Here is a 115,343-nt window from a genome sequence, read left to right as displayed (position 1 = left end):
TTCGGTCGTATCCGGCATTAATTGCTCTATATTTTCAAACGCCATTTAGATCACCGGCCTTGTTTGAGATAAGACCGCTGATACTTCGGCGAGTGCTGAGGCCTTTTCCGTTGTCTCGATGCCGGTACCCCTCTTTCTCAGCTCGTTGAGATGAGCGTTAAACATCGACTGAATGAACAGGTATTGGATTGGTCCCCAGCTTTCGGGTGAGGAGTCATCTTCGAATTTCCAGCTTGAAAGCAGATGGGAGCAAAGCCTCTCTTTGAGGCTGTCGGCAGATAAATCCCTGGCGTCGTCGAGGATGCGTCCAATATTGAAATACCTATAAGCACACCATTCAAACAGTGGCTTCCTCGAGAACAGAGGAGTCCCTGCCATCTCAATCAAGCGTGCCTTCATGGAGTCAGGTATGTCCATCTTGTGCACACAGTCGCAGAAGTTGTATTCCCTTGGCTCATCGAGCTTGAACGGATTAAGCACACAAGAGTTGAGATAGCGAAGCTCTTCAGAAGAAACCTTGTCCTTCGCGCTGTGCTTGCTCTGTGTTGGCGAGTACTCTAGGCCGCGTTCATGCGGTTCGATGTGACAGAGGACAGGTTCGGTCCATTCGTTCTGATATATTGCTGCAACGCCTCGCTGAAGATTTGCAAGCTCTTGGATTTGGCTCTCGTTAAGATTTGCCGCCTTGCTGACAAGCATCCTGTCGCCTTCGTCAGGCAGTTTCCAGGATAAGTCGATGCGATGATTCTGCCTCAAGCCCAGCGGGTTGTTAAGACGCGGTCATTTTGGCGCTTACATCTCACTTTTTGCAGACGTAGAATACGGGTATTGGAATCATAGGAGGGTTCTCATGCCAAATATCGGTAAGGACGACCATCCGAAGCTGTGGTCGCTTATTTTCGTGCTTATCATCGCGCTGACCTTCTGTTGCTTCGTCATGGGCCAAGGACTCAACAGTGGAACCAGCGTCTTCCTGGCAGGCCAAGGTTACGGTGCGAGCCTTGCCGGCGTACTTGCACTCGTCTTCTCCATTGCCGCCGCGTTAGCACGACTGTTCGTCGGCCCTGTTATCGACAACGGCAAGTGCTCACTCGTTATCATCGCCGGCATCGCTATCCTCATAGCAGGAACAGCACTGTCCGCTGTCGTTCAGGGCATCCCCTCTTCACAATCAGCCGTTTGCTGCAAGGCGTGGGCTTTGGCGCAGCAACAACAGCAGCCTCGACCGCCGCAGCAAGCGTCTTACCGCAAGAACGGCTCGGCGAAGGCATTGGATACCACGGCCTCGGACAGGCTATCGCCATGAGCATCGGCCCAGCCTTCGCACTTTACCTAGTAGGAACCGATCCCTCAACGAACCTCTATGTCGGCCTTGCCCTGGTTGGGTTTGCAGGGCTTGTAATCGCCCTCAACGCACGCTATGAAAGTAAATGGCAAACTCTGCCAAGCTCCAGCGCATACCGAATCAAAATGGAAACCCGGCTCGAACTCGACTCAAAAGACGGGCAGGCACCCAGCTCCACCACAGTAACTACATCCGAAACAATTAACAGTGAAAAGTATCCTGAAGGCGACCAGGTGTCCAAGAGAACCCTGCGTGACTCATTCAACATCTTCGAGCCGCGCGCATTGCCTGGCGCCATCCCACAGATGATCATGTGCCCCACTTTTGGCTTTGGCGTCTTCTTTGCCGGTCTGTACGGTACTACTCTCGGCTATACCCACGCCGGTCTCTTCTACACCATCAGCGCGGTAAGCATGATTATCATTCGCATGATTTCAAAGCATTTCATGGACACCGTACCTGCAATCAAAACAATGACCGGAGCCGTCGCGTGCGGCATCCTCTGCTGCCTTATGCTACTTGCCGCACCGTACGGGGAACCTGTCTTCCTGGCGTCCGGAATCTTCTATGGTCTCGCCACTGGCATGAGCCTGCCACTTAATCAAAGCGTAGCGGTAAAGAACACCCCGCCAGAGCGCTGGGGCGCCGCAAACGCCCTGTTCCTGCTCGCCAATGACATCGGCATTGGCTTCGCAAGCGTAATCTGGGGCGTTATCAATGACTCATTCGGGTTCCAGACAAGCATCGTCTGCGTCATTGTCTGCCTTATCGCAAGCTACGCATCCGCCTGGATCGTCTACCCCGCCCGCGACAAGCGGTGGAGGCATTAGAGCGTAAGCGTCAAAATGACCGCGTAGCAGGAAACGTCCAGGGCCATTCCGGCATACGGATGGAAAAGTCCTGGACGTTTCCATCTTTGCGTTGCGGTATGCCTTAGGCCGCTATGTCGCTACAGGCCCTCCTCGGCGTTGTTCGCCATCTCGTCGTCGAACGCATCGGGGTCGATGTTAATTATGAAGTCGTCAGGCATCTCTTTGGCCTTCTCGGCAGCGGCTGGGTCGAGCTTGCAGGACTCAGGCACCCTATCCGACCATGGCAGGAACGAGTCCACAACCTCATCGGTGAGCTCGCCGGCGTTGGGCATCTCGGTCAGCAGCCACTCGACGTAAAGCCTGGGATTGAGCCCGTTGGCCTTGGCCGTGGTGGTGACGCTGTATATCGCCGCAGACGCCCGCGCGCCGCGTGGCGCATCGCTGAAGAGCCAGTTCTTGCGCCCTACGACGAAGATTCGCTGGGCCTGCTCGGCGACGTTGTTCGAGAGCTCCAGGTGCCCGTCTTCGAGCACGTTCATGACGTAGGGCCAGAACTCCACGGCGTACTGCAGCGCACGGTGCAGCGCCAGCTTCGGCGAGGCTAGGGGAAGCTGGCCCGCGCCCATCCCCCCGAAGTCCTCCATGAGCGGGCGGAGCTCCGCGTCGCGGGCGGCCTTCCTGGCACCCGGCTCCATGTCGTCGAACTTGGAGTCGACCTTGAAACATGGCGTCGATCCTGCGCCTTGCCTCGAGCGCAACGCTGGCCGCAGACGCCGCCTTGGCGCCGCCGCCGGCGATCTTCACGATTTGGGCGAAGTAGCGGCGCACGTGGACGAGGCACGCCGTGTTGGCGATGTTGGGGTTGCCGAGATTGAAGTAGGGTTTGTAGCCGTCGGTGGTAAGCGTGCCGGACCAGCCCGCAAGAAACTCCTGGGCAACGCCCTTCCTGCGGGTCTCGTGGTATTCGAATACATACACGGGCACGTCGCAGCGCGCCGAGCAGAACAGCCACATCCTCGATTTCTTCTTCGCCTCGCGGTTCGGCTCTTTCAGGACCTGAACCGTGGTCTCATCGGCATGAATCCTGACATGCGACAGCAGCTCGACCTTCATTCTCTCATGGACCTTCGCCAGCCAGCGCGCGTGCACGTTCATCATCCAGTTCGCCATGTCCTGGCGCGATATCGTCGCGCCGCACGCCTTGAGGTCTGCCTCTATGCGGTAGAGCGGCAGCGACATGACGTACTTGCCGTTGACGATCCAGGCAAGCAGCGACGGCGTCGCAAACGAGCCTGGTATCGGCGGCTCAGGCTGCGGTGCTCGCACGATGACGCCCTTGCGCTCCTATTGAGTTTCACTTGAGTTTCAGGGGCGTTTTTGGGGTGGTGGGACAAACTACTGGGACAGTTCACTCTTCGAAAAAATCCTTTACTCTTCGTCCGCTGCGTGTCGCCATGTCCGTGGTGTACGCGCTTTTAGAGTAAAAATGACTGAAACTGCAGGTCAAAAGGCATAAAGAGACCCCCTGAAAACGTTGTTTCCAGAGGGTCTCAATAGTTTTTACTCACCCAAAATCACAGGTGGCTTTACGCTTTTTCGTACGTGGCGGCACACTGCGACACTCTACGGACGGAATTTCGATTGCGCAAAATCCGCTCCAGTTTACTCCCACTCAATTGTGGCCGGAGGCTTGCTCGTGCAATCGAGGACGACTCGGTTGATCTGGCGGCATTCGTTGGTGATGCGCGTGGAGATCGTGGCGAGCACATCGTAGGGGACACGGGACCAGTCGGCGGTCATGGCGTCTTCCGAGCTGACCGGGCGCAGGACGATCGGCGAGCCGTAGGTGCGCTCGTCGCCTTGGACGCCGACAGAGTGAACGTCAGCCAGAAGCACGACCGGGCACTGCCAGATGTCGCGGTCGAGACCGGCCTTGGAGAGTTCCTCGCGGGCGATGGCGTCGGCCTCGCGCAGCAGGTCGAGGCGCTCCTTGGTGATCTCGCCGATGATGCGGATGCCCAGACCCGGGCCCGGGAAGGGCTGACGCCAGACGATTTCGTCGGGCAGACCGAGCTCGGTGCCGATGGCGCGCACCTCATCCTTGAACAGAGTGCGCAGCGGTTCGATGAGCTGGAACTTGATGTCCTCGGGCAGGCCGCCGACGTTGTGGTGGCTCTTGATGTTGGCCGCGCCGTCGCCGCCGCCGGATTCGACGACGTCGGGGTAGAGCGTGCCCTGCACGAGGAACTTGACCTCCTTGCCGCGGGCGCCGGCCTCTTCGAGGACCTGGCGCTGGGCCTTCTCGAAGGTGCGGATGAACTTCTCGCCGATGATCTTGCGCTTGCGCTCCGGCTCGGAGACGCCTGCGAGGGCGTCGAGGAAGTCGTCGGCGGCGTCGACGGTGATGAGGCGGATGCCGGTCGCGGCGACGAAGTCGTGCTTGACCTGCTCGACTTCGCCCTTGCGCAGCAGGCCGTGGTCCACGAACACGCAGGTGAGCTGGTCGCCGATGGCCTTGTGTACCAGAGCGGCGGCCACGGCGGAATCAACGCCGCCGGACAGGCCGCAGATCACCTCGGCGTCGCCGACCTGCTCGCGGATCTTCTTGACTTGATCCTCGATAATCGAGGAGGCATCCCAGTCGTTGGGCAGCGCGGCGCAACGGTGCAGGAAGTTTTCGATAAGCTTCTGGCCAAGCGGGGAGTGCTTGACTTCCGGGTGCCACTGCACACCATAGAGCTTGCGGGATTCGTCCGCCATGGCGGCCACGGGCGCGCCTTCGGTGTGGGCCAGCACTTCGAAGCCGGCCGGGGCCTGTTCGACCGCCACACCGTGGCTCATCCACGTGGTCTGCTCGGCGGGGGAGTCGGCGAGGATGCCGGCGGCGTCGTCGATGGTGGCTGAGGTCTTGCCGTATTCGCCGAGCGCGGCCTTATCCACCTTGCCGCCGAGCTCATAGGCCATGACCTGGAAGCCGTAGCAGATACCAAGCACCGGAACACCGGATTCGAATACCTTGGTGTCTATGGTCGGCGCGCCGGGCTCGAACACGGAGGCCGGGCCGCCAGACAGAATAATCGCCTTCGGATCCTTGGCCAGGATCTCGTCGACCGGCATGGAATGAGGGACCAGCTCGGAGTACACGCCTGCTTCGCGCACGCGGCGGGCGATGAGCTGGGCGTACTGGGCGCCGAAGTCGACGACAAGCACAGGACCGTTTGCCATTGATATTCCCCTAACGTTCATTGGAATTTTACGTGGGCTGAACACCCCTGATTATCACTGGTCAAGGCGACAAGGCCGACACGCAGAGACTATGTGCGCAAATCGAACAAACTACATGCCTGTAGACGGACAACACGCCGATTTCGAACATGGGAAATCGAACGTGCGCTGTTCTAGCCAAATGCTGGATTTCCGCATGCTTCCGCCGTTTTGAAAAAGTATGTTGAAAAAACTAATGTTGACAAACGGTCAGTCGAACCGCACAAATACTGAAATATCCGCAACAATTTCGAACACACCCGCAAGAAATCGTTCAAAAGTCGCGTTGTCCTCGTACCATGACGATTGATTGGGAACGGAAAACCTTGGCACCGCAAGGGTCAGGGACCGTGACCGAACAGAAATAATCAATCGCACGATCACGTGCAGGAGTACAGGAGTACACATGACGAGTCCTGTTATTGGCACCCCTTGGAAGAAGCTCAACGCTCCGGTTTCCGAGGAAGCCCTCGAAGGCGTTGACAAGTACTGGCGCGTTGCCAACTACCTTTCCATCGGCCAGATTTATCTGCGTTCCAACCCGCTGATGAAGGAGCCCTTCACCCGCGAAGATGTGAAGCACCGTCTGGTGGGCCACTGGGGCACTACCCCTGGCCTGAACTTCCTCATCGGCCACATCAACCGTTTCATTGCTGACCACGGCCAGAACACCGTGATCATCATGGGCCCGGGCCACGGTGGCCCGGCCGGTACCTCCCAGTCCTACCTGGACGGCACCTACACCGAGACCTTCCCGAAGATCACCAAGGACGAAGCTGGTCTGCAGAAGTTCTTCCGTCAGTTCTCTTACCCGGGCGGCATTCCGTCCCACTTCGCTCCGGAGACCCCGGGCTCCATCCACGAGGGTGGTGAGCTGGGTTACGCTCTGTCCCACGCTTACGGCGCCATCATGGACAACCCGAGCCTGTTTGTCCCGGCCATCGTCGGCGACGGCGAGGCTGAGACCGGCCCGCTGGCTACCGGCTGGCAGTCCAACAAGCTCGTGAACCCGCGCACCGACGGTATCGTGCTGCCGATCCTGCACCTCAACGGCTACAAGATCGCCAACCCGACCATCCTGTCCCGCATCTCCGACGAAGAGCTCCACGAGTTCTTCCACGGCATGGGTTACGAGCCCTACGAGTTCGTCGCTGGCTTCGATGATGAGGACCACATGTCCATCCACCGTCGCTTCGCCGAGCTGTGGGAGACCATCTGGGACGAGATCTGCGACATCAAGGCCACCGCTCAGACCGACAACGTGCACCGTCCGTTCTACCCGATGCTGATCTTCCGCACCCCGAAGGGCTGGACCTGCCCGAAGTACATCGACGGCAAGAAGACCGAGGGCTCCTGGCGTTCCCACCAGGTGCCGCTGGCTTCCGCCCGCGACACCGAGGCCCACTTCGAGGTTCTCAAGAACTGGCTCGAGTCCTACAAGCCGGAAGAGCTGTTCGACGCCAACGGTGCTGTCAAGGACGACGTCCTTGCCTTCATGCCGAAGGGCGAGCTGCGTATCGGTGCCAACCCGAACGCCAACGGTGGTGTGATCCGCAACGACCTGAAGCTGCCGAACCTCGAGGACTACGAGGTCAAGGAAGTGGCTGAGTACGGCCACGGCTGGGGCCAGCTCGAGGCCACCCGTACCCTGGGTGCCTACACTCGCGACATCATCAAGAACAACCCGCGCGACTTCCGCATCTTCGGACCGGATGAGACCGCTTCCAACCGTCTGCAGGCTTCCTACGAAGTCACCAACAAGCAGTGGGATGCCGGCTACATCTCCGACGAGGTCGACGAGCACATGCACGTCTCCGGCCAGGTCGTTGAGCAGCTGTCCGAGCACCAGATGGAAGGCTTCCTCGAGGCCTACCTGCTGACCGGTCGTCACGGCATCTGGAGCTCCTACGAGTCCTTCGTCCACGTGATCGACTCCATGCTGAACCAGCACGCCAAGTGGCTTGAGGCTACCGTCCGCGAGATTCCGTGGCGCAAGCCGATCGCCTCCATGAACCTGCTGGTCTCCTCCCATGTTTGGCGTCAGGACCACAACGGCTTCTCCCACCAGGATCCGGGTGTCACCTCCGTCCTGCTGAACAAGTGCTTCCACAACGACCACGTCATCGGCATCTACTTCGCCACCGATGCGAACATGCTGCTGGCCATCGCCGAGAAGTGCTACAAGTCCACCAACAAGATCAACGCCATCATCGCTGGTAAGCAGCCTGCTGCCACCTGGCTGACCCTGGACGAGGCTCGTGCCGAGCTCGAGAAGGGTGCCGCCGCTTGGGATTGGGCTTCCACCGCCAAGAACAACGATGAGGCCGAGGTCGTGCTTGCCGCCGCCGGCGATGTCCCGACTCAGGAGATCATGGCTGCTTCCGACAAGCTGAAGGAACTGGGCGTCAAGTTCAAGGTTGTGAACGTTGCCGACCTGCTCTCCCTGCAGTCCGCCAAGGAGAACGACGAGGCTCTGACCGACGAGGAGTTCGCCGACATCTTCACCGCCGACAAGCCGGTGCTGTTCGCGTACCACTCCTACGCTCACGACGTGCGTGGCCTGATCTACGACCGTCCGAACCACGACAACTTCAACGTCCACGGCTACGAGGAGGAGGGCTCCACCACCACCCCGTACGACATGGTTCGTGTCAACCGCATCGACCGCTACGAGCTGACCGCTGAGGCTCTGCGCATGATCGACGCCGACAAGTACGCCGACAAGATCGACGAGCTCGAGAAGTTCCGTGATGAGGCCTTCCAGTTCGCCGTCGACAACGGCTACGACCACCCGGACTACACCGACTGGGTGTACTCCGGCGTGAACACCGACAAGAAGGGTGCCGTCACCGCTACCGCCGCTACCGCTGGCGACAACGAGTGATAACACCTCCACGGTGTTGTTAGTTCGCTAACACCAAAGGGCTCGGGATTCGTCCCGAGCCCTTTGCTTATTCATAAGCCCTGTCACGGCGGGGCAGAACAAAGCGAACTGTTGTGATGTTTTAATCGCGTAGCACCCTGAAATGCAGCAGGGCATTGCGCACACCGTCGTGGTCCACATCGTCAGTGATGTAGTCGGCGGCGGCCTTGGGCTCGGCGGTCGCATTGCCCATCGCGACCCCGATGCCGGCGTAGGCGAGCATATCCGTGTCATTGCCGCCATCGCCGAAGGCCATGGTCTGCTCGCGCGTGATGCCGTAATGCGCCATGAACCGCTGGATGCCGCGCGGCTTGCCGCCATCGGCCGGAATCAGATCCGTGAAATCCGGATGCCAACGCACCCCGCGCACATTGCTGCACAGTCCCACCAGTTCGGCCTCCAGCTCGGGCCCGACAAAGGGACTGATCTGGAAAGTCTCATGATCCAGCGCGCGGGTGCGCGGGTCCTCGAAATACCGGGTCGGTGCGGTTTTGCCCAGTTTGCTCCACGTGGCGCGAAGCAGATCATTGGACTGGTTGAAGTACACGTAATCCTTCTCGCCGAAATTGCACACCACATCGGGGTGACGGTCCAGCCAGTCGAGAATCACCTCAATATCAGCAGTATCCAAGGCCTGCGAGGCAAAGAAGCCGGTGTCATCAAAACAATACTGCCCATTGAACGCCACCACGCCATCGAACGTCACCGGCATGGTATCCAGCACCACGTGCATCTGTGAAGGCGCGCGGCCCGTGCAAATCAGCACCTTGACGCCTGCGGCCTGCAGCCGGTGAATCGCCTCGATTGTGGAATCCGGCACCGTATGGGTCGTGAAACTGGTGAGCGTGCCATCGATATCGAAGAATACGGCTCGGATATCGGCATTGGCAGTATCGGTAGTCATAGCTTCCATTGTCAAAGCCCCTCTCGACGTGCTTTCCGGCGTGTTCGGCACGCCTATAGCGGGTTATCAAACGCACGAATCCCGGACATTGCATGCGCGCCATAAAAGACACCTATATGGCAATCGGCCATTTTCCGTCACTTTCGCGGTTCAAGCGCGTTATGGTGTTACCCGACATCAATTTTGGAGAGAGGAAATCCAATGACAGCAGCAACCCAGCCGGCAACCCCGGCCGCTCCTAACAATAACGAGCCGGTGCGTGTGAACCACACCGCCCGCAACGTCATCATCACCATCGTGGTCGTGGCGATTATCGCCGTGGCCGCGTTCTTCGGCTACCGCGCGTTTGCCGGTGCCAACGAGTCGTCCGCCAAGGGCAGCAAGGGCAACCCGGTCAAGATCGGCGTGGTCGGCGCTACCAACCCCGAATGGGTCAAGTTCAAGCAGGACGCCGAGAAGGCCGGCATCTACGTCGACATCGTCGACTTCCAGGACTACACCTCCGAAAACCCGGCCCTTGACTCCGGCGAGCTGGACCTCAACGAATTCCAGCACCTGCTCTACTTGGCCAACTACAACGTGAGCAACAAGAAGGACCTGCAGCCCATCGGCGGCACCGCCATCTACCCGCTCGGCGTGTACTCCACCAAGGTCAAGGACATCAAGGACCTGAAGCAGGGCGACACCGTCACCATTCCGAACGACGAAACCAACCAGGCCCGCGCTATCGGCGTGCTCAAGGCCGCCGGTCTCGTGACGCTCAAGGGCGACTGGACCGCCTTCTCCACTCCGGCCGACATCGACGAAGCCAAGAGCAAGGTCAAGGTCACCCCGCTCAAGGCCGAACAGGTGGCCACCACCCTGAAGGACCCGACCATCGCCGCTGGTGTGATCAACAACGACTACGTGGCCGACGCCGGTCTCAACCCGAAGGACGCCATCTACCAGGATGACGCCGAATCCGAAGAAGCTCGCCCCTACATCAACGTGTGGGTGGCCCGCAAGGCGGACGTGAACAACGAGACCTACAAGAAGCTCGTTTCCATCTACCAGCAGAAGGATGTGCTCGACGCCCTGCAGGAGAACTCCGGCGGTACCGCGGTGTTCGCCGACAAGTTCAGCGCCAGCGAGCTGCAAGGCTTCCTGTCCGACATTGAGAAGGATGCCAAGGCCCAGCAGTGAGCCGCGGCTGATACGAGCGCACGACTAGCCTGTCCATAGCCATTACCACCAAGCGGAGCGAGTACCCGAGCCAACAATCGGGATTCGCTCCGCTTCCGTGACCGGACACCAACAACCAGCATCAGGGAGCACTATGAGCGACCCCATCATCACCTTCGACCATGTCGTGAAGGAATTCAAAACACGCGGACGCGGCGCGAACATCGCACGAGCCGTGGATGACGTCAGCCTGACCATCGATCGCGGTGACATCTTCGGCATCATCGGCTATTCCGGTGCAGGCAAATCCACACTGGTCCGGCTTATCAACGCGCTCGAACGACCCACCTCCGGCACTGTGACCGTGCTTGGTACTGATATCACCTCTCTGAGTGAGACCAAGCTGCGGCCCATCCGCCAGAAAATCGGCATGATTTTCCAGCAGTTCAACCTGTTCTCCACCAAAACCGTGGCCCAGAACATCGCCTACCCACTGCAACTCGATCACTGGCGCAAGGACTATCAGGATCGTCGTGTCAACGAACTCCTTGAATTCGTGGGCCTCAGTGAGCACGCAAACAAATACCCTTCGCAGCTGTCCGGCGGCCAGAAGCAGCGCGTCGGCATCGCCCGCGCACTGGCCACTAATCCGGAGATTCTGCTCGCCGACGAAGCCACCAGCGCGCTCGACCCGGAAACCACCACCGAAGTGCTGGCCTTGCTCAAGCGTGTGAACGAGGAATTCGGCATCACCATTGTGCTTATCACCCATCAGATGAACGTGGTCCAGCAGATTGCCGGCCGCGTGGCCGTAATGAGCGCCGGACGCGTGGTCGAATCCGGCGACGTATACGATGTGTTCGCTGCACCCCAGCAGCCGGTGACCAAGCGATTCATTGCCACCGCATTGTCTGGCCTGCCCGAGGAAGACCGGGTCGAGCGATTGCATCACGAATGGTCGGGCCGCATTGTCACCGTGCTTATCCGCCAAAAGGACGTTTCCGGCACCCAAGGCCATGAACTCAAGGCATCCGGACAGAATATCTCCGAACTCATCGCCAAATACGGCGTCGAATCCAGCCTGCTCTACGGCGGCATCGACACGGTCAAGGGGACCGCCATCGGTGCCATCACCTACGAATTCAACGGGCCCGGCTGGCATGTGGACGAATTCCTGCGCGAGCTCGCCGCCAATAGCGACGTCATCGACTTCGGCACCGCCGCAAAGCCTGTGGCCTACGCCGACGCAGTCGCCGGACATGCCTCCTACGCCGAAGACCGCGCCCATGACCCACTGGCGGCCGATACTGCCACCGCGCCCGCCGCGTCCGCCGCCGCACATGAAGGAGCCAACGCATGATCATCCTCGCCAACCCGCGTAGCGACTGGAACGTGCTGCGTCCACTACTGTTCGAATCCATTGGCCAGACCCTGACCATGGTGCTCGTCACCCTCGTCATCGGCGGATTCCTCGGCCTGATCCTCGGCGTGGTGCTCTATGGCACCCGCCCCGGCAACCTGTTCGAGAACGCGGTCGTCTACCGCATCCTTGACATCATCGTCAACATCGTGCGCCCGATTCCGTTCATCATCTTCCTGGCAGCCATGCAGCCGCTCACCATCGTCGTGGTCGGCACGTCCATCGGCACCGTGGCCGCCATCTTCCCGATGGTGGTGATGTGCACCTTCGCCACCTCGCGTCTGGTCGAACAGAATCTCGTGCCGGTCGACCCGGGAGTAATCGAGGCCGCGCGTTCGATGGGTGCCGGCAAGCTCACCATCATCCGCACCGTGCTCATCCCCGAAGCCCTGGCACCGCTGATCCTGGCCTACGCCTTCCTGTTCATTGGCGTGCTCGACATGTCTGCCATGGCCGGCTACATCGGCGGTGGCGGTCTCGGTAACTTCGCCATCGCCTACGGCTACCAGAAGTTCGACCAGACCGTCACCTGGACGGCCGTGATCATCATGATCGTACTGGTCCAGGTGGTGCAGGGCATCGCCAACGCCATCGCCAAACGACTGCTCAAACGCCAGCAATAACAAGGCATACTGACCCCATAGATCGCGGCCCTCGCCAATATGGAGCGAGGGCCGCAATATATTCTTCGCGCTACTAGAATCGGGAACCATGAGTGAACATATCGACATCGACCACGAACTCATCACTATCCGCCACTACCTGCACGCCCATCCGGAGCGTAGTTTCCGTGAATTCGGCACCAGCATCTATCTGACCGACCAGCTCAAGGCGCACGGCATCGAGATCCTGCACAACCCGCTGGAGACTGGTGTTGTGGGGCTCATTCAGGGCGAGGCCGGTCCCGGGCCGCGTATCGGGCTGCGCGCTGACATCGACGGCCTGCCCATCGTGGAAGACTCCGGACTGGAGTTCAGCTCCGTCAATGAAGGCGTGATGCACGGCTGCGGCCACGACCTGCACATGACCGGTCTGCTCGGTGCCGCCTTCTGGCTCGCCGAGCACCGTGACAAGTTCGCCGGCTCGATCAAGATTCTGTTCCAGCCGAGTGAGGAGACCGGCCAAGGCGCTCGCGCCATGATCGACGCCGGACTCGTGGATGACGTCGAAGCCATTATCGGCACGCACAACAACCCCAACTATGCGCCCGGCCAGCTGGCCATCGGCGTTGAGCCGATGATGGCCGGCTGCGTGAAATTCCGCGTGACCCTCCACGCCCAAGGCACCCACGCCGGTTACCCGTACAAGGGCACCGGGCCCATCGAAGCGCTCGCCAGTATTATTCTGAGCCTGCAGACCATCGTGAGCCGCAACGTCACGCCCTTCCACCCGCTGGTGCTGTCCGTTACCGAAGTGCACGGCGGCCATGTGTGGAACGTGGTGCCCGCCGAAGCCGGATTCCAAGGGACTGTGCGCTATTTCCACAAGTCGGATGGCAATCTGGTCGGCCGCCGATTCAAGGAAGTGGTGGAACACACCGCCGAGGCATACGGCATCAGCGCCGACGTGGTCTGGGATGACTTTCAAGACCCGCTGGTCTCCGATCCAGGTCTCGCCAAGGCCGTGGCGGCGGATGTCAACGACTACGCGCAGCTCGAACCGATACGTCAGTCGATGGCGGGGGAGGACTTCTGCGAATTCGCCAAGGTGACGTTGCCGGTGTTCGCGTTCGTCGGGTCAAACGGCCAGGAAGGTTGCGCCGACTGGCATAGCCCGCATTTCGTGGGTCTCGACGAATCCATTCCCACCTTCGTCAACTTCTACGTCAACACCGCTCTGCGCGTGCTCAACGAGCTGAAGTAAATCCTTTTCTGGCTCGCCTCCGGAGGCTGAGGCGTTAGGCAGACAGCCCAGTGGGCTGTCTGTAGCCGAAGGTGAGGCGACAGCCGAACCAGATATGCGCGGGCCTCGCCCGTCCATAAGTGCAGGACGAGCTATCAGCGAAGCTGACTGAGGGGAGTGGCATTCGTTCATTAGGTCGATTCATCGTCCATTAGGTCGGTGAACGGCGATACTGGTTGTTGGAATCGCGCCATTGCAACGACTGATATCGCATTGCAGTGACCTAATGAACGCAAAAACGACCTAATGAATGACGCCAAGCCGGAAGAACAGGCAATCCGACGTCATACGCGGCTACACTAAGAATCTATGACACAGCTTCGCTTCGCACTCGCCCAGATCGACACCTGCGTCGGCGCGCTTGACGCCAACGCCGCCAAGGTGCTCGACTACTCCCGTAAAGCCGCCGCAGGAAACGCCCAAGTGGTTGTTTTCCCGGAAATGACCCTCACCGGATACCCCATCGAGGATCTGGCCCTGCGCCGCACCTTCCGCCAAGCCGCATGGGACAAGGCCAACGAACTCGCCACCCAGCTCAACGACGACGGCCTCGGCGATCTGTTCGTGGTGGTCGGCACCGTGGGCACCGACCGCAAGACCTCCAAGCCGCGCAACCGACTGGTGGTCTTGCACCAAGGCGTGGTCTGGGCTGGCTACGACAAGCACTTCCTGCCCAACTACGGCGTGTTCGACGAATTCCGCATCTTCTCCGCCGGCGACCGCTCCGTGACCCTCGACGTGGACGGCGCCACCATTGGCGTGGCCATCTGCGAGGACATCTGGCAGGACGGCGGCCCGGTGGCCGACCTGGCCACCAAGAACATCGACCTGCTGCTCACCATCAACGGCTCGCCGTATGAGGAAGGCAAGACCAACACCCGTTTCGAGCTCGCCCAGCGTCGTGCCGCCGAGGTTAACGCCCCGGTCATCTACCTGAATCAGGTCGGCGGTCAAGACGACCTCGTCTTCGACGGCGGCAGCTTCGTGGTCGACGCCGACGGCACGCTTATCGAACGCAGCCCGATGTTCATGGAAAACCTGACGTTCTGGGACTTCGATTCCGCCGCCGAACATCAGGCCAAGGCCGAGATTGTTCCGGAACTCGACCCGGACGAAGAGGTATACACCGCCTGCGTGCTCGGCCTCAAGGACTACATGGCCAAGAACCACTTCACCGGCGTGACGCTGGGCCTCTCAGGAGGCATCGACTCCGCACTGGTAGCCGCCATGGCGGCCGACGCATGCGGCGGCGAGAACGTCTGGGGCATCTCCATGCCCTCCATGTACTCCTCCGACGGTTCCAAAGACGACGCCGCCGATTTGGCCTCCAACATTGGCGCCCATTACGAGGTCCAGCCCATTGAGCCATTGTTCAACGCCTACCAACAGCAACTTGACCTTGATGGCGTCTCCGCCGAGAACCTGCAGGCCCGCATCCGCGGTGTGATCGTGATGGCCAGCTCCAATTCGCGCGGTCTGCTCGCCGTGGCCACCGGCAACAAGTCAGAGCTCGCCTGCGGCTACTCGACCATCTACGGCGATGCGGTAGGCGGCTACGCACCCATCAAGGACCTGCTCAAGACCCGTGTCTGGGAGATCAGCCGTTGGCGTAACAAGGCCGCGGCCGCAGGCGTCGGCATCGGCGGTCTCAAGATCGTGGGCAACGAGGACGGCAACACCGGCATCCCGTTGAAGGACGGCGTGATGATTCCGGTCTCCTCCATCGAGAAGGCACCCTCGGCCGAGTTGCGCCCCGGGCAGAAGGACTCCGACTCCCTGCCCGAATACGCGCTGCTCGACAAGGTGCTCGCCGCATACATCGAGCACGCGCACGGCCGCGCCGACCTGTTAGCCGACGGCTTCGACCAGGTCACCGTAGACACCGTGATGCGATTGGTGGACCGCGCCGAATGGAAGCGCCGCCAATACCCGCTGGGACCGAAGGTCACGGCCCTCGCGTTCGGCCGCGACCGCCGACTGCCCGTCACCAACGCATTCAGGGAATAAACATATATTGCTCCCGCCAGCGGGAGCAAGTAATACCGTTGAGGAGGTACCAATGACAGACGATAACAAGAAGCAGTGGTATTTCAACACCGTCAAGAAGCAGGCCGAGTTGGGCATGGTCTCACCGATCGAACAGCGCATGGGTCCGTACAAGACCAAGGAAGACGCCGAACATGCGTGGGACATCGTGGTGGACCGCAATGCCAGATGGGAGGAGGAGAACCGGCGCTGGAAGAACTACGGCGTGAAACCCGCACAGGCTCGCCCCGAGGATTGACGGTCGAAAACTGACGGATACGGTTCTGCTGTCAATCTCAAGACCGAACCGCTCATACGAACATCACAGTATGAGCGGTTTCCCATATCTGGAGACGTGCAATAGTCCCATCAATATCTAGAAGCCATTGGAATGGTAGCGTTCACAGAAACAATGTGAGATAGCTCACTCCCAATTTCAGCTTTTCTCAAGCAAGTGCCAACTACACTGTTGAACCAAGGGTTCCGTGAAGATGCGAAACCTACAACCCCATTTAAGGAGTGACATGACCGCAGTGGAAAATGCAGCTGTCTCCCAGGAGGAGCTCGACGCCAAGGCGTGGGCCGGCTTCACCGAGGGCAACTGGCAGAAGGATATTGACGTCCGCGACTTCATCCAGAAGAACTACACCCCGTACGAGGGCGACGAGACATTCCTGGCTCCTGCCACCGAGAAGACCAAGCACCTGTGGAAGTACCTCGACGACAACTACCTGGCCGTGGAGCGCAAGCAGCGCGTCTACGACGTGGACACCCATACCCCGGCCGACGTCGACGCCTTCCCGGCCGGCTACATCGACTCCCCGGAAGTCGATAACGTGGTCGTTGGCCTCCAGACCGACGTTCCCTGCAAGCGCGCGATGATGCCGAACGGTGGCTGGCGCATGGTCGAGCAGGCCATCAAGGAAGCCGGCAAGGAACCGGATCCGGAGATCAAGAAGATCTTCACCAAGTACCGCAAGACCCACAACGACGGCGTCTTCGGCGTGTACACCAAGCAGATCAAGGTCGCCCGCCACAACAAGATCCTCACCGGTCTGCCGGACGCCTACGGCCGTGGCCGCATCATCGGCGACTACCGCCGCGTCGCCCTGTACGGCGTGAACAAGCTCATCGCCTTCAAGAAGCGCGACAAGGACTCCGTGCCGTACCGCAACGACTTCACCGAGCCGGAGATCGAGCACTGGATCCGCTTCCGTGAGGAGCACGACGAGCAGATCAAGGCTCTGAAGAAGCTCATCAACCTCGGCAACGAGTACGGCCTCGACCTGTCCCGCCCGGCCCAGACCGCGCAGGAAGCCGTGCAGTGGACCTACATGGGCTACCTGGCCTCCATCAAGTCCCAGGACGGCGCCGCCATGTCCTTCGGCCGCAACTCCGCCTTCCTCGACTGCTACATCGAGCGCGACCTCCAGGCCGGCAAGATCACCGAGACCGACGCCCAGGAGCTCATCGACAACATCGTCATGAAGCTGCGCATCGTGCGCTTCCTGCGTACCAAGGACTACGATTCGATCTTCTCCGGCGACCCGTACTGGGCGACCTGGTCCGACGCCGGCTTCGGCGATGACGGCCGTTCGATGGTCACCAAGACCTCGTTCCGTCTGCTCAACACCCTGACCCTCGAGCACCTCGGACCTGGCCCCGAGCCGAACATCACCATCTTCTGGGATCCGAAGCTGCCTGAGGCCTACAAGCGCTTCTGCGCCAAGATCTCCATCGACACCTCGGCCATCCAGTACGAGTCCGACAAGGAAATTCGTAGCCACTGGGGCGACGACGCTGCCATCGCATGCTGCGTCTCCCCGATGCGCGTGGGCAAGCAGATGCAGTTCTTCGCCGCCCGCGTGAACTCCGCCAAGGCCCTGCTGTACGCCATCAACGGCGGCCGCGACGAGATGACCGGCATGCAGGTCATCGACAAGGGCGTGATCGAGCCGATTACCCCGGAGGCCGACGGCACCCTCGATTACGAGAAGGTCAAGAACAACTACGAGAAGGCCCTCGAATGGCTGTCCGAGACCTACGTCATGGCCCTGAACATCATCCACTACATGCACGATAAGTACGCGTACGAGTCCATCGAGATGGCCCTGCACGACAAGGAAGTGTACCGCACCCTCGGCTGCGGCATGTCCGGTCTGTCCATCGCCGCCGACTCCCTCGCCGCCGTCAAGTACGCCAAGGTCTACCCGATCTACAACAAGGACGCGAAGACCCTGGAAGGCCACGAGTACGAGTACGTTGAGGGCGCCGACGACGACCTGATCGTCGGCTACCGCACCGAGGGCGAGTTCCCGGTCTACGGCAACGACGACGACCGCGCCGACGACATCGCCAAGTGGGTCGTCTCCACGGTCATGGGCCAGGTCAAGAGGCTCCCGGTCTACCGCGGCGCCGTCCCGACCCAGTCCATCCTGACGATCACCTCCAACGTCGAGTACGGCAAGAACACCGGTTCCTTCCCGTCCGGCCACGCCAAGGGCACCCCGTACGCTCCGGGCGCCAACCCGGAGAACGGCATGGACTCCCACGGCATGCTGCCGTCCATGTTCTCCGTCGGCAAGATCGACTACAACGACGCTCTTGACGGCATCTCGCTGACCAACACCATCACCCCTGATGGCCTGGGCCGCGACGAGGACGAGCGCATCGGCAATCTGGTCGGCATCCTGGACGCCGGCAACGGCCACGGCCTCTACCACGCGAACATCAACGTTCTGCGCAAGGAGACCATGGAGGACGCCGTCGAGCACCCCGAAAAGTACCCGCACCTGACCGTGCGTGTCTCCGGCTACGCGGTGAACTTCGTCAAGCTCACCAAGGAGCAGCAGCTCGACGTCATCTCCCGTACCTTCCACCAGGGTGCCGTCGTCGACTGATGACCAACCCCGCGAACCGCGGCAATGACTAACTGAAGGGGTGGGGCACGGCTCCACCCCTTCCTTATTTCCCACAGACTTTCGCATCATTTGGAACAGGAGGACAACGATGCCCGCAACACCCACGTTCCGCACCACGACCAGGCATATGCTCAAGGAATCGAAGACCTATGCCTCGCAGACTTTGATGGGTGGCCTTTCCGGCTTTGAATCCCCAATCGGACTCGACCGACGTGACCGCCTTTCCGCCCTGAAATCCGGTGATATCGGCTTCGTCCACTCTTGGGACATCAACACCTCCGTGGATGGACCGGGCACCCGCATGACCGTGTTCATGTCCGGCTGCCCGCTGCGCTGCCAGTACTGCCAGAACCCGGACACTTGGAAGATGCGCGACGGCAAGCCCGTCTACCTTGACGCCATGATCAAGAAGGTCGATCGTTACAAGGACCTGTTCAAGGCCACGCATGGCGGTATCACCTTCTCCGGCGGCGAATCCATGATGCAGCCCGCCTTCGTCTCGCGTGTGTTCCATGCCGCCAAGGAGATGGGCGTGCACACCTGCCTCGATACGTCCGGCTTCCTCAACACGAATTACACCGACGAGATGCTCGAGGACATCGACCTGTGTCTGCTCGACGTCAAATCCGGCGACGAGGAGACCTATCACAAGGTCACCGGCGGCACCTTGCAGCCCACCATCGATTTTGGCCAGCGACTGGCCAAGGCCGGCAAGAAGATCTGGGTGCGATTTGTGCTCGTGCCGGGCCTGACCGACTCCGAAGAGAACGTCGAAAACGTGGCGAAGATCTGCGAGTCCTTCGGCGATGCCGTCGAACACATCGACGTGCTGGGATTCCACCAGCTTGGCCGCCCGAAGTGGCACGAACTGCGCATCCCATACCCGCTGGAGAACCAGAAGGGACCCAACGCCGCCACCCGCGAACGGGTGGCCAACCAGTTCAAGGACCACGGCTTCACCGTGTATTAAATTGCAGGGCCGAACCGCGCGTAAATACCACGATTCGGCCCGTTCGCCCATACCCTAGAGATATGGCCGACATCTACGCATTTCCTACGGGAGAGTCCAACGACGGACGCCCCGTGCGCCCTCAGGGTGTGCCGGATGAAGTATGGGCAGCCGTCGAATCCGTCAGCACCATGAAGCGCATCCATGACGTGCGCTATCGGGAGATTCCCGTGCCTTCCACCTTGGCCGATTATGGTATCGGCGTGGAATTCGAAGCGGGAGAGCGTGCCCTCGGCGATGCCTTTTCCGCCGGTCTTGGCAGCGATGCCGAATCACGAATCGCCACAGGCTGGATCATGATGCTTTATGCTCATGAGCTGCGCATTGACTGGGATTCCAACTGGCGTTGCGTGGCGTTCGCGCGACTGCCGCTGGAAACCGCCGAAAACGATTCTCTGACCCCCGGCATGTACTGGGATGACATGTGCGACTATTTCGACGGCATCGAGCCGGATTCGGTATCCGGCACAGTCACCGTGACCCAAAACACGGCTTTTGGCTCGATGGCCGGCTCCACCAGCGCCGGGTGTGAGATTCGCGTCTCATGGACCCCGCTTGACGGGACCGGGCCGGACGGTACTATGGACGCCGGCGCACAAGTCCGCTCGTGGGCCGCATTCATCAGATCCACCATCCGTTTTGAGGAGGATGACGCCAGTTGAGTGACGTCCGTGACACCGAACCCCGACTGCTGAAAGAGCCTCGCGGGGGAGTACCCGATGTCACTTCGACGCTGGACGGCTATCATCGTGTCTGCGATGCGCTGGCCGAGGCGACGGGCTCGCTGGCCGCCGACGCCGAACGGGCGTCCGGCTTCCGCTATGGACACGAGGATTGGCTGATTCAGTTCAAACGTGAGGGTGCAGGCATCGCCTTGCTTGATCCCGTCGCCCTGACCCGGGCCGGAGCTGATTGGAATGAATTCAATGACGCCGTGGGCGACGCCACGTGGATTCTGCATGATTCTCTGATGGACTTGCCCGGATTCGCCGAAATCGGGCTCAAACCCAAAGCCCTGTTCGACACGGAAATAGCGGCGCGATTGCTCGGCCTGCACCGCTTTGGTCTGGCCGCCGTCACCGAACACTACCTCGGCATCACGCTAGCCAAAGAGCATTCCGCCGCCGATTGGTCCTACCGTCCGCTGCCGCGCGACTGGCGCAACTATGCGGCGCTCGACGTGGAGGTGCTTATCGAACTTGAAACCATGATGCGTCGTGACCTGAAAGCCGCAGGCAAGGACGAGTGGGCCGCTGAAGAGTTTTCTCACGCTTTGGTTGCGGGCCTTGCCCCGCGCAAACCGCATCCGATTCCTTGGCTGCGTATCTCGCGCATCACCCAGCTGAGTCGTGATCCAAGGGGCTTGGCCATCGCCAAATCCCTATGGGAGGAGCGCGACCGACTCGCCCGGCAATACGATATTGCGCCCAGCCTGTTATTGGCCGATTCATCAATCATCGAGGCGGCGACCAACAAGCCGCACAATGCTGCCCAATTCCGCGCGCTCCGATCCCTGAACGAGCGTGTGCGCATCCATACCGGCACCGAGCAGGACAAAATGTTCGAGCGGTACGCGCCGATTCAGCGTGTGGTCAAACCGAAGGTCTGGAAGCAGGCCATCGATCGAGCCATAGCCCTGAAGCCCACCCAATGGCCTACCATGCCCGCCCCCGAACAGGATGAAAACGGTGTGGTGAACGCGCCCCGATCCATGCGGCTGTGGCAACAGCGCCATCCGGAGCGTTATGACCGTCTGCAACGGGTGCGGCGTGTGATCAACCGCATCGCCGAAGACACCCGCACGCCGGCCGAGATGATCATCAAGCCACAGATCCTACGCAATCTGTGCTGGGTGGAAGACCCGGTGGAAGTGGACGTCGAGACGTTCCTGATCGAGCAGGGCGCAAGGAACTGGCAAGTGAAACTCATTGCACCGTCCGTAAGTGGCGTTATCATGTAGAGGTTGCCTTACGGCAGAACTGTAAGAAATAACGACTTTTGAGGAGTCATTAGCGTGAAGATCAGCGTTCGTAACCTCGAGCCCACCAAGGTGAAGCTCACCGTCACTGTTGAACCGGAAGAGCTCAACCCGTATCTGGATGCGGCCCGTAAGGAAATCGCCAAGCAGGTGAACGTTCCCGGCTTCCGTAAGGGCCACGTTCCCGGCAAGATCATCGACCAGCGCATCGGTTTCGCCGCCGTCGCCGGTGAGGCCGTGAACGACGCGGTCCCGGAGCTGTACTCCAAGGCCCTGGATGAGAAGAAGATTCGTCCGATGGCTCAGCCGGAGTTCGACGTGCAGGATGTTCCGCAGTCCGCCAACGACGAGACCAAGCTGAAGTTCACCGCCACCGTCGAGCGTCGTCCTGACATCGAACTGCCGGAAATCGACGGTCTTGAGATCGCCATCTCCAAGCCGGAAGTCAAGGATGAGGACGTCGACAAGCGCCTCGAGACCCTGCGTCAGCGCTTCGGCACCTTGGTCGGCGTGGACCGCCCGGCCGCCAAGGGCGACTTCGCCAACATCGACCTGACTGCTGAGATTGACGGCGAGACCGTCGACTCCCAGGAAGGCGTGAGCTACGAGCTCGGCTCCAACACCATGCTCGACGGTCTGGACGAGGCCCTTGACGGCCTGTCCGCCGGCGAGGAGACCACCTTCGAAGGCACGCTGGAAGCCGGCGAGCACGAGGGCCAGAAGGCCACCGTGAAGGTCAAGGTCAACTCCGTCAAGGCTGAGGAACTGCCGGAGCTGAACGATGAGTTCGCTTCCGAAGCTTCCGAGTTCGACACTCTGGACGAGCTCAAGGCTGACATCCGCAAGGCTGCCGCTCAGGACGCCGAAGGTCGTCAGGCCACCGAGGCTCGCGATGCCTTCATCGCCAAGCTGCAGGAAGGCCTCGAGATCCCGGTGCCGAAGGGCGTCAAGGCCAACATGGTCGAAGAGCAGCTCAAGGGCATGACCCCGGACCCGGAGAAGGCCACCAAGGAGCAGAAGGCTCAGGCCGAGGAGACCGTGGAGAAGGATCTGCGCGATCAGATGGTGCTCGACGCTCTGGCCGAGAAGCTGGACGTTCAGGTGTCCCAGTCCGACGTGTTCAACTTCCTCGCTTCCATCGCCCAGCAGTACGGCATGGATCCGAACAACTTCATCCAGGCCATCATCAAGAATGGCCAGCTTGGCTCCGCTGTGCAGGAAGTCGGCCGTTCCAAGGGCCTGCTCGCCGGCATGCGCGCCGTCAAGTTCACCGCTGATGGCGAGGTTGTGGACCTCTCCGCCTTCCTGGGCGAGGCCGCTGAGGACGAAGAGTCCGAGTCCGTCGAGGCCGCTTCCGCTGCTGCCGCCGTGGCCGACGAACTGTCCGCCAAGGATGACGCCAAGGATGCTGAGTGAGCATAGCCTCATCGCGTTAGCGTGATTGTTTGAGCCCGGAATCGTGTTTCATGGTTCCGGGCTCTTCCTATTCTGGCAAAAGGACTATTTCTTTGGCTCCCCTCTTTGAGGGGAGCTGTCGAGCGTGGCGAGACTGAGGGGAGTTCCCAAGGCATACTCGTTGCATAGGGTGCGGAGGTTGACATGCAGCCAACGGTTACTATCAAACGCCTTGGTTGGCTCGCTGCGGCGACCATTGTGCTCGGCGTGCTCATCGGTGTGGGAGCAGGTCTGCTGACCCTGTTGCTCTACGGCGTTGAACATGTGCTGCTCGGCTACATCGAAGGCCCAGAATTGCCTGGTCCATTCGGCGTGCCCGCTGCACGCCGTGCGATATCGGTGACCGTGGGACTCAGCATCGCAGGCATTATCTGGTATCTGCTGCGACACAAAACGACTGCGGTGCCCTCAGTCAAGAAGGCCGTGGCGGGAAAGCGAATGCCTTTCTGGCAAACCATTGCGCATGTGGTATTGCAGATTTTCATCGTCGGCTCCGGTGCCTCGATCGGCCGAGAAGTCGCCCCACGCGAACTCGGTGCCATGCTCGCGCAACGTTTCTGCGACCTGTTCCATATCGAGGGCGTTGACGGCATCGACCGGCGCATGGTGGTGGCAGTGGCTGCCGGTGCCGGTCTAGGAGGCGTCTATGACGCGCCACTGGCCGGCATGTTCTTCGCCGTCGAAATCCTGTTGGTAGATGTGACAATCGAAAAAGTTGCGTTTGGACTGGGCATGTCTGCCATTGCCGCATTCGTGGCGGTTGCGATCAAAGGGCATTGCCTGTTCTACGACATTACCGCCATGCAACCGGAATCCACGCCAACGTTAATGCTGTTCGCTCTGATCTGCGGTGCGGCATGTGGAGTGGGCGGCGCATTGTTCCGAAAAGGTTCGCAATGGGCGGAAGCGCACAAGCCAACCGGTAAGGCTATTCTGTGGCAGATGACGCTGGCTGGTCTCATCACCGGTTTGGTGGCGATTGTTGTGCCGCAGGTGATGGGCAACGGCCGTGCCGCAGCGCAACTTGGATTCAGCACATTCATTCCTGAAACCGCCGGCACTGCTGGTGCCATGCAGTCGGCATCTTCAGCGGCCGCCTCTCCATGGAACTTGCTGACGGGCGGCGGTAATGTATCCGATTCGGCCTCTGGCGGGGGAGCGGGCTCTGGAATGGCATCGTTCTGGGCCATGCTTCAGGGTGGGAGCGGCCCTTCTGGATCCGTGATGAACGCCGGTTTCCCGCTGTCCCAGTCCAATATCTGGATGTTGCTGGGTGTGTTGGCACTCACCTTTGTTGCCAAAGCGCTGGTGACGCTGATGACCATTCGCTCCGGTGCGTCGGGCGGTGTGCTGCAGCCCGGCATCGCATTAGGTTCCACGCTGGGTGCGATGCTCGGTCTCGTATGGATACTGATGTTTCCGACTGATTCGGTAACTGTGTGTGCCTTGATCGGTGCGGCTTCGTTGCTTTCGGCCTCACAGCAGGCACCGCTTATGGCCATGTGCTTGGTGATGGAGCTCTCTGAAGCGCCGATTACCTTCTTTGTACCGGTCGGCATGGCCGTGGCCACGTCGTCACTGATATCAAAGTGGTTGCTGAGTCGTAAGTAAGTAAATACATATATTCTGGCTCCCCTCTCTGAGGGGAGCTGCCCCGGTCGAAACTCCCCTCAGCCGCCTATGGCGACAGCTCCCCTCAGAGAGGGGAGCCGAGGTAAAGAAAGCTATGTCAGAAAATACAGAAATTCGCTCGGCACTTGAATTGCTTGCCGCTGAGCCGCTCACTGAGCAGATTGACTACTATCGAAAGCCATTCATGGTGTTATGGGCCGCCATTCAGGAGGCAGCCAGCGATGTGGCCGAAGACTACGACTTACCTGCGGATATGGCCCAATTATGGGTGGCCGAACAGATGCGCCAAGTCGCCGATTCACTGGTCGATCGGCTCGCGGAAAAAGCCGTGGCCCATGGTGCCAGCAAGTCCAACGTAGCGCGAGCCGCCGGTGCCAGCCCCGCCAATGCCGCCCGTCGCTTCCCGCGTCTGGGCGACGATGCCGCCTCCCAGACCCGCCTCCTCATTGACGACGTCCTCGACACCTTGGAATAACCCGAAATCCCTACGCTACCCGCCAAAAAGCACGCGAAAAGACGCCTTCAGTCGCTTCAAGGCGGTAGTCTGAACAATGTTCGAGTAATTAGAAGGAGAATCAAGGTGAGCAATACCTTTGCGACCTTGCCGGTCATGGCGGGCGATGACGTCCCGGCCGGCCCCGTCGACCCGATTTTCAACCGTCTGCTCAAAGACCGCATCATCTGGATGGGTGAAGAGGTCAAGGACGATATGGCCAACCGCATCTGCGCTCAGCTGCTGATGCTGGCCGCCGAAGACCCGAAGAAGGACATCTGGCTGTACATCAACTCGCCGGGCGGCTCCATCACCGCCGGCATGGCCATCTACGACACCATGCAGCTCATCGAGCCTGACGTGGCGACCGTGGGCCTGGGCATGTGTGCTTCCATGGGCCAGTTCCTGCTGAGCTCCGGCACCAAGGGCAAGCGTTACCTGACCTCGCACGCCCGTGTGCTCATGCACCAGCCTTCCGGCGGCATCGGCGGCACCGCCACTGACGTGCGCATCAACGCCGAGCTCATCATGGACATGAAGAAGACCATGAGCGAGCTGACCGCTGAGCAGACCGGCCACACCCTCGAGGAAATCTACCGCGACAACGAATACGACCACTGGTTCACCGCCCAGGAAGCCCTCGACTATGGCTTCGTGGACAAGCTCGTGACCACGCCGGACACCATCGGCAACAACCAGCAGGGGGAGTGAGACTCATGGCAAGTGAAGAAGCAAAGTTCGCCGCCCGTGCCGACCGCTTGGCCGGCCGTCAGGGCGTAGCCGGTTTCATGCCGGCCTCCGCCCGCGCAGCCCAGCCCGCGCCGACCAACCGTTACATCATGCCGCAGTTCGTGGAGAAGACCCCGTATGGCATGAAGACCCAGGACGCCTACTCCCGCCTGTTCGAGGATCGCATCATCTTCCTCGGCGTGCAGGTGGACGACGCCTCCGCCGACGACGTGATGGCCCAGCTGCTGGTCCTCGAATCCCAAGATCCGAACCGTGACGTGATGATGTACATCAACTCACCCGGCGGTTCGATGACGGCCATGACCGCCATCTACGACACCATGCAGTACATCAAGCCCGACGTGCAGACCGTGTGCCTCGGCCAGGCCGCCTCCGCCGCCGCCATTCTGCTGGCCTCCGGCACCAAGGGCAAGCGCCTGATGCTGCCGAACGCCCGTGTGCTCATCCACCAGCCGGCCATCGACCAAGGCTTCGGCAAGGCCACGGAGATCGAGATTCAGGCCAAGGAAATGCTGCGTATGCGCGAATGGCTGGAGGAGACCCTCGCCAAGCACACCGGCCAGGACGTCGAGAAGATTCGCCGCGACATCGAAGTGGACACTTTCCTGACCGCTCCTGAAGCCAAGGAATACGGCATCGTGGACGAGGTGTTGGAACACCGCCAGTAAAACTTCCGGACATTGCAATACCCTCGGTCGGCAACGACCGGGGGTATTGTATTTCAAGGATGACAATGATAATGCGCAGCGTGGCGGTTCGACGGTGCGGCGTAGTCGGCAAAGGAGAATCATGGGACGTGTGGTGAGCTACAACGAGGACGTACCCCGTTGCACGTTCTGCGGCAAAACCGAACATCAGGTACGAAAACTGGTGGCCGGTCCCAATGCCTCCATCTGCGATGAATGCATCGCCCTGTGCGTGGACATCATCTCCGAGGAGCGTGTCAAAGATGCCGAGGTCAATTCGCTGAGCCTGCCCAAGCCCGCTCAGATCTTCGATTATCTCAACCGCTACGTCATCGGTCAGGAGAACGCCAAGCGCGCATTGTCCGTGGCCGTATACAATCATTACAAACGCGTTAATATGGAGCTTCAGGAGTCCGCTGAGCAGCTTGACGGGAATAACGGGCACGGTGGCCAGACCGGCAAACAAGCCAAGCAATCCGCTCCCGCCCAGACGCGTGCTGCCCGCCGCAGCAATGACCCTTTGGCTGACGTCGAGGTCGCCAAGTCAAACATTCTGTTGCTCGGCCCCACCGGCGTGGGCAAAACCTATCTTGCGCAGGCGTTGGCCCGCGTAATGAACGTGCCGTTCGTCATCACCGACGCCACCACCCTGACCGAGGCCGGCTATGTAGGCGACGATGTGGAAACCGTGCTCCAACGTCTTCTCCAAGCTGCGGATGGCGACGTAAGCCGAGCCCAGCACGGCATCATCTACATTGACGAAATCGATAAGATCGCCCGCAAATCCGGTGAGAACACCTCCATCACCCGTGATGTGTCCGGTGAGGGCGTTCAGCAGGCGTTGCTGAAGATCTTGGAAGGAACCATCGCCTCCGTGCCGTTGGAGGGCACGCGCAAGCATAAGGAGCAGGACGTTGCGCAGATGGACACACGCGGCATCCTATTCATCTGCGGCGGTGCGTTCGTGGGGCTGACGGACATTGTTCGCAAGCGATTAGGCCGTCGAGAGACCGGCTTCGGCGCGAATTGGCATGACGCCGACATGAAAGACGAGGAATTGCTCGAACAGGTCAATGCCGATGATCTGGCCGAGTTCGGACTGTTGCCTGAGTTTATCGGACGTTTGCCGGTCACCAGTGTGCTGAAGGAACTTACCGTAGACGATCTGACGGCGATTCTCACCCAGCCAGCCAACGCGCTGATCAAGCAGTACCGTAAACTGTTCGCCGTCGACGGCGTCGACCTGCAATTCACAGAACAGGCCATTCGGGCGATTGCTGATATCGCTATCAAGCAGGGGACCGGCGCACGCGGGTTGCGTTCGATTATCGAACGTACGTTGCAGGACACGATGTTCCAGTTGCCGAGTTTGGATGATGTGAGGCAGGTGATTGTGGACAAGGCGTCCGTAGAGGGTTCCAGCACGCCCAAACTCCTGCGCGAAGCCGTGGATGTGCCGCAGGGACGTCTCAAGGTTGCGCAGTCGGTTTTGCTTGACCGAGTCCGTACACACGAGGCGTGAGGCCAGTAAATACGCCGTTGCGGCGGCGATTAAGATGAATGCGACTCGCCGCAACACGCCGAGTTGCATTCAGCTGAACGGCGTGTATTATATATCGAGTTGTCTGAAAGACAACATGCGCCAGTAGCCCAGCGGATTAGAGCAGCTGACTACGGATCAGCAGGTCGCAGGTTCGAATCCTGTCTGGCGCACTCCCGAACCACGGGGACAACAGTGGTATGCGCCAGTAGCCCAGCGGATTAGAGCAGCTGACTACGGATCAGCAGGTCGCAGGTTCGAATCCTGTCTGGCGCACAGTAAGCCTCGAAAGCGAAATGCTTCCGAGGCTTTTCCAATTGTATTGGCCCGTCTGAGTCGGTTGAGTCGGCCACACAGGGTTGGGCTAAGGTTGCCCTTCGCGACTCAGCCCGGAGCGGAACGTCCTGAGATATTCCGTACTATTACATACGGTTCATCCAAGAGAGTGCAGCAAGGAGACGCGATGGCCACGACCGCCGGCGCGAAGAAGGGACTTTGGTCCACCATCAGGCGAATCGCCGCCTCAGACCGTATTTCCGGACTCATCATGCTTGGCTTCGCGCTCACCGGCCTGGTGCTCGCGAATCTGCCCGCCACCGCGCATGCGTTCGAGACCGTAGCGGAAACGCATCTGTTCATCCCCTACACCAATCTCGACCTGCCTATTGGCCACTGGGCCCAGGATGGTCTGCTTACCATCTTCTTCCTGACCGTGGGCCTCGAACTGAAGCAGGAACTCACCACCGGCTCGCTTGCCAATCCGAAAGCGGCCGCCGTGCCGATGCTGTGCGCGGTGGGCGGCATGATCGCCCCGCCCATCCTGTTCCTGGCCGTCACGGCATTGTTCTCTCAGATCGGGCCTGGTGAACCCGGCACGCTGATTCTGACCACCACCGGCAGCAGCATTCCGTTCTCGGAGATGTCGCACGGCTGGGCAGTGCCCACCGCCACGGATATCGCGTTCTCACTGGCCGTGCTCGCCCTGTTTGCCAAGGCCCTGCCCGGTTCGATCCGCGCGTTCCTGATGACGCTTGCCACCGTCGATGACTTGCTGGCCATTATTCTGATCGCCGTATTCTTCTCCTCGATTAACGCCTGGTATTGGTTCATCGGCATCGCCGTATGCGCCGCCATCTGGGCATACCTCGTACGACTGAAAAAAGTGCCGTGGATCGCGGTTGGCATCGTCGGTATCCTCGCTTGGATCATGATGTTCGAGGCAGGCGTGCACCCCACACTGGCCGGCGTGCTGGTTGGCCTGCTGACCCCCTCTCGTGAAATGCACGGCGAACTCTCGCCGCGTGCCGAACGCTATGCCAACAAGCTCCAGCCATTCTCCGCACTGCTGGCCCTGCCCATCTTCGCCTTGTTCGCCACCGGCGTACACTTCGAGTCGATGAGCCCGCTATTGTTGGCCTCGCCGCTGGTCATCGCACTGATTGTGGCTTTGGTGGTCGGCAAACCTCTGGGTATCATCACCACCGCATGGCTGTCCACGCATGTGGGCGGGCTCAAGATGGCCAAGGGGCTGCGTGTGCGCGACATGATTCCCGCTGCCGTCGCCTGCGGCATTGGCTTCACTGTGTCCTTCCTCATCGCTTCGCTGGCGTACAAGAACGCGGAACTTTCCGCTGAGGCGCGCTTCGGCGTGCTGGTGGCCTCCCTGATCGCCGCCGCGATTTCCGGTGTGCTGCTGAGCCGTCAGTCCAAGCGATTCGAGAAGACCGCAGCCGCAGCAGCGGCTGATGCGGAGGATGACGAATCGATTGATGGTGATGGCATCGGGCAGTCAAGCCACACCACAGAGCCCACCACGCCCACGGAACACCCCGGCACCCTCGCCGACGGCACCGCCAGTGTGGAAATCGACTTCCGCCACTGATGGCTTAGATGGTCCCTACTCCATTGTTGGCCTTGTTTCGTGAAAACCGTACGCTGAGACGCGCTCAGTGTACGTTCTTCACGAGATGAGGCCTTATTTCGCGGAAAACGTACGCTCAGTGTCACTCACCGTACGTTCTTCACGAAGTCAAGGATGATTTCGCGGAAAACGTACGCAGAGCTTCAGGCGCTAGAATGCGAAGAGTCGATAGCGCCGTACAGGAGGACATTGGATGGCAAAGAAGCAGAAGAAATCCAAGAAGAACGACGGCAAAAAGGCCGCTGAAGCAAAGAATCTAGCCGAGGCCGCATCCAAGTCCGCAGTCGTGGACGATATGGAACCATTGGAAGCCACAGCCGCGAATGATGCGGCGGCGTTGGAGGCTGAGACGGCAACTGAGGCTGCGGCCACACCGGTGAACCCGGTCGATCTGGAGGACACCTCGCCGCTGGGCGATACCTATCATCGCGGCCCGGTGATTCTACGCGGCCAGATGATTCCCTCGGACAACACCACCGCCAACCTGCTGAAACCCGATCAGGACACCGACTGGCTGCACATGGACCCATGGCGTGTGCTGCGCATCCAATCGGAATTCGTGGACGGTTTCGGGGCGCTCGCCGAGCTCGGACCTGCGGTCTCTATTTTCGGCTCCGCACGCACCCAGCGCACCGAATCGATCTACAAGGCAGCACGGCGCATGGGTAGCCAGATAGCCAAGCGCAACATCGCCGTCATCACCGGCGGTGGTCCCGGCATCATGGAAGCCGCGAATAGGGGAGCGGCACTGGCCGGCGGCAAATCGGTGGGACTTGGCATCGAATTGCCGCACGAGCAGGGGTTGAACCAGTGGGTGAACCTCGGCATGAGCTTCCGGTACTTCTTTGTGCGAAAAACCATGTTCATCAAGTATTCCTCCGGCGTGATCGTATGCCCGGGAGGCTTCGGCACACTGGATGAGATGTTCGAATTATTGACCTTGGTCCAGACCCACAAGGTGGCGAATATTCCGGTGGTGCTCTACGGCAAGGAATACTGGCAGGGGCTCTTTGACTGGCTCAACGGTCCGGTGGCCGAGCATGGCATGATCTCGACGATCGACCCGAAACTGGTCACCGTAACCGATGACGCCGACGAAGCCGTGGACGTGGCCGTCAGCGCAATTGTGAGGTAAGCGAGATAGAGTGGCTCCCCTCTCCGAGGGGAGCCAAGGACAGAGTTACTTTTTGTAGGCGATGAGCAGGCCGGTGCCGTCAGGGGTGAGCGTGGACTCGAAACCTTCGTCATCTTCGACGGTGGTGAGCAGCTCACGCATGGCGATGGCCTTGTCGCTGCGGTCGGCCGGATTGATCACGCCGCCCTGACCGTCCTCCAACGCCAGCACATCGGTGAACACGATCACGCCGTGCACGCGCAGCAGACGGGAGGCCTGGGCGAACGTGGCGGCATAGTTCTCGGCGTCGCCCGCCACCACGATCAGATCGTAATCATTGGCGTTGAGGCGCGGCAGAAACACGCTGGCCGGGGCGTTCACCGCACGCAACGTGGTGTCGGTCTCGTCCTGCAGCTCGGCGAACGCCTTGCGAATCAGCGCGATGCCCTGGGCGGTGGAATCGACCGCAGTCAGCAGGCCCTTGTTATCCAGTGCATGGGCGAGCTGCAAGGTCTCCACCAGCGAGCCGGTGCCCACGGCAATCACCGAAGCGGCGCCGGTGATGCGCACCAGCATGCCCAGCAGACGGGCCTGCGCCGCCGAACCCTGCAACTGGCCGGACTCGTCGGCGGCCGTACGGGTGTCGGTCAACGCATCGGATTCACGTTCGCGCGCGTGTTCCTCGGTGAATTCCCATGCCTTGGCGAGGTTGGTGTACTGCGTTCTGTCCATAATTCGTTCTTTCATGTCTTCTCTCGTGCGGGCACCCAGCGGATGCATCGACGCATGTGCTTAGGCGATCGCCGCAGCCAGCCGCGGCGCGGCTTAGCGCTCGCGGACCTTAGCCACGATCTGCCACATCTCCTCGCCCACATCGATGCCGCGCGGGCAGTGGCGGGAGCAGGCGCGCACGGACTGGCAGGCGGCCACGCCGTCGGCGGTGTCGATGGCATCCATACGCTCCATGGCCTTGGTGTCGCGCGAATCGTTGACGAAACGGGAGGCCCAAATCAGCGCGGCCGGGCCGATGAAGGCGTCGCCGCCGGCGTACACCGGGCAGGCGCCTTCGCACACGCCGCAGGCGATGCAGTTGCTCAGCAGCTCGTATTTGGCGAGTTGTTCGGGGTTCTGCAGGTATTCGAACACGTCCACCTTGCCTTCGGCGGTGGTGGCGAGCACGCCGTCCGCCTGAAGATACGGGGTGAGCTTCCTGATCTGGTTGAGCATAGGGTCGATGTCGGCGATGAGGTCGCGCTGCGGCGGGAAGCCGGGCAGGGACGCCAGTTCGATGACTCCCAGCGAACCGTTTGCGGTTGAGTTCTGGCCGGTCGCCGCGTTTGCGACGTTTTCCGCGGAATCGTCGGATTCCTCAGTCTCGGTGCCGGTGTGTCGGAACCCTTCGTCATCGACTTCGAGCATGGCGCCGGGTTGCTTGGCCCAATCGCGGATGGTGGCTGTGCACAGCAGGGTGGGGGTGCCGTTGATGGCCACGGCGTCCGAACCGCACATGCCATGACCGCACGAATAACGGAAGGCCAGCGTCGGGTCGACGGTGCGTTTGATGGTCAGCAGGCAGTCGAGCACGGTGTCCGAGGGGCGTGCGGGAATCGTGTACTCCTGCACCCACTGCTTGCCGCGCGGACGACGGCGCGCCGCCGAATCCGAGCCGCCGCCGAACGGGGAGCCTTTCTTGGCAAACGGGCTGCCACCGCGTGCACGTTCGGCACGCTCGGGTCGCGGCGTGAAACGATGCACTTGCAGGGTAACCGTCGTGTTGCTCGCCTCAGCCATGTTCTGCCTCCATGAAACAGTGGGATATCAAGTCCAGTATTAGCCAACCTATTGTGCCACAAGCCCTAGGCGGCTTGGATATTACCACCAGCGGATCAGTACTCGCGCTTCTTGGGCGGATAGTCGGTGATGTGCACCGGCTTGAAACTTACCGAACCATCATCGGCGACCATCGAGTGAGCAAGGAAATGCTCATCGTCGCGTTCGGGGAAATCAAGGCGTTGCATGGATCCGCGAGATTCCTGACGGGATTCGGAAGCGTGCAGCATGACCTCGGCCAGTTCGATCAGATGACGGACTTCCCAGATGGCGGTGACCTCCTGATTGAAAGCGGCGGTCTTGTCATGGGCCCGCAAGGTATCGGCAACCGGTGTGATGTCACCGTTGATCTGGGTCAACGCCGTATCGATGGTCTGAGCGGTGCAACGTACGGCCAGAGCCTGCTCCATCACTGATCCGAGTTGGGCCATGAGCTGATAAGGATTGGCGGTGGGCACTCCATCGTCTGAATCATCTATTGGCCCGGCGAGCAGTTCGTCAAGCTCCGCTTTGCGAGAATCGGCAGCCTGATCGGCGGCATCGGTCAGCATGTCATCGGCCGAATCATCGGCCATGGGGGAGTCAACCGGGTTCTCGGCGATGCGTGCGGCCATCGTCTGACCAGCGCGTGTGCCGAACAGGCAGGCGTCGAGCAGAGAATTGCCGCCCAGACGATTCGCACCATGTACGGAGACACAAGAGCATTCGCCAGCGGCGAACAGTCCATCGACTACCTGCACGGCACCGTCGGCCCAACGGTACACCTCGCCGTCGGTGGTGATGGGGATGCCGCCCATCGTGTAGTGTGCAGTGGGCTTGATGGGTACTAGGTCCTTGGCCGGATCGAGGTTCGCGTACTGCTCGATGGTTTCGACCACCTGCGGCAGCACTTCCTTCATACGTTCGGGGTCGATGCCGGTCATATCCAGCCAGACGCAGTCCTTCGGACCATCCGGGTCCTTCGGGTCGGCGACGCCGCGACCGGCGTCGATCTCCGCCATGATGGAGCGGGAGACCACGTCTCGTGCGGCCAGATCCTTATGCTCCGGAGCGTAGCGTTCCATAAACGGCTCACCGTCGGCGTTCCTCAGAATGCCGCCCTCGGCGCGGGCCGCCTCGGACAGCAGGATGCCGGTGTGCGCGAGCCCGGTGGGGTGGAACTGCACAAATTCGATGTCCTCCAGCTGCAGACCGGCGGCCAAGGTCAAGGCCATGCCGTCGCCGGTCAGATCCCAGGAATTTGACGTGGTGTGGAACAGTCGGCCCGCGCCACCGGTGGCAAGCAGCACGTTGCGCGCGTGGATGGCCTGAATCTTGCCCGAATGCGTGTCAAAGGCCACGATGCCGGCCGCCTGCTTGCCGTCGTCGGCGAGCACCAGGTCGGTCACATACCATTCCTCGGCGAACTCGACGCCGGCGGCCACGCACTGCTGCCACAAGGCGTGCAGAATCTGGTGGCCGATGCGGTCGGCCGCATAGGCGGCGCGCTTGACCGGGGCGCCGCCGAACTCGCGCGTGTGGCCGCCGAACCGGCGCTGGGCGATATGCCCGTCCTCGGTACGGGAGAAGGCCACGCCCTGACGCTCCAGGTTGATCACGGTCTGCGGCGCGTATTCGGCGAGCAGTTTGGCCGCATCCTGGTCCACCAGCCAGTCGCCGCCCTTGATGGTGTCGTAGTAATGCCAGTGCCAGTCATCGGACTCCACATTGCCCAGGCTCGCGGCGATGCCGCCCTCGGCTGAACCGGTGTGCGAACGCAGCGGCTGCAGTTTGGAGACCACGAGGATCTTCGGGTCCACGCCTTGTTCCTTGAGCTCGGTGATCTCGGGGGAGCGCAGCAGTCCCAACGCCGCCGACAGGCCGGCCGCTCCGGCGCCGACGATCACCGCATCATACATATCTTCCAAACGTTTCGGACTCATGGGTTCGATTCTCGCACACCCGCCGAACAGCCTTCGAGCCGTGTCATGGAAGCCGATTAGCCGACACGGCTGCTCAGCTTGAGCATCCCGGCATCCCGCTCGATCACTCCCTTCAGCTCCAATGCGCCGAGTAGCTCAAGTATGGTGCCGATATTGGGAATCTCGTCGGGTACCGTCTCTCGCGCCACGCGCAATAGTGCGTCCGGGGTGACGATGAGATGTCGTTTACGGCATTCACGAATCAATGCCACTAATGTGCGTTCCATTTCCGGCAGCTTGGCGATAATGATACGTTGTTGGGCTTCCTTCTCGGGATCGGGCTTCGGCTTGACACGAAGATCCGGCATCTGATGCGACGAGGGCAGCTCTTCACCCTTGCTTTTGTCGTTACCGGAATCGGCGGTTGCGCTCGCCGGCCCATCCTTGGATTGAGTGCGCGTAGGCTGAGTATGCTTGGTCTTCGAACGTTTCGAATGACCTGAATCTTGTGACGACTCCTGTGACGCCGATGATTCCGAGGATGCTGGCGATAACGGAGTCGTTGCCGGCACTTCCATGGCCTCCTCGTTTTCGGACGAGTCCTGACCTGTGGATTTCGGTATGCCTGGGCATGCCGCCATAACGGGCTTATGCCGTTCATGGCATATATCCTCAGTGGATGTGGCGGCACACAGAATCATCGCCCGGTGGTCGCCGATCATCTTATTGCACCCGGCGTTGCAAGGCTGATTGATGTCACCGGGAACCGCATACACTTCGCGCAGCAATTCGCATGCCCATCCCGCGGTGTTGAGCGCTCCGGAACGCAACCGGGCTTGCGTCACAATCAATGTGGAAGACATGGCCGCGATAATGCGGTTGCGGAGTAGAAAACGACGGGCTTCGGGAATCGTCCCTGGGCACAGTTCACTGATCAGTGCACCACCCTGCGCCTCGATACGTTCGAACAGCGTGCGGTTACGCATCGGTCCGATATGGTTGAGCCCGCCGGCGAATACGGCAACGGTTCTGCCCACATTGGCGGGCATTCTGCCGTGCAGCGCATTCAACGCTCCCCAATGTGCCGCCGCATCCGTGCCCATTGCGCCTCCGGACACGACCAGATGCCCGGCAACGACTGCCTGTTCGGCTACGGTGTGTGCCACATACCGGCCGTATTCGGTCACGTCCCGTGAACCGACGATGCCGACCGGTTTGGCGCAACTGGTCAATGCGCGTGGATCGCCTTTGATCCACAAACACAGCGGTGGCGCCCAATCGGAGCGAATGGACAGGTCGGCCAACTGCGAGGGCCAACATGGATGGCCGGGGCCGATAATCCATTGCGTGCCATCCATAGTGAACCAGTCGCCCAGTTGGATGATGTCTTGCGAGGGCAGGTCCATCATGCGGTTATGCCAGCCGGCCAGTGCATTGCGGAAGGAGCGCATCGCGTTCGCCGACGCCTTGCGGCCCCATCGGGTGAGGCCATCCACGAACATGCGGTCAATGCGTGACAGCGCCGGGCCGCAGATTCCAGATGGCTGGCTTGGATGGGATTGCGCCAACGCGTGCCAGAGGGATTCGGCGCTTTCCGCGCCTTTGAGCGCGGCGTACATCATCACATCCGCCCCATCAAGACAGAACGTGAGCGCGGCGCGGTACAACGTATCCGTGGGAGGCATGGGAATGGTGCGCGAAACAGCGAGGCCCGTATCGGTGTGATCCACACTGCCTGCGGTGCCGCCAGATTGTCGGATATCAGTAGCGTTACTCATGTCATCCTCGTTCTCATTTCGATGCCCTGATGGACGTCCTGCTCGGTGGGGGATACGCGGCCGGCCAGATCGGCGAGCGTCCAAGACAGACGCATGGCGCGATCGGCCCCGCGCAATGTGAGTTGATGATTGGACAGGGCCCGATTGACCAATTCCATCGCTTTCAGCGATGTATTGGCGTGCAGCCATTTGCCCGAAGCTTGCGCGTTGCACACCCATCCATACTGTCTGAACCGGTCTTTGGCCACTTGACGGGCACGAATCACACGAGCTTGTATCCCGGCACTGGACTCGCCGATTGGCTCGCTTTGCGCGGCAATGCGCGAGACTGGTGGCACCGCCATCTGAATATCCACACGATCCAGTATCGGTCCGGACAATCGCGAGAAATAACGTATACGGTCTTTTTCCCGGCAAGCGCAACGTTCGCCGGTGCCGTAATAGTATCCGCACGGACAGGGGTTGGCCGCCATGATGAGTTGGAATGAGGCCGGGTAGTAGGTGCTGCCTTTTGAACGGGAAAGCGCCACATACCCGGATTCCAATGGTTCGCGCAACGTCTGCAGGGCGCGTGCGCTGAATTCCGGTGCCTCGTCCAGAAACAGAATGCCTCGATGCGCGCGTGTGATTGCGCCGGGAACGGCGATGCCGCTGCCACCACCCACCAAGGCCGCCGTGCTGGCGGTGTGGTGCGGTGCCTCGAACGGCGGCATGTCGGTGATGCCGTACTGAGGCAGTATGCCGCACAGCGATCGAATCGATGCCACCTCCAGCTGTTCCGCCTCGTTCAACGGGCACATGATGCCGGGCATACGTGAGGCCAACATGGTTTTGCCGCTGCCTGGCGGGCCGGTCATGATGAGATTATGCCCGCCTGCCGCCGCCACTTGCAGTGCCCATTTGGCATGCTCCTGACCTAGAACCTCGTTCATATCGCCACAATCGTTGGGATGACTTGTGGGCGATTGATCCGTGGTGGTCTCGTCGGTAACCGGTGTATCGGGAATCGTATAGGTGGCATCGCCGCCCATCAGTTCGATGAGCTCACCCACATGCCTCACGCCCACTACATCCAGTCCATCCACCATCGAAGCCTCGTCAAGATTGCGATGGGGAACAATCATTTTGCGCACGCCACGTTCCTCGGCATGCAGCATGATCGGGAGCAGCCCATGAATCGGCAGCACCGAGCCGTCAAGATTCACTTCGCCGAGCACAATGGTATCTTCTAGGCAATCATGCCCTATGGCACCCGCCGCACATAGGACGCTGGCCGCGATGGCCAGATCATGCGACGAACCGCGTTTGGGCATGGCCGCAGGGCTCATGTTCACGGTCACACGGGTTTGCGGCCAACCGAATCCAGTGGCTTGACACGCTGATTTCACGCGCTCGCGGGCTTCGGACAACGATGCATCCGGCAATCCGATGATGCTGAAGTATGGCAAGCCAGGGCTGATGAAAGCCTGCACTTGGACGATGAAGGCCTTAAGGCCGATCAGTCCGACTGAGAGGGTGCTGCCGATAGCCATGTCTACTCCTTTCACAATGTGTTTCGCAACGTGGCTGTTTTTTTTTGGGGGGGGGGCTTCAGAAGGCATTTTCAATGTGATGCACGAGCGGCCTGCCCACCCGAAGCACGATGGTGACGACATCGAAACGGACCGCCGAATGCGGCACCCGATTACGCCGGTCAAGTAGCCAATCGCAGGCGGCTTTCCTGAGATTGTGCTGTTTCGCCGGCGTAATGGCCTCTTGCGGATATCCGTAATGCATGGACCGGCGTGATTTCACTTCGACGAACACCACCGTGTACTCGGGATTGAGCATCACGATGTCCAATTCGCCGTAACGGGTATGCCAATTGCGGCTCAAGGTCGTCCAACCGTGTTCCTCCAGCCACGCGGCGGCATACTGCTCGCCGAGCGCGCCGAACTGTTTGGGCGTCAGATTGCGGTCGCCCATCGTGGCCGCAATCCGTTCCGAAGGCAGCATTGCCTGCGGATCAGGTGAAGCCAGCATGGGCTGGTGAAAGGCAAGACCGGCGTCGATGCCGGACTTCGTCGTCGGCTGAGTAGGTGGTAAAGCGTTCATGATTCCACTGTGCGGGTTACTTATGTAAGAGCACAAGCGCAACCGGCAAATGTGGATACTATGACGCGGTTTGGCGTGTTGTGGATAACGTGTGGATGAAAACTCGGTTATCCACCATTAGTTCAGAAGGTTTACCAAGGCTCCCCAGTCGGCTTCCCTGTGACGACAGACAACCCGCCGAATTGTTCGCTGAATACGTCAGACCCAGTGAGCGGAGAGGGGAGCCAAGGTGCGGTCACTTCACCAAATCGGTGAGTTCGCCGAGGTTCAGTTCGAAGCTGACGCCACGATCCTCGAAATGCGGCTGGTTACGGGTGCTGACCATGGCGTGTCGCACGAACTCGCCGGCGATTTCGGCCGACTCGGCCAGGCCGCGGCCGGCCATCACCGCGCCGCACAGGGCAGATGCGAAGGCGTCACCCGTGCCGTGAATCATGTATGGCAGCTTTTCATGAGCCAGCTCGATCTTGCCGGCAACACCGGTGGAAGCGCTGGCCATATAGTTGACGATTTTGCCATCGCCATGGTCGATGCCCTTCAGCACCACGTTCTTGGCACCCAACTTCAGCAGAGCACCAAGCAGCTCGTTAACCGTGGCCTCATCAATATCCTGGCCGGGATAGTCACGCTTGGTGAGAATGCTCGCTTCGGTGAGGTTCGGCATCAACACGTCGGCACCATCGGCCAGCGCGCCCATTGCCTCGCACAGCTCCGGTGTGTACGTGGGGTACATTTCGCCGGCGTCTCCCATCACCGGGTCGACCAGACGCAGCGCGTTCGGATATTCACGGTAGAGACGCTGAATGATCGCCACCTGATCGGGGGAGCCGAGGAAGCCTGAATACACGCCATCCAGCTCCACGTCTTCCTTCTGCCAGGCATCCAGATAGCCGGAGAGGATATCCGTGGTGTCATGGAACGTGAACACTGCATAGCGCGTGTGCGCCGAGAACAGGGCGGTCGGCACCGGGCACACATCGCAGCCGGCGGCCGAGAGAATCGGAATCGCAGCGGTCAGCGAGCACTTGCCGTAGCCGCACATGTCGTGCACGGCGGCCACGCGCGGGATGTACTTCGGATCGCGGTCGTACAACGTAACGTCGGACACTAGAAAACTCCAATCAATCAGACGGATGTCACATAATCACAGTTGACACTAGTCTGTAGGGATACGGACACGCTAACCGGTATTCATCTGGTGAGGTTCCGTCGCCGAATTCAACAGATCGCTCAAACTCCTAGCGACAGAAATCTTGGAAATAAAACCATCCACCCCAAAATTCCGTTGCTGGTTCCATCTGAGCGACAGAAATTTCGGAAATCATCCCATTCGTCCTGAAATTCTGTCGCTGACGTCACCTCAGTGACAGGATTTCAGGAAATTGAGGATGATTTCCTAGATTTCTGTCGCGAAGAGACGTGGAAGTGTCTCGGCGTGTCGTGAGATTTTTGATGACTATTTTGCCCGACGTAACCGCCTCATATCCCAATGATTCCAAGGGTTTATAAGGGTCTATAGGCAAGCCCGATAACGTTCAGCTTGCGCCGCGCGGCCCAAGCGTCGTAACTTCATAACCAACACCTCGCCAACCGCCCGAACACGGCAGGCGGGTGGCAAGGAAAAATCCTCGCGACCTAGCACAACCAAGGAGAAAGACCCATGGCCGAGAACAACAAGAAGTACCGTTTTGAAACCCTGCAGCTGCATGTGGGCCAGGAGCAGGCCGACCCGGCCACCGATTCCCGCGCCGTGCCGATCTACCAGACCACCTCCTACGTCTTCCACAACTTCGATCACGCTGAGGCCCGATTCGGCCTTGCCGACCCGGGCAACATCTACGGCCGTCTGACCAACTCTACCCAGGGCGTGTTCGAAGACCGTATCGCCGCTCTTGAAGGTGGTACCGCAGGCCTTGCCGTCGCCTCCGGTGCAGCCGCCGTGGAATACGCGGTGCGCAACATCACCCAGTCCGGCGATCACATCGTCGCCGCCAAGAACATCTACGGTGGCACCTTCAACCTGCTGCGTCACACCCTGCCGCGTGACGGCATCACCACCACCTTCGTCTCCGCCGAGAATCCGCAGGAGTTCGAGGACGCCATCCAGGAGAACACCAAGCTCGTCTACTTCGAGACCTTCGGCAATCCGAACGCCGACCTGCCGGACTTCGAAGCCATCACCGCCATCGCCCACAAGCATCATCTGCCGGTGATCGTCGACAACACCTTCGCCACCCCGTACCTGTTCCGCCCGCTGGAGCACGGTGCTGATGTCGTGGTCGAATCCGCAACCAAGTTCATCGGCGGCCACGGCACCACCCTCGGCGGTGTGATTGTGGAAGGCGGCAACTTCAACTGGGCCGAAGTGCCGGGCAAGTTCCCGACCCTGACCGAGCCGGATCCGTCCTATCACGGATTGAACTTCTACGAGGCCCTGGGCGGATCCGCGTTCGTGACCCGCATCCGCGCCATCCTGCTGCGCGACACCGGTGCCACCCTGTCTCCGTTCGCCGCATTCCTGCTGCTGCAGGGCACCGAAACCCTGTCGCTGCGCGTCGAACGCCACGTTGAGAACGCGCTGAAGGTCATCGACTACCTGAAGACCGTTCCGGAAGTCGAGTCCATCTCCCACCCGTCCATCGAAGGCCGCAAGGACAACGAGCTGTACAAGAAGTACTTCCCGAATGGCGGCGGCTCCATCTTCACCTTCGACATCAAGGGCGGCAAGGACGCGGCACGCGTGTTCATCGACAACCTGCACCTGTTCAGCCTGTTGGCCAACGTGGCCGACGCCAAGAGCCTCGTGATTCACCCGGCCTCCACCACGCACTCCCAGGAGACAGTGGAGGAGCTCGAGGATCAGGGCATCCACCAAGGCACCATCCGCCTGTCCATCGGCACCGAGAACATCGAGGACATCCTCGATGACCTGAAGGGCGGCTTCGAAGCCCTTCGCGCTTCCGGCTTGGCCAAGTGAGGTCGACAGGAAGGTTGACGGCCCGATGAGAAGGGGCGCGATGCTAATGGGGTGCATCACGAATCATCGAGCCGCATGGGGTGCCTTCCGCCTGATTGCTTGACCCAAGGAATAGAAAGCTCGCACTGATGTCATGCAGTGCGGGCTTTCTTGCGTCTGTATGCCTCACACTGTTTGCGCAGAGGCATGAATAGTGTGAGACCTGAGACGACATAATCCTCAAGGATGAGGGCCGGCGCGTGGCCGACCGCCCAATTCAGTCTGGCGCACGATGGGGCGCGCCGTTATTTCTTCATAAGTTGGAATCATCATCCGGGCATAAGGCCCGGCCAAATATGGAGAGACATTATGAACGTGCAGAACCCGGCCGCATCGCGCGGCATCGCTATTCAGGCCGTCGACTTGGTCAAGAACTACGGCACTGGCAGCAATATGGTCCATGCCCTGCGCGGCGTGAACGTGAGTTTCGAACGCGGCAAATTCACCGCCATCATGGGCCCGTCCGGCTCCGGCAAATCCACGCTTATGCACACGCTCGCCGGCCTCGACTCCGCCACATCCGGGCATATTCTTTTCGGCGGGGCAGACCTGACCCGCATGAACGACAAGCAGCTCACCTTGCTACGTCGCCACAAGATCGGCTTCATCTTCCAAAGCTTCAACCTGTTGCCCATGTTCACCGCCGAACAGAACATCCTCATGCCACTGACTCTCGCCGGAGACAAGCCCGACCACGCCTGGTTCGACCTGCTCGTCGATACCCTGGGACTGAAGCAGCGCCTGAACCACCGACCGAATGAACTGTCCGGTGGCCAGCAGCAGCGCGTGGCCATCGCCCGCGCGCTGATTACCAAGCCGAAGCTGGTGTTCGCTGACGAGCCGACCGGCAACCTCGACTCCGTTTCCAGCGCCGAAGTGCTCGGCTTCCTGAAGCGTTCGGTCAACGAGCTTGGCCAAACCATCGTCATGGTCACGCACGATGCGGTGGCCGCCTCCTACGCCGACCGTGCCATCGTATTCGCCGACGGACAGATCGTGGCCGACGAGGCGAATCCCACTGCCGAAACGATGAACGATCTGCTTATGGCCGAACGCGAACGTGCCACGCGCGCTGCCGTCACCAGCACACGCGCCGACACGCTCGCCCGTCTTGCCGGCGTAAAGGATGTGCCCAACCTGCCCATCACCGACGCTCCATTGCCCCCAGCTGGGAGAACCGGCACCATGCATCATGCCCGTGCCGCCGCACAGCACGCTCGCTGAGACGGAAAGCGAGAGACAGGACACCCCCATGTTTTCCATCACTCTGAAACTTATGAAGAAAAGCGCCAGGATGCTGATTCCGGCAGGCATCGCCATCCTGATCGGCACTGCGTTCATCGCCGCTACCTTCCTGTTCGGCAACGCGATGAACGATGCGCTTGCCGCCCAGAACACTGCCCAGCTCGGCGGCGCGAACTACGTGATCAGCCCGGATGGCGGCAAGGACCTGACCGATAAGGACCAGGACTACATCTACACGCGCACGGTTAACGACTTCCAGCTTGACCGCATCCGCGCCACCGAAGGCGTCAAGGACGCGCGCGCCAGCTACGCGGGTTCCGTGACCGTAACCCGTGGCAACAAGCATGCCAGCAGCTACGTCATCACCACCGCCGCAAAACGTACGCTGCTGCCGGTCACCATCACGCAAGGAGACCAGCCGGCGGACAGCAACGAGATTGCCCTGACCAAGTCCGTAGCCGACCAGCTTGGCGTCAAGGTAGGGGACCGTGTGACCGTCAACTCGCAGGCGGCGCAGTATGCGGGCAAGACCGGCGATTCGGCCGGTAATACCGGTGACGCTGGTGATGAGTCGGCCCAGAACGCCGATGGCACGAGCTCGCACGACGGTGATTCCGATGCCGCGTCAGGTGCGTCCGCCTCATCCGACGGTGTCGACATAGCCGTCGACTCCGGCATGACCGTGCGCGTGGTAGGCCTCACCGACGACCCGAACGGTGCCTACGCCTACTACGGTGGCGCTTCCGTGCTTTCCGACAACGTTATTACCGCGATGGCCGGCAGCAACGATTTCGGCAACCTGCCTGTCTACCTCGTCTATCTCGACATCGACGATGCCAGTGACACGGCTGCGGCGTCCACCGTAAAACAGGTCAGCACACTGCTCCCTAAGCATTTCAGCGTGCAATCCCGTGCCGCGCTCGTCGAGGAATCCGTCAAAAGCATGAGTTCGGGCGAAACCAGCATCACCACCATCTTCCTGCTGAGCTTCGGCATACTTGCCATGCTGGTCGCGGCACTCGTCATCGCCAACACCTTCCAAGTGCTTGTGGCGCAGCGCCGCCGCACACTCGCCCTGCTGCGCACCATCGGCGCGAACAAAAGCCAGCTGTATGTCTCCGTGCTGTTTGAAGCCGGTGTGCTGGGACTGATCGCCTCCGCACTGGGAGTGGGCCTGGGCATCGGACTCATGGCCGCACTATGCCAGTCGGGCCTGATGAAAGCCACCGGCATGACCATGCGACTGGTGCTATCCGGTCCGGTGTTCACGGTGCCTATGGCATTCGGCATCATTATGACGGTGATTGCCTCGCTAGGCTCTGCGCGTTCCGCTACCGCCGTCACCCCGCTGGAAGCGTTGCGACCCATCGAACTGACCGACACGCGACGGGCCGGTGTGGTCCGCGCCGTGATTTCCATGCTGCTGATTGTGGCCGGCGTGGCACTGTGCGCATTCTCTGTATGGCAGATGTCCGAGAACATCGCCGGACGTGATTCAATGGCCGACAAGCAGTATCCGCTGGTGCTGCTCGCCGCCATCATCGGATGTGCATTGATCTTCCTTGGACTGGTGCTTTCCGCCACGTTCTGGCTACCGGTGCTCATGCGCGGCGTGGGCGCGATGGTTGCACTGGCCGGTCCGTCCGCCAAAGTGGCACATGCGAACATTCAGAAGAACCCGCGCCGCGTGGCCGCCACCGGTGCCGCACTGCTTATCGGCGTGACGCTGGTCTCCACCATCGCCACCGGTGCCGCCAGCGCCAAGCAAACCATGAACGAGGCGCTGACCACGCGCTACAGCGTCGACATGATTGCCGCTGGCACCGATATGACTGGTAAACAGGCCAGCGAGGCAGCCAAAGTCAAGGGCGTTCAGCGCGGTATCTACGCGCCGACCCGCATGATGACCATGAAGGATGCCGACGGCAAGAGCCTGAGTGTGCTGGTCGTGGGCGTGGATGGCGTCGACGCGCTGCGCAAGGTGGTGCGCTCCGATTTGTCCGGTGTGACCATTGATGGCGATTCCGTACTGATGCCCAAGTATTCCGCCGCTACAGGCAAGGATATTCCGCTGGACAAGAGCGTTACGTTCACGGCTGGAGCGGCCGAAGCACAAGCCGATGCCGCCAATGGTCCGTCCGGCAATGATGCGAACGGCAGCGCCGAAAACGGCAATGGACAATCCGGCGGCACACAGACGCTGACGCTCAAACCGCGGAAGGTGGACTATCGCCGCATCGCCTCCAACTACGCCGCGGTCGCCTTCGTGGACGCCAGCCACTTCACCAACGGTGGGATCAAGGCCGACGGGCATATCATGCTTATGCGCATTGACGCCGAAGGCGCGGGTGTTGCGTTGAACGACGTATTCACCAACGTGCAGAATGTGTTCTCCGCCAGTGCGGGTGTTACCGTGACCGGTCCGGTGGCCGAACGTACTCAATGGGAGACCATGATCAACGGCATGATGGCATTGTTGGTCGGTTTGATTGCGGTGGCTGTGCTCATCGCCTTGGTCGGTGTGGCGAACACGCTGAGTCTGTCGGTGATCGAACGCACACGCGAATCCGCCACCTTGCGTGCCATCGGCATGACGCGCGGCCAACTGCGGCGCTCGCTGGCGGTGGAAGCGTTGCTGCTTTCGCTCGTCTCCGGCGTGGTGGGAGTGGTACTGGGTACCCTGTTCGGCTGGCTCGGATCCTACATGGTGTTTAGTTTGTACGGCGACACCGTGTTCCCGTTCGAATGGGCTACCAACGGTGTGGTGCTCGGCGTCGCCGCGCTCGCCGCTCTGCTGGCCAGCGTGGCTCCCGCCCGCCGAGCCGTCAAGACGCCACCCGTCGAGGCTTTGGCCGAGGCGTAGGGCAATAAGCTCCCTCATCAGAGGGAGCTTTGTTACACCAGCCCGTTATCGTACGCGAAGACTACGGCTTGTACGCGGTCGCGGGCGTTGATTTTGGCCAGAATATGTGCCACATGGGTTTTGACGGTGGGCAGAGAAATGAAGAGCTTGTCCGCGATCTCCTGATTGCTCAGACCATGGGCGATCTCCACCAGCACCTCGCGTTCGCGGTCGGTAAGCAGATCCAGTTCGGGATCGGTGTATGCCGGGCGTGACGTATTGGAACCGTCGGAAGCGGCTCCGGCAGGGGAGGGGAAGCCGGTCATCGAGCCAGCACCGTTGTCGGCCGCACCGCCAGAGACGCCGCCGGCGGAACCGTACACGGCACCGGAGTGTGTGGTTTCTCCACCCAACGAACCATGCTGCGCGTAACCGTCCTGCATCATCTTTTCGATGAGTCGCTTCGTGGCGGAAGGCGCGATAATCGCATTGCCTTGGAATACAGTACGAATCGAATTGAGCAACGTTTCCGGTTCGGTGTCCTTGAGCAGGAAGCCCGAGGCGCCGGCATTGATGGCCGCCATCACATACTCGTCCAAATCGAACGTCGTCAGAATGATTACGCGCGTCGGCCGGTCGTCAGCCGATTCGGCCGAGACGGTCGCGTCGGCGGCCAGACTGGCCGAATCGGCCGCGTCGCCCGGCGCGGCGGAGAGCGAGGTAATACGGCTCGTGGCCTCAATGCCATCCATGCTGGGCATGCGCACATCCATCAGCACCACGTCGGGATGCAGGGATTCCGCCAACGCCACGGCTTGGGCGCCGTCGGGTGCCTGCCCGACCACCTCCATATCCGGCTGCGAACCAATGACCATGGCAAAACCGGCACGCACCAGCTCCTGGTCGTCCGCAATAATCACGCGAATGCTTCTGCTCTCGTTCATGCTCTCCACTGTATCCGTTTCCTATCGGAGCGCCGCTCCATGGACACCCTGATTGTTCCCTGAGTTCATGTTCGTGGACGAATCCGTCTGAGATGTGGATTCCGCCTGCCTCATCTGGCTGGACAGAGGAGCAGCCGGTCGCAGTTGCATGTCGGGTTGTGCGCCTTCATGCATCTCGTCGCTGAATCCGGTTTCACGCAGCACCGTCAGCAATTGCCGCATGTGCGCCAGAGCCGCACGCCCGCGTTCCCCGATGACCGTGAACGCGGCGATGATCTGCTCGCTATCGGGAGCCGGTTCGGAGTTTAGCATGGCCAGCCCATCATCGGCTTGCGTGATCACCGATTCCAACGTATTCAATACCTCGGCCTGCATGGCCGTGCCGATGCGATTGCGCTCCAGATTGGCGGCCAGCACCTTCTGCCGATCCTGCTCGGCCTTGAGCGCTTCCTCGCGTTGCATGAGCACCAGCGCGTTCGAACCGCGTGAACGGCTCCACCGGGCCATCGCAATGCAGGCAAAGCCAAACAGCATCACCACGCCACCCGGCATCAGACCGGAAAGCACCAGCAGCCAGCGGGACATCGCCGATTCGCCGTTGAAGGGCAGCAGCATCTGAATCAGCATCCCATAGCCGTTCCAGCCGGACATTATCTTGATGCCGGCCAGCCACGAATCCGCAACCAGTGCCACGCTGACCCAGCGCCACGCATGTTCGCGGCCATACAGCACGGCGGCATGCACGGACACCAATGCGAACATGTTGACGGTCAGGATGGATGGCAGAAACAGCAGCTGCACGGCGGACAGAATCGCCATGACCAGCGCGCTGCCCTCTGGGAAGCGGCGACGGAACGCCAAAGGCGAGAGCATAATAATCGTCAGCGTTATAGTCGGCACGCGGTTCGGCGAATACGGGGCATTGCCGATCATCTGCAAATCGCCATACGTGGCGGAATTAAATAGCGCAATCAGCACGATAGTGGCGATAACGTCCATCAGAAGATAGTGACGCTCGGTCCACTGCGCAAATCGACCCACCCAGTTCGACTCATGCGTATCTCCTTGGTCGAGTACTTTGGGGCGCGCCCGATTCATCAATCCTCGTATACGCGAGATAATGGTTAGCACCGGATCCTCCGCATCGGTGCCAGACTGTGGGGCGGCAGAGGAGAGCGGAATCGTAGCCTCCACAATAAAGCCACCATTCGGCCCTGGGCCGGCCTGCACGCTGCCGCCCAACGACTCAATGCGTTCGTGCATACCAACCAATCCGTATCCGGGCTTATGACCGTCTGCTGCAGACGCCGCGCCACGGCCGTTATCGGATACGGTAATCGACAGCACATCGTTTGACCAGAATTCATCGATGGTGGCTTTAGCACCCTCGCCCGCATGTTTGCGCGTATTGGTCAGCGCTTCCTGCACAAGACGGAACACGGCGGTTTCCGCGTCGGCGGACAGCCGGTCAGGTTGCGCTTTGCCGGTCATATGCCGGGACACCACCAGATGGCCATCAAACAGCGAATCGATGTCGGCATATCCGGTACTGCCACTCGCACCGAACACATTGAACAGACGCTGCATATCACGCTGCGCGCGTTCCGCTTCATGGCGAATCGTGCTCATCGTATGCCTGGCGACGGCAAGATCATGCGCGCCCGCATATCGGCCGCCATCCGACTGCACAATAATCGTGGAGAGTGTATGTGCCACCACATCATGCATATCACGGGCGATGCGTGCGCGTTCGGCCAGCGCCGCGATGCGCGTCTCCTCGGCCTCTTTCGCCACAATGGAGGCGTTGCGCTCGCGCATGGCCGCCAGCGTGGCCTTGCGCGCTCGCTGCCACAAGGCCATGATGATGACGCTCAGCACGCTCGATTCGATGAGCGCCGCCTCCATGCCGACGTCAGCGAGCATCTTGGCTCCGCAGTTGACGGCGCCGCTTGCCCCCACGACGCCGGTGACCGCCGGGCATGTGGGCATCGTGATGGCATCGGCCAGCCAGCCGTCGCGGATGGTGCGCGAACCGGAGGAAGGTCCGGCGAACAGCGGACCCACGTTGAAAGACACCGACCAGACCGTCGCCGCGACCAGTCCCATGACGAACGCCGTGACAATGAACCGCCAGGAATGTCGGGGACTGCCGTACAGAATCACCGAATACACCATGATCAGGGCGTAGAAATCGAAATACGTGATTGCCGGGCCGAGCACAAGATGCGTGATGGTCAGCGCCACGAACAGCCAGGCCGCCGGCTCCGGGCGATACCTGCGCAGCATCAGCGGCACGAAGACCGGCAGCGACCACAGCGTCATCGATGCCTGAGTTGCGGGAAACAATATGCCGCCCGTCGAATCAGGGCTGGTGACGCCGTTGAACGGCACGCAACCGGCGATCAGCGCCGCGGCGAGCAACGTGTCCCATAGCAGTGTGCGGGTCGACTCCCGTGCGCACCATGCCCTCACGCGCGCCATCATCTCCATAACGCACAAGGCTAGCGTGTCCGGCGACGAACCGGTATCACTCTTCAGGAGGATTTATGGACTAGAGTCTTGAACCATGACAATGCTGAGCAAATACTACGTGCCCGGACTGGCCATAGAGGACCATTCCATCGATGTTCCGCTCGACTGGACCGGCCACGAGCCCGGGCGGGCGTTCGACGGGGAAACCATCAAACTGTTCTATCGCGTGGTCACCACGCCCGAACATGTGCATGACGACCTGCCGCTGCTGATCTTCCTGCAAGGCGGTCCCGGCGGTGCCGGCCCGCGTTTGAACAGCCCGACCTCCGATGGCTGGATTGAAGAGGCCACCAAGCATTTCCGCGTGATTCTGCCCGACCAGCGCGGCACCGGCCGTTCCTCGCGCGTGGACACGCACGTCATGGCCCGCATCGCCGCCGCGCACGACGATGATGCCGCGGCCGGCGCACGAGCCCAAGCCGACTATCTGAAGAAGTTCCTTGCCGATTCCATCGTGCGTGACTTCGAACATCTGCGCCTGACCGAATTCGGTGGCCGCAAGTGGGTGACGATGGGCCAAAGCTACGGCGGCTTCCTGACCCTGACCACACTGTCCCTGTTCCCGGCCGGCGTAATCGCCAGCTTCACCACCGGCGGCATCCCGCACGTGCCGGCCGACGCCGCTGAAGTGTACGAGCATACCTTCCCGCGCATGGTGCGCAAGACGACTCAGTTCTACGAGCGCTACCCACAGGACAAGGAGCGCGTGGCTGCCATCGCCGACAAGCTGCCGACTACTGCGGAAGTCGCCGAATTCGTTGGCAAACTCACCGATTCAGTACTGAATCCGATGGCTGGTACCGATGTGGAGCATCGACTTGGCGTGATCGCCGGCATGGCCGCCCACGGCTTCCCGCTGATGCCGAACGGCGACCCGCTCACCGTCGAACGCTTCCAGTGCTTGGGATCCGATTTTGGCATGAAGCCGAGCTTCGAGCGTGTCCATTGGATTCTTGACGACGCCTTCCTTGATGGCGATGGTTCCGCTTCTGCCGACTCGCCGTTGTCTGACGAATTTTTGACCAAGGTGATGAACGCCACTTCGTCGCGCCCGCTGTACTGGCCGCTGCAGGAGTTCATCTACGCCAACGGTGAGATGGAACAGCCGATTCGCTGGGCCGCCCAGCGCGTGCGCGATGGCAAGCCCGAATTCGGTGCTGATGAACGCCCGCTCAACTTCACCGGCGAGGCCATGTTCCCGTGGATGTTCGAACAGGAGTCTGCGTTGCGCCCGTTCAGGCCGGCCATGGACCTGCTCATGGAAGACACGCACTTCGGCGTGATCTATGACGAAGACCAGCTGGCCCGCAATGAGGTGCCGCTGCAGGCCGCCGTTTACTTCGACGACATGTATGTCGATTCCGGTATGCAGCTCGACACCTTGAGCCGCGTGGGTAACAGCCACTACTGGACCACCAACGAATTCGAGCATGACGGTCTGCACGGCTCGCTCGTCTTCAAGCACCTCTACACCGAAGCCCTCAACCGAGGCGACCTCGAAGAACTGTTCTGACTCAAGGAAGCAAGCTCCCTCTGATGAGGGAGCTCTGTATACATGCACGAAAGGAAAACGTATGACTCAGAACCTCACCATCGGTTTTATCGGATATGGCAACATGGCCCAGGCCATCGCCCAGGGCTTCGTTGACGCGGGCGTGGTCACCGGCGGCCAGATGGTCGCCTGCGCCGCCCACTACGACAAGCTTGAGAAGACCACCGCCGAACTTGGCTTGCGCCCGTTGCGCAATGCGCTGGAAGTGGTGACGGCCGCTGACGTGGTCATCATCGCCATCAAGCCCTACCAGATTGCCGCCGTTGTCAAGCCGCTGGCCGACGAACTTGCCAAGCCGGGCAAGATCGTCGTCTCCATCGCCGCCGGCTGGAATCTCAAGAAGTACCAGGACCTGTTCGCCACCGAAGACGGCGAATCCGTCGACTCTTCGGACATTCATATCCAGTGCACCATTCCGAACACTCCGATGGCCGTGGGCAAGGGCGTGCTCGTCACCGAATCCGTCAACACCCTGACCGACGACGAAACCGAAACCTTCGAGCAGCTGTTCGGGCCGATCAGCCTCATCGAGCGCGTGGACACCGCGCATATGAACATCGCCATGGTGGTGGCCGGCTGCGCGCCCGCCTTCACTGACATGTACATCGAGGCCTTGGGCGACGCCGGCGTGCAGTACGGTCTGCAGCGAGCCACCGCCTACCGGCTCGCCGCCAAGATGGTCGAAGGTGTCGGCGCGCTCTACATGGCCACCGAAACCCATCCCGGGGCCATGAAGGACGCCGTGTGCTCGCCCGGCGGCACCACCATCAAGGGCGTCGCCCAGCTCGAAAAGGACGGTTTCCGCGGCTCGGTCATCGACGCCGTCGATGCCATCGTCGGCTGACTGCCAATCAGAGTTCGCGTATATTCGCATATCACAGTCAAAGCCTTCGAGCCGTATGCTCGGAGGCCTTTGCATATGGCCGGTTCACCACATGCAGGTTCAAGGTGTCCAGCTTCTCCCTAGACTTGGAATCATGTCTCTTACTATCGGAATCGTCGGACTGCCCAACGTCGGCAAGTCCACCATGTTCAACGCACTGACCCGCAACAACGTGCTGGCCGAAAACTACCCGTTCGCCACCATCGAGCCGAACACCGGTATCGTGCCGCTTCCGGATGATCGTCTGCCTGTGCTGGCCAAGCTGGTCAACACGGAGAAGATCGTGCCCGCCACGGTGACCTTCGTGGACATCGCCGGCATCGTCAAGGGCGCCTCCGAAGGCGAAGGCCTGGGCAACAAGTTCCTGGCCAACATCCGCGAGGCGGACGCGATCTGCGAGGTCGTGCGCGCCTTCGAGGACGACGACATCGTCCACGTCAACGGCAAGGTGGATCCGGCCGACGACATCGACACCATCAACACCGAGCTGATCCTCGCCGACCTGCAGACCATCGAAAACGCGCTGCCCAAGCTGGAGAAGGATCTGCGCGGCAAGAAGATCGAGCCGGCCTACATGGAAGCAGTCAAGCAGGCAAAGACCATCCTTGAAGCCGGCGAGACGCTCGATAAGGCCGCACGCGAAGGCCGCTTCGACAAGGATTCCGTCTACGACCTGCATCTGATGACCGCCAAGCCGTTCATCTACGTGTTCAACGTGGACGACAACGAGCTGGCCAACAAGGACCTGCAGGCTAAGCTCGCCGCATCCGTGGCCCCGGCTCCGGCCGTGTTCCTCAACGCTCAGTTCGAGGCGGACTTGACCGAGCTCGACGAGGCGGATGCCCGCGAAATGCTCGAGGACGCGGGCTTAAGCGAATCCGGCCTTGACCAGTTGGCCCGCGTCGGCTTCGACATCCTTGGACTGCAGACCTTCCTGACTGCAGGCGTCAAGGAAGTGCGCGCCTGGCAGATCCACAAGGGTTGGACCGCCCCGCAGGCCGCCGGCGTGATCCATACCGACTTCGAAAAGGGCTTCATCAAGGCCGACATCGTCTCCTACGACGATTTCGTGGCCGCCGACGGCTCCATGGCCAAGATCAAGGAGGAAGGCAAGCTCCGTCAGGAGGGCCGCGACTACGTCATGGCCGACGGAGATATTGTGGAGTTCAAGTTCAACGTCTCGAAGTAGGGTGTGAACACCCTAGAGAACGGCGTGATTCCAACGTTTTCGAGTCTTCGGAACTGTGGAATCGCGCCGTTTTTTCGATTATTGAAGAATGGCCGATTATGCCCCGTATCTGGCCGTTTGTGGCCCGGATAGTGTGCCAATAGAGTGCCCTTTTTGAGGGCGCTTGTAGCGGATGCTCGAAGGCGCTCCCGACAAGGGAGGAACATCATGGCGACGAACGGCAGACGACGCACGAAGGGTGCGGGAAGCATCATCCACCGCAAGGATGGCTCGTGGGAGTTCCGGCGTGAGGTCGGCCGCGACCCCGCCACGGGCAAACGTCGCTACGTCTCGGCCAAGGGTCGCACGAAGGCGGGCGCGCGCGAACGGTTCGACGCGAGGATCGCGGAGATGGAGCGCACCGGTCTGCTGCCCGGAGCCAAGTCGCCGTATCTGAAGGATTACGCGGAACGGTGGCTGGAGGAGTACCGGCTCAACGTCAAGCCCACCACATACCGGACACGCGCCGGCAGGATCCACGCGTGCATGGAGGTCATCGGCTGCGTTCGCCTCACGGATCTGACACCTGACCATGTGCGCCAATGCATGCGCGTGCTCTCCAAGCGGCTCGCGCCCTCCACGCTCAAGGACCATTTCGTGAGCCTGAAGATGATGCTCGACCAGGCCGAACTCGAAGAACTCATCCCCGTGGATCCATGCCGCAGGGTCAGGCCGCCAAGGGTGGAGCCCACCGAGACGAGGATCCTCTCGCCCGACCAGCCGAAACAGCTGATCGAGGCAGTGCCCAACCGAGGGGCGAAACGCCGCGGCCCGGCCCTGACCGTGGACGTGGATGAATCCTGGATGCTGCTGTTCGAGCTTGCGTTCGCCGCCGGCATGAGGGAGGGCGAACGATATGCGCTCATGCCCTATGAGCTGGAGCAACGCGACGGCGTGCCCGGCATCAACGTGCAGCAGCAGATCCAGCAATACGGCAAACCGGAGGACGCCGTGATACCCGCCTGGCTCAAAGCCGAGCACCTGTACGGCATCCTGTGGCTCACCACGCCCAAGACCCACGCCGCCCACCGGTTCGTACCCATATCCACGAGCCTGTGGCAACGGTTGTGGGCGCGCGTCAAACGACTCGACATAGGCCCGCGCGAACTCATATTCACCAACTCACGAGGCAACCCCGTGCGCAGCTCCACCGAACGCCACAACTGGAACAAGGCCTTGAAGGCCGCCGGCCTCCCGCCGGTCACCATCCACAGCGCACGCCACTGGACCGCCAGCATGACCGCCCGGGCCAACATGCCCGACGATGCCCGGACCGCCATCATGGGCCACACCAGCATCAGCATGACCAACCACTACACCCACAGGGACACGGCCAGCCTCGCCAAACTCCTCGGCCAAGCCATCCCCGACCTGCATGATGACATGGATGTCATCGATGTCCAAGTCATCGACGAAGCCGCGTAAACGCAAAAAAGCCCCGGCGCTCGCGGTGAGTCGCCGGGATGAGTCCTTATATGGCCCGGAAGCTACGCGGCGAGTTCCACGGGAGCCCTCTCTTCCAATTTGGAGTAGGGGATGACGGTCACACCGTAGTTGCGGAACGCGGTGAGCGCGCCGCGCTGCAACGGCGTCTGCCGGTCGTCGCCGATGACTATCAGCCGGGAATCCCTGCGCTTGGGATCCTTCTTCGTGTCATCCCAGCCGAACATGATGTCCTTCACGGCGTCCTTGTCGAATCGGTTCGGAGCCTGGCAGAACCGGGTCGGATGGTTGGCGCTGCGCTGGAACAGGAAGTCGAAGCTGTGTTCGTAGCTGGATACGCCGCGAATGCCCACGTTCGGAGTGTAGAACACCTGGCATGAGTCGAGCTTCAACGCCACATCATCGGCGAAATAGGACAGCACCCTCTTCTGCGAGGTCTCCAGCATGGAGCCGATATCGGTCAACGCCTGCACGAAACGGTTCATCGCGTCCGGACGGCTTCCTTCGGTCTCCAGGGTGATCTGCCCGTCATCGCCGACCATGGCGCCGAAACGCAGGGCGAGACGATTGATGCGCTCGCGTCTCGATTCGGTGATGGTGACGCCGTTGAGGTCGAAGGACGCCATCGTGTACCCGTCGTCGGTGAACGAGGTGACTCCGTCGGTGGTGCGGACGTAGAAGCAAAGGTCGTCGTTGGAGCGGTCGAGGAACGGCAAAGTGACCTCGCGCCATTCGCCGACGTTGCGCACGGATGATTCGCGTTTGAGCCATTCGCCGTATTCCGCGATGAGCTCGTCGGTGGCGGTGGTCTCGTTCATATCAGTTTCTCCTGGAAGTCCGGTCTGTGGATGACGTTGAATCTGTCCAACAGCCTTATTGTATCGTTCACGAAGTCCGGTGATTCGATGTCCGCAGTCTGGGCGTTCCAGTCGTCCTCGCCTTCCTTGTAGATGTGCCAGTGGGTTCCGCTGATTCTCTCGCCGTCGGGGTTCGTGTGGGTCGAGCCGTTCACGCATAGCCGCAGCAGGGGCACGCCGAGCCGTGTGATTCGAGCGGACATGGAGTGGCGGTCGGCGTTGATCGCGCCCTTGAACACGGCTATGGTGAACTTCTCCCCGTCGTCGCCGAGCACGTGGAATTCGGCGTTGCGTTCTCCCGCCGCGGGCATGACGAACAGCTTCTCCACCGAGTTCTTCACCTCGGCGATGAGACGTTCCGCCTCGTCCTGCGAAAGCGTGTAGATCGGTTTGCGGTTCTTCCTCGACATTTCCCTTTTCCTATCTGAACGCGGTCGAATGAATCACTCGACGTTAACCTTGTCCTCGGCCTTGATACGGTCGGCCCAAGTGTCGATATCGATGTCCTCATGACCGGCTTCCGGGGATTGTCTATCATCAACAAAGCGCTCGCCGGCGGGTTTCTTTGTTGATGCGGTTTGTTGTTCGAGTTCCATGCGTCTTGCCTCGGTGATGATCTCGCGCAGGGTTTGCACCGGGTCGGCGTTGCAGACCTCGCAAATCAGCAAAAACTCTGACAGGCGCACCGGAGATTTCTCTCCATTGTGGATATATCCAATCCGGACATGGCTTACTACTCCGCCCATGCGTTCGGCAATTACCCTATATGCCAAAGCGGAAGCATCGATGATTTTCGCCATCGCATTCTTTGCGGCGTAATCCGCTGCTGTCCATTCGATTTTTGCTGCCATGGCTCAAACATACGTGTAAGCATGTGGAAACACGCCGCACTTGCTCAAATTGTAAGCGTTAGCTAACATGAGTTCCGTAATCACGAGCTTACAGCGGAGGGGATTGAGATGAGATTGAATCTGTCTCGATATAACGGCGTTTCCTTTGATGTCGCTGTTGATGTGTTGGATGCCATGGTGGATGACGTCACTCGTTTGATTGAGGGGTCTCCGGATGGGTGTCTGACGCCTGAACGACTTGCGGAGTATCGTTCGCAGGCGATTCGGGTTTTTTATGCGACTCATGGGATTCAATCTGGGCAGGAGAATAGCCCAGATACTCCAGTACCGTCGCGGAATCGGCAGAGAACCCCAACGCGAAACCGACGGCTGCAACGCAAGGGAACACACGCTTCTGCAAAAACTCCATCACTGTTCGCTGTGATTTCTCGTCTTTGGGGGTCGCGGCGATGATGTTCAACGATGTTTGCAATCGGGTGAACGCGATGTCCAGCTTGAAGTCGCCGGTCAAATCGTACTCATCCAATGCGGTGCCGACCTCACGGACGAGACGGGCAACATACTCCTTGAGTTCCTTTGGCAGCGTGACGGTTTTGAGCAAGCCGGGAACGTCGGCGATGAGCTCCCGGATACGGTCTCTTCTCTCCGGCGGATATTCGGCGGCGCTCGCATCCAGCAGACGTTCCGCAATACGTAAAGCCATACGATCCTCGGTCGAGATGGGAATCTTCGAATCCATCATTTCCATACTGCGCTGGTTTCGCTCCCAGGCAACCGAAATGTTGTACCAAATGTCGGCGAGACAACGGCAGGCGAGGTCGGCATCTTCATCTCCGGCCGCAGCAGCCGTTCTCAGCGTGCTATCCACTTCGGCCATCGCACCCGATACGTCCGGGAAACGATATGTTACGCCATCCGCCTTATTAGCCAGCAGGAAACGCTTCACATATGTAGCCGCATTAGCCACGCTCCATACCCCAATCATCAGTCAAAGGAACCAACACATGTCTAACCTACCAGCAGTTGAAGCCACTAAACGTGCCGTACACGACACCCGCACCCGAGTGCTCCTATCCAAAACCAAAATGACCAGCCCCGCGGCCCCTGTATTTCCGCATCGCCTTTCCGGAACAGGTCGCCGTCCGGCTGATCGCTCTCATCGATTTCGTCGAGCATGACCTTGGCATAGATGTCGCGGATGCCGGCGATGCCCGCTCCGCGATAAACATCGTGACGAGACGCAAAGAGACACGATAAACCGCCTCGGTGTTTACGAAGAGCAGTTATAGGCGGTTTCAAGTATGCAGTATTGAGATGGATTATGCGGCGAGTTCCACGGGCGCACGCTCGTCGAGTTTGGAATAGGGGATGACGGTCACTCCGTTGGAGTCCTTCTTCGTGTCATCCCGTCCGAACATGATGTCTTTCACGGCGTCCTTGTCGAATCGGTTCGGTGCCTGGCAGAACCGGGTCAGAAGATATTGCGCTAGAACTCAGCGGTCACCGCACATGGTCCACGATGTCGTTGACCTTGGTCATATCGATATCGCGCTCGCCGAATGCCTGCCGCTCGTAGGTCAGGTCGATGTTGTGCTCGTGTGCGTAATCGATGATACGGCGAGCCAAATCGGCAATATCGCCGGACTTGTTGAAGGAACGACCACGCAGCAGCACGCGTTGCATAAGAGGGCGCATCGCCTTGACCAACTTGTACCGGTCTGACTTCACCTTCACCATCCAACCGTCGGCAAAATACAGCACCACGCCTTCGCGCAGACTCGCCTTGGCGTCGCCGATTGCCTGGGCGACTTCTTCCGGCGAATGGCAGATCGCCACCGTTTCCGGCCGCACGAAGCCGCCGGCAAGAGTGAACGTTTCCTCGTGAGCGGCATCGATGGAGAACGATTCGGCATTACGAATCAGATGCAGCAAGCGCAGCCCGGATGATTCGTATCCAACGATGTGCCGGTCGGACTCGCGATCGATGACTTCAAACGCCGCCGTGACATTCCACTCATGCAACATACGCCACAATTCGGCACGTACCGCTGAATCTGAAGGAAACAGGCGCTCGATAAGCGCGGAATAATCCGTTTGCCCCGACTTCGACCAGAAGCGGAACAATCCAGGAGTTCCCGCCGCGCCCACGAGCCCGAGAAATCCGTTCTCCTTGCGCTCAACGCGCACGGGCAACGACTCTGGATGTTCTTGAGCGTGATTGACGACTTGGGCGAACGATGTCTCCTCTGTCTCGTCCACAGCAAAGAACTTCTCGAACCCGCGTTGCACCACCTGACCGTTGCCGCCGACAAAAAGCCCTCGCGCATTGATGGTGCGATCCGTCCACCGATGTTCACGAAATGCCTCTGCAGTGAAATTGCACGCATACACGTCTGTTTCGCCACGCACCGGAATAACCCGAACGTAAGGGTCCGCGCGCATACGCTCCAACAGGTTTCCATTCGGATCGCCCGGTTCCAACGGGCGGAACATCGCGGTGTGAAAATGCTTCCAGGACGAACGAATGTAATCTTCCGGAACACGGTCAGCGGTATCACGCGCCGCATTGCGACGCAACAATTCGTCTAGAGGAACGTCAAAATCCCTCGTTTCCCACAGTGCGCCATGACGTTGAGCGAGTAGCGCCAGTTCGGCTGCATACCGGGGATTAGCGTGTTGCGCATCCGCCACCACATCCCACCCCGCATCCAATGCGTCGGCAATCATGTGCCGTCCCATGGCAACCACCATGTCATTGAATCGCTTGCCGTGCTCGGATTGCAGTCGGTTTCGGACCTGTGCCGAGCCGGCGATCATGAGCCGAATGTCATCGAGAGAAATCACGCAATGCGGCCACGTGTTGGCGGGGTCCTCACACCATGAGCGTGCCCACGTGGACTTGCCCGAAGCGGGCAGTCCTCGCAGAATAATGAGCTTTGCCATAGCCAAGCTCCTTTCGTTGTGCTGTGGGGCGAGACAGGTGCCAGCGATGGCATAAGGTTCTGCTCGCCCCAATATTGCTTGTATTATGATTCGGCTGCCGAAACCGAGCCGCCTGGTTCCTGCTGTGCGGCGGAGTCAATGGGCGCCGGCCCGGGGGAGTCGGGCATATCCAGCGGTGATACGTGCGTTGAATCGGTCGCGTGTGCATGGAACCAGTCGGCAATCTGTGTTTCGCTTACCGGTTGCAGATTCCATGCGTCCAGTCCAACGTTGAGGGCTTCGTGGCGTGCGCCCTCCGGAGACAGCTGGTGCGTGTGACCATACAGCAGACGATGTCCGTCGAACGGCAATGCCTGATCGCGGAAACGTACGGCATCATCCGGCCAGCCATAGGCAAGATCCTCACGGTAGGGGAAATGCGATAGATTGACGGTCTCCGTTGCCTGCGGGCGGCCAATTCCGAGACCGGTCAGCTCCGCCGTGCTGTTCGGCTCAATCGATTCGAACAGATCTCGCGCGGGTGCATCGTCCAGCCACCAGTCATCGTGATTGCCGATAACCGCGTGCAGATGCCTGCAGCGCAGCTGACGCAGGCAGCTCTTCAGATGCCGGACCGATGTTCGGTATCCGATATCGCCCAAAATCCACAGCTCGTCGTCCTCGCCGACAATCCGATTGATATTGGCCACGATTGCTTCATCGTGCGCATCGGTGTCTGCGGCCTTGCGGAAATTGAGCCGGGAATCGTCAAGCACCACGCCCTTCGCCCAATCCTCGGCGGCCTTGCGTCCCTGCGAGGAGAGGAGAGCGTCATACTGCGTGTGCCCAGGGTCGAACGTGGTGAATCCGCGCAGCACGCTGACCAGCGGATGCCCGAAATGCGTGTCAGTAGTGAAATACTTCATGATCTGTTGTTCTTTCTGAATATGTGATGGTATGCAATGGGTTTTGCTGCGGTGCATTGAGTTGCGACTATGCCAAGAACGCATGCTCGTGCAGGTGCGTTTATGAGGCATGGTGCGAACGAGTCGGCTCGATATCACCGGCAATGATTCAGCTATGCGCCAATGAGAGGTGTACTGATCAGATTTGTATGGCAGCGAGCAGGCTGCGCTTGTTTCCGGTTATTGGCTGGAACTGAGCAGTGCGCAAACCCTGTTTGAAGGCGCATTCGAGCATCGCCGGCAGGTTCATCTGCTGACGCTTGGCGTGTTCGTTCACGCCGTTGCTGCTGAATGCGATGTGTTGAATCATGGTGTGCACACCATAAGGTCTTACGTCCGAATCCGTCAAATCACGGTGTGTGAAATGCCTGTTGTATATAAAAAAGTCCGGTGCAACGCACGATGATAATGCGTTGCACCGGACCTACTGCAGAAACAATTGTTACAGACTGTAGATCTGTGCGCCGAACGGCCAGAGCGCGAGCTTGGCCATTTTGAACGACTGGATGCCGAACGGAATGCCGATGATGGTGATGCAGTTGAGCACGCCTGCACCCAGATAGCCGAGCGCCATCCAGCAGCCGACCAGCACCACCCACAGGATGTTGGCCAAGGCAGAGCCGACTCCGCCGCCGTATTGCACGGTTTTGCCAAACGGCGTCAAGGTGAGTCCCGCCATCTTGAACGCTTGAATGCCGAACGGGATGCCGATGATGGAGATGCACAGAATCAGTCCCACCAATGCCCATCCGATTGCGATGGCCAATCCACCAAGAATGATCCACAGGATATTGCCGAGAACTCGCATGATTAGTCCCTTTCCGATTCCGGTCGATTCCGCGCATGTTCAGCTTCACTATTTTGCCAGAAATCATGACGGAAACACGAGATGCAACCCTTAGCTCGCCCCTGATTCATCCCCGGACCGTTATTCAGGCGGAGCGTATGCGGTAAGCCCAATCCTTTTGTGAAGATTTTGTGTATTGTCAGGCATGCGTGGGTTTCACCGTCGATTTGAATGATGATAAGCTTCTCGATGTCTGCCGTACGAAGACCCCATCAAGGAGATGCCATGAACCTGTATCGCTACGCGATGTTCATCGCACGCGCCTGCCGTGGGTCGTTCGTCGGCAATGTTCTGTTTGCCAATCCACGAATGGCCCTATTCTCGATGCTGGTGTAGCGGGGACACGCCTTATGCCGGGATGTACCGATGGCCCATCCGCAGTCGACGTCGCATGAAACGCTCACCATAGCCATCAACTTACGCAAAGCCGCGAATCGTTTGCCGTATATGAATGCGGAACGGATGGCGGCTTTTCCTTTACGTCCGGACTCATCGGTGTCCTCGTGTCTTGACACAAGCATGGGGCCGGATCGCCACACATGACGTTACCAACAGAAGGAAATGCTGTGACCTCACAGAAAAACGCGGAACTCGGGTCCGCCACCAGTTCCGTAAAGCCTATTGATCCGCACACCCGATTCATCGTTGTGGGTGTGATCGTCGTCGGCTCGTTCATCGCGCTGCTCAACCAGACCGTCATGTCACCGGCCTTGCCGGCACTGATGCGTGATTTCAATATCACCACCGGCACCGTGCAGTGGGTGACCAGCGTCTACATGCTGGTCTCGGGCATCATGGTGCCGATTTCAGGCTATCTGATTGATAAATTCTCCACCCGAAAGCTCTTCGCCGGAGCTCTTGCCACTTTCATGGTCGGCACACTGCTGTGTGCCGTCGCGCCGAATTTCATGCTGTTGCTCGTCGGGCGCATACTGCAATCCGCCGGCTCCGGCGTGCTGTTGCCATTGGTCGCCGTAGTGCCGATGCTCGTCTATCCGCCGGATAAGCGCGGCACCGCCATGGGACTGGCCGGTATCGTCATGGCCGCCGGCCCGGCTATCGGCCCGGTTGTCGGTGGTCTGGTGATTGACAGTTTCGGATGGCGCCCGATGTTCATTGGCATCGCAGTCGTGGCACTGGTCATCCTTGTCGGAGGCACGATGATGCTCAAGAACGTCAGCGAGTTGAAGAACCCAAAGCTCAACATCCTGTCCGTGATCCTTTCGACCATCGCGTTCGGTGGCCTGCTTTATGGCTTCTCGTCCGCTTCCACGATGGGATGGAGCAATCCGGTCGTCATTATCTCAATCGTCGTTGGTCTTGTGGCCTTCGTCGCATTCGTATACAAGCAAGTCAAGCTCGATGAGCCATTGTTGCGCGTTGATACCCTTGCCACCCGCAACTTCCGCAACTCCGTGATTCTGGTCACTCTGATCAACGCCGCAGTCGCCGCAACCAACGTGACGTTGCCTATCTTCATCCAGAATGTGCTCGGCCAATCCGCCACCGTCACCGGCATGGTCATGCTGCCCGCCGCGGCGGTCGGCATCATCCTGAGTCCGGTCGCCGGCGCCGCATTCGACAAATTCGGCCCTCGCGGCGTGGGCATCGGCGGCCTTGCGCTCATGACCATCTCTCTTGGTCTTCTCGGCACCATCAACACCAGGACATCAGTGCTGTTTGTCGCCGTGTTCTGCGCATTGCAGGCATCCGGTCAGGCTATCGCCAACATGCCGATCAACACTTGGGGCGTCAACGCTTTGCCGAACGACATGATCGCCCATGGAAACGCCATCGCCAACACCGGCCGCCAGATCGCGGCAGCCATTGCGACCTCGCTTCTGGTCACCGCAGAAACATCCATGACCGCCTCGCACATGTCCCAGGGTGTGAAGTCCGCCACGGCCAGCGGCATCGCGTTCTCCTACCTGCTGTGCGCCGCCATCTCGCTGGTCGCCCTGATTATCTGCATCTTCACCGTCACCAGCCGTGCCAAGGAGAAGGACGCGCGCAACGCCAAGGCCTCCGAGGCGCAATCCTCCGCCGAAGTCGCGGCCGAAACCACTGAAGGCCAGCCCGCCGAGCATCACTACGCCGGCGCATACGTGGCCCCCGCCGCCTCCCTGTTCAAGCAGGCCCAGGAACAGTCCATCGGCGGAATCATGGACGATCAGCCCTACAGCTGCCTGGACAGCGATGACATCACGCATGTGGTGCGCGAGTTCATCCGCCTCAACGTCTCCAGCCTTCCCGTGGTGAACGGCAATGGCAGGCTCGTCGGCTTCGTCAGCGACGGCGATGTCATGAAATCGATTGCCACCTATGAATCCCGTACGGTTTCCACCGGCACCGGTTCGACGATGGTGGTGTTCGACGACGAAACCGTGGCCTCCAAGGTACAGGCGCTCTCCGGCAAGAAGGTGATGGACATCGCCACGCGCAAGGTCGTTGCCGCCACGCCCGACCAGCATGTCGGAGAGGTGGCCCGAATCCTCGCCAAGAAGCAGTTCAAGAAACTGCCGGTGGTGGATGGTGATGGCAGACTCGTCGGTGTGATCCGCCGTAAGTCCGTGATGGAACATGCCTTCGATGCGCTGTTCCCAAAGGATGATCGGTGATTAGGCGCCATCATCGCTGAATAGAATGAATGGAATATGAGGCTTCCCTTCTCGCGGGGGAAGCCTCATTGCTTTGTCCGCGGAGTCTTACGGCACCTGCGCAAGGGCAACGTCACGCCTTCATGATACACTATTGAACAATGTGTTCCTATCGTTGCATGGTGACGCTAACGCATGGCGTCACGATACTGAAGCCTGCCATCTAACGGCGGGTACGGCTCGTTGCTGGAGTCGTGCACGCATACGCGCGTCGGCGTGCGTATGCCGTGATGTGACCTTTGTAGTGGAATTGAAGAATTGAGAACACTCGTATGTCTTCTAGTAGTACAACAACTGAACCAACTGTGCGCGAAACACCCGAGGTTTCCGGCGATGACAATGCGAATGCGCGCGCAGCGGTCCATAGCGCGAACAAACCCGGTGCCGCCTATGCCGCAGCAGTGGCCAACGGGGAATCCGAGCGTGCGTGGATCCGCCGTGTAGTGCTTCTACTCACCGGCCAGGCGTTCTCGCTGCTGGGCTCCAACATCGTGCAATATGCCATCTGGTGGTGGATCGTATTGCAGACTAAAACCGGTTCGGCCATGCTGCTGGCCACGTTGTTTGGCGTGGTGCCGCAGGCCATCGTCTCGATTTGCGGCGGCTCCTGGGCCGACCGTCACAGTCGCAAGTTGCTGATTATGCTGCCGGATATGGTGATTGCTGTGGTCACCGTCGTGCTGTCGCTGAGCTTCGCGATGGGATGGGCGAGTCTGACCATGATTTTCGTGGTGCTGTTCATTCGTTCGGCGGGAGGCGGGGTGCAGACGCCCGCTGTGCAGTCGTTCATACCGGATGTTGTTCCCTCGGGCAAACTATTGCGCGTCAACTCAATATACGGCGTGATTAATTCGGCGAATATGATTGTGGCACCTGCGGTGGCTGCTGTGCTTATCAACACAGTGCCGCTGTGGTCGATTCTGTTAGTCGATGTGACCACGGCCATTATCGGCGTCGGCTTTGTGGCGTCGATCAAAGCGCCGAAGAAGAGCGCGGAACATGTTGCGAGGCGTATGGCTGAAGCGGAGAATAGCGGGCAACCCACACTCGAACCGATGTCGGATGCCAATGCTGATCGTTCGCTGATTGCCAGCGTCCGTCGTGTGTTTGCTGACTTGAAAGATGGTTTCAGCTACACATGGCGCCGGGCGAACCTGCGCAACGTGGTGCTCGGTGACGCCTTGGTGTGCTTCGTGGCCGTGGCGCCGATGAACCTTACGCTGTTGCTCATGACCCGCGAATATGAGGGCATCGATTTGAATCTCGGATTCATCAACCTGACCACCGCCTCCGATAAACTCGCCGCCAACGAGCTGGGATGGAGCATCGGTATGCTGCTCGGCGGCGCGCTGATGTCTACCATCGGTGCCAAGCTCATCCGCAACAACATGCGCGTGGTCGCCTTCGGCATCGCTCTGGTGGGCGTCTCCGTCGTTGGTCTTGGCGTGGTTCACAATCTGCTGGCGTATTTGCTGATTGATGTGGTGAACGGTTTGGCTTCGGCCATCTGCATGGGCCCGATGCGCACCATCATCCAGACCGAGGCCGATGAGAAGATGGTGGGCCGTGTATTCGGCCTTGACACCACCCTGAGCACGCTCGGAATGCCGCTCGGCATGTTGATCTTCGCGCCACTGGCCGACGTGATCCCGATTTCGCTGGTGTTCATCATCGGCGGTGTTCTGACCCTGCCCATCGGCATCTATCTGTTCGGCCAGGCGCGCCGTAACGTCAGTGCGCAGGTGACGCGAACAGCGGCCTGACAGGCACCTGACGGCCACCTGCCAGACGTAAAGTCAACTACCAGATTTGCGCATACAGATCGTAAGACACATACTTCGGCAGATCGTAGACGGTAATCGAGAATGGCGTGGATCGGCCATTGCCCGGCCAATCCACGAATGCGATATCTCCATAGATGATTGCGTTCTGTGCGTTACGCAGTACTAGGGAAATCTTGATTTGCTGTCCATCAGATGGCTTGAATCCATCTGCCACGGCGCGGACCTCGCCATTGAACGTCGTGCCGCCGTCCCTGTTGTCTATTTTGGATATTCCACTGATGGGGAAGGCGGCGGTTCCCTGAGCCTTGGCGACGTTGTATGTATCCGGATTGAGCACAGTAAAATCAACCGTTTCTGGGGCGGTGCCTTCGCCTGCTTGACCGGCGTCATATACAGTCTGATTCGGGAATGCCATATTCAGTGCTTGCGTCTGCGAGAACACGATGGAACCGTCTTTGGCCCGCCCCGTAATGGTAATCTGCGGATACTGCACCTGCTGGGTCTTACTGGTGTTGCGCAGGGCGAAAGCGTAGTGGACATACCCTTGCTGGTCCGCCGACCAGCCGGATTCCACTATTTTCAGAGGATTGTCGGTGACGGTGTCTTGATTGTCTCCATCAGCGCCGTCAGTGCCGCCTACTCCGCCCGTGCCATTGGCATTGTCGGTTCCTGACCCGTTCGAGGAGTGCCCGCCATCGGCCTTATCGGTTGATTGGCTGCTGGATTGTGTCGAGGAATCGGGTGATGTTGCCGACCCGATAATGCCAAGTTGGCCTGCCAACACAATGCCTCCCGCAATAGCGGCGACCACCAGCGCCGCTCCGACGATGGACCACAGCACGATGGCGCGTTTGCTCAAGTGCAGACGCCGAAATAGTCGAGACGCCGACGTGACGTCGTTCGTTGTGCTCGGTGATGGCGGATTTGCCGATGATGCGTTCGGCATGGGCGGATTGGACTGGGAGAACAGCGCCTGGCGAAACTCCTGGACGCTCTGTGGCCGTTTGCTGGGCTCGAATGCGCACGCATAGCCGATGACGGCGCGCAGTCGTGCCGGTACTGCGGCATCGTCGGCAAGTCGCTGCTCGTAGTCGCTGGCATCGGGATATACGCCGGTCAGCATGAATCCGAGCAGTCGACCAAGCGAGAACACGTCGGAACGCGCGTCGGTTTTGGCGAAGCCATATTGCTCGGGCGAGGCGAAACCATAAGTGCCAAGCGCCGTGGTGTCCCGCGAGCGATTGCTTGACGCTGACCATATGCGCGCAATGCCGAAATCGATGAGATGCGCGCCATCCCGAGCCAGGATGATATTGGCCGGCGTGATGTCGCGGTGGATAACGCCGTGCTGGTGAAGCTCCTGCACGGCTTCGCAAATTTGGTCGATAAGCTGCACGGCCACATTCGGCGCAAGCCGCCCGTTTTCCTCCGCAATTTGCGCAAGCGTGCTGCCCGGCACGTAATCGTAGACGATGACGAACCGGTCGGGCAGCTCGTACGTCGCTTCCACACGCGGCAGACGATTACTCTGGCAGGCGCTGAGCGCCGCCCACACATTGCGTTGCGCTAGGGGAGAGGGAATCTTCTTGCGTACGAACGGGCCGTTGCCGTCAATGCTCACCAGTTCGGTGACGCCGGAAGGTCCGCGAGCGAGCGTACGCTCGACATGGTACGCATCGTCGATGCTCATCGCATGCATCGCCTGCTTATCGTCCATGTCTCTCCTTGATGCCCTCTTACTTGCGTCTCACTGGTGAGTGTTGTTGGGCCGAATGTCGTCAATCGGCCGGTAGCAACGTCGCCTCTCCCATACGATACAACTCGTCGTCCGTGGCAATGCGGTCGAATCCATTGCGTATACACCAGATGATAATCGCGTCGCGTCGCTGTTTGCACCACAGTTCGGAAACGCCTGCAAGACGAAGCAGCCGTTGGGTTTCGCGTAATGTGCACTTGAGACCAAAAGCCAGCATAATGGCGTGATCTCGGCCGGGGCGGCTTTTGCCGGAGAAAATGTCATAAACCACTGTGGCGTTGAGGCCGGATGCCCGCACCACGTCGGCTCGTTTCAGGCCATGGGCTTCCATACGGTCGAACAGATAGTCGGTCAGCGTGCGTGCGCTGACAAGTCCCTCATCGAGATACTGCTCAATGCTGGCGCTGGCGAGCAGCCGATCCAACAGTTCCTCGGTCAAATGTTCTTCGGGGATGTCTGCCATTGCCCATGCTCCTTGTCGCTGTGTTGCGGGTGCTGTGCTGCGCCATCGTACGCGGTTGCTCGATTCCCAGCGTACAGGACGCCGACTTTTCGGAAACACGCCGAAAAATTCAGTTGTCAGCTGATGCATGGCCCGCGCGTGTCGTCGACAATGGTCGATGCCATCCGTGTAGGTGCGGTGGCGGAAAGGATGTTCATGCGCGGTATCAAGCATCGACAATAAAGCTAACATGAATACAAAATGCTAATTTGCGTACATAATAACAACGCCATACACTGGTTTCGATGTATCGCAGAGCAACGCGAGCAATAAGAAGGGACGCAATGATGAGCGAACGATACCGGCTTGCCATGGCAGTCGGATTGACCGTAACGGTTGCCGGGATTGCCTCTTCTGTGCTGGTAATGCTGCTGCTTAAGGAAAGAAGGGCATCATGACAACGCCATTTGATCAACAACCTCAGCCGGTTCCACCGTCCGAAGGCACGAATGACGCACCGGAAGATCGCGCGAACAATGCGCCTACCGTGCCGAATGCTGTACCGGCTGGCCAGCCAAACGTAGCGTCTGATGGGGCCACCACTACTCCGATGACTCCGGCTACGGCACCGCAGCAGCCCGCCGGCGCGCCATTCGATCGTGTATATGCGGTCAGTCCGCAACAGCTGTTCCAAGTTATTCACGACCAGCTGACTACTGGCGCCACGTTTACCTTGGATAACGAAAACACCCAGACCGGAGCGTTTTCCTTCCACTCCTATGATGGGGTGAACTGCACGCTAACCGTAGTCCCGCAGGGTGCGGCAGGGGCCGCCATTCGTCTGGAGGCGACTGGAAACGAAAGCGCCAAGCGCGTTGATGAGTTCCTCGCCGCTCTGGACAAGCGTATTGGTGTGGCTCCTGCACCCGCCACACATGGTGCCGGTGCTGCCACTGGTTTTGCTGGTGCCGCTGCGCCTGCCGTGCTTGCTCCGAATGCACAAGGGGTGAAGAAGACTTCCAAGCTGGCTGTGTTCGCCATTATTTGGGGAGTGTTGTTCGTACTCGCCCAATTTGTGGATGTTTCTGGCCGATCCTGGGGCGGACTGCTGTTCGCCACGGTGATTCCGGCACTGCTCTCAGGCTTCGCCGTATACGTGACCCGCCCGAGTGGCAAGGTGCAAGGCCGAGTGCTGGCCTGGGTGGCAGTCGGTATCACCGTTGTGGGTCTGGTAATCGGTGGCGTGTTCGTAATTCGTGACGATGCGAAGGCCAAGGCTGATCGGGCGGAATTGGAAGCATCGCTCGCCACCAAGTGCGAAGCATATTCATGGCCGGAGTCGGATATCGCGGCGCTGCTGCCGCAGCCGAAATCCACAAAGGGTGAAATTAAAAGCGAGTCTTCGGACTATTTCTCCATCGAGGTGTGCGGTACCGACGCCAAGCAGTATGCCGACTACGTCAAGTCCGTGCAAGACAACGGTTTCACCGTGGACTATAACAAGTCCGCTGACAGTTTCAATGCCAAGAACGCCGATGGATACAGTGTGAGCGTTTCTCGTAACACTGACGACGAAACCATCATGTCCATCACTATCCAGGTTCCGGAAAAGAAGGAAGATACGTCTACGGACGGCGACGCCGCGAAACAGGATGATAAGAGCACTGATACGGGCGCTGATTCCAGCGATGCCAACAAGCAGAGCGACCGGTCTTCGGATCAGAAGGCGCAGCAGAACACCAATGACAGTGCTGACTTCAAGTCCACGATGGACAGCTACGAGGCCTTTATCGATGAGTATGTTGCCTTCATGAACAAATATCAGAAATCCGATAACGTGGTCAGCATGGCTACCGACTATGCCAGCATGATGAAGCGTTACTCTGAGTTCTCCCAGAAGGTAGACGCCATTGACGAAAACTCCCTCAGCAGTGAGGATTTGGCCTACTACACCGAGGTCATGACTCGATGCACGCAGAAGCTCGCATCGGTGGGCCAGTGATCAGACTGGCGTATCGAGGTAACGGTTTTCCAAGAAAGGGACGATGACGGTATATGGGTATACGCGGCAGACAGTATACGCCAATGGATGAGCCGGCCTTCAACAAGGCCATCCCCGGAACGGAGGCTCTGGCCGGGGCGCTGAAGGACACTTTTAGCGCATTCCGTAGTGGGCTTGGGATTACCGAACCCGTGGTTTCGGTGAATTGTGAAGGTTGTGGCGCTCCGCTTTCCGGTCATCGCAAAGAAGTCGTTCGATGCGAATACTGCGATCGCGAAACGCAGCTATAGCCAACATGCCAGCATAACGGCCGGTCTTGCGATTGCATAGTCGCAAGATCGGCCATATGCATGAGATATCGAGGAAAAAACAGATGGCAGTTATTAAGGCGTTCGCCGGCGCGCTCGGCGGTACATTCGCGGACCTGTGGCGTGATATCATCACCGCTGGTCCGTTCACGGAACACACCGTCGTTGTGCCGGGCATTCCCCGCGGAAGCAACAACGATCGCGGTTCGAATGAATACGGTTCCGAGGGAATAATCACCAATGGTTCGCGTATCTATGTGCCAGAGAATACTGCGGCGTTCATTTTCTCTGAAACAGGTATCGAAAACGTCATCACCGAGTCGGGCGGTTATGAATATCGCAACGGGGAGCAGAGCGTGCTCGCCGGAGACGGCATCGGATCGTTCTTCAACCAGGTTGCCGATCGATTCACCTTCGGAGGTCAGCCTGGCCGCACCAAATATGTGGCCTTCGTCAACCTGCGTGAGATTCGTGGCATCAAATTCGGCACTTCTGCGCCGCTGGTGTATAACGACCGGTTCTATGGCGTCGATTTAGAAATTCGCGCACGCGGATCCATGTCGCTAAAGGTCACTGATCCAGTTCGATTCGTTCGTAACTTTGTGCCTGCCACTACCGTGTCGTATTCATTCGATGATGAAGGGCCACGTAGGCAGATTCTGTCTGAATTCGTACAGTCGTTTATTGTGGCCATCAATTTGCTGTCCAATGAATATCGTATTTCGCAATTGCCTGGCAAGGCGAATGACATCGCAGCATGCGTGCGTGGCGATCGGGCCAATGCGGGTACGTGGAATGATCGTTTTGGCTTTGAAGTGTCCAGTGTGGGCATCGAAAGTATCGAGTTCACCGAGCAATCACGTCAACTCGTGCAGCAGTTCGCCTCGAATAAGATGAATGTTGCCGCATACGAGGGCGTTTCCCAGCAAGCTGGCAATATGGCTGCCCAGCAGCGCATTGCGCAAGGCATCCAAGACAACGGCTTTGGCGATGGTGGCATGTTGCTGGGCATGAATATGGCACAAGCCATTAATCCTATGACGGCCGCCCCGGTTCAAGCGCCGGCGCCTGCGCCGGAAGCCGCTGCTCCCGCCTCTCACACGGCATCCATGTCTGTGGAAGAACAAGTCGAGGCGATGAAGAAATTGAAGGAATTGGTTGATATCGGCATTCTCTCCCAAGAAGAATTTGATGCAAAAAAGCACGAAATTCTCGGCCTATAAACGGTGCATTCATGTAACTCGAAACAGCTGATAATGAGGGAAACGCTGGTGCGACACGGACAAAATGGTGCTCAGGGCTTCGAACTGGGTTGTTCAATCCGTTTCGATATTTCGGCGACTCAGCGCTTGTTCGGGCCGCCGTCCGGGAACATCAAGTAGGTGATGATGCCGGCGGCGGTTCCACTGGCCAATGCGCCGGTGATGACGGCGAGAGCCTGCATCGCCGTGCTGAGCGTGGGCTTGCCCGTTGCGGCAGTCTTTGAAGCCTTCAATGTGGCGGCACTGGGCTTGCGTTTCTCGGTGGCGGCGTTGTCGGCAACGTTGCCACCGTCCGTATTGACTGGGGCATTGTCGGCAACGGCCTCGCCGTCCTGCTCTTGGGCGCGCCGTTCGCGAATGCGTTGCTCAATGGGATCGTCGACCAAAGTCTTGATGATGCGTGCCAGATCGCGGTCTTCACGACGTGCGATCTCGGCGCTGAACACCGTACGTAAAGCGAGATACTGCAGTTTGGTCATCGGGCTTTTGCCGGTCTCCAAGTTAGACACCGTCTGTCGCGCGACTCCCAGCTCGTCGGCCAGTTGCTGAGTCGTCCATCCGGCTACCTTGCGAATCGGACCCAGGTTCTCCTGAAACTTATCAATCCACCATTGTTCGATTTCAGACGCCGCCATTACGCACCTCCTTCCACGCTGTCACCAGTGTACGTTACCTGTACCGAAATCAATCCAAAAAACAGTGTTCATGTGAAATTCACTGCGTATTTGCGCTTTCGCCGGCTTACCGAGATTAGCCTTAGACAAGGAATAACAGAGTAGAAGCAGAAGGTATGCGCGTATTCGATTTCGACGGAACCATCTATGATGGCGAAAGCCTGTTCGACTTGTACCTGTATTCCGCCCGCCACGACCCGAAAGTGTTCCGCTATATCGCCCCCGTGCTGCGGTACGCGGTCAAATACAAGCTTGGCCGGGCCACGCTTGAACAAATGGAATACGGCGTGGGCAAGATGACCGAAGGCTATCTCACGGAACTGAGCCGATCCAAACGGGTGGCGAGCGTCGAACAGCTCGTGGACGATTTCTGGGACCGATATTACGCACGTATCAAGCCTTGGTACCAGCCTGAGTCGGACGATGTGATCCTCACCGCATCCTTCGGTCTGACGGTGGGGAAGGCCTGCCGCAGACTCGGCGTGAGGAATCTCGTGGCCAGCGAGGTGGATGTGGAGACGATGAGGGTCACGTACCTCAACTTCAGCACCAACAAGGCCAAACGGTTCCGCGAACTGTACGGTCCGGACGTCGTCATCGACGAGTTCTACACCGACTCCAAATTCGATCAGCCGATGATCGACATGGCCCGGCACGCGTTCATGGTCAAGGGGAACACCATCACGCAAGTCAAGTAGGAAACAACAGAAAACAACACAACGTAACCAATAACGAAAGGGGAACATATATGAGCATGCCGCTCGATCTATACGTAATCCGGCATGGCGAATCCGAAGCGAACGTCATCGTCCAGGCGGGCGAGCAGGGCGACAATTCCCTGTACACGCAGGACAACGTCACCGTACCCGACCGCTCCTGGAGACTCACCGCCACCGGACGCAAGCAGGCCGACTGCATCGGCCGCTGGCTGGTCAGCCAGCAGCAGCTGTTCGACCGCTACATGGTCTCGCCATACGTGCGCACCCGCGAAACCGCAGCCACCATGGCCCTGCCCAAGGCCAAATGGGAGGAGAACCGTGTGCTGCGCGAACGTTCTTGGGGCGAGATCAACACCATCACCAAGGACGAATTCAAAAACAACTACGCGCGCAACTGGAACTTCAAGAACACCGATCCGCTGTACTGGCGTCCGCCGGCAGGCGAGTCGATTGCCGATGTGGCCGAGGACCGTGTGCACAACATCCTGACCTCGCTGAGCCGCAAATCCGATTCGGAATCCGTGGTCATGGTCACCCACGGCGACTTCATGCTCGCCCTGATGCTCACCATCGAGGATCTGGCCGACGAGGAATTCCTGCATCGCGCCGATTCGGACGACTGGAAGATCACCAACTGCACCTGCCTGCACTATACACGCCGCGACCCGGAAACCGGCCGCACCTCCAAGCGTGTGCGCTGGGAGCAGACCGCCCGGCCCGTGCTCGACGAGACGACCGGCCGCTGGGAGGTCAAGGTGGAGCCGTGGCGCGAATTCAAGCGCCCGTATCTCTCCAATGGCGATTTGGTGGATGTGGTGCAGGCCGTCGACCCACACCTGCTGGAGTATTACGGCAAATAGCCTTTCCCGGAAGAGAGACTTCACAAAATCTTCGTGAGCTAGAATGGTGCGTGGTGCGGCTGGTTGTGAATGCCGTGCCCCAAGCGAGAGCGAGGAGAGTAGTAATGTCCAATATCTTCCAATGGCAATTGCATGGCGACGGCAAGACGCTGGCGCCCGGCGAGGTAGTCGAGCCCGATGAACGTCTGACTTGGGTGCGCACCGCCGGTATCGGCGCACAGCACGTCATCGCCATGTTCGGTGCCACCTTCCTGGTGCCGATTCTGACGGGCTTCGACCCGTCCACCACCCTGTTCTTCACGGCTATGTCCACCGCACTGTTCCTGCTTATCAACAGGAACGTGCTGCCGAGCTATTTGGGCTCGTCCTTCGGCTTCATTGCACCGATCACCGCGGTCTCCACCGCCAACAAGGGCATTGCGGTCGCCAGCTTCGGCATCATGGTCACCGGTATTCTGCTGGCCCTGGTTGGCGTGCTCGTGCATTACGCCGGCTCCAAATGGATCGACATCATCATGCCGCCCGTGGTCAACGGCGCGATCGTGGCCATCATCGGCTTCAATCTGGCACCTTCCGTGTGGACCAACTTCCAAGCCGCGCCCGACACCGCACTGGTTACCCTGTTGGCCGTGCTGCTCGTGGCCGTGCTGTTCAAGGGCTTGCTGGGCCGCCTCAATATTTTGGTCGGCGTGATCATCGGCTATGTATATGCCTGCATCCGTGGCCAGGTCGACTTCTCCGCCATCGGCGACGCCGCATGGATCGGCTTCCCGAAGTTCCACCTGCCGCAGGCCGATTTCTCCATCCTTCCCATGTTCATCCCCGTTGTGCTCGTGCTTGTGGCTGAGAACGTCGGCCATGTCAAGTCCGTGGCCCAAATGACCGGCCGCGACTACGACAACCAGATCGGCACCGCCCTCATGGCCGATGGCCTGGGCACCACGCTCGCCGGCTTCGGCGGCGGCTCCGGCACCACCACCTACGGCGAGAACATCGGCGTGATGGCCGCCACCAAGGTGTACTCCACCGCCGCCTACTGGTGCGCCGCCGCCTTCGCCCTGATCCTGAGCCTGTGCCCGAAGTTCGGTGCCGTGATCAACACGATCCCCGCCGGCGTGCTCGGTGGCGTGACCACGCTGCTGTATGGCATGATCGGCATGATCGGTATCCGCATCTGGGTGGAGAACAAGGTCAACTTCGACAAGCCGCTGAATATCATGGTGGCAGCCATCACCATGATCATTGCCATCGGCCAATTCGCGTTCACTGTTGGTGGCATTTCCTTCAACGGCATTGCCATTGGCACGATCGTGATTCTTGTGGCCTACCACGGCCTGAAGGCCATTGGCAAGGCAACCGGCACTATTGCCAAAGACGATCCGGATATTTTGTAGTGTGTTTTAGGGCTACTGGGCTGTATCTTGGCTCAGCCCTTTTGCACAATGGCCCCTACCTTCACGGGTGGGGGCCATTTGCGTGTTCCATGGAGCGGTGCTCGCCTTACGTGGTGGTAAAACCCATCGGGCGGTAATTGGCCCATGGGGCGGCAAATATCCCATGGGGTGGTAAAACCCTCATGGGGCGGTAGACGAAAATGGCTTTATTCTGCGGTTTCACAGTTTCTTCAAACCGCCCCATGGGCAAGTTGCCGCCCCATGGGCGAGTTACCGCCCCATGGGGTCATAAGTAAAGAGTGGGATGACAGTGTGGCGAGCACCAAGCAAAGTAGGGGGCTTACGCTAAGCTCGGAAAGCTTGCGTAATTTGCGTAACCTTTGACATGAAAGGCCACTGTGCCCCGTAATAATTTCGATGATCGTGACGATTCCGCTGATTTCCAGATGAACGACAGCGCGGAATCCCGCCCCCTTACCTTTGGCGAACTTGGCGTACCCGGACCGCTGGTGCGCGTGCTTGCGGCAGATGACAAGAAGACCGCATTCCCCATTCAGGCCGACACCCTGCCCGATTCACTGGCCGGCCGCGACATTCTCGGCCGAGGTCGCACCGGCTCCGGCAAAACCCTCGCATTCTCCATTCCGCTGGTCACCCGCCTCGGTTCCTACGATTCGTTCGGCGAAATCGCGATGGAGGAGTTCCGCAAGGAAATCAAGCGCCGCAAGAAGGCCAGCCTGGAAGAGCGCCGCGCCGACGACTTCCTACCGCACCCGCGCGGCCTGGTGCTGGCCCCCACCCGCGAGCTCGCGAACCAGATCAACGACGTGCTGATGCCGCTGGCCCACACGTTCGGCATGAACACCACCACGGTGTACGGCGGCGTCAAGTACATCCACCAGATCCGCGATCTGAAGGCCGGCGCCGATATCGTGGTCGCCTGCCCGGGCCGCCTTGAGGACCTGCTGCGCCAGCAGGCGCTCACGCTCTCGTCCGTCGAAGTCGTGGTCATCGATGAGGCCGACGAAATGGCCGATATGGGCTTCCTGCCGCCGGTCAAGCGACTGCTTGAGCAGATTTCGCCCGACGCCCAGCACATGCTGTTCTCCGCCACGCTCGATCACGGCGTGGATGAAGTGGTGAACACCTTCCTGCACGATCCCAAGGTGCACGAGGTCGATTCGGCCACCACCGAACCCGACCTGATGACCCACCACGTGTTCGAAACCACGCGCGGCGACAAGCACGAACTCGTGCGCATGCTCGCCTCGGGCGAAGGCCGCCGCATCCTGTTCACCCGCACCAAGTTCCAGGCCAAGAAGCTCGCCAAGAACCTGACGCAGAACGGCATTCCGGCCGCCGAGCTGCACGGCAACCTGAACCAGAACCAGCGCGATCGCAACCTCGCTGCGTTCGATTCCGGCGATGTGCGTGTCATGGTGGCCACCGACGTGGCCGCCCGTGGCATAGACGTCGGCGGCGTGGAGCTCGTGGTGCAGGTCGAGCCGCCGGCCGACCCGAAGTCCTTTGTGCACCGCTCCGGTCGTACCGCCCGCGCCGGCAAGGCGGGCGACGTGGTCACCCTCGTGCTGCCCGAGCAGCGCCGCGAGACGCGCCGCTTGCTGAACCAGGCCGGCATCAAGACCAAGATGATCGAAGTGACCCACGATTCGCCCGAAGTGCTTGAGCTTGTGGGCGACCGCGCCGAGCGCGTAGATGGTTGGAGCCTCGACAAGTCGCAGCCCGTGGGCAACCCGCGCAAGGGCAAGAACAGGGGCGCCAAGAACGCGGCGGGCGACGAGTCCGGCCGCGGCGGCAAGCGCAAGCACAATCGCAATCGCAACCGTGACGAGCAGAACGTTGTCGAGACCGAGTTCCAGCACGAGAACGCAGGCGGCGAGTTTGTTGCCGAAGGCGAGCCGCAGCGCAAGCACGGCGACAAGGCCAGCAAGAAGGCCGTGAAGAAGAACCGCAACCGTGCGGAACGCCGTGCAGGCATGAGCAACCCCGAGGCCGAGCGCCGCGACTATCTGTTCGAGCATGGCGATGACCGCCGCGAGGAGCGCCGCAAGGGCGACCGTCGCGACGGATACGGCAAGAACCGGTACGACGAGCGTCAGGACAATGGCCGCGACCAGCACGGCAAGAACCGTCGCAATGATCGGTACGGCAAGGGCGACAAGTTCGATAAGCGCGACAGGGCCGGATACGGTCGCAACGATGATTTCGGCAGCCGCAGGCACAATGCGGGCCGTGATTTCGAACGGTCCGATTCCCGCGATTTCGAGCGTCCGCGCAAGCCTCGCCGCAATGAACGCAGCCACGAGGATTACGGCTTCTCCTATGACGAGCGCTCCCATGACGGCCGCAGACAGTCCATGCGCAACACCCGTCAGGGCGAAGGCGGCAAGCGCATCCATCGCAAGAACGAGAACCGCATCGTACGCGACGAGCGTTCAGAAGGTGCCAAGCGTCACGAACGCCGCATGATCGCCAAATACGGCAACACGGAAGGCCCGAACCGCCGTCATTCCAAGAAGAATCGCCACAATGCGCCATTCCGTATGAAGTCTGGACGCCGTTAGTCCGACAGCGCGTATGAATCAGGCCCGACGACCTTTGATGGTCGTCGGGCCTGATTGTGTTATAGGCCGGTGTTTGCGATGCGGATGCCTGTTCGCCTGCCCAGCGGCCATGACGATTGCACTTATCGCCGCAGTCGTTGTGATCGTGGCCATGCCGAAACGGCGGTAATGGCCTGTACGCACCCTAGAATAACGGATATGACGCAATCGCAGCCCCGATCCAAACGCACGCCCACCCTTGAAATCCACGGGAGAATCCTTGACGCGGCAAGGCGGATCGTGGAACGGGACGGTGTGGATGGTCTGACCATCCGTGCGCTGTCCGCACAGGCCGATGTGTCGCCCACCAGCATCTACCAGCACATCGGCGGCAAGCAGGCGGTGTGCGATGCGCTCATCGACACATACTTCACCGATCTGCGCGAACAGCTCATCGCCATTGACGAATCCGACCCCGTGCTGCGCCTGCGCAGGGCGGGCATAATCTACCGTGAACACGCGCTGGACGCCCCCGGCATTTACGCGCTGGTCTGGATGGGGCAGGCGTCGGACTCGGCCCAGCACTGCCTGGACGCCATCACGCAGATCATTCGATACGGCCAGGCAGCATCTGTATTCCGCGGCGATGACCCCCATCTAATCGCATCCTCCATCTGGGTGTCCATACACGGGTTCATCCAATTCGAACTGCGTTCCGCACAACCCCGCACACGCGGCCGCGAGCGGGTCGACCGGTCGTACGGTTACCTGCTCGACCTGCTGATCCGAGGCATTCAGAGGTGAATGAGTTAGCTCCCTCTGATGAGGGAGCTCACCATTGATACGCTGTACTGCCATCGGCGTTGCGGATGGTGAAAGTGGGGGATTGCTCGATGTTGAGGTCCACGGTCAGGGAATGCTGGGCGTCGGCGCTCGTCGAACGATAGACGAAGTGCTTGTTTTCCAGCTTCACGGCCTCGGTACGCGCATCCAGCAGCCATGGGTTGCGACGGCGCAGCGCGATCAGCGCCTGATGCAGCCGGTATGTCGGCTCTCCCAGCGTGGACAGTTCGGCAGGGGAGCCGGGGAACTTCGGACGTACGTCGTCATCGCCGCCGAAACGCTCCTGCTTGACGCCCACATAGCCCTGTTCGTCGCCGTAATAGATGCTTGGCACGCCGCCGACCGTCATGAGCACCGCCAATGCCAACGCCGCCTTGGCCGGGCCAATCTGCGATGCGATACGCGTCACGTCATGGTTGCCGATGAACGTCTGCGGCACGAAGGAATCCAGGAACGCGTTGTGCCGCTTCAAGTTCCAATCCAGCTCGAAGAAGTTCTCCGTCTCCAGCGCATGCTGGATCGACTTCCATAGCTCGTATTGCGTGATCGAATCCATTGTGGATTCCTCGATGATGCGCGGGTAATCGCCATGGATCACCTCGCCGAAAATCCACGAATACGGGTGTGCGGCTTTGACCTGCGGCAACACGCGCGCCCAGAACGGGCTCGGCACGGCATACGCGGCGTCGAGGCGCCAGCCGGCGGCTCCGCGATCCAGCCAATGGCTCATCACATGGACCACATAGTCAACGGTCTCGTCAGCCGAATGGTCCAGCGCCACCAGATCCCCGTGCCCCTCGAACACATCCAAAGCGGGTTCGCCATTATCACCGACATGCGCGCGGACCAGACCATGCCACGGGTTGTCGGCCGGATTCAAGCGTCCGGCGGTCTCGTCAAGCGCCGCCTGAACGGCCGGATGATTGCGGCTCACGTGATTGAACACGCCATCCAGCATCACCTGCAATCCCATGTCCCGGCAGGCCGCGACAAGCTGATCGAACGCGGCATCCCCGCCCAATCGCACATCGATATGCATATGGTCGAGCGTGTCGTATCCATGCGTCGCCGACTCGAACACCGGACCCAGCAGCAGGCCGGACGCGCCTAGATCGCGCACGTACTCCAGCCAGGGAATTATCGCGTCAAGGCCGCGGCCATGGAACTGGCGCGGGCCGGCGGGCCTGATATCGGCACCGCAGAAGCCCAGCGGATACACGTGCCAGAACACCCCGTACTTCACCCAATCGGGCATTGTGCGGCTCGAATCCATGCTTACAACCACTGTGCACCTCCTGATTGACACCGTGTCCATTTTCGCACATCGCGGTGCGAATCCCGGGTAATCGGCATGAAACGCAGTCCGTGAACATGTGGCCAAGCTCACATATTGGGACATTTTCCTGAGGCGCGACATGCCGTGGCTACGCTTCCAACCAGTGCCATAAGCAGACGAGAGATACCCCAAAAGGGTCGCAATGAAGAGAACCTTTCCCGCAAAGGTTATTGAAGAGGAACAGAGGGTTATTATGACCACCGCCGCAGCCCAGGCCCCGGCACCTGGCAAGTTGGAATTCAAGGACGATTACACGCCGGACGAAGCCGAACGTGTGATTCGCAATTCGAAGGGACTGCCCGTAGGCGTGCGTCCCAAAATGGTATGGACATGGAAGAAGGCCCTGCTGTGGGCCGCCATCGCCATCGTATGTGCCTGCGGATGGGCGATTCTGGCCGTCTCGCGCGGTGAGCGGATCTCCGCCATCTGGTTCCTGGTCGTGGCGCTGAGCTCCTACGCCATCGCCTACCGCTTCTATGCCTATTACATCCAGATCAAGATCATGCGCACCGACGACGCGAACGCCACCCCGGCCGAGCGCGTGCATGACGGCGCGAACTTCGAACGCACCGACCGCCGCGTGCTCTTCGGCCAGCACTTTGCCGGCATCTCCGGCGCCGGACCGCTCGTCGGCCCGATCCTGGCCGCGCAGATGGGCTACCTGCCCTCCACTCTGTGGATCATCCTCGGCGTGATTTTCGCCGGCGCCGTGCAGGACATGCTGGTGCTGTGGATCTCCGCCAAGCGCCGCGGTCGCTCTCTGGGCCAGATGGCCACTGATGAAATGGGTAAGTTCGGCGGTATGATCCTATCCATCTTCCTCGTGGTGATGACCGCCATCGCCATGGCATTCCTGGCGCTCGTGGCCATCAAGGCCATGGCCGCCTCGCCGTGGGCCGTGTTCTCCATCGGTATGACCATCCCGATCGCCCTGATCATGGGCTGCTACCAGCGTTTCCTGCGCCCCGGCCGTGTCATTGAGACCACGCTGCTCGGTTTCGTGCTGCTCGTGCTCGACATCGTCGCCGGCGGATGGATCGCCTCTATCCCGGCCGTGGCCGCCGTGTTCACACTGGACGCCAAGCAGCTCGTCATCGCCCTGGTGATCTACTCGTTCGCCGCCGCCGCGCTGCCGCACTGGCTGCTCGTCACCCCGCGCGACTACCTGTCCACGCTGATGAAGATCGGCACGCTCGTGCTGCTCGTCATCGGCATCATCATCGCCAACCCGTCCGTCAAGGTGCCGGGTCTGACCGAACTGGCCTCCACCTCCACCGGCCCGACCTTCTCCGGCAACCTATTCCCGTTCCTGTTCATCACCATCGCCTGCGGCGCCCTCTCCGGCTTCCACGGCGCGGTGAGCTCCGGCCTGACCCCGAAGGCCGTGGAGAAGGAGAACCAGATTCGCATGATCGGCTACGGTTCGATGCTCGTCGAATCGTTCACCGCCGTCATCGCGCTGATCGCCGCGATCACCATCTCGCAGGGCGTGTACTTCTCCACCAACATGTCCGCCGCACAGATCACCGCCGCATCCGGCGTGAGCATCTCCGCCACCTCCACGCCGGGCGAACAGGCCGATGCCGCCGTCAAGGCCGTGGAGTCGATGAAGGTCTCCGACATCGAAGGCAACCAGATGCAGGTCACCTGGGATTCCGTGGACGAGAACGGCGCGGCCAAGACCTACGAAGGCGCCGCGGCGCTTGAGCAGGCCGCCGCCGACATCGGCGAGACCTCCATCGTCTCCCGCACCGGTGGCGCCACCACGTTCGCCATGGGCATGGCCAACTTCCTCAAGTCCTACCTGGGCGGCCACGACTCGATGGCCTTCTGGTACCACTTCGCCATCATGTTCGAAGCCCTGTTCATCCTGACCACCGTGGACAACGGCACCCGCGTGGCCCGCTACCAGATCGGCGAAATGCTCGGCAACGTGCGCAAGCTCAAGAAGTTCGCCGACCCGACCTGGAAGCCCGGCAACATCATCACCACGCTGATCGCCACCGCGCTGTGGGGCGGACTGCTGTGGATGGGCGTGTCCGACGCGAACGGCGGCATCAACGCGATGGTGCCTATCTTCGGCATCTCCAACCAGCTGCTCGCCGCCGCCTGCTTCGTGCTGATCACCGTGTGTGTGGCCAAGATGGGCTACTGGAAGCACCTGTGGATACCGGTGGTACCGCTCGTGTGGGACATCGCCGTGACCTTCACCGCCGACTTCCAGAAGATCTTCGGGCCGCTGAGCTACTTCACCACCGCCTCCAAGTATCAGGCGCAGATCGACTCCGGCGAGCTGACCGGCGAGGCGCTGACCAACGCCAAGGCCGCGCTGTCCAACGCGTATCTGGACGGCGTGCTCTCCGTGTTCTTCCTGGTCATGATGGGCGTCTTCGTGGTAGTCGGCATCGTGGTCGTGGCGCGCACGTTCGCCGCTGGCAAGTACGGTGCCGAAACGACGTCCGAGGAGCCGTTCGTGGAATCCCAGTGGTTCGCGCCCTCCAGCCTGGTCGCCACCGCGCTTGAGAAGAAGGTGCAGCGCGAATACAGCGCCAAGCTGCATGAGCTTGTGCGGAACGGGCAGGTTGCAGCGTAGTGCGTCATTGGCTCCCCTTTTTTCAAGGGGAGCCAATAATCAGCGAAAGGAGACAAAATGCTCGGCAAACTCGTTGCCGTATGGCACGGCATCGTCTGGTATCTGCGTGAGATCAGCGGCGAGGCCCGCTACGACCATTATCTTGAGCATTTCGCGGCCGAGCATCCCGGCGAAACACCGATGAGCGAGGTCGAATTCATTCGCGCCCGCGAGGAATACGACCGTCTCCACCCCAATACCAGTTGTTGCTGCTGACAGGCCGCAATAGCATAACAACACCATAAAACCCGCGCGCCATGGGAACTACGTAGCCATTCTTCCGTTACAATCAGTGTGACGGCTTCCGCCCCCGAAGAAGAAGGTGTTAATTCCCCTTGGACGTCTCACTGGCGCATTTCCTCCAACAAGTGCTTTCCAACCCGGCTCTGACCGTCACAACGTTGCTGACGCTGGGAGTCATCTTCGTCAACGGCTGGACCGACGCACCCAACGCCATCGCCACCTGCGTGACCACACGATGCATGCGCGTACGCTCCGCCGTCATCATGGCGGCCATCTTCAACTTCCTCGGCGTCTTCATCATGACGCAGCTCAACGCCTCCGTGGCCTCCACCATCAGCAACATGGTCGATTTCGGCGGCGACACGAACGCGGCGCTCATCGCCCTATGCGCGGCGCTGTTCTCCATCGTCGTATACAGCGTGGGCGCCTCGCTGCTCGGCATACCCACCTCCGAAAGCCACAGCCTGATCGCCGGCCTGTCCGGAGCGGCCATCGCCATCCAAGGCGGCATCGGCGGCATCAACATGGGAGAATGGGTCAAGGTGCTCTACGGTCTGGTCGCAAGCCTCCTGTTCGGCTTCGCCGTCGGCTGGTTGGTATGCAAGGCCGTGACCCTGATTTGCGCTGGCATGGACCGCCGCCGCACCAACGGGTTCTTCACCTACGCGCAGATCGTGGGCGCGGCGGCCATGAGCTTCATGCACGGCGCGCAGGACGGCCAGAAGTTCATCGGCGTGCTGTTCCTCGGCATGGCGTTCTGCAATGGCCAACCCAGCGTGACCGGTGTGATGATTCCGATCTGGCTCATGATTCTGTGCAGCACCATCATGGGCGTGGGCACGTCCGTCGGCGGTGAACGCATCATCAAATCCGTGGGCCAGGACATGGTGAAACTCGAGAAATACCAAGGCTTCTCGGCCGATCTGTCAAGCGCGCTGTGCCTGCTCGTCATGACCGTGCTCGGCATCCCCGTCTCCACCACGCACACCAAGACCAGCGCCATCATGGGCGTGGGCGCGGTACGCCGCCTCTCCGCCATCAACTTCGGCGTGGTGCGCGACATGATGCTCACCTGGGTGTTCACCTTCCCTGGTTGCGGTCTCATCAGCTTCGTAATGGCCAAACTGTTCATGGTCGTGTTCTAGAAAGGAATCCACCCATCATGGCGAGACAAAAAGACACGTTCTACTTCGACGGATTCCGCCGCAGCGCGGACTACGCATGCCAGGCCGCGAAGCTGCTGTCCGAGGTCATGCACGACTTCAATCCGGGCCAGCTGCGCGAACGCATGGACAGCATGCACGCGATTGAGAAGTCAGCGGACGAGGTGCGCCACGACATGATGGACGAACTGGTGACCGCGTTCATCACGCCGTTCGACCGCGAGGACATCGACGAGCTCGGCCACGTGCTCGACGACGTGACCGACAGCATCGAAGGCGTGCTCAACCGCATGTACTACGACAACGTGACCGACATGCGCGACGACGCGGTCCAGATGTCGGATATGGTGGTGCGCGCCACGGAAAGCATCTGCGAGCTGGTCAACGAACTGCCGCGATTCCGGCATTCCAAGACGTTGCGCGAACTGGTGTTCGCCATCAACACGATCGAAACGGACGCCGACCACCTGTTCATCGAGTCGATGCGCACGCTGCACACCACCTGCACCGATCCGCTGCAGGTGTTCGCCTGGCATGACGTCTACCGTCACCTCGAACAGTGCTCCGACGACTGCGAGCGCGTGGCCAACACCATCGACAGTATCGTCATGAAAAACAGCTGAGGTTGGTTTTTCACAACCTCCCTCTGATGAGCCGAGCCGTGAAGAAAACGCCGGAGGCGTTTTTAGGCGGGGGTGAGTGACAACGAGCGAATAAGAGGTCAGCTGCAAGCTGTCCTGAATCGCGTTCGAGGTGGCATCGCGAAGCGATGTCGGAGGGAGAGGCCTACTTGACCAAAAGCCCCCTCACCTATGGGCGTTGAGCCAGAGGATGGCGAGTTGGGTGCGATTGGTCAGGCCGAGCTTGTCCAGTATCGCGCTGATGCGATTGCGGACCGTGCCTTCGCTCAGGAACAGTCTGGCGGCGATGTCGCGGTTATCGAGGCCCTCGGCGACCAGCGCGGTGATCTCACGTTCGCGCTCGCCAAGCAGGCCCTCGATGGAATCGGCGGTATCTCTGGAATCGTCGGAATCGGCAGGATCCGGAGTTCGTTCGGTGAGCTTGCCGAGCACTTCCGCGCCGAGCACCACCTGACCGGCCATCACCGCCTGCAGCGCGGGCCCGACCGCCGCCACATCCTGTTTGATGAGATAGCCCTTGGCGCCAAGTCCCATCGCCTGCGCGATATACGACTGGTCCGCAAACGTGGTCAGGAACAGTATGCGCGCGGCCGGGTCCGTGGCCAGAATCTCGCGCGCGGCATCCAAACCGCTGGTGCCGGGCATCTGAATATCGATCAGCAGCACGTCCGGTCGGCTCGCCGGTGTCTCGAAATAACGGCGCACGGCGGCGTCTCCGTCATTTGCCATCCATAGCACCTCGGCCGTGCCGGTGGCCGTCAGAATCGTCTCCAACGACTGGCAGACGATCGGATCATCATCCACGATTGCGATTCTCATCAATCCCTCGATTCCATGGTCCAACGCTTCTTCGGCACGGATACGAACACACGCCAGCCGTCCTCATACGGCCCGCAGACCGCGGTGCCGCCAAGGGCGCGCACGCGCGATTCGATATCCGCCAAACCCATGCCGCGCATCAGCTCATCGGCCGAACCACGCATATCGGCAACGCCGTCGGCGGCGAGTCGCGAGCCGACGTGCGTGGCGCGCATCGCACGCGGGCGGGCAGCGGCCGTCCGGGACCCATCGGACTCGGACACGGCCGGCCCCGGATCCTGAATGACCAACTGCCAGAACGCGGGGAAGTCACGCAACGTCACGCTCGCCTCGCGCGCCGCGCTGTGATGCACCACGTTCGACAATGCCTCGCGAATCACGGTCGCGAAACAGCGCGAGACCGGCGCAGGCGCCTTGGCGATATCGTTGGCCAGCGTCACGGCGAAACCGGGGGAGATGCCGTCGAACGACGTGACGGCATCATCGATCTGCGCGGCGAAATCAGTGCCATCATCCTCAAGATCATGCACCGAACGGCGCACCATCGTCATCGCATCATCCAACGTCGCACCCAACGTGGCGAACCCTTGCGCAGCGACCGTATCGTTCGTCGCCTTGGCCACCGTTTTGCCGGCCTGCGCCTGCATGATCGCGCGGGTCAGCAGATGGCCCACATTGTCGTGGATCTCCCGGGCGATACGCGTGCGCTCGCCGAGGGTCGCCATGCGAATCGACTGGGCGCGTTCCTCATCGATGTCGGCGATGCGCGAACGAGTGGCCCGCGAGGATTCGCGCGCCCTGTCCTGCGCGTGCAGCAACGCGCGCCGCGCCTCGTCCGAGGAGGCGCGGGCCCGGCCCAGAACGAATCCAAGCAGGGCGACCAGCGTCATCACCAGCGTCTGGAGACGGTCGGTGCCACGGGCGAACCAGAGCGCGATCAGCGGCAACACCCATATCCAGCGCGCGGCGGCCGAAAGCCACGGGGCCGAACGCATTGCATCGGCAAGGGAACGGCGAGAGGCCGCGGTCCGCGAGACACTGGGGGAGCGGCCACTTGCCGCAGTCCGTGCCCCAGCCCGGGCTCCGGTCGAGGCGAGGGCCGGCAGCCGTGCAGTATCGTAGGCGATGAGCGGCATGAACGCGCACCATGAAGGCACCGCCACGGCGATGACGAGATACGCCGTACACAAGACCCAAGACCATTGCGCGGGACGCAGCCATTCCACCAATCCGGCGACGGAAACGGCCAACAGCAGGCCGGCGATGAACACGCCATCGGACCGTAGCCCGACAACCAGGCCCAACACGAGTAGCAAGCCCATCTCGGCCAACACGCGCATGGCACCTCCCCGGCTCGACGCTCTTCCACCACCAGTCTAGCGGTGTGCGGAACACGACGAACTTGACGGGCGTGCGGAATTACCCGCATGACGGTCCAAGACAACGGGCTTACACTTCCCGAATAGATGAGGCACAAGCGTCGGATGTCGTCGACACAACCGTAAAGGGGTGATACCGATGATTACGCAAAGCCACAGGGCGTCCAACTATTCGATGGACGAGATCAGCCTGATGCCGGTCGATAAGGTGTACAAGGCCATGCAGACCGACGCCGAAGGACTGTAATGACAAATGTCACGCCTGTACGGCCAAGTCGTGACGTTTGCCTGTGGCGGCGTCCGGCCCCTTCTTGGGATGATGGAATCGCCAAGGAAGGGAGTGACTATGACAACCGACAACAGAGCTTCCGAACACGACTCGACAACCAACCCGGCTCTGGCCGTGCACGTCAGCCAACTGGTCAAACGCTACGGCGACATGGTGGCGCTCGACTATTTTGACCTTGACGTGAACCAGGGCGAGATTTTCGGGCTGCTTGGACCGAACGGGTCCGGCAAAACCACCGCGATCAACTGCATCCTCGCGCTGCTCACCTACGATTCGGGCACGATTCGCGTGTTCGGCCAGCCGATGACGCCGACCTCCTACGCGCTGAAACGTCGTATCGGCATCGTGCCGCAGAACGTGGCCGTGTTCAACGAACTGACCGTCACCGAAAACATCGACTACTTCTGCTCGCTGTACGTGCCGAAGAAAACCGACCGCGCGCCGCTGGTCGAGGAGTCCATCGAATTCGTCGGACTCCAGGACTTCCGCAAGTTCCGGCCCGGCAAACTGTCCGGCGGTCTGCTGCGACGCCTGAACATCGCCTGCGGCATCGCGCACAAGCCTAACCTGATCTTCTTCGACGAACCCACGGTCGCCGTCGACCCGCAAAGCCGCAATTCGATTCTGGAAGGCATCCAGCGGCTCAACCAGGCCGGCGCCACGGTGATCTACACCAGCCACTACATGGAGGAGGTCGAACAGATCTGCGACCGCATCCTCATCATGGACCACGGCCGGCACCTGGCGCTCGGAACCGCCGACGAGCTCAAGAACATGATCGACACGGGCGAGCGCATCACCATCGAAACGCTCGATCTGGCGGATTCGGCGATGGCCGAGGTCCGTGCGCTGCCGTGCGTGATCGAAGCCACCTACGACGGCAAGGAACTCGACGTGCGATGCCGTCGCGGCGAACACAACCTGACCGACGTGCTCGACGCGGTGAAACGCTCCGGCGCCAACATCGGCCACCTGACCAGTCGCCCGCCCACCCTCAACGACGTGTTCCTCGAACTCACCGGCAAAGCACTGAGGGACTGACCATGCTCCCCTCAGTCGGCAAGCAAATAACTTGGCTCCCCTCTCCGAGGGGAGCTGTCACCAAAGGTGACTGAGGGGAGTTCCTGAGTAAGGAGACATCATGTGGACCACATTTCTGGTCGCATTGAAAGCGAACTTGCGTAACCGGTCGGCGTTGTTCTGGATGACCGTGTTCCCGATTGTGCTGGCGACCATGTTCAACGGACTGTTCGGCGGGCTGGCCGAAGCATACGAACTCAAGCCGGTGCCGATGGCCGTCATCGAAGACACCCGTTGGCAGCAGGCGGACGGTGCCCGCACCTTCGTAGACGCGCTGGCCGGGGAAACGGAATCGGCCTCAGACGACACGACCTACGCCGAAATCGACCAAAAGCTGCTGACCATCACCACAGTCGACACCGTGAAGGAGGCCGAACAACGGCTCGCCGACGGCACTGCCAACGGCTATCTGACCGCCGACAATAACGGCCGATTGGCGATGACCGTGAGCCGGGAAACCGCCGTCACAGCCAAGGACTCCACGCAAAACAGCGGACTGGACATTAGCCTCGCGGCCCTGCGCGGCGTCATCGACCTGTACAACCGCACCGACGCCGTTACCCGGCAGACCATCGCCGACAATCCACAGGCCGCGCTCAGCCGGAACTTCTGGAACAGCGTCGGGCAGAACGTCGACATGACCCATGAGACGACGCTCACGCATTTCCAGCCTGACGCGATCGCCCGATACTATTACGCGCTGCTGGCCATGTCCTGCATGATGGCCATGGGATACTCCATCAGCACAGTCGCCGCCGCACAGGCGAACCTGTCCGCGCTGGGCATACGGCGGACCGTAGCGCCGCTGAGCCGGGCCAAACAGCTCGTCGCGGGCTTCCTCTCCTGCTGGCTGTGCTCGTCGGTCGCCCTGTCCATCGCATTGGCCTATATCCGGCTCGCCTGCAACGTCTCGCTCGGCGGACGCGAACCGGCGGCGATCCTTGCGGTCATCATCGCCTCGTTCATGACCAGCTCAGCAGGCACCCTGCTCGGCGCGGTACCGAAGCTTTCCTACGACACGAAATACGGTTTGTCGAGCGGAATCGCCTGCATATTGTCGCTGTTCACCGGACTGTACGGCGGCTTCGCCATGCAGATCAGTGACTGGATAGCACGCAACGCGCCCATCCTCGGCACCATCAACCCCGCACAGCAGGTGACGAACCTGTTCTACGACATCCTGTACTACGACAGCTACCGGCCGTTCATCACCACCTGCATCATTCTGCTGGCGATGAGCGCGGTATTCCTCTTGGCCGGCATCGCAATGCTGAGGAGGCAACGTTATGAACACCTGTAAAGCCACGCTGCGCGTGCTGTTCGCGCACCGGGTCTACCTGATGATCTACCTCGTATTCATAGGCATCCTGATGATGTCCATCAGCTGGGCGATGCTGACCTCCGCATCCGGCTCCATGTCCGCGGTGTTCGAATCGACCAAGACGCGCGTCGCCATCATCGACCGCGACTCCGACCGGGGTGATATCGCCACGTCGATGCGCGCCTACCTGCGCGATTCCAGCGAACTGGTGGACCTCGACGACACCAGCGAAACGCTGCAACAGGCCGTCGCCTCGAACTGGGTGGACCTGATCGTCATCATTCCCGACGGATTCGCTGACGATTATGTCGCCGCGGCGGCGGACGGCGACAATCCGCCGAACGTGGACACGGTTACCAGCTACGCATCCGGCTCCGGGTCGATGGCGCGGATGAACGTCGGCGGGTTCCTCTCGCTCACCCGCACCGCACTGATCGGCGCGCAGACGACGGTCGACCAGGCGGCGCTCGCCGGCATGATGAACGCTACAGGAGGGGCCGCCGGTTTTGATGGCGCGAGTCTGGACCAAGACATGCTGGACTCGCTGCCGGAAGGGCAAGTCGACAAGCCGGATATCAAGGATCTGTCCCAGGCCGCCAAAATGGCCGCCGAATCGGCCAGCGATACAGACGTGAACCATCAGATCGCCGTGGTCGATACGCCGACCGAGGAGTCGGCAAGCGCTGCGGATACGGCGGTCAGCGGATTCGGCGGCACCATGAAAACCGCGCTGTACCCGCTGTCCCTGGCGATGACCATCTGCGGATCGATGATCCTGGGCGCGTTCACCACCGGCGAGGTGCGGCGGCGTCTCACCGCCTCGCCCCGACGCATGGTCCTGATGGGACTCCAGCGGTTGCTGACGTTGGGCGGATTCGCGCTCGTCGTATGCGTCGGCTATTTGGTGCTGTCAATCGGTCTGATGATGGCGGCGGGGCTCGATCCGTTGCACCTGAGCGTCGGGGGAGTGCTGATGACGTTCGGCGCGACCTGCGTGTACGCGCTGATGACCGTCGCCTGCGGATTCATGCTCAGCGAGTTCGGGCTCTCGGAAGAGGCGGCCAACGGGTTCGCCAACATCTTCGGCCTGCTCATCATGTTCACGTCGGGCGTCGCATTGCCGGTTGACATGATGCCCGGCGTGATGGTGACCATAGCCAAGTTCCTGCCCGGCTGGTGGTATTGCACCGCGATCGACAACGCGCTCGGCTCCGGCACGGCGGAGGAAACCGGCATAAGCGTCGCCGGCTGGGCCGGCTCGCTGGGATTGGTCGCACTGTTCGGCGTGATGTTCATCTGCATCGGCCTGGCCGCCGGCCGGTTCCGCCGCTCCCGCCCCGCCCTGGCCGCGCCCGCCACCACGCAGCTGGCCGAGTGAGAAATCAGCCTTTCAACCGATACCGCTGTGCCGGGTCGTCGGCGAACTTGACTCGGGCGACCCGCCCTTCCTTCATCAGCTCGCGCATGCCGGACGTGGCGGCCAGCGGAGTCAACTGCAGTTCGCGCATGATCTCCTTGACGCTCATCGCCGAATGCCGCTCCAGTACGGTCATAATCGCCTTGACCACGTCGCCCGGCGAACTGTTCGCCATCGTGCGCTGCTTGGTGATGGTCATCGTGAACGTGTTGATGTCGTTGCGCGTGGTCGCCGGCTCGATGCCGGCCTCGCGCAACGCGGCGGCGATGCGCTGGTAGCCGTCGCCGCCTTCCGGGTTCACAAACCCGCCGCCCGGATACGGCGTGGACTCCAGCAGCGTGAACAGGAACTGGTTTCGGGTGGAGACGAACGGCGCGCCCGTCACCGGATGAGGGCTCGCCAGCACATCATGTGTCACCATGCCGTACAGGCCACCCGGATTGGTGATCTCGATGCGATCGGTGAACACGCTGATATGCACCTGCGTGCCGCGCGCATCGGGCGAATAATCACGGTGGGTGAGCGCGTTCGCAATCGCCTCGCGCAACACGAGCGGCGGATAGTCGGGCTTCTTCGCGCCAATCCAACGCATCAACGAGTCGACCGCATCGTCGATCATCACCGGAATCGAACCGACCACCGACTTCGAGGCGACCAATCGCTCGTCGCCCCGGAACACATCGTCCCGGCTCGTCCCCGGAAACACGGCAATCGAAATGCCGAGCCGCGGATAGAACTTCTGCGGATAGCGGCCCAACGCCAGCAGTCCGGCCAAGGTGGGGCGCAGTATTCCGCCGACCTCCGACTCGTCGGAATCATCATGGCGCAACACCTGCAGATCCAGCAGCACATCGATGCCGTCTCGGTCGGCGAACACGCGCGGATGCTGTTCGCGCACGCGTGCCAACAGTCCGGCAACAAGCTGCGGGTCGAGGTCATCGGTCGTGGCGTCGGGCACGATATCCAGATCGTATGTGGGCTGCAGATGCTCCTCGATGAGCCGGTCGACCTCATAGGAGGTCATGCGCCGGTCGCCGTCGCCGGTGCGGATGAACGAGCCGCCGTGCGGTCCGAGCGCGGTGGTGAAGCAGGGCTTGTCGCGCGGCAGCATCTCGTCGATGCGCGCGAACACCAGATTCGCGCCTTCGAACGGGCAGGTGACGATTACGGGCCGCACCACCGGCGTCATCTTCTCGCACGCCTGGCTCAGCGCCTCCTGCATGGCGCGCGCGTCGAATCCCTCGACCGGCGTGAACCCGTTCTTTTCGGACAGGCCAAGGATAATCCAGCCGCCGGAGCCGTTGGAGAACGCGGACAGCGTATCGGTGATGGTCGAGGAGATCTTGCGCTTGCATTCCTTGACCTCGCACTGCTGCGTATCGTTGCCGATCAGACGCATGAGTTCGATCAGCTCAGTCATTTTGGCAGTATAGTCATCGACCATGGCGGCCTCCTTGACACCATTGTGCCCCATAATCCGCCGCCCGCTCGCCTCCAGCCCCGCCAGTTCACCCCAATTCATGCAGAATTCATGGGCCAAACCAGACGAAACGAACGTCGATGTAGGGTTCGGTTCCGCGTGTTCGCCGATGATATCGGCCGGTCGAGGCGGGCGGGCTATGTTGGGTGGCGTGGGAATCTTGCGCGTGATTGATGCTACGGCTGTGTGCTTCGCTCTGGGTATATCCGGCCCGATCAGCGGGACTCAGCCAATGTGATGCCGCCCGCAGCCATCTGCTTGCGGGCCGCAACACCAAGTTCCTCGCTGACCGGCACGGTCAGATCCTCGAACACGGTGACCTCGAAGCCGAGCTTCTTGGCATCGAGCGCGGTGTCCTTGACACAATGCGATTCGGCGATGCCCACCACATCCACGCGACTCACGCCGGCGGCCTTCAGCGCGTTGGCCAGCGTCTTGCCGGCGGATTGCTCGGCCTCGACCTCCTCGCGGGTCTGGATACGGTCGGTATTGTCCTCGATACCCTCAAAACCGGAATATGCCGCCGAATACTGGCCCTTCTTGAAATGATGCTCGATATTCAGCGCCTTGATCGCCGGATGCAATTCGGCGTTCAGCGTGCCGGCCGCACCATGCTTCGGCCACGTGTCCACGAAATCCGGCTCCGCCGACCAGTGCGCGCCCGGCTCGATATGCCAGTCCTGCGTGGTTGCGATATACGCGTACTCGCTGCGATGCGCGTTCACATAATCGGCAATCCGCTCGGCGACCGCGTTGCCGCCTGCGACACCCAGTTCGCCGCTTTCACAGAACGTCGGCTGCACATCCACCACAATCAGTGCCTTGGTCATCGTCATTCCCCTTATTGCCTTGGATTCGTTTTGAATATTGTCTCGAACTCGACGTGCGATTGCTCTCATCATAGCCATGCGCGGCCCTGTGGGAAACGTTCGGGCTTACACTGCAAGCAGCAATCGAATACAAGAACCAGGGGAGGGCGACCAAGACCATGCTGGACCATCTGACGTTGCACGTGAAAGACATCGACCGTAGCATCACATTCTACAAACAGGCGCTCGCACCGCTCGGCTATATCGTCAAGGCGCATCATGAGCCTACGCTCGGATTCGGCGTGGATGACGGAACCCTGCACTCCGATTTCTACGTGTCACCGATTGAAGGGCTGGAGGCGGAGGCTTCGCCGGTCACGCCGGTCACACACATCGCGTTCTTGGCTGACAGTCAGCAAGCCGTGCAGGCGTTCCATGCAGCCGCGCTCGCCGCCGGCGGCCGAGACAACGGCGCTCCCGGTCCGCGCCCGTACCATCCCGGCTATTACTCCGCATTCGTGCTGGACCCGGATGGCAATAACATCGAAGCCGTCGTGGATTGGGCTCATTCGAACGAGTAAAAACATATCCGTATCGTGCCTCAGGCGGCATCGACGGCGTAGGCTCCAACCAGTCGGATTTGTGGTCGCAACGGCGGTATAGGTCACATCACGCAAGCGTGAAGGTGATGGTCTGCTCGGCGGTTTCGGTGCCGATCCATGTGCCGGCTTTGCGGTTCCAATCCATGCCGTCCGCGTGCAGTGCGTCAATGCCGTATTGACGTGCATGCGTGACCAGCCAGCCTGCCGTCTGCCAGCAAAGTCGAGTGCGGTTGTCGGCGGACAGGCCGTCCGGCAGCGTGATCGTCAACGTTGTGCTGGCCGTATTGGTCGCAGCGCCGTTGTTCGTGCCGGTTTTGCCATTTGGGGGCACAACCGAGACATTGACATTCGGCAGTGTACCTCCTATGGCGGCAACCAACCCGTCCGCGTCCGAGGAGGTTGCTGGCTCCAACGCGCACGTGACGCCCGCCGACCGTTCACCGGTCAGCCCCGAGGCCCAAGCGCGTGCCATCGCATCCCATGCGGCATATAGTTCCGGGTAGCCTGAGCGCTGCACCTCCTGCGCGGCGTCCTCCACCGGAATCGTCTCCCAATCCGGCACCTGCAGCAGATGATCGTAGAAGATGTTTGTCGCATAGGTCATGTCGGACACCTGCTCCGCCGTGCCCCAGCCTTGGCTGGGCCGCTGTTGGAACAGGCCGAGCGAATCCAAGTCGCCGTAGTCCAGATTCGTCAGCCTCGACTCCTGCATGGCCGTGGCGATGGCCACCGTCGCCGCGTGATCCGGCAGTCCGCGCGTGACGGCGATGTTCGCAATCAGCGCCGCGTTCTGCGCCTGATCAGGCGTCAAGGTGCGGCGGGCTCCGTCGGACGACACCGCCGCGCAATATGCTTCCTCGGCCGTGCGCGCGGTCTCGCGAGGCGTGAATAGCCGTGGCAGCAGCGTCCATGCCGCGATCAGCGCCGCAACAACAAGTATGACGGCTGCAATCAGCGCGCCCGCGCCATGGGAGCGGCGTCTGCCGTACCGCACCTGTTGTCCCATTGCGCCTCCAATATTTCGGTGTCATGGCTGACCGTGACCGGCTGGCCTATGCAGCATGCGGGATTTGCCGTGTTCCGGCTCGGCCGTCATCATGACAGCGTGGCATATCCACCTGAACGGCGGCTGCGTCATCACGCGACTTTGTGACAAGTCTTCACGCTTCATGACATCCGCGCAAATCAGCCCCTCGAAACCGAGAATGGCGGTCGGGATTGCTCCGACACCAAGGGAGCTGCTGCCGCTATTGTGTGAAAGGCGATTTGTACCGGGTTGAAGGAGAGGAACACATGGCGCAATTGCAGCCGTACTGCGCGATTGAGGGCAATGATGATGGATTGCCCGTCGTGTTCGTGCATGGCATGGGTGTGGACCATCGTTCGCTGATGATGCTCGACAAGGCGTTTGACGGCAATGATTCAATTCGCCGTATATATCTGGATCTGCCCGGTTTCGGCCGTACGCCGGCATTGCCCGAGCATGCCTGCGGGCTGCCGGAAATGGCGGATTGGCTGCAAACGGCCATTGACGGTCTTGTCGGTAAAGCGGCTCCATTCGCCATGGTCGGCAACTCGATGGGCGGTGCGCTTGTCCGCGAAGTATTGGCGCGCGAACCTCGCCGAGTGGCCGGTATGGCATTGATCGCGCCGGTCGTGGACCCGCAGCATGCCGGCCGGCATGTGGCCGAACATGTGGTTGCACAGCCCAATCCCAAGCTGACGCACTCCTTGCCGCAGGAACAGGTGTTCGATTTCATTACCATGGGCGTCAACCAGTCATTCGACGCGTGGCGACGCTACCAACGGTTCATCCTGCCCGGCGTGGCGTTGTGCGACCGTGCGGCATGCGAACGACTGGATCAGCGCTATTGGCTGGCCGATAATCCCGAGGAAATGCTCGGCACATATGCGGGTCCGGTGCTCATCGTCACCGGCAAGCAAGACCAGATCGTCGGATACGAAGATCAGCAAGCCCTGTTGCCGCACTATCCCAACGCCACCTTCGTGACGCTGGACAATGCCGGTCACAACGCGCACATCGACCAACCCGAAGCCGTCATCACGCTCGTGCGCGAATGGGTGGCTCATATGGCGTTCGCTCCGTTGAGCTGACGGTCTGCTGACAGTCTGCCGAAGCCTATATGTATACGAGCGACCAATGCCGGTTGACGCAATACGCCTTGCAAGGTATATCGTTTTTCGATATAGTCATATCGATGTTCGCGGTGTCGCCAAAAAAAACGTCGGCACCTGAAAGGACCGGGCTATGAAAAACTACATGAACCGATGGGTGTTGCTCGCGTTGAAAGCCATCGTGATTCTGGTCTGGCTGGCCTGCCTATGGGGCCAACTATTCGCCGTACCGGGATTGAGCGGCGCGCTGGCCGGCCTCTACCCGAGCCAGACGTCGATGCGCTGGCCATATCTCATTATGGGCGTGCTGTTCCTGTTCTGCATCGAAGCGGCGTTCGTGGCCGTATGGAAACTGTTCTCCTTGTCCGGCTCGGGCGCGAACTCGAGCAGGTGATTTGAGATGACGATTCGCATCAATCTCGACGTCATGATGGCCAAACGCAAGATTGGCGTCGGCGAGCTCGCCGAACAAATTGGCATCACTCCCGCCAACGTGTCCATTCTGAAGAACGGACGTGCCAAAGCCGTCCGCTTCACCACGTTGGACGCCATCTGCAAGGCACTCGACTGCCAACCCGGAGACATCCTCGAATGGGAAGATGACGATTGATCGACACGCCACCGGCTCGAACTCATGGTTCAACTTGTAGTCTCTCCCAAAATCAATGATGCCCTATCATCCTGCAAGACGATAGGGCATCATCATGTGATTATGCGCAGCTGATATGTTGCGTTGTTATCACTCGGCGTCCGCGGCCGGTGCCTCCTTGGGCGCAGAGAGGAAGTGCTCCTCGCTGGGCAGCACGGTGTTCAGGATCACGGCCACCACGAACGCCACGGCGATGCAGTTCGAGGCGAAGATTTGTTGGAACAGTGCCGGGAACTGCGTGAAGATGTCGCTCACCTGGGTGAAGCCGATGCCGATGGTCAGCGAAAGCGCCGCAATCGTGATGTTGCGCTGCGTGAAGCCCGCCTCGGCAATCATCTGGAAGCCCGAAAGAATGATGTTGCCGAACATCATGATCGTGCAGCCGCCGAGCACCGCCTGCGGCAGCGAGTTGAACACCTCGGCGATGGCCGGCACGAAGCTCGCCAGCACCAGAATCAGTCCGCCGGAGAGAATCACCTTGCGGTTGACGACCTTGGTCATGGCCACCAATCCGATGTTCTGTGCGAACGAGGTCAGCGGCAGACAGCCGAACAGGCCGGATACGGTGGAGATCAGGCCGTCGCCGGCGATGGCGCCCGCGGTCTCGCGTTCGGTGGGCGTACGGTTCAGGCCCACCTTGGTCAGCGCGGCGGTGTCACCCAGCACCTCGACCGAGGAGACGACGTAGAGCAGGCCGATGGAGATGATCGAGCCCCAGTCGAACTCAGGCTTGAACGGCATGAACTGCGGCACGGACACGATGGCGAGGTTCTGGAAACCGGAGAAATCGACCTTGCCCATGCAGATAGCCGCCACATAGCCGACCACCAGACCGAACAGCACGGACAGCTGCTTGGCCGTGCCCTTCATCAACAGCTGGAACGCCAGGCAGGCAACCAAAGATATAAGCCCGAGCGTCAGGTTCTGCCAGGAACCGAAGTCCTTGGCTCCGCTGCCGCCGCCGAAGCTCGTGGCACCCACGTTGAGCAGCGAGAAGCCGATCGACGTGACCACGATGGCGGAGACGATGGGCGGCACGAACCGACGCCAATACTTGGCTGTCAAACCCAGCACAAGTTCCAGCAGACCGCCGACCATTACCGCGCCGACCACCGCGCCATAGCCCTTGTCCGCGCAGATCGCCACGGCGGCCGCCACGTAGGTGAAGGAGATGCCGGTGACCATCGGAAGTCGCGAGCCGATGAGCCACGCGCCGTACAGTTGCAGGCAAGTGCCCAGGCCCGCAACCAGCAGGCCGGACTGGATGATGGTGGCCGATTGGGCCGGGGTCATCTTCGCGGCCGAGGCGACGATGAAGATCGGGGCGAGGTTCGCCACGAACATGGCCATCACATGCTGCAGGCCGAACGGAATGCCCTTCCAGAAGGATACTGGCGCGTCCAGCGAAGACAACGCCTCAAAGGATACGGAATGATTGGTTTTCTTCTCTGACATGATTCTCTTCTTCTCTCTGTTGCTCCCGCCGGCGGGAGCAGCCAATGTGCTCAGTGCCTAAATGTGATTTCGCCGGTCTCGGGATTCATGGACTCGACGATGGCCAGCGAATCCACATCGTAGCCTTCAGCGCGCAGCGCGTCACCGCCGCCCTGGAAGCCCTTCTCCACGGCGATGCCAATGCCCTCGACCGTGGCACCGGCTGCTTCGCACAGATCGATCAGACCGCGCAACGCCTTGCCGTTGGCCAGAAAATCGTCAATAAGCAGCACATGGTCGCCGGCGTTCAGATACTTCTTGGCCACGATCACCGGGAACTCCTTCTGCTTGGTGAAGGAATAGACCGTGGTGGTGTACTGGTCGCCGTCAAGGTTGATGGACTGCGCCTTCTTGGCGAACACCACCGGCACATTGCCGAAATGCTGGGCCGCCACACACGCAATGCCGATGCCGGACGCCTCGATGGTCAGAATCTTGGTGATGTGCTTGCCGGCGAAATGAGCGGCCCATGCCGAACCCATGCGGTCGAACAGGCGTACGTCGCACTGGTGGTTCAGAAACGCGTCCACCTTGAGCACATTACCCGCCTTCACCGTTCCCTCGCTTTGGATTCGCTCCTCAAGTTCCTGCATTGAACCTCCCATTGTTGTATGTCAGTGAATGATATGGATACTCGTAAGTGTACGTTGTCCTGCGCTGACCCGTGCATGTGGTAAACATGAATGTCGCGATTCAAAGGGAGGCAACAGTGTACGACGAGCCGGAAGTCATCGCACGCAGCGCACAGGAACTCGTGGGCGACCTGAACCCGCAGCAGGCGGAAGCCGTGCAATACCGCGGTCAGGCGCTGCTGATCGGAGCCGGTGCAGGCTCCGGCAAAACCCGCGTGCTGACCCGCCGCATCGCCTGGATCTTGAGCCAGTTCGGCGCATGGCCGAGCCAGATTCTAGCCATCACCTTCACCAACAAGGCCGCCGCCGAAATGCGCGAAAGACTCGGCTCGCTGATCGGCCCGGTGGCCCAGCGCATGTGGGTCTCCACCTTCCACTCCGCCTGCGTGCGCATTCTGAGGCGCGACGGCAAGTCCATCGGACTCAAGTCCGGCTTCTCCATCTACGATTCCGCCGACTCCGAGCGACTCGTCAAAATCATCGCCACCGAATTCAACCTCGACATCAAGCGCTACACTCCACGCTCGATTCTCGGCCATATCTCCGACCTCAAGAACAATCTGACCGGTTGGAAGGAAAACCTCGCCGTTCACGCGCCCGACTTCACGCCTGGCCAGCGCGGCTACCAGTTCGGCACGGTGGGCGACCTTGAAGCCATCTACGCGGTGATCTACGCCGAATACGAGCATCGCTTGGCCCTGGCCAACGCCGTCGACTTCGACGATCTGATCGGCCGCACGGTCGAGTTGCTGCGCACTGACCCGGCCGTCGCCGAGTACTACCATCACCGCTTCCGTTACATTCTGGTCGACGAGTATCAGGACACCAACCACGCCCAGTACGTGCTCGTGCGCGAGCTGGCCGGCGTGGACACGGGGGAGAAGGCCATCCCGGGCGCGCCTAACGCCGGCAAGTCCGGCCCCGCCTGGATCACCGTGGTGGGCGATTCCGACCAGTCCATCTACGCGTTCCGTGGTGCCGACATCCGCAACATTCAGGACTTCGAGCAGGACTTCCCGAACGCCAAGACCATCATGCTCGAACAGAACTATCGTTCGACGCAGACCATTCTGGATGCGGCCAACGCGGTGATCAGCAACAACGAGGGCCGCAAGCCCAAGAAACTGTGGACCGCGCTCGGCAAGGGCGAGCCGATCGTCGGCTACGCGGCGGACAACGCCCAGCAGGAGGCCCAGTGGGTGGCCACCGAAATCGCGCGCCTGCACGCCGAAGCGGGCATCGCCTACTCCGACATGGCGATCATGTACCGCGCCAACGCCCAATCCCGCTCGCTCGAAGAGGCGCTGATCAACACGAATCAGCCGTATCAGCTCGTCGGCGGCACCAAGTTCTACGAACGTCGCGAAATCAAGGATGCGCTGGCCTATTTGCAGGCGCTCGTCAATCCGGACGACGATGTGAATCTACGCCGTATTCTCAACGTGCCCAAGCGTGGGCTTGGCGACCGCGCCGAAGGCGTGCTGCTCGCCTACGCGCGCGAGCATGGCACCAGCTTCTTCTACGCACTCATGCACTTGGATGAGATCGAGGTGCCGACACGCACCGCCACCTCGCTACGAGCATTCCGCGATCTGATGGGCGCGCTCTCGCAGTTCACGCGCGCGCACGACTCCAAGCCCAGCGAGATCGTGGCCGAAGTATTGGAGAAGTCGGGCTTAAGGGCCGAACTCGAGAAATCCGTGGACCCGCAGGACGCCTCCCGTCTGGAGAACCTCTCCCAGCTGCAGTCCACTGCCGCCGAATTCGAACAGAACACGCCTGACGCCACGTTGTCCGCATTCCTGGAGACCACCGCGCTTGTGGCCGACTCCGACCAACTACCCGGCGAGGCGGAGGACTCCGGCAAGGTGACGCTTATGACCTTGCACACCGCCAAGGGCCTCGAATACCCGGTGGTGTTCCTGACCGGCATGGAACAGGGCACCTTCCCGCATTCGCGTTCGATGGAAGACACCACTGAACTGCAGGAGGAACGCCGACTCGCCTATGTGGGCATCACGCGCGCCAAGCAGCGACTGTATGTCACGCGCGCCGCCGTCCGCTCCCAGTGGGGCCAGGCCGCCGATATGATGCCCAGCCAGTTCCTCGACGAGATTCCGGATTCGCTGATTGATTGGAAACGCCGTGAAGCCGGCGTGGAGCGTATGCGCGCCAGCTGGGAGACCGATGGATTCGCCGACGATTTGGGCGGCTGGGATGATGACGATTTCGGCGGCGCCGCGTTTGGCGGGTCGTCGACGTTCGGCTCGCGTGGTTCGTCCGGTTCGGGTTCGTCCTATGGGTCGCGGTCGCGGTATGGGTCGTCGTATGGCTCGGGTTCCGGCTCTTCGTCGTATGGTTCCCGTTCATCGTCGTATGGTTCCCGCTCCGGCTCGTCCTCCTATGGTTCCCGCTCCCGTTCGGGTTCGTCCTATGGTTCTTCAGGCTCCGGTTCGAGGTCGTCCTACGGGTCGCGTTCCCGTTCCGGTTCTTCGTCCGGTTCATATGGTGGCACCCGTGGCGGCAAGGTCACCACGCGCCGTACCGCACCGAAATCCGATTCGACCGGCTCTGCCGTGCCTAGCTCGAAGCTCACCAAGGACAATGGCCTGAATATCGCCGACTTCGCCGTGGGCGACATGATCAGCCACGACCAGTACGGTCTCGGCAAGGTCACCGACGCACAAGACAAGGGCCGCAATTCGGTAATCACCGTGGACTTCGGCTCCGCCGGCGTCAAACGCCTCATGCTCCGCGTAGCGCCGATTGAGAAGTTGTAGATAAATTGGCCCCTCTGACGAGGGGCTGAGTTATATACCAAATAAATTCGCAAAAAACAAGACTTGTGTTCTTCATCACAGTGTGGGCATAATGCGGAGGTTGTGCCTACGAGCCCTGGGAACAGGGGAGAGGAAAAAGTAGTTATGAAGAACAAGCTGTTTGCATCCGTGCCCAATATTCTGTTCGGCGCGCTGATCACCATCGCGCCCCAGACCTTTGCGCACGCCTGCACCGGCCATGACATGCCGGGGGCCTGCCACTACTCGCAGCAGGCGGCCACCGGCATCGGCGTCGTCATCCTCGTGTTCGGCGTCGTGGCTTTGTTCGTCGCCCCGCAGATTCGCATCGGCCTCAATATCGCCGCCGCAGCCGACGCCCTGCTACTACTCGCCGTACCCACCTTTCTGATCGGCATCTGCAAGGGCGCGATGATGCACTGTCGCATGGTTATGCTGCCCACGCTCATCGTGCTCGGCGTGCTCACCATCGTGTTCGCGGCCATCGCCATCTGGCTCGACTCTCGCGCCGCCAAGCGCAACTGATCGAGCAGACGGCCGGAGCCCAGCCATTCCGAACGCTGGACTCCGGCCTCGCTTATTGCAACCGCACTATAAGCAACATAAGGATTCATCGTGCCATCCCATATCGCATTGCGCGGCCTTCCGATTGAAAACCTCAAACGCAAGCCGTTCCGCACCGGCGCACTGCTCGCCGTCGTCACCATCCTCGCGCTGACATTCTTCGGCGGCACCATGCTGACCATGAACCTCAACACTGGCATGACCAGTATGGAAAAGCGCCTGGGCGCCGACCTCATGGTCGTGCCGCAAAACACCGTGCAGAAGGCCGAAGCGCTGCTCACCAACGGCAATCCCAGCACTTTCTATTTCACCAAAGACATCGCCGACGAGGTCATGCAGGCCGACGGCATCGCACAAGCCACCGAACAGACCTATATATCATCGCTGGCCGCCGCCTGCTGTGCCGAAAAGCTGCAGATCATCGGTTACGACCCGGACACTGACTTCGTCATCGAACCATGGGTCGCCTCCCAGTTCGAAGGCCCCCTTGAAGACGGTCAGATGATTGCAGGCGCAAACGTCAACGTGTCCACCGACGGCACCATCGAACTCTACGGCCGTTCATGGCCGGTCGTCGCCCAGCTCGCCAACACCGGCACCAGCCTCGACAACTCGGTGTTCATCAACCAAAACACCGTGCCCGACATGGTCGCCGCCTCGGCCAAGGTCTCCAAGCAGGTCATGTCCGCCGAATATGCCGGCAAAGCCGTCTCCACCGTGATGATTAAGACGCAGCAGGGGTACGAAGCGCAGACCGTAGCTGAGAACATCAAGCGTCTTGATTCCCGATTCGCCGATTTGGGGTACGTATACCCCGGCGGCATCACCGCCAACACCAGAACTTCGCTGACCGCGCTTGTCACCTACCTCAAGATTTTCGTGGCGGTGATCTGGGTAATGGGCGTGATTGTGCTGCTCGCCGTATTCGCCTCGTCGGTGAACGAACGCAAACGCGAATTCGCGTCCCTGCGCATCATGGGCGCCACGCGCGGCATGTTGAATGCCATCATTCTGAAGGAATCCGCCATCATCGGTCTGATCGGTGGCGTAATCGGCGTCGGCGCGGCCAGCCTGGTGATTTTCCCATTCAGTTCGCTGATCGGCAAACAGCTTCAATTGCCGTATCTGCAAGCCAGCCCGGTTGCGGTGATCGGATTCATTGCCGTGACCATTGTGTGCTCTACGGTCATCGGCATCATCGGTTCGCTGGCCACCATGTGGCGTCTCGGCCGGCCCGAAGCCTACCTGACCCTGCGAGAGGGGGAGTGATATGACTGAGACAACTACGCCGCTTCAGCCGACCACGGTTGAGCCGACCAAGCTCCAGCCGACCACGCCAGCTCAGCCGAACGCGCCGACTGCGCCGGATTCGCCGCACGTAACCGAGACGCCCTCCCCGGACCATCTGCTGACCTTGACGGACCTGACCCGCCAGTTCGTCCGCCGCGGCACGCCGTTCGACGCCGTCAGCCACGTGAACCTCACCGTCGATGCCGGCGAATTCATCGCCATCGTCGGCCGGTCGGGCAACGGTAAAAGTACGTTGATCAACATGGTCGCTGGGCTGATTCGCCCGACCTCGGGAACCGTGAGCGTGGCTGGACGCAATGTGGCCGACTTGGGCGATAAAGCACTGTCCGTGCTGAGGAATCGCACCATCGGATTCGTGACTCAAAGCCAGACCCTGCTCGGCAACCTGACCGTGCTCGACAACGTGATTCTGCCCGCAACGATGTTTCCGGAGCCGCTGCCGTTCGCCCAAAACGCAGAAGCAACGGATGCCGTGGCGCAAGCCGCTGCCACCAATGATGAAGCGGCCGCCGATTCAGCCGCCGACCCGTTCATGCCGGATGTCATTGCGCCAATCACAGACCAGGAAAACACGCCGTCAAACACGGCTGCGAGCCGTTCGGACCTGTTCGCCACCCGAGCTCGCACGCTGTTCACCCAGCTTGGTGTTGCCGATCTGGCAGACAGCTACCCGCGCGAGCTGTCCGGCGGTGAAATGCGGCGCGTCTCCATCGCCCGCGCGCTGATGAACCAGCCGAGCTTGCTCATCGCCGACGAGCCGACCGGCGACCTCGACCAAGAGAGCACCGACATCGTAATGCGTCTGCTCAGAGACCAAGCCAACAACGGCACGGCGATTCTCATGGTCACCCATGATCCCGATGCACTCGAATACGCAGATCGGGTGTATCGCATGGACGCCGGAGTGCTGTCCATAGCCTCGGTGTAATATGGTCTGCTGGTGTCTGCCAACAGGTAGATACCGTCTGGAGTCATAGCCCATCAGCGGGTCGGCGGTAGGTAATCGCAAGAAAACCAACCCGTTCGTGTTTATTCACGACGAAGCGCTGGGGAGGCCCGACTCAGCGCTTGTTAGGCATATGCAAGGCAAGCGTTCCGTTCAGATAACGACAGAAGGATTAATCCAATGACGAACGTTCAGCGTTCTCGCCGTCAGGTGCGTCTGTCTCGCGCCCTCGGCATCGCACTGACCCCCAAGGCTCAGCGCATCTTCGAAAAGCGTCCGTACGCTCCTGGCGAGCACGGCCGTGACCGCCGCCGCACCGAGTCCGATTACGCGGTGCGTATGCGCGAAAAGCAGCGTCTGCGCGCTCAGTACGGCATCTCCGAGAAGCAGCTTCGCGCCGCTTACGAGAAGGCCACCCGTACTGCCGGCCAGACCGGTAACGCCATGCTGACCGACCTCGAGACCCGTCTCGACAACCTGGTGCTGCGTGCCGGCTTCGCCCGCACCACCGCCCAGGCCCGTCAGTTCGTGGTGCACCGTCACATCCTCGTTGACGGCAACATCGTGGACCGCCCGTCCTACCGCGTCAAGCCCGGCCAGACCATTCAGGTGAAGGCCAAGAGCCAGACCATGGTTCCGTTCCAGATCGCCGCCGAAGGCGTGCACCGTGACGTGCTGCCTGCGGTCCCCGGCTACCTCGACGTGAACCTGCCGTCCCTGAAGGCCACTGTGACCCGTAAGCCGGAGGTCGAAGAGATCCCGGTGCAGGTCAACATCCAGTACGTGGTCGAATTCTACGCCCGCTGATCCGGGCCCTCTGGTCAACAAATCCAGGACATACCGCTCGAACCCCGCGCTTCTTTCGAGAAGCCGCGGGGTTCCTGCGTTGTAGGGCGATTACTGGCCGCACACCGCCTGGCGAATCATCGTCGCGTACGCATAGGCACCGGTCATATTCGGATGAATGCCGTCATCGTTGAGGTATTCGCTATGACCTTCGCTATACCCATGCCAATCGATGATGCCCACGTTCTTGTTCTTCTTGGCGGCCTCACGCAGCATCGTATTGTTGTTGTTCTCCTGCCACGGGTATGGCATACGGATGGTGATGAAGTATGTCGGCTTGCCGCCGGTCAGGTCAATGAGCTGTTGCACTTCCTGCTCATTCGAAATCACGCCGTTCGTGCCGAGGCCAAACACCACCACACTGCCACTGTGGCCGGCAGCGGTGTCCTGCTGATACACATCCACCGCCTGCGGCAGCTGACGGTTCGGCAGGCCATCGATAAAAGCGTTCGGGAATGCGGCCTGGATGGCGTCCGAAGTACCCGACGTCACTGAATCGCCGACCATCATCATATCCGCGTTGCAGCTTTCCGTTGCCGGATCATAGGCGTACTTCGAAATGTCAAGATTGTTTGGCACCTTTTCCGCAATCGGTTTGATGATGGGCGGCTGAGAATCCGAACCGTTCTTATTCGCGTCAGCGGTATTGGTTTCGCCGTTCGCGGCATTTATGGCAGAAGACTCGGGCTCGGGCTTCGCCGGTTTCTTGACCGGCTTGGCGGGTGCCGCGAGTTCGGGGCGCAGCTGAATGGCTCGCGCTTGAGCGATGCCATTCCAGTCCACCGGTGCCCACGTCAGCGCCACAACGGTCACCAATCCGATAACCGACATGACCCACGCGCCCGGGCGCAGCCGGTAGCCGGCTTTCGGCAGCGGCTTGGCGTGTTGGCTACGAGGCATCTGCACCGATTTACGGGCCGCCTCGACCAGCTGGTAGAAGGCTTCCGACGCCGCCAACACCACGACGGCCTCAAGAACCCAACCCCACCACGGCAACGCCTGCGTTCGTGTCGCCGGGTTCATGAACTGCAGCAGCGGATAATGCATGACGTACAGCGAGAACGATCGCGACCCGATATAGCGTAGGGGAGCACAACCCAGCACGTGCGACCAGATTGAGTCATTGTTCACGGCACAGGCCAAGGCGCACAACGATATGAACGCGGTAATCAGGTACCCGCCTTGGTACATGTACGACAGATACCCGTTGGCGAACCAGAATCCGGTCAGCAGTGCCGCCAAAGCCGCGGTGCCAAGAACATTGCAGACGATAGTGAGACGGGCGCCCGTCTTGTCGCCGGCCTGACGTTCGATCTGCACTGTTTGCGAAGCCGCTCCAGCTTCCGCAGCTTCCGTACCTCGCGAGGAAGGCGCAATCCAGATAGCCAACAGCGCGCCGGCGGCCAGCTCGGCGAGGCGAGTATCGGTACCGTAATACACGCGGGAGGTATTGGCCGGGTCAAACAGCAGCACCATGTCGGCGGTGGAAGCAGCCATGATGACAAGAATCGCCATGGAGCGCACCCATTTGGACTTGGTGATTTTGCCGAGCGCCACCATCAGCAACGGCCAAACCAGATAGAACTGCATCGTCACGCCCAAGAACCACAGATGGGTCAGAGGAGAAGGCAATCCGGCCGCCTCGAAATACGGCACCTTGCGGAAGATGTACACCCAATTGCTGGCGAACAAGGCGCTCGGCAGCGAATCGGAAACCACTTTCTGCAACAGGCTGGGAGCGAACATCCAAGTGAGCCAAGGCACCACGGCAATGGTCGCCAGCATCACCGGCCATAAACGAGTAATGCGGCGGATCAGATATCGGCCATATCCAAAGGACCCGGTGCGGTCCACCATGTTCAGTACCGAACGTGTGGCAAGAAAACCGGTGATAACGAAAAACATCGTCACGCCAATGAATCCGCCCTGCAATAGCGACGGGCGGGTGTGGAATGCTATGACTCCAAGAATCGCCAGAGCGCGCAGTCCATCGATACCCCTGAAATGGGCAGGCACAGACGATCGAGATGGTGCAGGTTTCAAGGTTATGCTCACAGTATTCTAAGTGTACTCTCAGGAATCGTTAGGTATACTGCCCGGATTACGCATATCTCAGGTAGTGACCTATGCCGTTATGACTTATGACTTCCGGCAACCCGCACCGAAACCGCCGGAATGGTGACATAATCGGAACCATGATTCTTCATCTGCATCTGGTCCGTCACGGACAGACCTATTTCAACCGATACAACCGTCTGCAGGGATGGTCGAATTCGCCGCTGACCGAGTCGGGCGTCGCCGATGCCGTCAAGGCCGGTGAGCGACTGAAAGGATTGACGTTCGCCGCCGCCTACTGTTCGGACACCACGCGTGCCCAGCAGACGGCCGAGAAAATTCTCGACATCAACGAAGCCGCGGGTAACCCGCGCCCCGCACTCGTGACGGACATGCACTTCCGCGAGCAGTTCTACGGCTACTACGAGGGACTTGACATGGCCATGGCCTGGTATGCCGCGGGAGCGCCCCACGGCGTCAAAACCTACAACCAAATCGTCGAGAAGTTCGGGTTGGGGGCCTCGCGTGATTTTCTCAAGGAAGCCGATCCCTTCCACGACGCGGAATCCGATGAGGAATATTGGACGCGCGTCGAAGGTGCGTTCCGTCTTATCGCCGACAACCCGAATCTCAAGGACGGCGACGATGTGCTGCAGATTTCGCATGGCAACACACTGCTTAGCCTCGGTCACCGGTTCGGCGGCCCTGACCTCGATCTGAACGAACGCCCGGCCAATGGTTCGGTAACCGTGATCGACTTCGACACCGACAAGCCGTTCGGCGAAGCCGTGACCATCGTTTCGTACGGCAAGTAGCAAATAGCAAGCAATACATATCGAATAGCACGTACGGTCCACGGCGGCACGCCGCAAACGAAAGCGTCAGCAGGACAGCCTTTCGCCTATAGCCGCATACGCCCACGCGCACGGTTTTCGCCCTGCGCATGCAATGGTATGCCAAGAAATAGGGAAGGAGTGCTACCCTTAGGCGAGTAAGTGTGACCGCAAGGAGGAAACAATGGGAGTCGGAGAGATCGCTGGCCTGATCGCGGCCATCGCGTTCGCAGTATTGGCCGGTTTCATGATCTATCCGCTGATCAGGCTGGGCAAGATGTTTGATCAGATATCGCAGACGGTCCGGGAGTCCGGTGAACACGCCATCCCCGCGCTGGACGAAGGCGTGACCACCGTCAAGCAGGTCAACAAGTCGCTCGAAGACGTGAACAAGATTTCCGCCGCGGCTTCCACCACCGCCAACAACGTTGGTGCGTTGACCGATCTGTATGGCTCCTTCCTCGGTAAGCCCATCATCAAGATCGCTTCCACCTTCTACGCGCTGAAAACCACGGGTCAGTCCTTCCTTGCGAAGAACGCCGCGAAAACCACCGTCAACGACACCGCCGAGAAGGGGGAGTGATGTTCAAACGCATCTTCTGGGTCGGCGTCGGCGTGGCCATCGGAATCGTTGCCGTCACCAAGGCACAGGCCTATGTCAAGGCCAATACGCCTGATGCGGCACGCCAGTTCCTGCTTGGCCCCGATCAGGACAATGTGCCGATGAAAACACTCGAAGGGTTGGTCAACGAGTTCAATGCCACCCGTCGAGCCCGCGAGGCTGAGCTCAACCGTCAGTACATCGAGCGCGCCAACTGACACGCGCATGCCGCCTTGCCATCTAGTCACTGAATCAGCTAGAACAAACTAATCCTCATAATCCAGTCTTTTCCACCAATACCAGGCGCAACTGCGCCCATTACCCAAACAAGGAGTTCATCCGCTCATGCGCACTGCGGACATCGCAAAGCGATACCTCGATTATTTTGCCAAGCACGACCATCTCATCGTGCCCTCGGCATCCCTGATTTCCCCGAACCCCACCACGCTTTTCACCATCGCCGGCATGGTGCCGTTCATCCCGTACCTGATGGGTGAGCAGACCCCGCCGAAGCGCCGCATGGCCTCCAACCAGAAGTGCGTGCGTACGCTCGACATCGACGAGGTCGGCAAGACCACCCGCCACGGCACCTTCTTCCAGATGCTCGGCAACTTCTCCTTCGGCGACTACTTCAAGGAAGAGGCCATCCACTACGCCTGGGAGCTGCTCACCACCTCGCAGGATGAGGGCGGCTACGGCTTCGACCCCGAGAAGCTGTGGATGACCACGTTCACCGACGATGACGAAGCCCGTTCCATGTGGATCAACGAGGGCGTGGACCCCGAGCACATCCAGAAGATGGGCATGGAAGACAACTTTTGGACCACCGGTGGCCCCGGACCCGGCGGCCCCTGCTCCGAAATCTACGTGGACCGCGGCCCCGCCTTCGGCAAGGAAGGCGGCCCGATTGCCGACGAGAACCGCTACATCGAGATCTGGGACCTCGTGTTCGAGAACTACGAGGTCGACAACGTCAAGTCCAAGACCGACCTGCACATCGTGGGCGAGCTTGAGAACAAGAACATCGATACCGGTGCCGGCTTGGAACGTCTGGCCTACCTGCTGCAGGGCAAGAACAACATCTACGAGACCGATGAGGTCTTCCCGGTCATCGAGGCCGCCGAGCAGCTCTCCGGCCTGAAGTACGGCGAGAACGAGGACGCCGACGTGCGCTTCCGCGTGGTCGCTGACCACGTGCGCTCCGCCCTGATGATCATGTCCGACGGCGTGCGCCCGTCCAACGTGGGCCGTGGCTACGTGCTGCGCCGCCTGCTGCGCCGCACCGTGCGCTCCATGCGCATGCTCGGCGTGACCGATCCGGTGCTGCCCACCCTCTTCCCGACCTCCAAGGCCGCCATGGAGGCCAGCTACCCGGAGCTCAACGACACCTTCCATGAGGTGTCCGAATCCGCGTATGGCGAGGAAGACGCCTTCCGCCGCACCCTTGAGACCGGCACCACGATTCTCGACGTGGCCGTCAACAAGGCCAAGAGCGATTCCGCCGAGCCCGTCGTGGCCGGCGAGGACGCCTTCAAGCTGCACGACACCTACGGCTTCCCGATTGAGCTGACCCTCGAGATGGCCGCCGAACAGGGCGTGAAGGTGGACGAGGCCAAGTTCCGCGAACTCATGGCCGAGCAGAAGTCCCGCGCCCGCGCCGACGCCCTCAAGAAGCGTCACAACGTGGATCTTTCCGTTTACGACGACTTCAAGAAGACGCTCGTCAGCCCGATCGACTTCCTCGGCTACACCGACATGTCCGCCCGCGCCAAGGTGATCGGCATCATGCAGGAAGGCAAGGGTTCCGTGCCCGCCGTGACCGGCCCGGCCAACGTCGAGGTCATCCTCGACCGCACCCCGTTCTACGCGGAGGCCGGCGGCCAGCTCGCCGACCAGGGCGAGATCCTGTCCGACGACGGCGCCGTGCTCGAAGTCGACGATGTGCAGAAGCCCATCAAGGACCTCATCGTCCACCAGTGCCGTCTGACCGAAGGCACGCTGGTCGTCGGCGCCGAAGTCAACGCCAACATCGACCTGGCCCGCCGTGGCGCCATCGCCCGCTCGCACACCGCCACGCACATGGTGCACAAGGCGCTGCGTGAGGAGCTGGGCCCGCAGGCCACCCAGCGCGGCTCCGAAGACGCCCCGAACCGTCTGCGCTTCGACTTCCAGTGGTCCAAGGCCCCGGCCAAGTCCGTGATCTCCGCAGTCGAGGAGCGCGTCAACGACAAGCTGCGCGACAACCTCGCCGTGACCACCAAGGAAATGAAGTTCGACGACGCCATCGCCCTCGGTGCCATGCACCTGTTCGGCGAGAAGTACGGCGACATCGTACGCGTGGTCTCCATCGGCGAAGACGGCTGGAGCCGCGAGCTGTGTGGTGGTACCCACGTGGACCACGTCGGCAAGATCGGCATGGTCAACATCCTGTCCGAAGCCTCCATCGGCTCCGGCGTACGCCGTGTCGATGCCGTCGTGGGCCAGGGCGCCTATGACTTCAACGCTCGTGAGCACGCGTTGGTCTCCCAGCTGTCCGACAAGCTCAACGCTCGCCCGGACGAGCTCGCCGAGCGTGTGAACGCCCTGCTCGCCAAGCTCAAGGAATCCGATCGTCGCTTGGCCTCCATGTACGAGTCCCAGCTGGCCGCCTCGGTTCCGGCGCTGGTTGCTGACACCAAGAACTCCGCGGCCCCGGTCAAGGTGGCCGTCAAGAACGTGGGCCACTTCGGCGCGGTCGACGCCCTGCGCAAGACCGTACTCGACGTGCGCGCCCAGCTCGGTGAAGACGCCCCCGTGGTGGTGGCCCTCGCCGGCGTGAACGAGGATGACAAGCCGATGGTCGCCGTGGCCACCAACGAGGCCGCCCGCAAGGCCGGCATCAAGGCCGGTGATCTGGTGCGTGGCGCAGCCAAGGTCCTCGGCGGCGGTGGCGGCGGCAAGCCGGACTTCGCCCAGGGTGGCGGTGTCGATGCCTCCAAGATCGGCGAGGCCCTCGAAGCGCTCGAGCACGAGGCGCAGAAAGCCTGATTCCGCCAGTGGTGTGGTTAGGCGTTGATTTGGGTAATGCCCGGGTCGGACTGGCACTGTCCGACCCGGAGCTTACCTTTGCACACCCTGCTGGCAACATTCATGTTGCCGGCGACTATTTCTTTGCTATTGACGAGGTCCTGAACGTCATCGAAGACGAACATGTGGACCATGTAATCGTCGGATTGCCCCTGCAGATGGACGGTACAGAAGGCAAAAGCGCCAAAAAAGCGCGCAGGTGGGCGGCCAATCTGGAGAAGAGGCTGCAAGCAGAGAGTGAAGACAGTGATTCTACGGAGTATCAGATTCCGCAGGTGTCATTGATAGATGAGAGATTAACAACAGTCAGTGCGCATCGTCAACTGTTCGAGGCCCATAAAGCTTCGAACAAGCACAGGCCGGTGGTTGACCAGCAGTCGGCAGTGGTGATTTTGCAGACGGCACTCGACCGTACCCGGGAGTAGTGAGGTATCGGTTATGACCGATGATTTTAACGAGTTCTTTGATGACAACACGCATTGGGTCGAACAGGGGGCAGAACCAATGCGCGGGGCCAAGCCGCCAGAACCGCCGAAATCCCGCAAGGAGATGCGCAAGCGACGTGCACATCGCAAGCGCAAGCGTATCAGTGGCATTATCATCGCTATCGCCATCGTCGCCCTGCTTATCGGCGGCGGCTATTTCGGCGTAACCAAGCTCATCGCATGGCGCGACAGCCGGAGCAACCAGTCGACGGCCATCGCGGACTATCCGGGACCGGGCTATGGCGAGGTCGAATTCACCGTGAGCGAGGGCCAAGGCGCTGCGGAGATCGCCGATAATCTGCTCAAGGCCGAAGTCATCAAGTCCACTGCCGCGTTCACCAGCGTGGTCAACGCCAATAGCTCGACACTCTATCCTGGAACGTTCACATTGAAGAAGCATATGGCCGCATCCGATGTGATCGCCGTTCTCTCCGACACCAACCAGGCGGCGGGCTTCCTTGAGGTTCATCCCGGTGAACGTGCCACCGATGTGTTCGCCGACGCCGCGAAGCTTTCCGGCGTTGCCCAAAGCGAATTCGACACGATTATCAAGAACAAGGGTAAGGATATTCTGCCCAATGAAGCAGGCGGTAGCTTTGAGGGATGGCTGGAGCCGGGAACCTACAACGTCAAGAGCATGAAGAGCGCTTCGGAAATCCTCAAGGCCATGGTCGATAAGCGTATCGCCAAGTTGGATGAATTGGGCGTGCCGACCGGCAGTGACCGCGAACGGGTGATGATCATCGCCTCTATCGCCGAGGCCGAGGTCAACAAAGCCGATTACTACGGCAAAGTGACGCGAGTCATCGAGAACCGTTTGGAGCAGGGCATGTCGTTGGGCATGGATTCCACCGTGGCCTATGGCAATAACGTCAAGCCCGCGCAGGTGACCACCGAGATGACCCAGGACGAGTCCAACCCGTACAACACGTACAAGATCTCCGGCCTGCCGCCTACGCCGATCAGCAATCCCGGCGATAGCGCCATTCAAGCGGCACTGCACCCCGAAAGCGGCAATTGGCTGTACTTCTGCACGGTCAATCTGGACACCGGCGAAACCAAGTTCGCCGTAACCGCCGATGAACATGACCAGAATGTGGCCGAACTACGCAAGTGGCAAGCCGAAAACCAGTAGTCACCTCATTGGCTCCCCTCGCCGAGGGGAGCTGTCCGCAAAGCGGACTGAGGGGAGTAATACGGGATTAAGCCCCAACAACCACCGCCACAATCGCGCCCGCCAATATCACCGGCACATACGGCACCTTGCCCGCATGTGCCGGTGATGTGCGTTGTGGGTCGAATCGCGTCCACAAGGCAATCCATGTGATGCCGGCAACGCCCATCGCCAGCCACCAGACCACCACAGGCAACAGGCCAAACAGTCCGACAGACAATCCCATAGGTATCAAGGCGGTCACATCGCCGAATCCCAATGACCGAGGCACCAGCAACGCCAACGCGAACTGGATCAGGCAACATAGCACGGTGAACAACAGCGCCTGCAACAGCACGAACAGGTCGTTCACCACCACTCCATACGCGAAATCGGCGGCCAGCTGAAGCAACGCGCCCGCAGCCACCCACGCGATCGGCACCCGCCGATGACGAACATCCTCAATGGACAGTGCAAGCCCACATAGCAGACCGGGTAGCGTGAACAGGTATGGCATGGCTTAACATTAACCCCTAGCTAGACGTACACATAGACGTACACACATGAAACGAGGGAAGTTATGCTGCGTTGGCAGACGGCAGGGGAGTCTCACGGAGAAGCATTGGTGGCCATGATTGAAGGGTTGCCGGCCGGCGTGCGTATTAGCACGGACGATATCGTTTCCGCACTGGCACGCCGTCGACTTGGATATGGTCGCGGTGCCCGCATGAAGTTCGAGCAAGACAAGGTCCGTCTGCTGACCGGTGTACGCCACGGCCTGACCCTCGGCTCGCCGGTGGCCATCGAAATCGCCAACACCGAATGGCCGAAGTGGACCGAGGTCATGAGCGCCGATGCACTCGACCATGACCTGCCGCGCGAAGGCCGCAATGCGCCGCTGAGCCGCCCGCGCCCGGGCCACGCCGATCTGACCGGCATGCGCAAGTATGGTTTTGACGACGCCCGCCCGGTACTGGAGCGCTCCAGCGCCCGTGAGACCGCCTCCCGTGTGGCTTTGGGCGAGGTGGCCAAGCAGTTCTTGGATCAGGCGTTCGGCATCCGCACCGTAGCCCACGTGGTGGCGCTTGGTGGCGTGCAGACCAACCCCGACCTGCCTCTGCCCACCCCCGACGATCTGGAAGCGCTTGATGCCTCGCCTGTCCGTACGCTGGACAAAGAGGCCGAAGCCCGCATCATCGAACGCATCAACGAGGCCAAGAAGGCCTCCGATACGTTGGGCGGCGTGATTGAAGTGCTGGCTTACGGTGTGCCTGCCGGCATCGGCACGTATGTGGAGTCCGACCGCCGACTGGACGCGGCTCTGGCCTCCGCGATCATGGGCATTCAGGCGTTCAAGGGTGTGGAGATCGGCGACGGCTTCCTGGAAGCCTCCCGCCCCGGTTCGCAGGCGCACGATGAGATCGTGGTCAACGCCGACGGCCGTATCGACCGTCTGTCCAACCGCGCAGGCGGCATTGAAGGCGGTATGTCCAATGGCCAGGTGATTCGCGTACGCGGTGCCATGAAGCCGATTCCGTCCATCCCCAAGGCCCTGCGTACGGTCGACGTGCTGACCGGCGAATCCGCACAAGCCATCAACCAGCGTTCCGACAGCACCGCCGTGCCTGCGGCATCCGTGGTGGCCGAGGCCATGGTGCGTCTGACTTTGGCGAAGTACGCGCTGGATAAGTTCGGTGGAGACAGTGTTGCCGAAACACGGCGCAACCTTGAGTCGTATCTCGCATCGTGGCCGGAGCACATGCGCTGAACGAAGGGCGTATGGTTTCGTGACGACTGCCGCGGAACCATCAGCAACTGTACTCACCAATCGTCGAGAGGATTCGTAGATTATGACCGCACGCCCCCGCGCCGTCATCATCGGCATGATGGGAGCCGGCAAAACACGTGTCGGTAAGGAAGTGGCGCATATGTTGCGTCTGCCGTTCGCCGATGCCGATGTGGAGATCGAACGTGAAGTGGGCATGAAGATTCCCTCCTACTTCGAGGAATACGGTGAGCCGGCATTCCGCGAGGTCGAGGCCGATCTCATCGCCGATATGCTTGAGGATTTCGACGGTATCTTTTCGCTGGGCGGTGGCGCTCCCATGACGCCATCCACCCAGCATGCCCTCGCCTCCTACATCGACCATGGCGGTCGTGTGGTCTACCTTGATGCCGATCCGGCGGAAGCCATGGAACGCGCGAACCGTGGGGGAGGCCGGCCCATGCTCAATGGCAACGCCAACTCCCGTTGGAAAAAACTGTTCAAGCAGCGTGACCCAGTATTCCGCGAGGTCGCCAACGTTCATGTCC

At 60.4% G+C, this 115,343-nt stretch carries 94 protein-coding genes, 2 tRNA genes and 4 pseudogenes (2 of these 100 cut by a window edge); 63 read left to right on the top strand and 37 right to left on the bottom strand.

Going from position 1 to position 115,343, the window contains the following annotated elements; all coding sequences use genetic code 11:
- A protein-coding gene (locus tag AB5287_RS07645; protein ID WP_038426361.1) for a DNA/RNA non-specific endonuclease crosses the window boundary here: on the bottom strand, window positions 1-45 show its 5' portion. 1,239 nt of this gene lie to the left of the window's left edge; 45 of the gene's 1,284 nt are visible here — the first part of the coding sequence; its start codon is at window positions 43-45; its stop codon lies off the left edge, out of view.
- Window positions 46-699 (bottom strand): hypothetical protein, encoded by a 654-nt coding sequence (locus AB5287_RS07640; RefSeq protein ID WP_015713431.1) that lies wholly within the window; start codon window positions 697-699, stop codon window positions 46-48.
- Between the two features lie 151 nt (window positions 700-850).
- Here AB5287_RS07640 and AB5287_RS07635 point away from each other — a divergent pair, with 151 nt between their 5' ends.
- Together AB5287_RS07635 and AB5287_RS07630 are read left to right on the top strand one after the other, a co-directional pair.
- On the top strand, window positions 851-1,306 hold the full coding sequence (locus AB5287_RS07635; protein ID WP_015713432.1) for a hypothetical protein: 456 nt from the start codon (window positions 851-853) through the stop codon (window positions 1,304-1,306).
- A complete protein-coding gene (locus AB5287_RS07630; protein WP_347013868.1) occupies window positions 1,192-2,175 on the top strand; it encodes an MFS transporter in 984 nt (327 codons plus the stop codon). The genes AB5287_RS07635 and AB5287_RS07630 overlap by 115 nt, the downstream gene beginning before the upstream one ends.
- 119 nt (window positions 2,176-2,294) lie before the next feature.
- Here AB5287_RS07630 and AB5287_RS07625 read toward each other — a convergent pair.
- The 4 genes and pseudogenes from AB5287_RS07625 to guaA form a co-directional block, all read right to left on the bottom strand.
- Window positions 2,295-2,504: pseudogene (locus tag AB5287_RS07625) on the bottom strand (hypothetical protein); the annotation flags it as partial.
- A gap of 24 nt (window positions 2,505-2,528) precedes the next feature.
- Window positions 2,529-2,852, bottom strand: a pseudogene (locus tag AB5287_RS07620) (transposase); the annotation flags it as partial.
- An 88-nt stretch (window positions 2,853-2,940) separates the two neighbouring features.
- Window positions 2,941-3,396 (bottom strand): annotated as a pseudogene (locus AB5287_RS07615) (transposase); the annotation flags it as partial.
- Window positions 3,397-3,819: 423 nt separating this feature from the next.
- Window positions 3,820-5,382, bottom strand: a complete 1,563-nt coding sequence (gene guaA, locus AB5287_RS07610) for a glutamine-hydrolyzing GMP synthase (RefSeq protein WP_007057943.1) — start codon at window positions 5,380-5,382, stop codon at window positions 3,820-3,822.
- A 445-nt stretch (window positions 5,383-5,827) separates the two neighbouring features.
- Between guaA and AB5287_RS07605 the strand changes: the two genes are divergently transcribed.
- Entirely contained in the window at window positions 5,828-8,305 is a 2,478-nt protein-coding gene (locus AB5287_RS07605; protein ID WP_007052042.1) for a phosphoketolase, read from the top strand.
- Window positions 8,306-8,426: 121 nt separating this feature from the next.
- Here the strand turns inward: AB5287_RS07605 and AB5287_RS07600 are convergent, their stop codons facing one another.
- Window positions 8,427-9,248 carry a Cof-type HAD-IIB family hydrolase gene (locus AB5287_RS07600; RefSeq protein ID WP_007052043.1) on the bottom strand — a complete coding sequence of 274 codons (822 nt, stop codon included), beginning with the start codon at window positions 9,246-9,248 and terminating at the stop codon, window positions 8,427-8,429.
- Window positions 9,249-9,449: 201 nt separating this feature from the next.
- On the opposite strand from AB5287_RS07600, the gene AB5287_RS07595 reads away from it, so the two are divergent.
- The 20 genes and pseudogenes from AB5287_RS07595 to AB5287_RS07500 all read left to right on the top strand — a co-directional run bounded on the left by AB5287_RS07595 (window position 9,450) and on the right by AB5287_RS07500 (window position 31,276).
- On the top strand, window positions 9,450-10,430 hold the full coding sequence (locus AB5287_RS07595; protein WP_368220983.1) for a MetQ/NlpA family ABC transporter substrate-binding protein: 981 nt from the start codon (window positions 9,450-9,452) through the stop codon (window positions 10,428-10,430).
- A gap of 133 nt (window positions 10,431-10,563) precedes the next feature.
- Complete coding sequence (locus tag AB5287_RS07590) at window positions 10,564-11,769, top strand: methionine ABC transporter ATP-binding protein (RefSeq protein ID WP_007052046.1); 1,206 nt, start codon at window positions 10,564-10,566, stop codon at window positions 11,767-11,769.
- Complete coding sequence (locus AB5287_RS07585) at window positions 11,766-12,452, top strand: methionine ABC transporter permease (protein WP_007052047.1); 687 nt, start codon at window positions 11,766-11,768, stop codon at window positions 12,450-12,452. The genes AB5287_RS07590 and AB5287_RS07585 overlap by 4 nt, the downstream gene beginning before the upstream one ends.
- 88 nt (window positions 12,453-12,540) lie before the next feature.
- Window positions 12,541-13,692 carry a M20 family metallopeptidase gene (locus AB5287_RS07580; RefSeq protein WP_007052048.1) on the top strand — a complete coding sequence of 384 codons (1,152 nt, stop codon included), beginning with the start codon at window positions 12,541-12,543 and terminating at the stop codon, window positions 13,690-13,692.
- Window positions 13,693-14,040: 348 nt separating this feature from the next.
- Window positions 14,041-15,738, top strand: coding sequence for an NAD+ synthase (locus AB5287_RS07575; RefSeq protein WP_007052049.1), 1,698 nt, complete (start codon window positions 14,041-14,043; stop codon window positions 15,736-15,738).
- A 52-nt stretch (window positions 15,739-15,790) separates the two neighbouring features.
- Window positions 15,791-16,015 (top strand): hypothetical protein, encoded by a 225-nt coding sequence (locus tag AB5287_RS07570; RefSeq protein ID WP_007055377.1) that lies wholly within the window; start codon window positions 15,791-15,793, stop codon window positions 16,013-16,015.
- Window positions 16,016-16,280: 265 nt separating this feature from the next.
- Entirely contained in the window at window positions 16,281-18,656 is a 2,376-nt protein-coding gene (gene pflB / locus AB5287_RS07565) for a formate C-acetyltransferase (RefSeq protein WP_007052051.1), read from the top strand.
- 109 nt (window positions 18,657-18,765) lie between these two features.
- Window positions 18,766-19,647 (top strand): pyruvate formate-lyase-activating protein, encoded by an 882-nt coding sequence (gene pflA, locus AB5287_RS07560; RefSeq protein ID WP_011068217.1) that lies wholly within the window; start codon window positions 18,766-18,768, stop codon window positions 19,645-19,647.
- 62 nt (window positions 19,648-19,709) lie between these two features.
- The gene (locus AB5287_RS07555) at window positions 19,710-20,348 is read left to right on the top strand and encodes a DUF3000 family protein (RefSeq protein ID WP_007052053.1); all 639 of its coding nucleotides are present in this window, start codon (window positions 19,710-19,712) and stop codon (window positions 20,346-20,348) included.
- Window positions 20,345-21,646 carry an HRDC domain-containing protein gene (locus tag AB5287_RS07550; protein WP_077321977.1) on the top strand — a complete coding sequence of 434 codons (1,302 nt, stop codon included), beginning with the start codon at window positions 20,345-20,347 and terminating at the stop codon, window positions 21,644-21,646. The genes AB5287_RS07555 and AB5287_RS07550 overlap by 4 nt, the downstream gene beginning before the upstream one ends.
- A 54-nt stretch (window positions 21,647-21,700) precedes the next feature.
- Entirely contained in the window at window positions 21,701-23,080 is a 1,380-nt protein-coding gene (tig, locus tag AB5287_RS07545; protein ID WP_007052055.1) for a trigger factor, read from the top strand.
- 183 nt (window positions 23,081-23,263) lie between these two features.
- Window positions 23,264-24,730 (top strand): chloride channel protein, encoded by a 1,467-nt coding sequence (locus AB5287_RS07540; protein ID WP_007052056.1) that lies wholly within the window; start codon window positions 23,264-23,266, stop codon window positions 24,728-24,730.
- Window positions 24,731-24,845: 115 nt separating this feature from the next.
- A complete protein-coding gene (locus AB5287_RS07535) occupies window positions 24,846-25,226 on the top strand; it encodes a hypothetical protein (RefSeq protein WP_007052057.1) in 381 nt (126 codons plus the stop codon).
- A gap of 105 nt (window positions 25,227-25,331) precedes the next feature.
- Window positions 25,332-25,955, top strand: a complete 624-nt coding sequence (locus AB5287_RS07530) for an ATP-dependent Clp protease proteolytic subunit (RefSeq protein WP_007052058.1) — start codon at window positions 25,332-25,334, stop codon at window positions 25,953-25,955.
- Window positions 25,956-25,960: 5 nt separating this feature from the next.
- Entirely contained in the window at window positions 25,961-26,662 is a 702-nt protein-coding gene (locus AB5287_RS07525) for an ATP-dependent Clp protease proteolytic subunit (RefSeq protein ID WP_007052059.1), read from the top strand.
- A gap of 121 nt (window positions 26,663-26,783) precedes the next feature.
- On the top strand, window positions 26,784-28,202 hold the full coding sequence (clpX, locus tag AB5287_RS07520) for an ATP-dependent Clp protease ATP-binding subunit ClpX (protein ID WP_165499539.1): 1,419 nt from the start codon (window positions 26,784-26,786) through the stop codon (window positions 28,200-28,202).
- A gap of 117 nt (window positions 28,203-28,319) precedes the next feature.
- Window positions 28,320-28,393, top strand: a tRNA-Arg gene (locus tag AB5287_RS07515).
- 29 nt (window positions 28,394-28,422) lie between these two features.
- Window positions 28,423-28,496, top strand: a tRNA-Arg gene (locus AB5287_RS07510).
- Window positions 28,497-28,683: 187 nt separating this feature from the next.
- Window positions 28,684-29,940: pseudogene (locus AB5287_RS07505) on the top strand (Na+/H+ antiporter NhaA); the annotation flags it as partial.
- Window positions 29,941-30,334: 394 nt separating this feature from the next.
- On the top strand, window positions 30,335-31,276 hold the full coding sequence (locus AB5287_RS07500) for a TIGR00730 family Rossman fold protein (RefSeq protein ID WP_022527535.1): 942 nt from the start codon (window positions 30,335-30,337) through the stop codon (window positions 31,274-31,276).
- Between the two features lie 45 nt (window positions 31,277-31,321).
- On the opposite strand, the gene AB5287_RS07495 is transcribed toward AB5287_RS07500, so the two are convergent.
- The 7 genes from AB5287_RS07495 to AB5287_RS07465 all read right to left on the bottom strand — a co-directional run bounded on the left by AB5287_RS07495 (window position 31,322) and on the right by AB5287_RS07465 (window position 39,966).
- Window positions 31,322-31,987 carry an O-methyltransferase gene (locus AB5287_RS07495; RefSeq protein ID WP_007052063.1) on the bottom strand — a complete coding sequence of 222 codons (666 nt, stop codon included), beginning with the start codon at window positions 31,985-31,987 and terminating at the stop codon, window positions 31,322-31,324.
- Window positions 31,988-32,080: 93 nt separating this feature from the next.
- Window positions 32,081-33,046, bottom strand: a complete 966-nt coding sequence (locus AB5287_RS07490; RefSeq protein WP_065454587.1) for a succinate dehydrogenase/fumarate reductase iron-sulfur subunit — start codon at window positions 33,044-33,046, stop codon at window positions 32,081-32,083.
- A gap of 95 nt (window positions 33,047-33,141) precedes the next feature.
- Window positions 33,142-35,007 (bottom strand): FAD-dependent oxidoreductase, encoded by a 1,866-nt coding sequence (locus AB5287_RS07485; RefSeq protein ID WP_007053431.1) that lies wholly within the window; start codon window positions 35,005-35,007, stop codon window positions 33,142-33,144.
- A 56-nt stretch (window positions 35,008-35,063) separates the two neighbouring features.
- Window positions 35,064-36,764: a DNA-processing protein DprA gene (locus AB5287_RS07480; RefSeq protein ID WP_196025128.1), complete on the bottom strand. Its 1,701-nt coding sequence runs from the start codon at window positions 36,762-36,764 to the stop codon at window positions 35,064-35,066.
- Window positions 36,761-38,296, bottom strand: coding sequence for a YifB family Mg chelatase-like AAA ATPase (locus AB5287_RS07475; RefSeq protein ID WP_007052067.1), 1,536 nt, complete (start codon window positions 38,294-38,296; stop codon window positions 36,761-36,763). The genes AB5287_RS07480 and AB5287_RS07475 overlap by 4 nt, the downstream gene beginning before the upstream one ends.
- Before the next feature lie 58 nt (window positions 38,297-38,354).
- Window positions 38,355-38,858, bottom strand: coding sequence for a YraN family protein (locus tag AB5287_RS07470; RefSeq protein ID WP_007053429.1), 504 nt, complete (start codon window positions 38,856-38,858; stop codon window positions 38,355-38,357).
- 235 nt (window positions 38,859-39,093) lie between these two features.
- Entirely contained in the window at window positions 39,094-39,966 is an 873-nt protein-coding gene (locus AB5287_RS07465) for a pyridoxamine kinase (protein ID WP_131219636.1), read from the bottom strand.
- Window positions 39,967-40,518: 552 nt separating this feature from the next.
- On the opposite strand from AB5287_RS07465, the gene AB5287_RS07460 reads away from it, so the two are divergent.
- The 3 genes from AB5287_RS07460 to AB5287_RS07450 all read left to right on the top strand — a co-directional run bounded on the left by AB5287_RS07460 (window position 40,519) and on the right by AB5287_RS07450 (window position 45,982).
- Entirely contained in the window at window positions 40,519-41,835 is a 1,317-nt protein-coding gene (locus AB5287_RS07460; RefSeq protein WP_065437137.1) for an O-acetylhomoserine aminocarboxypropyltransferase/cysteine synthase family protein, read from the top strand.
- A gap of 348 nt (window positions 41,836-42,183) precedes the next feature.
- Window positions 42,184-43,098 (top strand): ABC transporter ATP-binding protein, encoded by a 915-nt coding sequence (locus AB5287_RS07455; protein ID WP_014485730.1) that lies wholly within the window; start codon window positions 42,184-42,186, stop codon window positions 43,096-43,098.
- Window positions 43,099-43,126: 28 nt separating this feature from the next.
- Window positions 43,127-45,982: an ABC transporter permease gene (locus AB5287_RS07450; protein WP_227248144.1), complete on the top strand. Its 2,856-nt coding sequence runs from the start codon at window positions 43,127-43,129 to the stop codon at window positions 45,980-45,982.
- A gap of 32 nt (window positions 45,983-46,014) precedes the next feature.
- Here AB5287_RS07450 and AB5287_RS07445 read toward each other — a convergent pair whose 3' ends face one another.
- Together AB5287_RS07445 and AB5287_RS07440 are read right to left on the bottom strand one after the other, a co-directional pair.
- Complete coding sequence (locus AB5287_RS07445; RefSeq protein ID WP_080826483.1) at window positions 46,015-46,905, bottom strand: response regulator transcription factor; 891 nt, start codon at window positions 46,903-46,905, stop codon at window positions 46,015-46,017.
- A gap of 21 nt (window positions 46,906-46,926) precedes the next feature.
- A complete protein-coding gene (locus AB5287_RS07440; RefSeq protein WP_368220986.1) occupies window positions 46,927-49,386 on the bottom strand; it encodes a histidine kinase in 2,460 nt (819 codons plus the stop codon).
- An 85-nt stretch (window positions 49,387-49,471) separates the two neighbouring features.
- On the opposite strand from AB5287_RS07440, the gene AB5287_RS07435 reads away from it, so the two are divergent.
- The 4 genes from AB5287_RS07435 to AB5287_RS07420 all read left to right on the top strand — a co-directional run bounded on the left by AB5287_RS07435 (window position 49,472) and on the right by AB5287_RS07420 (window position 54,525).
- Window positions 49,472-50,950 (top strand): alpha/beta fold hydrolase, encoded by a 1,479-nt coding sequence (locus tag AB5287_RS07435; RefSeq protein WP_015713444.1) that lies wholly within the window; start codon window positions 49,472-49,474, stop codon window positions 50,948-50,950.
- A gap of 61 nt (window positions 50,951-51,011) precedes the next feature.
- Window positions 51,012-51,833 (top strand): pyrroline-5-carboxylate reductase, encoded by an 822-nt coding sequence (proC, locus tag AB5287_RS07430; protein WP_007055389.1) that lies wholly within the window; start codon window positions 51,012-51,014, stop codon window positions 51,831-51,833.
- A 133-nt stretch (window positions 51,834-51,966) separates the two neighbouring features.
- Window positions 51,967-53,061, top strand: a complete 1,095-nt coding sequence (gene ychF / locus AB5287_RS07425; RefSeq protein WP_065454584.1) for a redox-regulated ATPase YchF — start codon at window positions 51,967-51,969, stop codon at window positions 53,059-53,061.
- Between the two features lie 207 nt (window positions 53,062-53,268).
- Entirely contained in the window at window positions 53,269-54,525 is a 1,257-nt protein-coding gene (locus AB5287_RS07420; RefSeq protein ID WP_015713445.1) for a tyrosine-type recombinase/integrase, read from the top strand.
- Between the two features lie 62 nt (window positions 54,526-54,587).
- On the opposite strand, the gene AB5287_RS07415 is transcribed toward AB5287_RS07420, so the two are convergent.
- The 8 genes from AB5287_RS07415 to AB5287_RS07380 all read right to left on the bottom strand — a co-directional run bounded on the left by AB5287_RS07415 (window position 54,588) and on the right by AB5287_RS07380 (window position 60,946).
- The gene (locus AB5287_RS07415; RefSeq protein ID WP_007055098.1) at window positions 54,588-55,361 is read right to left on the bottom strand and encodes a DUF1829 domain-containing protein; all 774 of its coding nucleotides are present in this window, start codon (window positions 55,359-55,361) and stop codon (window positions 54,588-54,590) included.
- Complete coding sequence (locus AB5287_RS07410; RefSeq protein WP_007057201.1) at window positions 55,358-55,810, bottom strand: hypothetical protein; 453 nt, start codon at window positions 55,808-55,810, stop codon at window positions 55,358-55,360. The genes AB5287_RS07415 and AB5287_RS07410 overlap by 4 nt, the downstream gene beginning before the upstream one ends.
- Window positions 55,811-55,843: 33 nt before the next feature.
- Entirely contained in the window at window positions 55,844-56,251 is a 408-nt protein-coding gene (locus tag AB5287_RS07405) for a hypothetical protein (RefSeq protein ID WP_007057197.1), read from the bottom strand.
- A gap of 187 nt (window positions 56,252-56,438) precedes the next feature.
- Window positions 56,439-57,197, bottom strand: a complete 759-nt coding sequence (locus tag AB5287_RS07400) for a hypothetical protein (RefSeq protein ID WP_368220982.1) — start codon at window positions 57,195-57,197, stop codon at window positions 56,439-56,441.
- Between the two features lie 554 nt (window positions 57,198-57,751).
- Entirely contained in the window at window positions 57,752-59,194 is a 1,443-nt protein-coding gene (locus AB5287_RS07395) for an RNA ligase (RefSeq protein WP_100988854.1), read from the bottom strand.
- A gap of 83 nt (window positions 59,195-59,277) precedes the next feature.
- Complete coding sequence (locus tag AB5287_RS07390; RefSeq protein WP_007052081.1) at window positions 59,278-60,099, bottom strand: phosphoesterase; 822 nt, start codon at window positions 60,097-60,099, stop codon at window positions 59,278-59,280.
- Between the two features lie 178 nt (window positions 60,100-60,277).
- Entirely contained in the window at window positions 60,278-60,487 is a 210-nt protein-coding gene (locus AB5287_RS07385) for a hypothetical protein (RefSeq protein WP_021975647.1), read from the bottom strand.
- Between the two features lie 93 nt (window positions 60,488-60,580).
- Window positions 60,581-60,946 carry a YccF domain-containing protein gene (locus AB5287_RS07380; protein WP_007052084.1) on the bottom strand — a complete coding sequence of 122 codons (366 nt, stop codon included), beginning with the start codon at window positions 60,944-60,946 and terminating at the stop codon, window positions 60,581-60,583.
- Window positions 60,947-61,551: 605 nt separating this feature from the next.
- On the opposite strand from AB5287_RS07380, the gene AB5287_RS07375 reads away from it, so the two are divergent.
- Both AB5287_RS07375 and AB5287_RS07370 read left to right on the top strand, forming a co-directional pair.
- A complete protein-coding gene (locus AB5287_RS07375; RefSeq protein WP_013582517.1) occupies window positions 61,552-63,603 on the top strand; it encodes an MDR family MFS transporter in 2,052 nt (683 codons plus the stop codon).
- 311 nt (window positions 63,604-63,914) lie between these two features.
- Window positions 63,915-65,405 carry an MFS transporter gene (locus tag AB5287_RS07370; RefSeq protein WP_023658208.1) on the top strand — a complete coding sequence of 497 codons (1,491 nt, stop codon included), beginning with the start codon at window positions 63,915-63,917 and terminating at the stop codon, window positions 65,403-65,405.
- Between the two features lie 37 nt (window positions 65,406-65,442).
- Here the strand turns inward: AB5287_RS07370 and AB5287_RS07365 are convergent, their stop codons facing one another.
- Both AB5287_RS07365 and AB5287_RS07360 read right to left on the bottom strand, forming a co-directional pair.
- The gene (locus tag AB5287_RS07365; protein WP_195554396.1) at window positions 65,443-67,143 is read right to left on the bottom strand and encodes a serine/threonine-protein kinase; all 1,701 of its coding nucleotides are present in this window, start codon (window positions 67,141-67,143) and stop codon (window positions 65,443-65,445) included.
- 61 nt (window positions 67,144-67,204) lie between these two features.
- Entirely contained in the window at window positions 67,205-67,645 is a 441-nt protein-coding gene (locus AB5287_RS07360; RefSeq protein WP_013582520.1) for a transcriptional regulator, read from the bottom strand.
- Between the two features lie 433 nt (window positions 67,646-68,078).
- Here AB5287_RS07360 and AB5287_RS07355 point away from each other — a divergent pair, with 433 nt between their 5' ends.
- Window positions 68,079-69,626 carry a DUF6591 domain-containing protein gene (locus tag AB5287_RS07355; RefSeq protein ID WP_368220981.1) on the top strand — a complete coding sequence of 516 codons (1,548 nt, stop codon included), beginning with the start codon at window positions 68,079-68,081 and terminating at the stop codon, window positions 69,624-69,626.
- A 373-nt stretch (window positions 69,627-69,999) separates the two neighbouring features.
- A complete protein-coding gene (locus tag AB5287_RS07350) occupies window positions 70,000-71,157 on the top strand; it encodes an SPFH domain-containing protein (RefSeq protein WP_368220980.1) in 1,158 nt (385 codons plus the stop codon).
- A 119-nt stretch (window positions 71,158-71,276) separates the two neighbouring features.
- Here the strand turns inward: AB5287_RS07350 and AB5287_RS07345 are convergent, their stop codons facing one another.
- The gene (locus AB5287_RS07345) at window positions 71,277-71,831 is read right to left on the bottom strand and encodes a helix-turn-helix transcriptional regulator (protein ID WP_007052097.1); all 555 of its coding nucleotides are present in this window, start codon (window positions 71,829-71,831) and stop codon (window positions 71,277-71,279) included.
- A 155-nt stretch (window positions 71,832-71,986) separates the two neighbouring features.
- Here AB5287_RS07345 and AB5287_RS07340 point away from each other — a divergent pair, with 155 nt between their 5' ends.
- The 5 genes from AB5287_RS07340 (at window position 71,987) to AB5287_RS07320 (ending at window position 78,211) form a co-directional block, all read left to right on the top strand.
- A complete protein-coding gene (locus tag AB5287_RS07340; RefSeq protein ID WP_007052098.1) occupies window positions 71,987-72,568 on the top strand; it encodes a haloacid dehalogenase-like hydrolase in 582 nt (193 codons plus the stop codon).
- Between the two features lie 50 nt (window positions 72,569-72,618).
- Complete coding sequence (locus AB5287_RS07335) at window positions 72,619-73,449, top strand: histidine phosphatase family protein (protein WP_007053407.1); 831 nt, start codon at window positions 72,619-72,621, stop codon at window positions 73,447-73,449.
- Window positions 73,450-73,553: 104 nt separating this feature from the next.
- A complete protein-coding gene (locus AB5287_RS07330) occupies window positions 73,554-74,843 on the top strand; it encodes a uracil-xanthine permease family protein (RefSeq protein WP_007052100.1) in 1,290 nt (429 codons plus the stop codon).
- Window positions 74,844-75,241: 398 nt separating this feature from the next.
- Complete coding sequence (locus tag AB5287_RS07325) at window positions 75,242-77,428, top strand: DEAD/DEAH box helicase (protein ID WP_101014232.1); 2,187 nt, start codon at window positions 75,242-75,244, stop codon at window positions 77,426-77,428.
- Between the two features lie 198 nt (window positions 77,429-77,626).
- A complete protein-coding gene (locus tag AB5287_RS07320; RefSeq protein ID WP_007053405.1) occupies window positions 77,627-78,211 on the top strand; it encodes a TetR/AcrR family transcriptional regulator in 585 nt (194 codons plus the stop codon).
- 28 nt (window positions 78,212-78,239) lie between these two features.
- Here AB5287_RS07320 and AB5287_RS07315 read toward each other — a convergent pair whose 3' ends face one another.
- Window positions 78,240-79,505: an alpha-amylase family protein gene (locus tag AB5287_RS07315; RefSeq protein WP_060662426.1), complete on the bottom strand. Its 1,266-nt coding sequence runs from the start codon at window positions 79,503-79,505 to the stop codon at window positions 78,240-78,242.
- A gap of 274 nt (window positions 79,506-79,779) precedes the next feature.
- On the opposite strand from AB5287_RS07315, the gene AB5287_RS07310 reads away from it, so the two are divergent.
- From AB5287_RS07310 to AB5287_RS07295, 4 genes are all read left to right on the top strand, one after another.
- A complete protein-coding gene (locus AB5287_RS07310) occupies window positions 79,780-82,179 on the top strand; it encodes a carbon starvation CstA family protein (RefSeq protein WP_007052105.1) in 2,400 nt (799 codons plus the stop codon).
- 57 nt (window positions 82,180-82,236) lie between these two features.
- Window positions 82,237-82,434 (top strand): YbdD/YjiX family protein, encoded by a 198-nt coding sequence (locus AB5287_RS07305; RefSeq protein ID WP_007052106.1) that lies wholly within the window; start codon window positions 82,237-82,239, stop codon window positions 82,432-82,434.
- 119 nt (window positions 82,435-82,553) lie between these two features.
- Complete coding sequence (locus AB5287_RS07300; RefSeq protein ID WP_007052107.1) at window positions 82,554-83,606, top strand: inorganic phosphate transporter; 1,053 nt, start codon at window positions 82,554-82,556, stop codon at window positions 83,604-83,606.
- Between the two features lie 17 nt (window positions 83,607-83,623).
- The gene (locus tag AB5287_RS07295) at window positions 83,624-84,247 is read left to right on the top strand and encodes a DUF47 domain-containing protein (RefSeq protein ID WP_007052108.1); all 624 of its coding nucleotides are present in this window, start codon (window positions 83,624-83,626) and stop codon (window positions 84,245-84,247) included.
- A gap of 183 nt (window positions 84,248-84,430) precedes the next feature.
- On the opposite strand, the gene AB5287_RS07290 is transcribed toward AB5287_RS07295, so the two are convergent.
- Window positions 84,431-85,084, bottom strand: a complete 654-nt coding sequence (locus AB5287_RS07290) for a response regulator (RefSeq protein WP_007052109.1) — start codon at window positions 85,082-85,084, stop codon at window positions 84,431-84,433.
- Complete coding sequence (locus AB5287_RS07285) at window positions 85,084-86,424, bottom strand: sensor histidine kinase (RefSeq protein WP_007058634.1); 1,341 nt, start codon at window positions 86,422-86,424, stop codon at window positions 85,084-85,086. The genes AB5287_RS07290 and AB5287_RS07285 overlap by 1 nt, the downstream gene beginning before the upstream one ends.
- 385 nt (window positions 86,425-86,809) lie before the next feature.
- On the opposite strand from AB5287_RS07285, the gene AB5287_RS07280 reads away from it, so the two are divergent.
- The 3 genes from AB5287_RS07280 to AB5287_RS07270 all read left to right on the top strand — a co-directional run bounded on the left by AB5287_RS07280 (window position 86,810) and on the right by AB5287_RS07270 (window position 90,531).
- The gene (locus tag AB5287_RS07280) at window positions 86,810-87,793 is read left to right on the top strand and encodes an ABC transporter ATP-binding protein (RefSeq protein ID WP_007057287.1); all 984 of its coding nucleotides are present in this window, start codon (window positions 86,810-86,812) and stop codon (window positions 87,791-87,793) included.
- Between the two features lie 100 nt (window positions 87,794-87,893).
- Window positions 87,894-89,132 (top strand): ABC transporter permease, encoded by a 1,239-nt coding sequence (locus AB5287_RS07275; RefSeq protein WP_196024916.1) that lies wholly within the window; start codon window positions 87,894-87,896, stop codon window positions 89,130-89,132.
- On the top strand, window positions 89,119-90,531 hold the full coding sequence (locus tag AB5287_RS07270) for an ABC transporter permease (protein ID WP_347046947.1): 1,413 nt from the start codon (window positions 89,119-89,121) through the stop codon (window positions 90,529-90,531). Before AB5287_RS07275 ends, AB5287_RS07270 begins: the two co-directional genes overlap by 14 nt.
- A 4-nt stretch (window positions 90,532-90,535) precedes the next feature.
- Here the strand turns inward: AB5287_RS07270 and AB5287_RS07265 are convergent, their stop codons facing one another.
- Window positions 90,536-92,014, bottom strand: a complete 1,479-nt coding sequence (locus AB5287_RS07265) for an ATP-binding protein (RefSeq protein ID WP_007052115.1) — start codon at window positions 92,012-92,014, stop codon at window positions 90,536-90,538.
- Window positions 92,015-92,265: 251 nt separating this feature from the next.
- Complete coding sequence (locus AB5287_RS07260; protein ID WP_007052116.1) at window positions 92,266-92,880, bottom strand: isochorismatase family protein; 615 nt, start codon at window positions 92,878-92,880, stop codon at window positions 92,266-92,268.
- Window positions 92,881-93,038: 158 nt separating this feature from the next.
- On the opposite strand from AB5287_RS07260, the gene AB5287_RS07255 reads away from it, so the two are divergent.
- On the top strand, window positions 93,039-93,440 hold the full coding sequence (locus tag AB5287_RS07255) for a VOC family protein (protein ID WP_007052118.1): 402 nt from the start codon (window positions 93,039-93,041) through the stop codon (window positions 93,438-93,440).
- An 88-nt stretch (window positions 93,441-93,528) separates the two neighbouring features.
- Here the strand turns inward: AB5287_RS07255 and AB5287_RS07250 are convergent, their stop codons facing one another.
- A complete protein-coding gene (locus tag AB5287_RS07250) occupies window positions 93,529-94,467 on the bottom strand; it encodes a cobalt transporter (RefSeq protein WP_007052119.1) in 939 nt (312 codons plus the stop codon).
- A 287-nt stretch (window positions 94,468-94,754) separates the two neighbouring features.
- Between AB5287_RS07250 and AB5287_RS07245 the strand changes: the two genes are divergently transcribed.
- The 3 genes from AB5287_RS07245 (at window position 94,755) to AB5287_RS07235 (ending at window position 96,207) form a co-directional block, all read left to right on the top strand.
- Complete coding sequence (locus AB5287_RS07245; RefSeq protein ID WP_007055490.1) at window positions 94,755-95,576, top strand: alpha/beta fold hydrolase; 822 nt, start codon at window positions 94,755-94,757, stop codon at window positions 95,574-95,576.
- Between the two features lie 154 nt (window positions 95,577-95,730).
- Complete coding sequence (locus AB5287_RS07240) at window positions 95,731-95,991, top strand: DUF2975 domain-containing protein (RefSeq protein WP_007052122.1); 261 nt, start codon at window positions 95,731-95,733, stop codon at window positions 95,989-95,991.
- 6 nt (window positions 95,992-95,997) lie between these two features.
- Window positions 95,998-96,207: a helix-turn-helix transcriptional regulator gene (locus AB5287_RS07235; protein WP_003829211.1), complete on the top strand. Its 210-nt coding sequence runs from the start codon at window positions 95,998-96,000 to the stop codon at window positions 96,205-96,207.
- A 129-nt stretch (window positions 96,208-96,336) separates the two neighbouring features.
- Here the strand turns inward: AB5287_RS07235 and AB5287_RS07230 are convergent, their stop codons facing one another.
- Both AB5287_RS07230 and AB5287_RS07225 read right to left on the bottom strand, forming a co-directional pair.
- Window positions 96,337-97,701 (bottom strand): nucleobase:cation symporter-2 family protein, encoded by a 1,365-nt coding sequence (locus tag AB5287_RS07230; protein WP_007052123.1) that lies wholly within the window; start codon window positions 97,699-97,701, stop codon window positions 96,337-96,339.
- Window positions 97,702-97,751: 50 nt separating this feature from the next.
- Window positions 97,752-98,333, bottom strand: coding sequence for a xanthine phosphoribosyltransferase (locus AB5287_RS07225; protein ID WP_007057285.1), 582 nt, complete (start codon window positions 98,331-98,333; stop codon window positions 97,752-97,754).
- Window positions 98,334-98,449: 116 nt separating this feature from the next.
- Between AB5287_RS07225 and AB5287_RS07220 the strand changes: the two genes are divergently transcribed.
- The 5 genes from AB5287_RS07220 to rpsD all read left to right on the top strand — a co-directional run bounded on the left by AB5287_RS07220 (window position 98,450) and on the right by rpsD (window position 104,798).
- Window positions 98,450-101,152, top strand: coding sequence for an ATP-dependent helicase (locus AB5287_RS07220; RefSeq protein ID WP_007055502.1), 2,703 nt, complete (start codon window positions 98,450-98,452; stop codon window positions 101,150-101,152).
- 144 nt (window positions 101,153-101,296) lie between these two features.
- Window positions 101,297-101,695, top strand: coding sequence for a DUF4418 family protein (locus AB5287_RS07215; protein ID WP_007052126.1), 399 nt, complete (start codon window positions 101,297-101,299; stop codon window positions 101,693-101,695).
- 90 nt (window positions 101,696-101,785) lie between these two features.
- Window positions 101,786-103,003 (top strand): ABC transporter permease, encoded by a 1,218-nt coding sequence (locus AB5287_RS07210; RefSeq protein ID WP_007053390.1) that lies wholly within the window; start codon window positions 101,786-101,788, stop codon window positions 103,001-103,003.
- A gap of 1 nt (window position 103,004) precedes the next feature.
- Entirely contained in the window at window positions 103,005-103,973 is a 969-nt protein-coding gene (locus tag AB5287_RS07205; protein WP_007055084.1) for an ABC transporter ATP-binding protein, read from the top strand.
- A 198-nt stretch (window positions 103,974-104,171) separates the two neighbouring features.
- Entirely contained in the window at window positions 104,172-104,798 is a 627-nt protein-coding gene (gene rpsD, locus AB5287_RS07200; protein ID WP_007052130.1) for a 30S ribosomal protein S4, read from the top strand.
- A gap of 90 nt (window positions 104,799-104,888) precedes the next feature.
- Here rpsD and AB5287_RS07195 read toward each other — a convergent pair whose 3' ends face one another.
- Window positions 104,889-106,853, bottom strand: a complete 1,965-nt coding sequence (locus tag AB5287_RS07195) for an acyltransferase family protein (protein ID WP_131276702.1) — start codon at window positions 106,851-106,853, stop codon at window positions 104,889-104,891.
- A gap of 179 nt (window positions 106,854-107,032) precedes the next feature.
- On the opposite strand from AB5287_RS07195, the gene AB5287_RS07190 reads away from it, so the two are divergent.
- The 6 genes from AB5287_RS07190 (at window position 107,033) to mltG (ending at window position 113,012) form a co-directional block, all read left to right on the top strand.
- Window positions 107,033-107,707 (top strand): histidine phosphatase family protein, encoded by a 675-nt coding sequence (locus AB5287_RS07190; RefSeq protein ID WP_007055085.1) that lies wholly within the window; start codon window positions 107,033-107,035, stop codon window positions 107,705-107,707.
- Window positions 107,708-107,909: 202 nt separating this feature from the next.
- Complete coding sequence (locus AB5287_RS07185; RefSeq protein ID WP_007052133.1) at window positions 107,910-108,308, top strand: DUF948 domain-containing protein; 399 nt, start codon at window positions 107,910-107,912, stop codon at window positions 108,306-108,308.
- Complete coding sequence (locus AB5287_RS07180; RefSeq protein ID WP_007053386.1) at window positions 108,308-108,544, top strand: hypothetical protein; 237 nt, start codon at window positions 108,308-108,310, stop codon at window positions 108,542-108,544. The genes AB5287_RS07185 and AB5287_RS07180 overlap by 1 nt, the downstream gene beginning before the upstream one ends.
- Window positions 108,545-108,671: 127 nt before the next feature.
- Window positions 108,672-111,353, top strand: a complete 2,682-nt coding sequence (gene alaS / locus AB5287_RS07175) for an alanine--tRNA ligase (protein ID WP_131290196.1) — start codon at window positions 108,672-108,674, stop codon at window positions 111,351-111,353.
- Window positions 111,354-111,361: 8 nt separating this feature from the next.
- Window positions 111,362-111,817: a Holliday junction resolvase RuvX gene (gene ruvX, locus AB5287_RS07170; RefSeq protein ID WP_012577916.1), complete on the top strand. Its 456-nt coding sequence runs from the start codon at window positions 111,362-111,364 to the stop codon at window positions 111,815-111,817.
- A gap of 13 nt (window positions 111,818-111,830) precedes the next feature.
- On the top strand, window positions 111,831-113,012 hold the full coding sequence (gene mltG / locus AB5287_RS07165; RefSeq protein ID WP_368220979.1) for an endolytic transglycosylase MltG: 1,182 nt from the start codon (window positions 111,831-111,833) through the stop codon (window positions 113,010-113,012).
- Window positions 113,013-113,079: 67 nt separating this feature from the next.
- Here the strand turns inward: mltG and AB5287_RS07160 are convergent, their stop codons facing one another.
- Complete coding sequence (locus AB5287_RS07160) at window positions 113,080-113,547, bottom strand: prepilin peptidase (protein ID WP_100969782.1); 468 nt, start codon at window positions 113,545-113,547, stop codon at window positions 113,080-113,082.
- Between the two features lie 63 nt (window positions 113,548-113,610).
- Here AB5287_RS07160 and aroC point away from each other — a divergent pair, with 63 nt between their 5' ends.
- Both aroC and AB5287_RS07150 read left to right on the top strand, forming a co-directional pair.
- Window positions 113,611-114,798: a chorismate synthase gene (gene aroC, locus AB5287_RS07155; RefSeq protein ID WP_007052139.1), complete on the top strand. Its 1,188-nt coding sequence runs from the start codon at window positions 113,611-113,613 to the stop codon at window positions 114,796-114,798.
- Between the two features lie 82 nt (window positions 114,799-114,880).
- On the top strand, window positions 114,881-115,343 hold the beginning of the coding sequence (locus tag AB5287_RS07150; RefSeq protein WP_007052140.1) for a bifunctional shikimate kinase/3-dehydroquinate synthase. 1,160 nt of this gene lie beyond the right edge of the window; only the first 463 of its 1,623 coding nucleotides appear in the window; it begins with the start codon at window positions 114,881-114,883; its stop codon lies beyond the right edge, outside the window.

It is taken from the genome of Bifidobacterium sp. RTP21102st3_E2_RTP21102_210122 (genome assembly GCF_040916945.1).
Lineage (GTDB): Bacteria > Actinomycetota > Actinomycetes > Actinomycetales > Bifidobacteriaceae > Bifidobacterium > Bifidobacterium longum.
This window is presented reverse-complemented; position numbering and strand designations above follow the sequence as displayed.

Coding starts and splice junctions, on each gene's coding strand:
- AB5287_RS07640 (WP_015713431.1), bottom strand. CDS start 699: ATGCTTGTCAGCAAGGCGGCAAATCTTAACGAGAGCCAAATCCAAGAG.
- AB5287_RS07635 (WP_015713432.1), top strand. CDS start 851: ATGCCAAATATCGGTAAGGACGACCATCCGAAGCTGTGGTCGCTTATT.
- guaA (WP_007057943.1), bottom strand. CDS start 5,382: ATGGCAAACGGTCCTGTGCTTGTCGTCGACTTCGGCGCCCAGTACGCC.
- AB5287_RS07605 (WP_007052042.1), top strand. CDS start 5,828: ATGACGAGTCCTGTTATTGGCACCCCTTGGAAGAAGCTCAACGCTCCG.
- AB5287_RS07600 (WP_007052043.1), bottom strand. CDS start 9,248: ATGACTACCGATACTGCCAATGCCGATATCCGAGCCGTATTCTTCGAT.
- AB5287_RS07595 (WP_368220983.1), top strand. CDS start 9,450: ATGACAGCAGCAACCCAGCCGGCAACCCCGGCCGCTCCTAACAATAAC.
- AB5287_RS07590 (WP_007052046.1), top strand. CDS start 10,564: ATGAGCGACCCCATCATCACCTTCGACCATGTCGTGAAGGAATTCAAA.
- AB5287_RS07585 (WP_007052047.1), top strand. CDS start 11,766: ATGATCATCCTCGCCAACCCGCGTAGCGACTGGAACGTGCTGCGTCCA.
- AB5287_RS07580 (WP_007052048.1), top strand. CDS start 12,541: ATGAGTGAACATATCGACATCGACCACGAACTCATCACTATCCGCCAC.
- AB5287_RS07575 (WP_007052049.1), top strand. CDS start 14,041: ATGACACAGCTTCGCTTCGCACTCGCCCAGATCGACACCTGCGTCGGC.
- AB5287_RS07570 (WP_007055377.1), top strand. CDS start 15,791: ATGACAGACGATAACAAGAAGCAGTGGTATTTCAACACCGTCAAGAAG.
- pflB (WP_007052051.1), top strand. CDS start 16,281: ATGACCGCAGTGGAAAATGCAGCTGTCTCCCAGGAGGAGCTCGACGCC.
- pflA (WP_011068217.1), top strand. CDS start 18,766: ATGCCCGCAACACCCACGTTCCGCACCACGACCAGGCATATGCTCAAG.
- AB5287_RS07555 (WP_007052053.1), top strand. CDS start 19,710: ATGGCCGACATCTACGCATTTCCTACGGGAGAGTCCAACGACGGACGC.
- AB5287_RS07540 (WP_007052056.1), top strand. CDS start 23,264: ATGCAGCCAACGGTTACTATCAAACGCCTTGGTTGGCTCGCTGCGGCG.
- AB5287_RS07535 (WP_007052057.1), top strand. CDS start 24,846: ATGTCAGAAAATACAGAAATTCGCTCGGCACTTGAATTGCTTGCCGCT.
- AB5287_RS07525 (WP_007052059.1), top strand. CDS start 25,961: ATGGCAAGTGAAGAAGCAAAGTTCGCCGCCCGTGCCGACCGCTTGGCC.
- clpX (WP_165499539.1), top strand. CDS start 26,784: ATGGGACGTGTGGTGAGCTACAACGAGGACGTACCCCGTTGCACGTTC.
- AB5287_RS07500 (WP_022527535.1), top strand. CDS start 30,335: ATGGCAAAGAAGCAGAAGAAATCCAAGAAGAACGACGGCAAAAAGGCC.
- AB5287_RS07495 (WP_007052063.1), bottom strand. CDS start 31,987: ATGGACAGAACGCAGTACACCAACCTCGCCAAGGCATGGGAATTCACC.
- AB5287_RS07490 (WP_065454587.1), bottom strand. CDS start 33,046: ATGGCTGAGGCGAGCAACACGACGGTTACCCTGCAAGTGCATCGTTTC.
- AB5287_RS07485 (WP_007053431.1), bottom strand. CDS start 35,007: ATGAGTCCGAAACGTTTGGAAGATATGTATGATGCGGTGATCGTCGGC.
- AB5287_RS07480 (WP_196025128.1), bottom strand. CDS start 36,764: ATGAGTAACGCTACTGATATCCGACAATCTGGCGGCACCGCAGGCAGT.
- AB5287_RS07475 (WP_007052067.1), bottom strand. CDS start 38,296: ATGGCTATCGGCAGCACCCTCTCAGTCGGACTGATCGGCCTTAAGGCC.
- AB5287_RS07470 (WP_007053429.1), bottom strand. CDS start 38,858: ATGAACGCTTTACCACCTACTCAGCCGACGACGAAGTCCGGCATCGAC.
- AB5287_RS07460 (WP_065437137.1), top strand. CDS start 40,519: ATGGCCGAGAACAACAAGAAGTACCGTTTTGAAACCCTGCAGCTGCAT.
- AB5287_RS07455 (WP_014485730.1), top strand. CDS start 42,184: ATGAACGTGCAGAACCCGGCCGCATCGCGCGGCATCGCTATTCAGGCC.
- AB5287_RS07450 (WP_227248144.1), top strand. CDS start 43,127: ATGTTTTCCATCACTCTGAAACTTATGAAGAAAAGCGCCAGGATGCTG.
- AB5287_RS07445 (WP_080826483.1), bottom strand. CDS start 46,905: ATGAACGAGAGCAGAAGCATTCGCGTGATTATTGCGGACGACCAGGAG.
- AB5287_RS07440 (WP_368220986.1), bottom strand. CDS start 49,386: ATGGCGCGCGTGAGGGCATGGTGCGCACGGGAGTCGACCCGCACACTG.
- AB5287_RS07435 (WP_015713444.1), top strand. CDS start 49,472: ATGACAATGCTGAGCAAATACTACGTGCCCGGACTGGCCATAGAGGAC.
- proC (WP_007055389.1), top strand. CDS start 51,012: ATGACTCAGAACCTCACCATCGGTTTTATCGGATATGGCAACATGGCC.
- ychF (WP_065454584.1), top strand. CDS start 51,967: ATGTCTCTTACTATCGGAATCGTCGGACTGCCCAACGTCGGCAAGTCC.
- AB5287_RS07420 (WP_015713445.1), top strand. CDS start 53,269: ATGGCGACGAACGGCAGACGACGCACGAAGGGTGCGGGAAGCATCATC.
- AB5287_RS07415 (WP_007055098.1), bottom strand. CDS start 55,361: ATGAACGAGACCACCGCCACCGACGAGCTCATCGCGGAATACGGCGAA.
- AB5287_RS07410 (WP_007057201.1), bottom strand. CDS start 55,810: ATGTCGAGGAAGAACCGCAAACCGATCTACACGCTTTCGCAGGACGAG.
- AB5287_RS07405 (WP_007057197.1), bottom strand. CDS start 56,251: ATGGCAGCAAAAATCGAATGGACAGCAGCGGATTACGCCGCAAAGAAT.
- AB5287_RS07395 (WP_100988854.1), bottom strand. CDS start 59,194: ATGGCAAAGCTCATTATTCTGCGAGGACTGCCCGCTTCGGGCAAGTCC.
- AB5287_RS07390 (WP_007052081.1), bottom strand. CDS start 60,099: ATGAAGTATTTCACTACTGACACGCATTTCGGGCATCCGCTGGTCAGC.
- AB5287_RS07380 (WP_007052084.1), bottom strand. CDS start 60,946: ATGCGAGTTCTCGGCAATATCCTGTGGATCATTCTTGGTGGATTGGCC.
- AB5287_RS07370 (WP_023658208.1), top strand. CDS start 63,915: ATGTCTTCTAGTAGTACAACAACTGAACCAACTGTGCGCGAAACACCC.
- AB5287_RS07365 (WP_195554396.1), bottom strand. CDS start 67,143: ATGGACGATAAGCAGGCGATGCATGCGATGAGCATCGACGATGCGTAC.
- AB5287_RS07360 (WP_013582520.1), bottom strand. CDS start 67,645: ATGGCAGACATCCCCGAAGAACATTTGACCGAGGAACTGTTGGATCGG.
- AB5287_RS07355 (WP_368220981.1), top strand. CDS start 68,079: ATGACAACGCCATTTGATCAACAACCTCAGCCGGTTCCACCGTCCGAA.
- AB5287_RS07350 (WP_368220980.1), top strand. CDS start 70,000: ATGGCAGTTATTAAGGCGTTCGCCGGCGCGCTCGGCGGTACATTCGCG.
- AB5287_RS07345 (WP_007052097.1), bottom strand. CDS start 71,831: ATGGCGGCGTCTGAAATCGAACAATGGTGGATTGATAAGTTTCAGGAG.
- AB5287_RS07340 (WP_007052098.1), top strand. CDS start 71,987: ATGCGCGTATTCGATTTCGACGGAACCATCTATGATGGCGAAAGCCTG.
- AB5287_RS07335 (WP_007053407.1), top strand. CDS start 72,619: ATGAGCATGCCGCTCGATCTATACGTAATCCGGCATGGCGAATCCGAA.
- AB5287_RS07330 (WP_007052100.1), top strand. CDS start 73,554: ATGTCCAATATCTTCCAATGGCAATTGCATGGCGACGGCAAGACGCTG.
- AB5287_RS07320 (WP_007053405.1), top strand. CDS start 77,627: ATGACGCAATCGCAGCCCCGATCCAAACGCACGCCCACCCTTGAAATC.
- AB5287_RS07315 (WP_060662426.1), bottom strand. CDS start 79,505: ATGCCCGATTGGGTGAAGTACGGGGTGTTCTGGCACGTGTATCCGCTG.
- AB5287_RS07310 (WP_007052105.1), top strand. CDS start 79,780: ATGACCACCGCCGCAGCCCAGGCCCCGGCACCTGGCAAGTTGGAATTC.
- AB5287_RS07305 (WP_007052106.1), top strand. CDS start 82,237: ATGCTCGGCAAACTCGTTGCCGTATGGCACGGCATCGTCTGGTATCTG.
- AB5287_RS07295 (WP_007052108.1), top strand. CDS start 83,624: ATGGCGAGACAAAAAGACACGTTCTACTTCGACGGATTCCGCCGCAGC.
- AB5287_RS07290 (WP_007052109.1), bottom strand. CDS start 85,084: ATGAGAATCGCAATCGTGGATGATGATCCGATCGTCTGCCAGTCGTTG.
- AB5287_RS07285 (WP_007058634.1), bottom strand. CDS start 86,424: ATGCGCGTGTTGGCCGAGATGGGCTTGCTACTCGTGTTGGGCCTGGTT.
- AB5287_RS07280 (WP_007057287.1), top strand. CDS start 86,810: ATGACAACCGACAACAGAGCTTCCGAACACGACTCGACAACCAACCCG.
- AB5287_RS07275 (WP_196024916.1), top strand. CDS start 87,894: ATGTGGACCACATTTCTGGTCGCATTGAAAGCGAACTTGCGTAACCGG.
- AB5287_RS07270 (WP_347046947.1), top strand. CDS start 89,119: ATGAACACCTGTAAAGCCACGCTGCGCGTGCTGTTCGCGCACCGGGTC.
- AB5287_RS07265 (WP_007052115.1), bottom strand. CDS start 92,014: ATGGTCGATGACTATACTGCCAAAATGACTGAGCTGATCGAACTCATG.
- AB5287_RS07260 (WP_007052116.1), bottom strand. CDS start 92,880: ATGACCAAGGCACTGATTGTGGTGGATGTGCAGCCGACGTTCTGTGAA.
- AB5287_RS07255 (WP_007052118.1), top strand. CDS start 93,039: ATGCTGGACCATCTGACGTTGCACGTGAAAGACATCGACCGTAGCATC.
- AB5287_RS07250 (WP_007052119.1), bottom strand. CDS start 94,467: ATGGGACAACAGGTGCGGTACGGCAGACGCCGCTCCCATGGCGCGGGC.
- AB5287_RS07245 (WP_007055490.1), top strand. CDS start 94,755: ATGGCGCAATTGCAGCCGTACTGCGCGATTGAGGGCAATGATGATGGA.
- AB5287_RS07240 (WP_007052122.1), top strand. CDS start 95,731: ATGAAAAACTACATGAACCGATGGGTGTTGCTCGCGTTGAAAGCCATC.
- AB5287_RS07235 (WP_003829211.1), top strand. CDS start 95,998: ATGACGATTCGCATCAATCTCGACGTCATGATGGCCAAACGCAAGATT.
- AB5287_RS07230 (WP_007052123.1), bottom strand. CDS start 97,701: ATGTCAGAGAAGAAAACCAATCATTCCGTATCCTTTGAGGCGTTGTCT.
- AB5287_RS07225 (WP_007057285.1), bottom strand. CDS start 98,333: ATGCAGGAACTTGAGGAGCGAATCCAAAGCGAGGGAACGGTGAAGGCG.
- AB5287_RS07215 (WP_007052126.1), top strand. CDS start 101,297: ATGAAGAACAAGCTGTTTGCATCCGTGCCCAATATTCTGTTCGGCGCG.
- AB5287_RS07205 (WP_007055084.1), top strand. CDS start 103,005: ATGACTGAGACAACTACGCCGCTTCAGCCGACCACGGTTGAGCCGACC.
- rpsD (WP_007052130.1), top strand. CDS start 104,172: ATGACGAACGTTCAGCGTTCTCGCCGTCAGGTGCGTCTGTCTCGCGCC.
- AB5287_RS07190 (WP_007055085.1), top strand. CDS start 107,033: ATGATTCTTCATCTGCATCTGGTCCGTCACGGACAGACCTATTTCAAC.
- AB5287_RS07185 (WP_007052133.1), top strand. CDS start 107,910: ATGGGAGTCGGAGAGATCGCTGGCCTGATCGCGGCCATCGCGTTCGCA.
- AB5287_RS07180 (WP_007053386.1), top strand. CDS start 108,308: ATGTTCAAACGCATCTTCTGGGTCGGCGTCGGCGTGGCCATCGGAATC.
- alaS (WP_131290196.1), top strand. CDS start 108,672: ATGCGCACTGCGGACATCGCAAAGCGATACCTCGATTATTTTGCCAAG.
- mltG (WP_368220979.1), top strand. CDS start 111,831: ATGACCGATGATTTTAACGAGTTCTTTGATGACAACACGCATTGGGTC.
- AB5287_RS07160 (WP_100969782.1), bottom strand. CDS start 113,547: ATGCCATACCTGTTCACGCTACCCGGTCTGCTATGTGGGCTTGCACTG.
- aroC (WP_007052139.1), top strand. CDS start 113,611: ATGCTGCGTTGGCAGACGGCAGGGGAGTCTCACGGAGAAGCATTGGTG.